Raw genomic sequence first — 115343 nt, forward strand, 5'->3', positions numbered from 1 at the left:
CTTATCCACATTTGCCATATGCTGATTCATTATCCAGTTTTCAGGGAATAAATAAATAAAACTGCTTTTCTCTTATGAGGAAGGCGGTTTTTTTGTTTATTCGCAGTTGTTAGTTCACAAGTTTGTAATATTAAATGGTTAAGAATGACCAGTATTATTACATTTGTGTGAAAATTACAACAACACTATTGTTCTTTCTAGAAAATTGGGTAAAGTAGGAGAAGGGAGAGATAGAAGTAAGGAGGGGATAAGGATGAATAAAAAACTCTGGGTACAAGAGAAGCCAATACGAAAAGAAGATCAAATTGCTTGGCAAAAAAAGGTGATTCGAGAAGAGTTATTAAAATCATCATCAGCGGTAGCAGTTCTAGAAAGAGGGAAAGAATAAGAGTAAGAGTACTATGAATTTTTTTTAAAAAGTATAGAGAAAAATTTCACATAAAGGGCGCTTGTTGATAAAAACAAGTGCCCTTTTTTTTTTAGTTATTTCGATTACAATCAAGTATTTGTTGCAAAAGAGCGATTAATGGCGAAGTTGGTATATGCCAGGACCAAACTAGATGACGATACTCGCTAATAAAATCAAACAGCCGCCTATCCTGTTTAGGGTTAGAGGCAGTATTAACATGGCTGCATACGATATTATAACGTTTCTAACTCAATTCTCTCGTACAGGAAAAATGAAAAGAGAAAGGAGGAGTGCTGATGAAGGGATTATTATAGTAGACGGAAACGATAATGTTTTACACGAGTGAACATAACCAAATCAGCCTTATTATTCCATAAGGAGTTGCACATGGATATCGTGTATTGGGGCATGAACCAGCACGGATCACCTATCTAGCCAATCTTTCCAATAACCCCTTAAAACCAAATGAACACTTCATTCCATATAATGACCCCACAATTAAGTTCACTGGAATACCACTTTTACGTAAGAAAGAAGGGATATCTGTTGAAAATACTGGTAACAGGAGGAGCTGGATTTATTGGCAGTAATTTTGTCCATTATCTTCTTCGGACCTATCCTCACTATAAAATCGTTAACCTAGATTACTTGACCTATGCTGGTAATTTGGAAAATTTGCAAGATATAGAGGAACATCCTCACTATCGATTCGTTCGGGGTTCTATTTATGATAAAAAAACAGTGGATGCTCTATTGTCTGGAGAAAAAGAATTGTTTCACACGGATCTAGCCCCCATTGATATCATTATTAATTTTGCAGCGGAATCACATGTGGACCGCAGTATTGCTGATCCAGAACGATTTATCAAAACGAATATAACAGGGACACAGGTTTTATTAGAGGGGGCAAGAAAACATCAGATTAAGCAATTTATACAAGTCTCTAGCGATGTGGTCTATGGCTCATTGAAAACAGCAGAAGGAGCATTTACTGAGGAGACCCCTCTAGATCCAAACAGTCCATATTCAGCTTCCAAAGCAGCTGCAGATATGCTAGTCAGAGCCTATCATCAGACCTATGGACTCCATACTAATATTACGCGTTGTTCTAACAACTACGGCCCCTACCAATTCCCGGAAAAATTAATTCCACTAGTAATCACGAATGCACTATCTTACTTGCCTGTTCTCATTTATGGTGATGGATTTCATGTACGAGATTGGTTGCATGTGGAAGACCATTGCCTTGCGATTGATCTGGTAATGCATAAAGGCGTTCCTGGAGAGATATACAACATTGGAGCCAATAATGAATGGACCAATATAGAATTGGTCAAAACCTTACTACAGCTGGTCGATCGCGATGAGAGTTTACTTGAATACGTAAAGGATCGACTAAAGCATGATCGACGGTATGCAATTGATTCCAGTAAAATTCAGAAGGAACTTGGATTTATACCTGTTCATAGCTTTGAAAAAGGAATATCAAACACGGTCTCATGGTACCGATCAAATGAAGAATGGTGGCAACGGGCAAAATCAGGTGAGTTCCGTAATTATTACCAAAGACAGTATGGACAAATATTACCTAACCAGTTTCATTAGAAGGGGATAACAAGGGAAGGGGGATATGTTGAGATTGTTCAAAAAGGTGATTTCATAAAGGAAAGGCAGTGTACTCAAAAGAGAGTCACTGCCTTTTTTCCAATCCAAGTATATAGTCATGCGAGTATTGCAACCCAATCCGTAAAAAAAGGGGCTTCTTGCAAGACAATAAATAGAAGCAGAACTTACTCGTCATCTTGATATTGTCCACTAGAATTATGTTGTTGATTCTTGTGGGGAGGATATTCCATGCGGCTTAGCGTTGATTTCACTTTATCTATCTGAGCTTGATAGTCCTTTACTACAGCGGTAAGTATAGTAACAGATTCTTTTAGGGAAGAATCGTTGCTAATATGATCGATTGCTCGATGGATGTGAATCATTTTGTTTTCTGTCTCACGTAAAAAGTCTACCAGTTCCATACCATTCAACATCAATCACCTCTTTATCGCATTTCCTATTGTTCCTTTACAGATAAGTCTGCTTGTTCCTAGTCGATTCTATACATGACAAGACTTTTATCTATCTAATTGAAATATTTTAGGAAAAATTGGTTACTTCCACTGTTTCTATTGTCCAACCTCCCTGCGATTTACTGCATATCATACATTATATTCAACAGGAGGAGTTGTTAATGAGTAAGAGGCATTGTGGTTGTAGAAGACGACGAAGACATTTTTGCGGTAGTAGAGAAGGATTGGGTTAACGTAGTTTTAGGGGTAAGCATAAGGAAAATTGCATTTGATTGGGTGACTTTCTAACCTACTGGACTATTTTGCTGAAATGTAATGAAAGGGGCCGCTTGCAGATTAACTGGTGGTCTTCTTCGAGCGTTACAAGGTATTTGATTATTATGGATGTTTCAAGTGAAGCCTCCCGAGGTAAGAATTTTAGCGATCATATATGCTAGATTCATGTACAGCTAGTACCCTCGGTGCAGGAATGTTGCCTGACACAGGAGGTGACTACTTACATGTATATTACTGGAGAAAGTCCTAATTTATTTTGGACTGGTGCTAGTATCGCACTCCTCACCTATTTGGTAGGAGGAATGGATCAACTCTTTACTGCACTCTGTATTTTTGTAATTGTGGATTATATTACGGGTGTGATTGCTGCTTGGTACACACGTGTTCTTAATAGCAGAGACGGCTTTAAAGGGATAGGACGAAAGCTAGCAATGTTTCTGTTTATTGTCGTGGCACATCAACTAGATGTGATAAGCGGAAGTGAAACCGGATTATTACGAGATGCAGTTATTTTATTCTTAATTAGCAATGAAGGCATATCTATAGTAGAGAACTGCCATCGATTAGGTATTCCTGTTCCTTCCTTTTTACTACAAGCTTTGAAAAAAGTACGTAACATGAAGAAATAGGTGCAAACGTCATACGATTGAAAATTATGAGATGGATACTTTGTCCAAGCACAAAGTACCCCATCTCGTTCATAAATAAATAAAATAAGTTTTTTGTTTTGGAGAGGAGGACATAGATATGAAAATGACTTGTTTGCACTGCTGCAATATTTTTCAGGAGCAAGATAAATGTCCAGTATGTGGTCGTACTGAGTTACGCCCCATCATCGTACATTTGCAAAAATCTACGGAAACCATCGTGATCCCGATACAGTTACATTGAGAGGTAAGAAATTACATGTAACAGCAAAGAGATATTATTCGTATTACATTATGAAATAGTATATAGTATAGATCATGATTAATATTGAGGAGGAATGAGTAAATGCTTGTTACCACAACATCTACGATTCAAAATAGGGAAATTGTTGAGTACATTGATATTGTAACTGGAGAAGCAATTATGGGCGCAAACGTGGTGCGTGACTTTATGGCAGGAATTACTGATATCATCGGTGGTAGAAGTGGTGCATATGAAAATAAACTGGCAGAAGGTCGAAGCATTGCCATTCAGGAAATGAAACAAAGAGCCTCTCAATTGGGTGCTAATGCAATTATTGGTGTAGATCTTGACTTTGAAACAGTGCGTGAAGGAATGATGATGTGCGTCGCTACGGGTACTGCTGTACGTCTGAAATAACAAGGGGAATAGCAGAACGAGTTAAACAGGATGTCCCACCAAAAGGCAACCTTTACTTTCCAACATAGGAAAGGAAGGTTGCCTTTTAGTTGAATAATTGTATGGAGTAAGTACAATAGAGATACGATAGAAATAGTGGGAGTGAGATTCTTTTGCCTTTGTTTAAAAATGTATCGTTTTTGCTTCTTGCTTTGGGAGAGGCAATAGCGGGCATAACGATCTGGGTATGTACCCTGATTAACTTGCAATTCTTGTCTCAATTACTTGACTCTAACCTGGCAACAGGTTTAACACTCATGTCAGGTATGCTAGCGAGTGTGATTTTTCTTCCGATCACAGGAAAAATGATCGATCGTTACGACAAACAAAAAATATTGTTATACTCCACGCTGATGCGAACTACTGCCCCCATATTCATGCTGTTTGCGATCTCAAATCAGTCGCTTATCTGGCTTATTCTATCCTTAATGGTGAATCAGATAGCTGGGTCCATGTATCTCCCTACCGTACGTTCAGCAATGCCAGCGCTTGTTGGTCAATCTAATCTACTTTCTGCCAATACGTTTTATATGAATGTAGCCACAGTAGCGCGGATAGCTGGTACTTCAATCGGGGGAATCTTACTGACATTCTTTAGTCTGTACCATGTTACGATTGGAACATTAATCGGCTTTATTCTTCTACTTTTGATTGTGATATGTGTGAAAATTCCGATAAGTGAAGCGCAAGCACGACGATCAAAAGAAAAACTAAAATTCACTGAAGTTTTCGAGATTATGAAGCAGGAACCCACAATCGTGGTGGGACTGATAACCACAGGTATAATCATGTTATTTTTGGGTGGTTTCAACCTGTTGGTTCTATCTTTTGGGAAAATTCAAAATTCTACAGAAATTATGGGTTATATTTACTCGGTAGAAGGAATCAGTGTATTAGTGGCTGGACTATTTGTAAAAAAACTGGTGGGGACAGTAAATTTAATAAAAGCCTCCACGTTGCTTCTTCTTGCCGTCGGGCTAGGGGAAATAGGTTTATCATTTGCAACTAGCCAAACAATTGTTTTACTATCATATGTACTTCTTGGTCTCACATTTGGGTTCATTTTTCCAATGGTGACGACGATATTCCAGAAAAAATTGCCTGAAACGGTGCAGGGAAGGTTTTTCAGTTTTAAAGAATTGGTGGATCGTATCCTCATACAGGGAGGCATGCTAATTACGTCACTTATGCTTGACCTAATTGGATTGACGCAATATATAATTATACTTGGTGGTGCAACCCTGCTTGTGGGTGTTCTCGCGTTTGCATATACTCAAAAACATAACCTGGTTACTCATAGCAAGGATCAACAAGCGTTTTCTCAATCCTAAACTGTGATAATTCCAAAAGATGAGATTGACAAGTTGGATTTTTGAAATTATGATTCTTAAAAGGGTAAATTCCGATAAGACAACTGGGGGATTAGTAAAATGAAGAAATCATGGGTTACATCTGTATTTGTTTCTATTTTGACAGCGTCACTTTTTCTTGCAGGGTGTGGTTCTACAAATAGCTCAACAGGGTCTACAGGCGAGACAACAGGAGGAGACAACCATGCTACGGCTAGCTCCCTAGAAGATATCAAAAAAGCAGGTAAAATCAGAATTGGAACGGAAGGGACATACGCCCCTTTTACCTTTCATGATTCTTCAGGGAAGTTAACGGGATTTGATGTTGAGCTCGCCAGTGAAATCGCCAAACGTATTGGTGTTGAGGCTGAGTTTATTGAGAGTAAATGGGATGGAATGTTCGCAGGAATAGATGCAGGTCGTTTTGATATAGTGGTTAACCAGGTAGCTATTCGTGAGGATCGATTGCAAAAGTATGATTTTTCTGATCCTTATAACGTATCAAAAGCAGTTTTACTTGTTGCAGAAGATAATCAGGAGATCAAAAGCTTTGCTGATTTAAAAGAAAAAAAAGCAGGTCAAACATTAACGAGTAACCTAACCGAAATCGCCAAACAGAATGGTGCAGAAATTGTACAGACAGAAGGTTTTAACCAGGCGATGGATTTACTGATTGCGGGGCGGATTGATGCAACTGTCAACGATGGCCTATCCTTCTATGATTTCAAAACCAAAAAGCCTGACGCAAAAGTAAAAGTGGTTGCTGAGCACCCAGACGCATCGAAGAACGGAGTAATGATTAAGAAGGGCAGTAAAGAACTGGTAGATGCTGTAAACAAAGCATTAAAAGAGATGCAGGCTGATGGAACATATTTAAAAATCTCTGAAAAGTATTTCAGTACAGACGTTTCAAAATAAACAACTAACATCAGGAAGGAGCTGGAATAGGTGGATATGCTATCTGATCGAATTATAGGCATTGTAGTTGATTCATTTCTGCCTCTCTTAGTAACTGGTATTACATACACGATTCCACTGACGTTCATCTCCTTTGCAATCGGTTTATTCCTTGCTTTCGGAACAGCATATGCCCGTCTATCAAGCAACAAGATATTATATGGAATTTCCAGTTTTTATGTGTGGGTGATCCGTGGAACTCCGCTATTGGTGCAGTTATTTATCATTTTTTATGGCCTACCTAACATGGGGATAACGATTGGTCCTCTGCCTGCTGCAGTTATTGGATTCTCCTTAAGTGTAGGGGCATACAATTCGGAAGTAATACGAGCGGCAATCCAATCAGTACCAAAAGGCCAATGGGAAGCAGCCTACTCCATAGGGATGACCAGAAGACAAGCTAGACGACGCATTATATTGCCACAAGCTATTCGGGTAGCGATCCCGCCTCTTGGCAACTCGTTTATCAGTCTGGTGAAGGATACCTCCTTGGCAGCGACGATTACAGTAACAGAGATGTTCCAGAAGGCACAGCAGATTACGGCATTTACCTATGAACCTCTAGTACTCTATTGTGAAGTAGCTGTTATTTACCTCATGTTTAGTACGGTGTTATCTACGCTTCGAAGCAGAGTGGAAACGAGACTAGAGCGTTATGTTGCCAAGTAGGAGGAACAGACATGATAGAGATTCGTAACCTGCATAAGAGCTTTGACGGGCTGGAAATCCTAAAGGGAATTGAGCTAACTGTTGAAAAAGGGGAAGTTGTCGTTATAATTGGTCCGTCTGGTTCTGGTAAGACAACTTTATTACGATGCATGAACCTGTTAGAGATACCGACACAAGGATATGTGCGAATCGGAAAAGAAGAGCTAGATGTATCAACAAAATGGCGATATAAGGAAAAAGTCGTACTACCGATCCGTCAACAGTCAGGAATGGTGTTTCAAGGTTATAATTTATTCCCTCATAAAACCGCATTGGAAAATGTGATGGAAGGATCAGTCATCGTCAAGAAACGCCCTCATGCAGAAGCAAGACAAAGAGCGGAAGAAATGCTCGCGAAAGTAGGGCTCGCTGACAGGATGAATATGTATCCCCATCAGCTCTCTGGTGGTCAGCAACAGAGGGTAGGAATAGCAAGGGCAATGGCGCTCGATCCATCCGTACTGTTGTTTGATGAACCAACGTCAGCACTTGATCCAGAACTGGTCAGCGAAGTGTTGAAGGCTATAAAGCAGCTGGCAGATGAAGGGATGACTATGGTAATCGTTACACATGAAATGGGTTTTGCTCGTGAAGTAGCTGATCGGGTGATTTTTATGGATGCTGGGCATATAGTAGAAGAAGATAAGCCAGAAGAAATCTTTGAGCGACCGAAACATGAGCGAACACGACAATTTTTGCAACGTCTACAAACATAAAAAAATTTTATGGAGCAAGACGAGAAGATTATATCCCTTCCGTCTTGCTTTTTTTGGTAAAATATGAAATATTATTTACAAAGTTTAAAAAATAAATATTTTGATAATATTATTATGAATTTATTCAATCTAATCTTGGTCGCTCTATTCCAAAAAGGTTACAAAACTTTAAATACTTTTGCCCGAAAAAACGAAAACGTTTTGAGTTATGATGCGTCTAATAAGTAAAAGATCAGGTTATCATAACGAAGAGTAGTACTTATTCATTTCCTACCTTTATAATTTTGGGAGCAGGTGAAACAAATGCGGGTAACTAAGTGGCAAAAAGCAGGTTTGGCAATCATTTTCTCTATCCCTCTTCTTTATACAAGCGGTGTTAGTATTGTTACAAGTGCAGCAGAACAACCAGCTGTAACGAATACAAAACCAATCCCTGAAGCAATTGAGAAACAAGAGTTGAAGTTATACTCTATTCAGGATCAAGATAAGCATGGTTTTATTGATGAAACAGGGAAGGTTGTCATTCCCCCTACATTCGAGGTTGTTGGGGAATTCCAGAATGGACTGGCTGTTGCCAAGCAGGGTGAGAAGTATGGTTTCATTAATAACGAAGGTATATTCGTCATACCTCCTACATACGAAGAAGCAGATTCATTTACAGAAGAAGGGCTTGCCGCTGTTCGCGTAGGAGAGAAGTTTGGATTTATTAATAAACAAAATGAATTCATCATACCTGCCACATTTGAATTTGCCCGTAGCTTCCAGGATGGATTGGCTGCATTTTCACGGAATGGGAAGTATGGTTTCATTGATCAGACAGGAAAAGAAGTAATCCCTGCTGAGTATGAAATCGTCTGGGGCTTCCAAGAAGGGGTAACAGTAGCTTATAAAGGTGATAAAGCAGGTTATATTGATCAGACAGGAAAGGTTATTATTCCATTTCAATATATGATCGCCAACCCGTTTCACGAAGGAGTAGCCCTTGTTTTTGAAAATGAGGAACATGGCTACAAGATGATTGATAAAAAAGGTAATGAGGTGTTTAAACCAGAAGGCTTCGAGCCAGGTAACTTCTCTGAAGGTGTTGCAGAAGTGATGGTAGAAGTTGGTGGGGATTTCAAAGCTAGCTATGTTAATAAAAATGGCTCCATCATGTTACCTCCTACCTATGAACGTACATTGCCTTTTTCTGAGGGTCTTGCGGCTGTGAAAATAAACGGTAAATACGGATTCATTAATAAAAAAGGAACTATGATGATCAAGCCGCAGTTCCAAGGTGGCGGAGTATTCCATCGCGGGCTTGCCTATGTGGTTTTACATGATGAGGCAGAAGGGTATGCTTTCGCGTATGTAAACAAGCAAGGAGATATTGTCTGGAAAAGCAGCCCAATGAAAGAGTTCCCTGGTGATCTTGAATAAAAAAGCGATAACCCTGTAGCACTCATCTGAAGTGGCTACAGGGTTTTTTGACAGATAAGAATTTATAAAAATTCTTATCTGCATAAGTGCAACTAGGGCTTCGCCTACGCCAAAGGCTTGGCATAGCCAAGTTTTCTAAAATCTTGATAAAACTAAATTTTCCATCTTTAATAATGTAAATATTTTGAATTTTTTGATAAAATAAAAGTGTAATCATTTGTGAAACAGAAGAGAGGAGAATATAATATGGGAATTGCGATGTTCCCCATAATTGGTTTTCTAATTCTTTCCTTCATCTTGTTTTACTATCTTTATAAAGGCATTGCAAAAGACACGACAAAACATGATCGAGAATTTGTATGGGTCGAGCAAGATACCACTTTCATGGATCCAGATAAACCAGCACCTCGGAAAATGACCTGATAAGAAAAGCATACCTGCTTCGCACGCGCTCCCTGGTGAGCGCTTTTTGTGTTTGGATTGTTCATTATATTATGAATGTTATGGTATAAATAAATTAGGTAAAACAATAAAGGAGAACAGAAATGCGAAAACCGTATCTAATTGGACTTCTCATGCTAGCTGGCTGGATAGGCTGGATCATTTATGGGCTTACTGCTTATCAGGGTAATATGTACTACAAACAAATTTATTTGGTTACGATTGGAACCGCGGCATTCCCAGTTTATTTTAGTCTCTTACAGCTAATTATAGGAAAACGGGAAAAACAATGGATGAGCTGGGTAACAATCGGGATCACGATCATATTATTGGTTCCAGGTGTTGTAGGGTTCATGATATCCTCTAAACTGTAAGTGAACCCATGTAAAATCGGTTGTCAGCACTTCATTTATCTGATAAAGTGAAAACAATTGTATAGGTTAAAAATAGAGGTGCACAACGGAAGAGTCATTCTGATTGTTTAGACGCATGGGCGAGCTGATCAGAATAAAAGGCCAATGTGCCGAAGTGGCAGAAAACCCATATGTCTGCTGCTGGGGTGTGCGTAAAAAACGTTTATCCTGTCATGAAAGAATACTTTCGTGGAGCGCTATTTGTCTGATTGCCCAAACACACAGCAATGAGCAGGCGTGAGCCGCTCATTGTATTTTTTTATCTACTAGGAGGAAGAGAAAATGAATATGATGGATGCACATGAGATTATCAGTTTTATTCAAAAAAGTGAAAAGAAAACACCTGTTAAAGTACATATTAAAGGTGATCTAGAAGGTATTGATTTCGGTGCTTCCACCAAATCCTTCCTTACAGGAAATGTAGGAGTGCTATTCGGTGAATGGAAAGAAATCGAGCCTATTCTAGAAGCGAATCAAGCAAAAATTGAAGACTATGTAATCGAAAGTGACCGTCGTAACTCTGCGATCCCACTGTTGGATACGAAAGACATTCAAGCACGTATTGAACCAGGAGCAGTCATTCGTGATCAAGTACACATCGGTAATAATGCCGTTATTATGATGGGAGCACTAATCAATATCGGAGCTTCCATTGGTGAAGGCACTATGATTGATATGGGAGTTATCATCGGAGGTCGTGGTACAATCGGTAAAAACTGCCATATTGGTGCAGGGGCAGTCATTGCAGGTGTAATTGAACCACCATCTGCTACGCCAGTTATAGTAGAAGATAACGTACTTGTGGGAGCAAATGCCGTTATTCTGGAAGGTGTTCGTATTGGAGAGGGCTCTGTTGTAGCAGCAGGAGCGGTCGTAACTCAAGATGTACCTGCTAACGTGGTTGTTGCAGGGGCACCAGCTCGTATTATCAAAACGATCGATGATAAAACCAAATCCAAAACTGAAATCATGATGGAACTACGTCAACTATAAGAAGAGAGCGGTAAATTGGAGGCGTCTTTGGATGATGGATTGGTCGCAAAAAGATGAAACATATCTCATGTCTACTTATAAACGTCTGCCGGTAGCTATTGATAAGGCAGAGGGTAACTATCTTTATGATACAAATGGCAAATCGTATCTCGATTTGTTTACAGGTCTTGCCGTTTCCGTAGTAGGTCATTCTCATCCGAAAATATTGGCTGCATTACGAGAACAAGGCGAAAAGTTCTTACACATCTCCAATATTTTTCTCAATAAACCTGCTATCCAATTAGCAGAGAAGCTGATCGAACAGAGCATTCCAGGGAAAGTTTTCTTTGGTAATTCGGGAGCAGAAGCAACGGAAGCTGCGATTAAGCTAATCCACAAGTGGTCGAAGCAACAAGGGAAAGAGAGTCTGGGCATTACCGTTCTATCCAACAGTTTTCATGGTCGTACGTTGGGAGCTGTCAAGTTAACACGCCAAGCCCATGTCTATCAAGATTTTCCTACACCTGGATATGATGTGTTCGAGGTAGCGCCTGGAGACATAACTCAGCTTAAAAAAGTGATCGAACAAGAAAAACCATCTGCTCTCATTATGGAACCAGTTCTTGGATCAGGTGGTGTTATTCCTTTATCGGTTGAGTATTTAGAAGCTGCCTATCAACTGTGTCAAGAGCATCAAGTCTTGTTTGTCATGGACGAAATTCAGACAGGAATGGGTCGGACAGGCAAAATGTTTGCGTATCAGCATGCACAAGTACAACCTGATCTAATCATGTTTGCAAAAGGAGCAGGTGGCGGCTTGCCGCTCGGTGGTATTATCGCAGGTGAACAGCTGATGAATTTGTTCCAGCCAGGTGATCACGGCACCACTTTTGCTCCTTCACCATTAAGTGCTGCATTAGGCAATGCGGTGATGGAAATTCTGCTTCAAGATGGTCTGCTTGAACAAGGAAAATTGCAGGCGGAGTATTTATGGCAACAAATCTCCGGGTTACTCGAACAATTCCCAGCATCACTAACGGATATTCGAGGAAAAGGCATGATGATCGGGATTCAAACCAAGCTCTCTCCTGAAGAAGTAAGTCAAATCCAGAGGGACATGCTTGAAGCTGGGATCTTGATTGACGTTACTCAGAAAACGATTATACGTCTTCTACCACCGCTTACGTTGAAAACTGATGAAATAGACCAGTTTATTAAACAATTGCACACAGCAATTCATTTAGTGGAAGAACGTAAGGGAGTGATTTCGTAATATGTCATCACCTTTTGTTCAGATACGCAGAGATTTGCATCAGATACCGGAACCAGGATTTGCTGAGTTTAAAACACAGGAATATCTGCTCGCTTATTTACAGACGTTACCTCAGCAATATATGGAGATCAAAACTTGGCGAACAGGTATTTTAGTAAAAGTAAAAGGTACGAATCCTTCTCGTCTGCTTGCGTGGAGAGCGGATATGGACGGACTGCCAATTACTGAAGAAACAGGCTATGAGTTCCGTTCGACACATGAAGGCTATATGCATGCTTGTGGACATGACATGCATATGGCGATTGGTTTAGGGATCGTCACTCATTTTGCGAAAGAGCCTGCAAAAGATGATTTGTTGTTTATTTTCCAGCCGGCGGAAGAAGGACCTGGTGGGGCATTGCCGATGCTAGCAAGCGAAGAGTTCCATGAGTGGAAACCAGATGCGATATTTGCCCTACACATTGCTCCCGAATACCCGGTTGGTACGGTGGCGGTTAAGGAAGGAATCTTCTTTGCCAATACCTCAGAGCTGTTTATTGACCTGCGAGGAAAAGGAGGGCATGCCGCTTATCCACATAAGGCCAACGATATGGTAGTGGCGGCAGCTCACTTGTTAACACAGATGCAAACGATCGTGTCACGCAATCTGAACCCGCTTGATGCAGGTGTCATTACAGTAGGTAAAATTGAAGGCGGAACAAAACAGAACATAATTGCAGAAACAGCACGACTAGAAGGTACCATCCGAACTCTTTCACAGGAATCGATGCAAACGATAAAAGGACGGATTGAAGCACTGGTTAAAGGTGTGGAGGCGGGCTTTGAATGTGAGGCACAGATCGATTATGGAGCAAATTACTGTCAAGTTTATAATGAACCAGCAGTAACAGGCGCTTTCATGGACTGGATAGAGAAGCAGCCAGAGGTTTCCTTACTTCGATGTACAGAAGCAATGACGGGAGAAGATTTTGGGTACTTTTTAGCTCAGATACCTGGCTTCTTATTCTGGTTCGGTGTTGATACTCCATATGGGCTGCATCACTCCAAACTGGAGCCTAGTGAGCTAGCGATTGATAAAGCGATAACCGTAATGGTCCGTTTCTTCGAGGACTATCCTGTACACGCATAACTTAAAAGGTAAGTGCATATTCATACACAGGTGGATATGTTACTTGCCTTTTTATTTATTTTATTAATAAAGAAATTATCACTTGTAAACATATATATAAATTATGTTTTAGTTATTAAAAAGTTTTTTCTGCACAACTATTCCTTTTCTAATGCGTCTAAGATTATGGAAAAACGTTGTATGGTATATTACGCTTCGGCTTTCTATATAATGAGATTGGCAGGGGATAATAACATGAAAAAAAAGTGGATTGTAGGACTGGCCTCTGTTTTAGTGCTTTCATCAGCTACCGTTGCTTTTGGTGAGGCTGCTGTTCGTCTGTACTTGAACGGAGAACGTAATAGTAAAATTAATGTGGCAGGCACACAAATTGAGGCAGCTCAGGAGTTGGCAACGAGTTTAGGAGCATTTGCTTCGTATGATAAAGAAACGGGTAAACTCTTCATAGAAAAACCGAATGTAAACATTATGGTGCTTGAAGGTATTCAACAGTTGAAAAATAAGGATATTTTACTCAGTAATCCTGTAACCGGATGGCTAGAAAAAGATATTCCACGAAATTTTGGCGTGTTTGTTGAGGTAGATAACATTACTGATTCAAAGGAAATGATGGTTAAAATAAATATCTTGGGTCCGGATAACCAAGTGGTCGACGCAAGTAAAGAGCGATCCTATTCAGTCCGCGATGGTGGCTTCTATTTTTCTCAACCGTTTGTGTCCACGAAGCTAAGTAAAATTGGAACATACAGAGTTCAGGTTGTCATGAAAAATGAAAAAAATGATGAGTGGATTGTTGTAGGAGAAAACACGTTTACCGTTGGAAAGTGATCTCGTCGTAGCCAATTTCAGTGTACAGTGATATACTAATAGAGATTTGGTTACACATAATTATAAGATAGTTAAGAAAGGAACGAGATAAGCGAATGAAGACAAAAGCAACGAGGTCATCCGCTGATGTAGACGGCCCCAGTCCGAGTATACGTATTAACTGGAAGGACACACAATCAATCTTAGCAAGTTGGGACATGTCAGAAGAGTACCAGCAGGGGGTTGAAAAGGAGTATGCAATACCCTTCCAAGAATTGCCTTTGGTGCTCCGTTTGTATGATGTAACATACCGTAACGAAATTCTGAATGATGGTATGGACAGTTACACCGATTATGATATTAATTATCGGGCAAGCAAATGGGTTCTATATGGTGCAATGGACGGATTTAAGTACTGTGTTGATCTAGGAATACGTATGATTGACGGAAGATTCTATTCGCTCTCAAGATCTGAGACACTTTCGTAACACCTATAGTAAAGACAGGTTTCGTCATGAACCTGTCTTTTTTTGCTATCCATTTTCTTTTGCTTTTTCCATAGCACGAAGAGATACGGCAAGGACAACCTATAGAGGGGCAAGCTGTTTCTGATTATGTCTGGTAAGCCGTTGTTCTTGGATAATCCGCGTTAATTTTTCAGCGTATTTGAGGATCAGTCGTATATCATATCCGGCTCGTTCCAATTCTTCTGCTGCCTGGTAGGCAGTCATAGATAAAAACGACTTGTTTGTAGCGCGGTGCATAGCTTGGGTAATAATTATAGAAGCAAAAATGTGATATTTCTTATAAATATATTGGGCTGGAGCAGTTAGCATCGCAATACACTCATTTTGTTCCACACAGGTCTAACCCCTTTTCCTGTATCAAAAAGTATAACTTCAAAGGAATACTTTCTGATACTTCTTCGAAAAGACTTCGATAGGAGTTTTGTATTCCATGTCCCTATAAATGCAAAATAGCACTCCCGCAATATCATGTTGCGAGAAGTGCCAAAATGCTTGGACGATTTATGTAGAGAAGGTACAAAAGATTGGAAAGAGTGGCTACTTACGGCTTCCTTGGCTGAAAATACTGAACTCTTCCGTTGAACAAGTGCAACTCTCCTTTTAGTTCACGAGCGAGATAGCGACAAAATTCATTACCTTTGTTCTTATCATTCTGTGTTGCGGTATCTGGAACGGTTACCTGAATGAAAGAGCGCTCCTGATTTTGTTCCGTAGACTTGCCAACACCCATGATTAGGTATTTATACAAGTGAGGGTCGTTTCCTTTCAACAGGAAATAGGAGTCAGCAGCATCTTGTGGCTGTTCTAGTTGATAAGGGAAAGCAGCATTTCCATAATCCCAGCCTAATTGTGCACCGGTTTTATTGGTTTTTTCCCGAAAGATACTCATCAGCTCTTTCAACTCGTCCAGAGTGATTGTGGAAGCAGCGGAACCGTCTACAAGATAAATATAGGCAGATTGCAATTTCACGACTTATGATCACTCCCATGTTAGAATGGCAATTTCTTTATCTCAAGTGTAGCATTAGGCTGAACCTTTCTGCAACCGCATACAAATTTGTGAAAAACTAATTGATTATATTTTCTGAAAAGTGTACAATAATGAAAATTTATAAAAATGCAGAGAATACAAGTTTTTGGGGGTATGGGATAATGAAGTCGCAAGCAGTACGGCAAGTGTACGAGGCATTAAATACTTTGCGAGCAATTAATGTAGTTAATAAGGATGACTGGGAGAGAGCTGCAAAAGCTGCAGGGCTTAATTCATCTGTTCAATTAAATATCCTGTGGATCATTTATTGCTATGAAGGTGTGCGAGTTACACAAATTGCTGATTGGACTTTTTGGCATCCCTCCTCTATTGTCATTCACATTAAAAAGCTAATGGAAAAAGGCCTGGTTACCATCGAGAAGTCAGATAGTGATGGTCGGGTTGTGCATGTTTTCCCTACACTTGCTGGAAGACAAGTAATTGAACTAAGCAGACAAAATGTTCCTAGCCTGTTTAGATTGTCGGCAGCTCTTGAATCCTTAGAGGAACGCTACTCACCTGTGGTGGTAGAACTTTTCTTTGAGTGTATGACTTTCTTGGCTCAATCTCTGCATGGTGCTGACAAAGTACGGTGGATTCAAGAGGGCGAGGAACGATATCCAGAACAAACGAGTATAGTAGGGTAAGAAAACTTTTATCGAAGTCTTTCGAAGAGGCTGGTTCGTTTATAGGGATGTATAAGGAAGCGAAGCCTTTCTTATACAGGAAAGAAAAAAATTATCCGAGAGCTTCAAGGACTATTAGCTTGGTTAAATGATAGAATGAGGCCTTTTCATCCTTCGGGGATTGGCGGATCAAAAAGAAAAGATGGGGGGGTTTGAATAATGGATGTAGCTAACTTTTTATATGACGTGAGCGAAGATGCAAAGGTAAGATTTTTGGGTTTTGCCACTGAGACGACAAGATATGATTTCGGAATTGTGTACTCACACCGTTTTTTTGGTAAGCCACTTGTGATTTGTATGCAATCAGGTTCATCAACCTTACTCAGCTCAGAGGATGCTATTAATCCGGAACAACTACGTAAAGTATTCCGTTTGTCCTGTAAGTCGGAGGCAAATGAACTTTCTCAATTCTTTAAGGAGATCTTGCCATCAATGCCCTTTAACGATCAATATTAATGAAGAGAACATAATTGTTTATAGAAAAGCTGCTCCTGACTGATGTTGGGAGTGGCTTTTTTTGGCTACTGTAGTGGGTTGGCAGAAGAAGCACATTTTTATCCGCACTCTTCTTCGTGTAGCTAGGAAGGACCTTAAAGGTTCTAGACAATCTGCAAAGGGCTGCAGGCAAATAATAAAACTAGTATCAAAACCCACACCCTGAAAAAACCAGCTTCTCTTTTCACACAGAGCGACTTGGCGAAGCCCAACCCAGCGGAGCACTATTCATCGGGAAAAAGAAGCGAAACGAGAGCAACTTACAGTGAATACATCGTTTTGAGCTTCCCCGATGAATTATGCGGAGCGGACAGTCTAACTCCTAAAGGGGCGGAGACTTTTAGCGAAGGGTGAAAAGAGAAGCTGGTTTTCTCCACGATAGTTGGAAGAAGACAATATTAGCTGCAAAACATGTTGCTACTAAGAAAAGAAAACATTACTACTACATCAATTAAATAACTCCTTCACTATCCAATCGAATTAATGAAAATAGTTGTAAATTTACAATGGTTAACAATGATTCACACTACTTTAACGCTTCTTTAACCCTGGCTTTAAGCAAGAGAGGTAGGATGTAAATGTAGCACAAAGACATTGTTGATAAAACAAGGGGGATTTTCCTAATGAAAAAGATTCCAGCTCTTTTACTCGCAAGTGTTCTTTCGCTTGGCATGATTTTGACAGGATGCGGCGGCGGAAGTAGCAATGCTGCTCCTCAAGCAAGCGGAAATAAAGAGCAACCGAAAGCAGCAGAAGTGAGTGGAATGATTACTGCAGTTGGATCTACTGCCATGCAGCCAATGATTGAGCAAGCAGCTAAAAAATTTAATGAGACTAATCCGAATGTTCAAATTCAAGTTCAAGGTGGCGGTAGTGGTACTGGTCTTAGCCAGGTTGCTACTGGTGCTGCGACAATTGGTAATTCCGATATCTTTGCAGAAGAAAAATCAGGCGTTCCTGCAGATCAACTTATTGACCATAAAGTAGCTGTTGTAGGTATGGCTCCAGTTGCAAACTCTGAAGTAGGGGTAGACAACTTGACTAAACAACAACTAATCGATATCTTCACTGGCAAAGTAACAAACTGGAAAGATGTTGGAGGTAAGGATCAAAAAATCACTTTGGTTAACAGACCGAAAAACTCCGGTACTCGTGCGACATTTGTTCAATTTGCACTTGATGGAAATGAAGAAGCAGAAGGTGTTATGGAAGAATCATCAGGTACAGTACGTAAGATTATTAGCGAAACTCCAGGTGCAATTGGATACTTGGGTAACTCTTACTTCGATGACTCCATTAAAGTCCTTAGTATTGATGGTGTAGAACCAACTACTGAAAATATCATTACAAATGCTTATCCAGTATGGGCTTATCAACATATGTATACAAAAGGTGAACCAGATGCTGCGTCAAAAGCATTTCTAGACTTTATCATGTCTGAAGAGGCTCAAAAAGGGATTGTTGAAACAATGAAATACATTCCTGCATCTGCGATGAAAGTTGAACGTGACGCAACTGGTAAAGTTTCACAGAAATAAACTATGGAAAAATAAAAAGGGTCAGGGGCTATATAAGCTACCTGACCCTTTTGTTGTTTATTCATAAATCCATTACAGTAGTGGGTGTGCAGAAGAAGCACATTTTTTGTCTGCGAACTCGTTAAGGTCCAGCCTGGAAGCTTCAACTGTCCGCTACACAGTAAAGAGTGCGGAAAGCGCATAAAGATGTGATGCTACGCAGTGTCTCATGGGTTGCACTTTTTAATCCGCACTCTTTGCTGTATAGCTATGCAGGACCTTAAATAGTTCTGAACAAAAAATGTGCTTCTTCTGCTAACGGCTTCATGGGAAAAAGAAAACCAAAAGCCCGAAAACCAGCTTCTCTTTTCACACAGAGCGTCTTGACGAAGCCCTTACCCAGCTCCGCACTATTCATCGGGAAAAAGAAGCGAAACCCAGCAAGTCTTACAGTGAATACATCGTTTTGAGCTTCCCCGAGGAATAGTGCGGAGCGGACAGCTCAACATCTTGGGGGCGAAGACTTCAAGCGATGGGTGAAAAGAGAAGCTGGTTTTAACCACTATGGTAAGAATTTAATCATCCATCTTTATTAGAGTTAATGTGACATACTATTCATTACTTTACTGATAAACTTAATTCATAAAGCGAATTACCTATGGTAAACATAGGTGAACATGTGGGTAATTTAATCTATTGACAACAATGTTGTGTCATAATATTATAAATGTAACATACTAATAAGTACAAATTAACATAAACGCACAAATGCACTTTTAAAAATTATACGGACAATACGACAGGGGGATATTCCATTGACAACGATTGTATGTCAGCATTGTGGGAACATCATTGCACACCAAGAATCAGTTCAGGTAAAAACATTATATGGCGTATGCACCATGCAATGTAATTCTGAGAAACAAAAAAATAAATAAATAATTTTCTTCTGACACGCCTTTGCCCAGCGTGTCTTTTATTTTGGTGATCATACTCCTAACCATAAAAAAAGAGGCTGGCGATTATGCCAGCCTCCATTTCGTCTTATCAGTCTATCCAAAAATTTTTCCAAACAGATAAAAGAAAAATAATGCCGTTCCATTTAATAAAATGATCCAAAGGATAGCGGCTAATGGTGCAAAGATCTCTTGGGTGCGCAATTCCGAGACAAAGTGGTTACCCATAAGAATGTTGGAAAATAGGACCAGGAGGATATTTGGTGTAAGCATCAAGTGACTGGAAAAATCCATACCCTCTGCAATTACATTTACCAAAGCAGCTCCTAAGAGCACAATGACTCCATACACCATCGTTTGTAGGCTTAGGTGGATTAACCAGCGAAGACTGATTTTTTTATACCCGATCATATAGGTGACACCAAACAGGATGAGCCAACTGCACCCGGCAGACAGCAGAACCCAGTATGCGCCTAGATCAGAGCTCCAATAATCGAAGTGAAGGGTCAAACTAGCTCCATACAGGGCTGAGCCAATTGAAGCCAATAATAAATAGCCAAGCCACAATGCATAGGGAATGGATGATGAGTTGTTCATTGTTTTCGTCTCCTTTTCCAGCTTTGCCATACTAGGTTTACTTCTTTCTACTATATCAGAAAGTATATACCTCTGGGCTTCGCTTCCTTATACGCATGAAAAACATCTGCTAAAGAGGAACTAACTTCTTCGAAAAGACTTCACATAGAAGATTTTCTAACCATTGAGAATTTCCAGTTATAGCAAATAAAAAAACAGACTCTCCTTTTCCTGATAATTGGAGGAGAGCCTGTATGAAGGGTCATGAATTACTCATGAATGGCTACTTGTCGCTTCACTACTTTGATTGTCCGAATGGATTCATCCTCCGGCCCTTGAACAGGTAGTCCTGCTCGCAAATTCGCCTTAATATACCGAATGTTTTCTTCTGTAATGACTTCTCCCGGCAAAAAGATAGGGATGCCAGGGGGATAGATCATAATAAATTCAGTTATGATTCGGCCTGCAGCTTCTTCTAACGGAATGCTCTCTGATTCAGCATAGAAAGCATCACGTGGAGAAAGAGAAATAACGGGGATTTCCGGCAGAGAGATACCGACAGGTTCACTTGCTTCTGAATGCGCAAATTCGACTGCCAGATCTGTTAAGGCTTCAATCAAAGTACCCACGGTATTTTCCGTGTCTCCGGGGGTAACGAAGCAGAGAATATTATATAGGTCACTCATCTCCACTTCAATATTATACTTTTCTCTCAGCCAATTTTCTACTTCCCAGCCCGTAATTCCCAAATTTCGAACATGAATTAATAATTTTGTTGGATCCATCGCATATTCAGCTGGCATTCCAAGAATTTCTTTGCCTACGCAATGAAGGCGAGGGATCTTATTAATCTGATCCCTGGCGTAATTAGCTAGCTTGATAGAAGAATCAAGTAACTCATGGCCACGTAAAGCGAGATGCTGTCTTGCCATATCAAGTGAAGCAAGCAGGATATATGATGTAGAGGTTGTAGTGAGCATACTTAGAATCGTTTTCACTCGGTCAACGTCTACAAGACCTTCTTTTACATTAAGAATGGAGCTTTGTGTAAGAGAGCCTCCCAGCTTATGCACACTGGTAGCTGCCATATCGGCTCCTGCTTTCATAGCAGAAAGTGGCAAATCCTCATGAAAATGAATGTGAGCCCCGTGAGCTTCATCAACAAGTACAGGAACCTTGAATTCATGTGAGATGTCCACGATTTGTTGCAGGTCACCTGCAATACCGAAATAAGTAGGATTAATTACCAAGAGAGCCGCTGCATCTGGATGTGCTGTTAATGCCTTGCGAACCGCTTTTGGCGTTATACCATGAGCAATCCCTAACTGTCCATCCATGATAGGATGTATAAATACCGGAATAGCCCCGGCAAAGATAATAGCAGCGGTAATCGATTTATGCACATTTCGAGGAAGGATAATTTTATCCCCAGGTTGGCACGTAGCCATGATCATTGCCATGATTGCCCCGCTTGTTCCTTGAATGCTAAAAAAGGTATGGTCAGCTCCAAATGCTTGAGCGGCTAGTTGTTGTGCTTCTTTAATAACTGCTTTTGGATGGTGCAGGTCATCTAGCGGAGCGATATTGATTAAGTCGATAGACAAGGCATTCTCGCCAATGAACTCTCTAAAAATGGGGTTCATTCCTGCTCCCTTTTTGTGACCTGGAATATGAAATTGTATGGGATTCCTCTCCGCATGTGCCACCAATGCGCTAAATAAGGGAGTTTTGCCCTGTATCATCTCTATCGCCTCGCTTTTTAAATAGTATAAAAACAACAAAAATGAGTATAACAAATTGGGGGGGGAAAGCAAGAGTTTTTCTGTTCAAACTTTTAAAAGAAGTCATGAATTTCCTGGAAGTTGCTTGGAATGAATGCACTTTTTATACACCTGAAGAGAAAGTTGCTCTCGAACTATCTGAGCATATTACTCTTATTCATACTAAAAGAGTTCCTGAAGACCTATATAAGCGAGTACGTGAACACTATGACGAGAAACAATATGTTGACCTTGTATTAATCATCAATCAAATAAACAGTTGGAATAGAATTTCTATTGCAATGGGGAATACAGCAATTGAAAATAATTACTCTTTAACGAACATCTTATGGTGTTCGTTACTATTAGCCCAAAACAATAAAGATGCGTGTTCTTGAAACAAAGAGTGGAGGAAGGAGTTATGCTGATAAATAGAGAAGGTACTAGGTACATTCCCGGCGTAAGGAGGTATATATGAAAACCAAGATTACAGAATTGTTGAACATCAAATATCCAATCGTTCAAGGAGGCCTTGCATATCTGGCTTACTCCCAGCTAGCTGCTGCCGTATCGAAAGCGGGAGGTCTCGGTCAAATTACTGCCATGTCACTTCCTTCACCTGATGCATTACGTGAGGAGATCAGGAAGGTGAAGCAACTTACTGATAAACCATTTGGCGTGAATTATGCAATTGGTCAACATGGTCGACCTTATGAGGAAATGCTTGAGGTTGCATTAGAAGAAGGGGTAAAGGTGATTTCCATAACAGGAGGGAACCCGGAACCCCTGATCCGTCGAACAGACGGGCATGATATAAAGAGACTCGTTCTCGTAGCCGCAGTACGACAAGCTCAAAAGGCTGAATCTATTGGTGCAGACGCTATTATGGCTGTAGGACAAGAGGGTGGGGGGCATCTGGGACGAGATGATATTGGCACAATGGTATTAGTCCCGCGAGTGGTTGACTCCGTATCCATTCCAGTCCTGGCAAGCGGAGGAATTGGAGAAGGAAGAGGCTTGCTTGCTGCTCTTTCTCTTGGAGCAGAGGGGATCGAAATGGGAACGCGATTTATTGCGACCAAAGAATGTCAGCATGCCCATGCTGCCTACAAACAAGCGTTAGTAAACGGTACCGAACAAGACACTTCTATCATAAAACGTTCGCTGGGCACTCCTGCTCGTGTTATTAGAACACCTGGTTCTGATCGAATCTTGGAGCTTGAAGCGACTGGTGAGGGTTATGAAGGATTAAAAGAGTATATAAGCGGGAAGAACAACCGGACTTTTATTCACGAGGGACATGCTGATACAGGATATGGTTGGGCAGGTCAAGTAATTGGACTCATTGACGATATTCCAACCGTCGAGGAATTATTAGAAAGAATGGTGAATCAAGCAAAAGAGGGAATGCGACGAATAGAGAATGGATTTACATAAGTGGAAACAGGGCGTGAATGAGAAAAGAAGAACAGGTTACCCGCGGATTATCTGGAAAACGGACCTGTTCTTCTGCATATAGTTAGAAACAAACATTTATTTTACAGATTAGACAAGAGCCGATAAGTTTACCCTCGATTCAGCACATATAAACGGGTCAAGACATCAAATGTTTCCGTAAGGCGAGCGAGTAAAGCATCTTTATCTTGAAGTACTGGATCATTGCGATCGATAGTGATGCCACACAGTAATTCAGCTTTTTTCACATTTTGCAATCGAGTAACCAGATTACGTAATCCTGCTTCACCTAACTCCAGCTGAGATGTACTCTCAGGCTTCATATGATCAGGCGACCAGTGATAGTGGTCAGGAACCAGGCTCTGAATGTGCTTCAGTTGCTGTTCCATCCGTCCACCTATCTCAACTTTCCAAGGTGATTCATAAATGACGGCATACCAGACAAACAAGTGTGTGCCCCATAACCCAATTTGAAAATGAGGGTGTTTTTTGTAACCGCGTTTGTCGTTTGCCCAAGCAACCCACGTATCTTTTGGAGGGTTAACTGTTCGCCTTGCATGCTTAGCTACATGGAAAAAAAACTCGTCACCCGTGGCAAGAGAGAATTGTGAGGCAAAGTGTTCCCCTAAATAAGTCAACTTTGGACGAATTTGATTTTGAATAGCTTCCATGCGCTGATCGAGACCCTCGATCGCAAATACATTAAAATCATCTTGATGAAAGCCTGTAAAGGTAGTAGTCATTGTGATATCTCCCCTCCAACTCAATTTGAATAACAAGCTTATTGGTAAGCAGTAGCCTAACTTTTTTAGGAAAAAGAAAAATATGAGTCAGTTGCGCCGAACGCTAAAAAGCATTTCCCCATATGATATCATACCACATGGAAAAGCTTTTCATGGGAGGAAAGTCCGACGGAGTGTAGCAAAAATGATTTTACAAGTCTCATTCAGGTTATAAAGAAGAAACGGAGCAGGAAGAACATAAGTAGCTTTCAGGTAATATGATATACAACCCATTCCCAAGGGCATTTTTATAATCAGATAATTCAGATTTTTTTTCGGGGGATGATGTGTATGAAGAAGACCCAAAACGAACTGGAATATAGTAATGTCATTGTTTGGTTTGACCGAATCACCCTCGACGAGCTTATGAATGCATTGGTTCAGAGTGGTTTGACGGTTAAGTGGAAAGAGTCCTTAAAGCAAATGAGGATTGATATTTCTAATGATTGTTGCGGCCATCAACTAATCATGAGTAAAACTGGAGATAAATTTAAGCTGGAAGAATGTCATTACTCCGTTCGTGATTTCCGTTTGGCAATGGTATTGTATCAGTTTATTGAGTTAGCAAAAGGGCATGCCGTGGTCAAAATCACCAATGAAGAACAAATTCTGGTCAAAAACATTAGGTATGGAGAAGCTGTACGAATTACCAAAATAAAAGGAGCTGAGAAAAAAGTGATCTATGAAAAAGCATGCAACGTAACCATGGACCAAGTGATTGCCGCAATGAAACGAAGAGATTCAGAGGAGCGTATACCTGTTTTACGATTAGAACTGGATTATGAGCTGGCTACCCTACATGATGCCATGAAACAAAAAAATAAAGAGCAAATCAAAAAATCCAAAGCAAAATTACAGATCCTTAGAAAAGAGATGCTCCTTCTCGAAGTATAACAACATTATGAATGGGCAGGGTGAAAATGAACCAACAGCAAAATGAATCTTCATGAAAAACGGCTTCTTTCACATGATAGGAGCCGTTTTTCATTTTGATTCCCGCATTATCACAGTTTTTTACATAGAAAACCGATGGATACAATTGAACTATCAGGTATGAGGGAGTAATATAGATCATATGAAGTAGGTCTAGAAAGGAAGTATTAACCCATGCAGCAAGCTTTACTCGCGATTCAGTCACCCTATGTTATCATCGGATTGTGTGCCCTCGTCTTTATGCTCCTCATTATTGTTCTCCTTCTTAACTCGAAGATCAATCGATTACAAAAGAAGACACGTCGATTATTTGTCAAAACTGAGGGAGAGAATCTGGAAATTACAGTAAGCCGCATCCTTGATTCAATGGATACATGGGAAGGGAAGCTGGCTGAACAGCAATTTCTACTGAATCGCATGTCACAAAAAATGGCGTCACAGGTAGGAAATGTGGGTGTGCATCGTTACAATGCCTTTGGGGATAGCATGGGAAGTGATCTTAGCTTTTCACTAGCATTAATGGACGAGCATCTAAATGGGATCGTCATTACAAGCATATATGGTCGTGATGAGTCTCGTACATATTGCAAACCTGTTGAAAAGGGTACATCTACGTACAATTTATCTGAAGAAGAAATGTTGGTTATTAAGAAAGCATCTAGCTAAACTGTGTAAGTTTTTTAGTTTTTTCGCAATCCTGCAAAAATGTTGCAGGATTTTTTGTTGGAGTTGTGTATAATAGAATAAGAAGAAGTGTACAAAGAAAAAGTAGGTGATCCGCCTTCATTACCCATTATGAGTTTCGACTCACGGGGCGGCAAGGTCAGATTCTACAACGATCTTTCGTGGACACTTAGCTCCCTTTTCCAACCGATCAACAACAGGCAATTACAACGATGCCGATTGGTATCACGGAAAAATGAGAATTGGGGAGATAAGTATGGCACAGCGTTTAGCCACAAACTACGCAACCGCCTTTTTCACCATGACAGAGCTAGAATTAAATCAATTTGTTAAATTTTTTGCTCAGGAAAGACTGTTACTAATGGAGCAAATTTTTGACAGCGGAGATCGTGACATCGTTATCCTTGATGGTAGTACTGAGATTCATCTTGCCTTCCTGAAGTTTGAGAATCGTTACATTTGCGACAGTTCATATCAAATAAAGGATATAGCTTTAGCCAATGTGATGAGAAAAGCCATGAAAACCTTCAAAGCTCATGGTATCGTGCATCGCATTTACGAGAACTATTCGATTGTATATCATTACGACGAAGGTTCAGTAACGAAAATTGAGGAAGTGAATGATCAAGAGGAATCGGTCATTTTTGAAGATAGCTCTAACAACTATGCAAAAGAGCTGCAATATCTATATAAGCAGACAGGTAGCGAACAAGAGATTCTGCTATTGAAAGAGGAAACTGATCGATTGCTGGACAAACGAATTTGGGCAAATGCGAATAAACCAAATTCTGTTACAACGATTGATAATAAGCTATCTGCTGTTTCACACCGCTTATTCATTCTAGAGGCATAAAACGGGCTGTGCATGTTTTCCTAACGGTCTAATAAATGATTGAATAAAGAAGGGCACACATATTGTGTCCTTTTTTTATTTGATTACATATTTTATAAGGCTCTACGCACGATTTTAATAACTGAAAAATTTTTATTTTCGGATAAGCTGAATTAATTCGCGAAAAGTATTGTGTTTTTATCTAAGACATGATATTTTAAATGTCGTTGACAGAATTAAATACAAAAGTAGTCAGTACTGCACTTGAGAAGATCGGTCCAGCCGAGTTTCTTACACCGGATAAAACCGGGCGTACCAAGAAAACAAGATTAGGAACCAGGATTCACTTTAAAGGGTGGACCATGAACCGCCCCCGTTAGTGAATGACGCAGGTCCTAGCGATGTTTTAACATTACACATGCTAGGAAGGGGGAACCGAAAGATGGAATATTCGACTTTCGGAAGACACGTTGCCATTGACACATGGGGAGTACAATTTGATTTACTGAATGATGCAGATTTCTTGAAAAAACAAATGGTGGAAGCTGCAGAGGCTTGCGGTGCGACTGTGCTAAGTGTACAGGCAAAACAATTTGCACCACAAGGAGCGACGGTTCTGGTTCTTTTGTCAGAAAGCCATTTATCCATCCATACGTATCCTGAGAGAGGTTTTGCTGCTTTGGATTGTTACACTTGTGGGGATACAGTAGATCCACAGCTTGCGATCGATTACATGGTTTCTGTTCTGCAACCTGAGAAAGTGTATGCCAAGAAACTTGTTCGCGGCATGGGAGAAATGGAAGTAGTAGAACCTGAAATGAAATTGCCAGCACAGGCAACTGTTTTATAACGAATACGAAAACATGAGGCGATATGTCCGTATGGGCAACCGCCTCATTTTCATTTATATGAGGTACATTTTGATACAGTAAAAAAAGGGAAGGCAATAAATGCCTTCCCTTTTCATATGCATTGCTTACCTGACTTAACGGAAAGGAGCGGTTACGGTTCTTCCTAAATCTCGAACGAGCATTCCGAAGTCGTTAGCCGCATTGCCTAAATTTCCACCAACTGTGGTAGGGCCCGTTGTCATGGAGTGTGCATGTTGACGGAAGGTACCGTCCATTTTTTTGATGCGGCTAGTCATAGCAGCGTCAGATGTTACTTTTACTTGATGATTAGGAACCAAGGTACGAGCGGTTTCATGAGCTTGACGTTCAATAGATTGGCGCTGTTTCGCATTCAGCCCGTTCTTCATTTGAAGTCCAACGATTGCATCTGTTTGGTACACGATAGCTGAAGCTGATTGAACACCATTAATTTTGGAACAGGCTCTTTCTACTCTGTCAGCCAACTCACGGTTGTATCCACCGTGGTCGTTATAGGTAGATAATGCATTGGTACGAGTACCACCACCCATGTGAGTGCCCGTATAGCCGCCGTACATATTGCTGGTCATGCCCATTCCGGAAGGTGATTGATACAGTCCGGGTCCTCCCATACGATTCGCACCATATGTTCCATAACCGTGAGTACCATAGTTAGGATGTTGATTGGTCATGGTACCATAGTTATTTGGTGCCATCTGGTTAGTACGATAGTTATTTGGTGTCATCTGGTTAGTACGATAGTTTTTTGTGCCATACCCTCCACAAGCTGTTGTTAATGCAGTTACTAATAGAAAACATGAAGCTGTAAGCAGCGCTTTTTTCATATTGTTTAACCACCTCCATTAGCTAGTGTGAGCAGATGGAGGTCAAAATACTTTAGGAATTCTACCCATGTAAGGCAGATTTCATTAGGTAACGAGCAAGGTTAGTTGAGGAGCTGAAACACTGTGTCCCCCTAAATTAGTGGAGTGAGTTGTCAATAATGGCCCAATCCCTGTACCACCAGCAAGACTTTGTAAAAAGGTTAAGAGATTACCTGTAATAAAGGTTCTTTCTGATGGTTTCCCACTTATCGAAATATGATGGATGTGCTTTGGCAGAAGGGTAAAGCGTTCTCCCTTCTTATCAAATGTAAGTTGTTCAACCCCTGACAAGATGAAAGCAGGTTTTTTATCGAGATATATATATTGTTCAGCCGTAAGAAAGGGGTTCTTTGTTTGCAGGCTGGGCATGTCCAGCCTAATAGTAACATCGTTCAACCCGCTTTGAAGCAGGTTAGATATCAATTGACGATTCTGTAGCGTAGATTTTTCACATGGTAAGGATGGAAGCGGTACAGCCCATTGATGATAAGGTGTAAAGCCATATTCTCCTTCCCATGAAGAAAAGTAAAGGGTAAATGGGATGGGGAAAGTGGGATGTATTTTAAGAGCATGTGGCAAAAGATGAGCGAGAATTTCTGTATCAATCCAGATAAGCGAATCGGTTGGTAAATAGTTCTTGGTTAATGGAGATGGGAGATGTACGGGTTCTCTTGTTCGTAGTAGGTGATACATCTGTTTCACGAGCTCATTCAGCATATTGTCAATCAAAGCACGATCAAAGGTAAGCATGGAGCTGCCTGTTTCCGTTCGAAGTTCTCCTTCTCTATTTTGTGGGAGTGTCATGCGAGAATGTAGCCGGATTATAGCGAGCTCGTATTCGGTTCCATCACTGCGACAGGCATAGATCTGTTCGTCTGTAATCCGCAATTGAGTCTGGAGTAATGGAAGAAAGTGTCGTTTCAAAAAGGCAGAATGAAGGGCTTCAGTGTAACGAAAGATGGTTGGAAGCTGAGAAAATAGTTCTTGAGATAAAGTATGGGATGATTCAAACAAAGGCAAGCTCTGTTCCAGTTTTAAAAGCTGTTGAAAAGTTGTCCAGGCCAAATTCTGGGAGGTTGCCGATACTCTTGCCTGATGAAATGCGTCGATGATCTTCTGCTCATCACAAGTGGAAATATAAGCTTGTCCCATTTCGTTATTCCGTGTCCAAATGGTTATGATAATAATGGATTCAATTGTATCCCGCTTAAATAAGGAAGCGTCATTATGCCAAACCCTTTCGTAATGGCTACGACTGACTGTATATAGGCAAGCAAAAACTCCGAATGTATCAGCCAGCTTCATAATAGTTGAACCAATCTGACGCCATTTTGAGATCCGGAACGAACGATTTTGATCAGGTTTAGTCAAATCATTTTTCACCTCTCTGTACACTTTTTCCTACGTGTACCATCGAAATAGGGGTCATTTTTTTACATTTTTACGATTGTGAATGTAACACTTACCTGTTATTATGGAAGGTATGCAAATAAGAGGAGGAACTTATGAAACGCCCTGATATTCGTAATATCGCAATTATTGCTCACGTTGACCATGGTAAAACAACCTTGGTTGACAAATTGCTGATCCAATCTGGTACATTCCGCTCCAATCAACATGTGGAAGAACGTATGATGGACTCCAATGATTTGGAAAGAGAACGCGGGATTACTATCCTTGCTAAAACCACTTCTGTAAAATACATGGACTATACCATTAACATCCTTGACACACCTGGTCACGCTGACTTCGGTGGTGAGGTTGAACGTATAATGAGCATGGTAGATGGTGTGTTATTGATCGTTGACGCTTTTGAAGGCTGCATGCCGCAGACTCGCTTTGTATTGCGTAAAGCCCTGGAAGCAAACGTAACGCCGATTGTTGTTCTGAACAAAATTGACCGGGAAAATGCACGCCCACAAGAAGTAATCAATGAAGTATATGATCTGTTTATTGATCTGGATGCAACAGAAGAGCAATTGGACTTCCCCATTGTTTATGCATCTGGTATCCAAGGAATTGCCGGACTAGAAGCGGATAAACTTCAAGGTGACTTGAAACCATTGTTTGATACCATTATAAAAAGCATTCCTGCCCCAGAAACAGATGAAACTAAACCACTTCAGTTCCAAGTAACCATGCTTGATTATAATGAATTCCTTGGTCGTATTGGAATCGGCCTTGTATATAATGGTGTTGTTAACGTTAACGATCAAATAGCAGTTGTGAAACGTGATGGTTCTGTGAAGAAAATGCGTATCCAAAAGCTATTTGGTTTCCAAGGCTTGAACCGTGTTGAACAAAAAACGGCAAAAGCTGGTGACATTATTGCTGTAGCTGGTTTAGAGGATATTAACGTAGGGGAAACGGTTTGTCATCAAGATCATCCAAATCCGTTGCCGCTTCTTAAAATCGACGAGCCTACTCTGCAAATGACATTTATGGTTAATAACAGTCCGTTTGCTGGTAAGGAAGGTAAACACGTTACATCACGCAAACTGCGCGATCGTTTGATGGCTGAACTTGAAACAGACGTTTCATTACGTGTAAATGAGACAGATTCACCAGATGCATTCATCGTATCAGGTCGTGGTGAGCTTCATCTATCCATTCTGGTAGAAAACATGCGTCGTGAAGGGTACGAGTTGGGTGTATCCAAACCAGAAGTTATCATTCGTGAAATCGATGGTAAAAAGATGGAACCTGCTGAACGCCTAATCATTGACGTTCCTGAAGAATATACAGGTCCGGTAATGGAAACATTGGGTACACGTAAAGCAGAAATGGTTAACATGATTAATAATGGATTTGGGCAAGTCCGTCTTGAGTTCTTAATACCTTCTCGTGGATTGATCGGCTACCGTACCGAGTTCTTAACCATTACTCGTGGCTATGGTATTTTGAACCACTCCTTTGATAGTTATCGCCCTCTTGTACCTGGTATCGTAGGCGGTCGTCATGCTGGTGTACTTATCTCTAACGACACAGGTGTTTCTACTACCTATGGTTTGATGTCTGTTGAAGATCGTGGATTCATGTTTATCCATCCTGGTACAGAAGTGTATGAAGGTATGATCGTAGGAGAACATAACCGTGATAATGATTTGACGGTTAATATCATCAAAGAAAAGCATGCAACCAACGTTCGTTCTGCTAACAAGGATGAAACGGTTAAAATGAAAACTCCTCGTATTCTAACCCTGGAAGAGGCATTGGAGTATTTGAACGATGATGAACTGTGCGAGGTTACACCTAAATCTGTTCGTCTACGTAAAAAATACCTGAACAAATCAGATCGTGAGCGTTATGCAAAACAAAGACGCAGCGAATAAGTAGTTTATTCTTATTCAACAAGCCACTTGGGATTTCCTATATCCTAAGTGGTTATTTTTAAAACTAATAATCAGAATTATTTATATAGTAATTCATCCTGAAAAATCTGAAGGGATTGAAGATTAGATGGAAATTAGAAAACCAAACAATGTAGAACTAGAAAAGATTGGTAACCTCTCCGCACAGGCAATCTACGATGGAACATTGGGTGAAGTAATGCCCACGTACGAAAAAGTCCAGCAGCTGGTACAGCCATTATTAGCGAAAGGCAATTATTATTTGGTAGCCGTTGAAGCTGACGAGATCTTGGGATGGGTGCTAATTGGAAAAAGTGTAGACCAGTTTTCGGATAGCATGCACGGATTTATTTTTGAGCTGTATGTATTAGAAGAATACCGAGGAAAAGGTATCTCTACATTGTTAATGAAGGAAGCTGTTGAGCATTTGAAGAATGATGGACATACAGAAATTCGTCTAAGTGCGAAGGTGGAAAACCATGCCGTTAAACTATATGAACGAATGGGCTTTCGTACAAGAAGGGTAACAATGAGCTTGTCATTATAGTGAGACGAGAAAGGGGGGAAAGTGACTAATGTAAGAGAGTTATTCCTTCCTAACTGTCCTTTTTTTTGACAGGAGCGGGTAAACATTGCTAAAGTAAAACTGTTATGGATGTTACACATATGAGGTGAGTAGTTTGAAAATCGGATGTCATATAAGTGTGGCCAAAGGATTGGAAAAAGCCGTACAACAAGCGGTTCTACTTGGAGCAGAATCGTTTCAGGTGTTTACCAAAAATCCTCGTGGTCTCAAACCTAAAAAAGTTAATCAAGTTGATGCCGATAATGGTGTATCCTTACTTCAAAAACATGATATTACTCTTGTTTGCCATACTCCTTATATTACAAATATGTCAACACCAAAAGAGGATCTGCAAGAAGTTACGATTCGTTCCATAGTGGAGGATTTGCATATCGCTGAGGCTTATGGTGCGATTGGAGCGGTAGTACATTGCGGTAAGCATGTAGGAGAAGGAGAAGAGTACGGGACAAAACGAATGGTAGAAACGCTTGACTTAATCCTAGAGCAGTATGATGGACCTGTGAAGCTACTTTTGGAAAATACGGCTGGACAAGGTACGGAATTAGGACTTACGATCAAGTCGCTGATGGAAATCCGTAATGCTACGAAGTTTCCTGAAAAAATTGGTTTTTGTTTTGATACGTGCCATGCATTTGCAGCTGGTCAGTGGAATCTGGATTCGTTTGACCAATTAATTGAAGAGATGAAATCAACAGGCTACCTGGATAGCCTTGTCTGCATTCACTACAACGATAGCAAAGCTCCTTTTGATAGTCATAAAGACCGTCATGAAAAAATCGGGAAAGGCGAGATTGGGAGCGAAGCACTTGCCAAGTTCTTAACATGTCCTGATCTACAGCATTTGCCAGTTGTGTTGGAAACACCAGTAGATGATGAAAAAGAATATGCCGAAGAAATAAAATATCTGCACGAGTTACGCCAAGGCTAGTTAGGTAGCAGATAGAGGAGAGGAAAGCATGGAATGGATCGAGCTAGCTTCTATTTATGAACCAGCCAATCCAAATTCGTTAACGTGGTATGATTTGTTCTTTCAATGGGCAGATTTACAACGTTTCTGGATTATTTTTGTTTATTTATTGATCGTTTACTATCTAGGCTTTGCGGAGAGAATTCGCATGCCGATTTTAAAAACAGCCATGCTTATCATCCTATTGTTAATCGGTTCTATAATTTTCTCCATTCTTGACACACAATTACCTGTAAGAGGCGGACTATTTGTTGCCATCCTAGTCTTGCTCGTTGTAAAATTCCGCAGTAAAGCAAGTAAATCCCGAAGAGCGGAGGGATAAGAATGAAACGCTCAGATGCTTTGTATAACTGGCTACAGATTCGTGTTGTGCTGGATGAAAGACCTGATGATTTATCAGCACAGGATACAGAATCATTTTTTAAACAAATTCTGGTTGAAGACCATAAGTTAAATATGTTAACCTATGTACGTGAGGAACTTCATTATGTGCTTACATATGTGACAGAAGAAGGACCAAAAGAAACGAAGTTCGATCGGGATGCAGTAGAACTTTTACTCACAGCGATTCAGGCTGAACCTAAGTATGCAGAGTAAGAAAAATGATAATCGGCTCCCCCGGTAATCTCGGGGGAGCCGATTTGTTTTGAAATATTTATTATCATCTCAGCCTACTTATCCTACGTAACGGTCTACTCATTGCTGCAATAGTCCCAAGAACTTTGTTGGTCAGGCCAAATCCAGTGATTCCCCATGTATATGGATTATTATAACAACTCCGCTTTTGTCTTGCTTTTACCATGCAAATGCCAGCGACAATAACAAATGTACCTAGAACAATTGTAACAAAACCTTTCCTCATGCTCATCACCTCCCTTGTTAGTTTGGCTTTATACAAGCAAGGCTAATCCGGAGAAATGTTGGTTATGTGTTTAAAAGAAATAAAGGAAAATTGAAACATTCGATTAGCTTCAAACGTCTAGGAAACAGAATAATGAGAAAGGGGATTTCTCTCTCATGACCGTGAAAGGCTCAAAATTAGTCTGGGGAGCAGCAGTATTATTACTTTTATTTGCTTCATTACCACTGCTTGCAAATGCAGGAGAAGATAAAAATAAAGGGAATGACAAGCAACCTGCACCCATTGAAGTTGTGGAAGAAAAGCCACCAACTAATCCTGTAGTATTACCAGGACAAGTTAAAGAAAATGCGATGTATAATTTACGAACGTTGGAAGAAGAAAATCCTTTATTTAAGGACATGTTACTTAATAAATATCAGGATCGAGTCTTTGTAGTTGTAAAGGACCCGAGTATCTCTTTTGAAAAAAGCTTGGCTGATGTGACCCAGGAATATGGCCCAGAATGGGCAAGTATCTTAAAAGATGACTTTAGGGACATTTACCTGACCATTCGAGCAATGGAAAAAGGATTTGTAGAATATAACGAAGAGACAAAAGAGGGAATAACGAGTATTTCTGGAAAGGTAAATCAAGGAATCACTAAGGTTGTAGTCAAGACTGAAAAAGGGAACCAAGTTGAAGTGAAAAAATTTACAGCCCAGCATACATTCTGTATCAGTCTTCCTGCGGCTGCAGCAGGGGAGCTTATTACATTGCAGTCTTATGATTTTGACAAAATGGTAGAGGAAGTTAAACTTCGTATCAAGAATGCTCCTCCTAATGTTGAAAATGCAATCGTATACTCTCTTGCTCAATATAGTACGTCTCATAATGAAATGGTCTTTAAGGGAAAAGTGAAAAATAACGTGGATAAGGTGCGCGTAACGTTTGGTACGGTATCGAAAGAAATTCCAATGGAAAAGTCATGGAGTTATATCAGTTCGTATGAATGGCGCTTACCTTCCGATGGAAAAGGTATGCCTAAGGAAGCTTTTGTTGAAGCCATTGTAAATGGAAATATTGTGGATAGCAAAACAGTTGAAGTAGTTAACCTCTGGGGGAATTTGGAGAACAAGTGGAATAGCCTGATGGGTACTGAACCTGAACCAGCCACTACTCCTACCCCTGTTATCGTTCCTGCTCCTCAAGAAGATGACAAATCAGAAAAAGAGCGTAAAAAAGAGGAGAAGGAAAGAGAGAAAAAAGAGAAGGAAGAACGGAAGAAGAACAAGAAATCAGAGCGTGAAGAAGACGACGATGATTAGAAGTAAATATACAGAAAAAGCGTAATATAACAGGGTGTTCTTCAGTTGATAATGAGGTTGAAGACACCCTGTTTAGTTCGTGCAAGGGTATATGTATTTTTTCATTGATAAGATTGAACATAATCTATAATTTGTCGAATATAATCACCGATAATCGGTAGGGATAAGAACTTAGATAATAAAGCACCAAAAAAGGCCAGGACGATGGCTGTTCCAATTGTCAGACCTAGTCCTTTGGCCAAACCAGCAACGAAGTTAGTCCATAGCAATCGTTTAGGAGTCGTATAATTACGAATCATATCAGCTAAGCGTATTTCTTCGAAAAAAAGACCAAATTGTTGTAGCAAACGATTCGTCTCTTTGATTTCCTTTAGTTCATCAAGAACCTTTTCTAATTCTCCCTTTGTATGTTCTAGCTCCTGTAGAAGTTTATCATTTTTCTCAGGGGTCATTATGAAAACACCCTTTCTATGTGAAATGCGCATCTCTGCCGATGATAACATTGCTTCAGCCTGTGAGCCAATGTACAATTAATGATATATGCGAGAAAATAAGGAGGATGATGATATGGCAGAAACTGTAGCCGAATCTTTATCTGAAGAGCTTTATCAAATCCTGCAACAGGAACACTTTGTTACACTGGGAACAGTAGACCACGAGAGCAAAGGTCCATCTCTTAATGCAATCTCATGGGCGCTTGCTATAGATAAGAAGACAATTCGTTTTGCTGTAGATAGCCGTTCGCGAATTATCTCTAATGTGCAGCGTAATCCACAAGTAGTAGTAAATCTAATTGGTGCAGGTTCAACCTATTCGATAAATGGAAAGGCTTCCTTGCTAACAGAAAAATTGGAAGATGTACCATTGAAACTGGCTATGATTAATATTGATATCGAGAGTGTACGTGATATTATGTTCTATGGTTCTAGAATCAGTGTGGAGCCCAGGTACGAAAAAACGTATAATCAAAAGGCAGCAGCAAAACTGGATCAACAAGTTATGACTGCTCTGCGCAATGAAAATATCTAATTATCGGTAGCATAAGCTAAATGAGTGAACATCATACTTACTAGTAGGGAAAAGAGATCTTGCGATGGGGTCTTTTTTCTTTTTGGGGAATTTTATCATCGTATCGAAAAGCAAATGACTGATCCCTAGTAGAGATCAGTCATTTCGTCAATCGAGGTATTAACTTACGCATCTAAATGCTTTGTTATAGAGCGCTCATACATTTTTGCAGCCTGCTCAAAACGATGATTTTTAAGATGAATGTGACCCAGAAGCTGATATGTTTTTACCAGAAATTTCTGCATGTTCTTAATAGTAAAATATCCACGTGCATTTTCCAGGTGAATAAGAGCCTCATCTTCATTTCCATGAAACAACATCACTTCAGCTAATATAAACTGTGCTTCTGCTAATGTTTTTTCATCTCCAGTCGAGATAACCAGCTGGCACAATTCTTTTGCATCAGATACTTGTTCCTTCATTCGATACACATCTGCTAACACGATTCTAGTCTGATTAAGTAAAGAAATGTCCTTACTACTTTCTAAGGCTGAAAGGGCAAGCTTTAAGCTGTTCTCAGCTTTATCCAGTTGGTTGTTTTCAGTGAAGAGAGCGCCTAATCTTTGATTAACTTCTGCTAAACGAATAGGCTGGTTAGCAATCTGGAACAGAGATGCGGCCTGTCTGAAGTTAAGCTCTGAATTATGATAATCTGCAATTGCTTGGTAGCAATTACCCAGGGCTAAGTACAAGTCACCACTTCTGTAAAGAATGCCATAATTTTTGTTCAAATCTTGAGCGTGATGTAAATGTTCAATCGCGGAATAAAATTCTCCCAACAATACATGCATGTTTCCAAGATGCAATAGAACAGAAATGCGAAGTAATCCACTAATTTCATAGCGATTCAGCAATTGAAGAGCCTCATGTAACAGCGAGACAGCGCTTTCAGGTTTGTTCCCTTCACAATAAAAATGACCTAATGAGTCAAGAGCTCGAATTAACACTGTAGGATTATCATTTTCTCTTGTTAAGATAATACTGTTACGATAGTGTTCTTCAGCTTGGTCGGATCTGCCATCTATTTCGGCAATCTTTCCCTTTGCCCAGAGAAAAACGCCTTCCTCTGAGACTGGAATACTTGCTCCTTGCAATTTAATTAACCATTTACGGGCAATTTCCCATTCTTGTTCGTCTATTCTATTGATGATATGGCGCAAAGAATTTTGAATTTCGACTAGTGTGAAGGATGGATTTTCTGATTCGGTCCATAGTTCCTTGATTTCGGTTTGCAACCGTTTTGCCAATTGTTCCAATATTTCAGGAGAAGGAATTACCTGTCCTTTTTCAATTTGGCTAACATAGCTGCGGTTACAAATACCTTCAGCAAGGTCACCTTGTGTCATCTTTAATCTTTTACGGAACTCGCGAAGTCGTTTACCTACTTGCGTCATATAGCAAACACCCTTGTTCATAAATTTGTTTTTTTCGTGAATAATTACATTATACATCTAACTTTGAGAAAAGTAACAATAAAATATACGTTGTGAAAGAAAAAATAAGTAACAAAATTTAATTTGTTGTTTTTTAATTAACGAAACATTTTAATTATGTTTGGTATAGATAAAAAAATGGGGCTGCGTAGCCCCATTTTAACTATTTATATAGTCCCACTAAACGTGTTACCGTTTCTGGCTGTTCACTCTTTATCCCTAGTTTAACTAACAGTTTGTAAGACTTTACTGCATATTGGTCTAATTGTTCTTCACTAAAATAAGCTAAAGCTTGTTCCAAATGGTAAAGTGCTTGTGCATGCTCATCGCATTCAGCCAATATTTCGGCATATGTCAGATTTGTTTCAGCCAATAAATGAGGAGTTGTTTTGTTAGTAATGATAGACTCACATAAGTCACGAGCTTTTATTATTTGTCCCATATCTTTGTATAATTGCGCTAATTCGCTCGTTGCATTGTTAGTCCAGTGTTTTTGATCCAGTTTTTGCAGGATTTCTAATGACTTAAGCAAATATACCTCAGCTTGCTCATGACGACTGGTTACTCGATACAAGATACCTAGGTTGTTATACGTGTTAGCAATCAATTTTTCATCCGGTATGATTTGTAATACTTCAAGTGCTAGTAGATTGTAGGTTTCCGCATGCTCAAAGTTCTGAAGATGTAGGTGGCAAATAGCCAGTCCCATATAGATATGGGCGCTTTTGTACATGGTTCCATATGCTTCATTAAGCGATACTGCCTGATTTAAAAGTTCAATAGCACTATAATACTCTTCCAGATTACCGTGCATTTTGGCAGAGGTGTAAAGTAGCGAAATGCGAAGCAATCCACCAATTTCGTAGCGATTCACAACTTGTAAGGCTTCATTCAAAAGTGGAATAGCTTTTTTGGCTTGCCTGGTCATGCCGTAGAAATATCCTAATGATTGTAAGCTTCTGACCAAGGAGATGGGATCATCCACTTCTCGTGCTATCTGAATACTATTTAGTAGGAGCTCCCCCACATCTTCAAAACGCTGGTCATATTGAGCTAACTCTGCTTTTGCCCACAGATAAACCGTTTGATCCTGTGGTCGCAATTGCTGACCCTTCAGTTTAAAAAGCCATTTGCGAGAAATCTCCATATCATTTGCTTCCAGACGATTTACGATATGTCGAAGTGCATTTTGAATCTCCACTTCAGAAAAGCCAAGTTGAGCTTCTGACTCAGTCCATAGCTCTTTTAAATCGGTTTGTAGACGCTTCGCCAGCTGATCTAGGATTTCAGGAGATGGAATTACATTTCCTTTTTCAATTTGGCTTACGTAACTTCGATTACAAATACCTACGGCGAGTTCTTCTTGTGTCATGCGCAAGTTTTTTCGAAAATGACGTAAACGTTTACCGACATGTGTCACATTCATATCCACCATTCCCTGTTTTTATTTATTATTATACATACAAATTACTAAATTGACATATTTTTCTTACTATTATAAGATATATTTGTAACCATAATTCAAATTATTATTTGGGGGTGCGTTTTTGTGAAGAAATTCGGTGCAGACGCGTGGGGCTAATTGCTCATTTGGCGAAAATGTTACTGGCTTATCACACCCAGCGGATTCCTACTAACTACCTAGATTAATAGAAAAAAGTTCCTCTAAAGAGGAACTTTTTTTCATATATAAGTATTTAGACTGTATTGTAACGCTGTATAAGTAGCTATTACCCTAGGTGTAGAACAGGGGTAGGTTTTGTTTGCGTATTAGACATATGTTGTTTGAGACGTTCATTGTAACCATTTACCCATAAAGAGTCAATCATAGCAAACTCTTCATCCGTTAATGGAGCTACTTCAGATGCCAATGCAAATTCTTTTAATGTAGCTTCAGATGTGAAATTTGGTAATACGGTAACAACACTTGGACGGTAGAGGGAGAATTGGATTGCCAATTGACCAATCGTTCTTTCTTTGCCATCAAACAAGCCTTTCTCTTTCATTTCGTTAACAACATCTACACCAGCCTGCATCCATTCAGTAGGACGGTGACTGCGGTGATCACTTTTTTCAAAGTGTTTGTTCGGATCATAGCTACCATCTAGCAGACCAGAAGCATGAGGAACACGAACAATTAATGCACGTTTCTGTTCATCTGCTAGCGAGAATAGGTTACGAGCAGGATCTTGTTCAACGATGTTATTAATGATTTGGATAGCTCCGTAGCCAGGTCTCTTCAAAGCTGCCAGAGATTCATCTTCCCAACCAATATCAGGACCCATTGCTGCACCATACTCACGAATTTTACCTTCTTCTTTCAAACGTTCAAGCACCTCATGGACCTCATCGCTAAGGACGGATTCCATACGTGGGTTGTGTAATTGATATAAATCGATGTAATCAGTTCCAAGACGCTTCAAGCTTTGTTCGCAAGCGTAGCGAATGTTTTCCTTAGACCAATTTTGCGGCAATTCTGAATGTCCTTTGCGCTCTCCTGGCAAGTTATAAATGTCATAGCCAAACTTGGTAGCAATAACAACCTTGTCACGAATATCACCAAGTGCATCCTTTAAAATTGTTTCACCTAAACCGTTACCATATACATCACCTGTGTCAAAGAAGGTGACACCAAAATCATCATAAGCGGAGCGAAGCAAGCGTTTTCCCATTTCTTCATCGGTAACGCCCCACCATTTGGTAGCGACAGACCAGACACCGAAACCAACTTCGGAAACTTTCAGATCTGTGCCGGGAAGGGATCTGTATTTCATCTTAATCTCTCCTTTTAACGCTTCTAATGATTAATAATTCAAAACTAGTTATAAGTTTAACATGTTTAGTTATGAAAAAGCAGTGACACTTTTGTATTACATGTGGCTGAATAGTGTCAACACTTGGCAATCAAACAAATAGAAGGAAGCAGGTATTCCATTTTTGTGGATGAGCCTGCTTCCAGAAGAAAGAATTGATGGGTATTGTGTTATTTCTTATTTGGAGTGACCATTCATGAAACGATCAAAGTGTCCTTTCATGGGGGTACTCTGCTGTGTGGGTTGACCTGGCAATGATTTTGTTCGTTGTGTTTGCTGCCCTGGTGCGCCTTGAGGATGCTTTCTCTCCTGAACATCTTTAGGTAGCTGTGGCATGAGTCGTCCCGTAATATCAGCTAATTCTTCCATTATTCCTGCGAAACCTCTTCCTTTTCGCATATCCTCTTGTACTTCAACTACTCGTTGGCGAATGTCAGCATCAGCGGTTACCATTGCCCTCGCTCCTTGAGGATCCGCTTTCAATGCTTCTGCAACAGAGTACTTAATAACTCCTACTTCTGGCCGATCCAGTTTATCATCAACATCGATGGCAACGATTGCATAGTCACCCAGAACGACAGCGGTTGCATTTTTTACGTTTTTCACACTTTTAGCAAGGTGTACTAAGTGCTGAGATTTTGCCTGTGAATCTTGATACTGAATAGGGGTTGGTTGGGTTTGTTCAACTCTCTGTGTACGTGGAGCTTGTGGGTGTGCACCCATTTGTTTCTGAGCACTTTTTGAAACGGTTCCTTGCGCATTCGATTGATTTTGTGTTGGACTTGGCTTTTGAGCTGAGGGTGTGTTAGTGCAGGCAGTAAGTACGAGACAACAAGCTAATACAGGAAAAATTTTGTTCATAGTAGGTACTCCTTTCATAAGTAAAACTTCTATTCGAAGTGGCAGTTCATTTTCGAAGAAGCTTGTCCTTCTAAAATGGCTAATTGAGTTTCAAGCCTTTCCGTTCCAAAAAGGTGTTCCTCTTGTTACTGTTCGTTTTCCCTAGTGTCTCTATGCCTTGCCATTTTATACAGGGAGTCTAGCTGTCCCTTTCTTTACATACATATGGAATTAGAAAAATCTAAGCAACAACAAACCAGAATGAGGAAAATGCATAAAATATGGAAGAGGTGTAAGGAGGAGGCGAACTGTTTTTGAAAAAGATCTATGTACTTGACACTAACGTACTCCTGCAAGATCCCATGGCTGTTTACTCATTCGGCAATAACGACATTGTCATTCCAGCAGTTGTGCTTGAAGAAGTGGACTCCAAAAAACGTTATATGGATGAAATAGGACGAAATGCTAGGCAGATATCCCGCCTTCTGGATAATTTGCGGCTTAATGGTCAGCTTCATCAAGGAATACGGCTTGATAATGGGGGGACGCTGCGAGTTGAACTAAACCATGCGACAGCAGGTAGGATGCAGAAATTGTTCCACGAGATGACGAATGACAACAGAATTCTGGCGGTAGCTCTTAATCTTCAAGACGAAGAACATACAACTGGTCAAGGATCCCCGGTTATTTTGGTAAGTAAAGATGCACTGGTCCGGGTTAAAGCGGATGCATTAGGTCTTACCGCTGAGGATTTTTTATCGGATCGAGTGGTAAGGGAATATTCCAGTATTTATCCAGGATATGAAAAACTTGTTGTCAGCTCGGAGATTATTCAGTCGTTCTATGCCAAAAAGAGACTGCTAATCTCTTCCGTATTTCCTGTACACCAGTTTTATCCGCATCAATTTTTGATTTTAAAAGATGAATGTAACCCTTCTATTTCTGCCATTGGTAAAATGGACAGTGAAGGAAAATACTTCGAACCTTTTGCGGGTGATGATGATGCAATCTGGGGAGTAAAGGCACGCAATGCCCAACAACGAATGGCATTGGAACTACTGTTGCGTGACGAGATACCTCTGGTGACCATGACAGGTAAGGCAGGAACAGGAAAGACGCTTCTTGCACTTGCTGCAGGCCTTCTTCAAATCGAGGATCTGCAAAAATACAAAAAACTGCTCGTTGCCCGTCCCATCGTACCTTTAGGAAAGGATATCGGGTACTTACCTGGTGAAAAAGAAGAAAAATTACGACCATGGATGCAACCCATTTATGATAATCTTGAATACCTGTTTAATACCAAAAAACCTGGGGATCTGGACAAAATTTTGGAAGGCATGGGGAGCATCCAGGTAGAAGCACTTACGTATATTCGAGGTCGTTCTATTCCTGGCCAGTTTATCATCATTGATGAAGCACAAAACTTGACAAAGCATGAAGTTAAAACCATTCTTACCAGGGTGGGAGAAGGATCTAAAATTGTTCTTATGGGAGATCCAGAACAAATTGATCATCCTTATCTAGATGAAAGTAATAACGGGTTAACATATGTGGTAGAAAAATTTAAGGACCGTCGCTTGGCAGGGCATATCAAGCTGGAAAAAGGGGAGCGGAGCGTTCTCGCCCAGATGGCAGCCGATATTTTATAATGTTTGTGGGTATAGAATCCAAAGTGCGGTCCATACTATTTCTTGTCGAGGTTGCTGGCAACGCTGTTTTGAGATCTTCTTTCGAGAGAGAGTGCGGCGACATTCCCTAGCACTTGCTTGGGAATGCCCATTCTGATTGGGAGGCGAATGATCGCAAACCGGATACGCTGTCATTAGGTAAGAAAAACCCTGTTTTCTTTCCAAATCGCTTTTGCTTAAGGTAGATGAGGTAAAGAAGAGTCAGCGACTTACCCATAGTAGTAACCCGACAAAGGTCGTCTCTTGAAAAGGAGACGGCCTTTTTCATTTTCGTTCCCATTTTCGCATAGATATGAAAGAGAAAAGGGGGAATGGACATGGTAACGTTGGAGTCAACCGTTTCTTTTCTCATTTATATCACCGCTGTTTCCAGTGCAGCAGCTGGTGTGACTGAGATCGCCAAAAGCGTTGTACCATTTATGGGATGGGATTATGAACCTGCGGATAACAGCCATGAGGCGATAACGAGGGCGAATAGAAAAGAACAGCTTAAAAAAGCGTTTAATTTACTATTCTCAGCTATTGCAGCAGGATTTATTTTTGCACAATTGAAGCTTGATCCAGCCTTAATTTTGATGGGACAAGAACTCGCGTATGTGGAGAATGCATGGAGCTCACAAGTGTGGGTTTGGGGAATTGTTGCTGTATTTGGTTCGCCTATGCTTCATTCCTTGCTTAAGATTTTACAAGGATATCAGGAAGTGGTAAGTAATAACGCCCCTCCCAAACCAAAGCGTAAAATCTCAGGAAAATGAGCTATTATTTGTTGTTCGGTCACCTTGCGAACTCTGTCTTTGCTAGTATAAGATAGAACGTAGTACTTTTGCAGACAAAGAGACTTTAAGGAGCTACGTATGATGAAAGTAAAAAATGGACTACTTGCAACAATGCTCATCACCGGCCTATTGGTAACTGGTTGTGGTGCGAATAACATAGCGGCTCCTGAGCAGTCGAATGTGGATCAACCTGCCTCTGAAAAACCTGCAGAGAAGAATGAAGCAAACACTTCAGATAAACAGCTTGGAGCTACGTTTGATCCTGAAAATCCGAAGGAATATGGAATTCGTGGGATTTATATTGGACAGGGGATAGAGGAAGCGATGGGGATATTAAAGCCAGTTAAGGCTGACTTTATGGATAGTATTACACGCGAACCAAGAACCATTGAGCAAATGGCAGCAAGCAAGGGAGAAATGACAATGGGTATCCTGCTCATTGATCAAATCCCTCTGATGGTTCAGGTTCAAGACGGTGTACTATCTTCCATTATGGTGGGTGGAATTCCGGAAGAGAAAAAACAGGATTTTGCAACAAATCGCGGTGTAACCGTATATGATAAAGCAGAAAAATTACAGGAAGTATACGGGAATGGTGAGGAGACAGAAACGGAAATCTCCTATAAAGGAAGTAAGTATAAGGTAGCTTTTTCCTTAAATCAGGAAGAGATAATTGGATACCGTTTTGATATCGTTACAAAGTAAAGGAAGGACCAATGTCCACGATTCACGAAAAGGGAGAAGGAAGGGGAAGTCTTACTTATGACAGTACAAGTCAGTTCAATTGCATTAGGACCGTTTGAAACAAATGCATATGTTATTAAAAATACAGAAACCAATGAATCAATCGTAATCGATCCGGGAATGGAACCAGGTCCTCTCCTCTCGGCGCTTCGATCCGAAAGAGTAGTGGCAATCTTACTAACCCACGCTCATCTGGATCATATTGGTGGAGTAGAACAAGTACGTGAGTTAACAGGTGCTCCTGTATATATCCATCCAGAGGAAAGTGAATGGTTGACAGATCCTAAGCTTAACGGTTCACTTCGATTTGGGATGCCGCCCATCATTTGTAAGCCTGCTGAGTACACGGTAGATGAGGGAGACATACTCACAATAGCTGGACTTACGTTCCGTGTACTACATACACCAGGGCATTCTCCAGGCAGTGTTACGTACTTGCTAGATAACCATTGCTTCAGCGGAGATGTATTGTTCGCAAGCTCCATTGGACGCACTGATCTATCTGGTGGGGACTATAATACACTGATGAGCAGTATTCAAGACAAACTGTTTGATTTAACAGATGATACAATTGTATATCCTGGTCATGGACCGGTTACAACCATTGATCGAGAAAAAACATACAATCCGTACGTATCTGGTTCGCTCGGCTAAAAGTATGAGCAAACTGTAATAGAAAAGCGCCCAACCATATCATCAGATACGGAAGGGTGCTTTTTTGTATGCTTCATAATTGTAGAGTTGTTCAGTTTACGATTTAGAGAAATCGAATTTTATCTTGATTTCCAGCTTATGATTATCAAGTGTTACCTCTTCAACACGGATATTTTCATTGATCAATGAAGGGTAGAAACCGAGATCATATTCCTTTGTCATTTCCTCGGCCGTACTTAATGGTAGCTGGAATCCTTCATAGATTAGCTCTGTAATCTGAAACTGTAATTCAATTGGTGATACTTTTTTGTACATTCCCCTAATTTTTACATTCACATTATCATAATTTCCTACGACCTCGAGATGGTTATCATCGAAAGTGAAATATGCATGCTGGAACATCGGATTTTTTAAAAGCAAGAACTGATTAAACTCTTCTTCCGTAATCACCAGTTTATGGGTAAATAACCCCTCTGATTGTATTCGATCAGAGGTAACTAGTTCAGGAAGATCTTGCATCACGCCTGCTAACACACTGAAGAAGTCGCGGAAAACAGGAAGTCCACGTGTTCTCCAATCATCGACAAGATCTTTCATTAATGCCTCGATTGTTGATGTTTCAGGTAGTTTTTCAAGATTTTCTTCCTTCATCATTTTTACTGCCAATAGCTCGGTCAAACGGTTTTCATAGCTGATTCGAAGCTCACGAATCTGCTTTAATTGTGCTTCTTTTTGACTGGCTATTTCTTTGGAACGGGCGAGAGCACCTTGGAACTTCTCTAGCTTTTTCATATCATGGGCGAAGATTCTCTCCATCATGCTCATACTTGCGAGGATCTGATTAAAATCCTTAGCGTTGAATAACAGAGTCAAGAGGTCATCACGCTTTCCCATATAATAGGCACGCGCTACTTTCCCAGCATGTTTCCGACTGGATGCAATAGTCAGTTCTTGTCGCTTTGCTTCTAGCTCTAATGTTGCAAGTTCTTTGTTGATACGCTTTTCTTCTTCACGGAGTATACCTAAATTGCGTTCCAGTTCCAGCTGGGTTAAATGCTGTTGCAAAATGGTATGTTCCAATGGAGATACTTCCCCCGCCTCGGCAAAGAGGGGAGGAAGTGTAAGAATTAAGCAAAGCAAGAGGATAATCCGTTTACGCATAGGGCATCATCGATTCTTAGAAATTACCTTGCATAAGATCAGTAAACGTAATCACTTCGTCACCTTTAGGAATAGGCAATTCCCATTTAGGAGCTGTATCGAAGTTAGAAGATTTTTGTTCGAAAATCAAACCAATGTCAAAGGATTGACCACTTGCTTTGTCAGAGATAGTAACATCCCAATCCATTAGTTGGAACGGAATGTTTTTATCTTTGTCGATTGCAAGGAAATAGTTAGCTTTTTTGATGTTAAGTGCAGATTTAATATCGGCTTCATTCTTGTCAACATCAGCAGCGAAGTCTTTCGCTTCCGTTTTAAATTGTTCGATCGCTTGTGCGTCTTGTGCCAGCGCCTCTTTCATTGATGGAGATTCTGCCAAGACAGTTAAAACTTCAGGAATTACTTTTTCTACAGATGTTTTCAAGAAAGGAATCATGGTTTCGTTCGTTACTTTCAAATTGACGATACGATCTGCTTTCACATCAGCAGGGAAGTTAGGGATTTCCTCTTTTTTCGCGTCAACGAAGTATTCAGGACCGTAATGCTTCATTGTTGCGTCAGTTAGCTTGATAGTCATTTCTTTTTGTTCTTTCATGGTTGCTGCATCGAATTTAGGCATTTCAGTTGCTTCACCTTGTGCAGCAGCCATTTGTTCTAGCTCTTTGTAGTCTAATTCAATATATTTGCCTTTTAGCATGGCTAGTTCTGGTACCATGTCTAACGCTGGAACCTTGATCCACATTTTATCTTGGTTCATAATCATTGGGATGGAAAAAGTTGTAGAAGCTCCTTGCATATCTACCTTAGCATCCAATGTTACTTCCATTTGGAAAGGTTCTAAAGATGCGTTTCCACGATATGTAAGCTCGGAGTTTTTCAACATTTCCAGGAACATACCTGCTTGTGGGTCAGCTTGTAACGCAGCAGCATCTACTCCCAGGTTAAGTTTTAGTTTACCATCAAAACCGTAAGAGTTAAGGCTAGCTTGTTTTTTCAGCGCTTCCTGCACTACTTCCTTACCTGGGCGACTATCGCCACAGCCGGAGAGAACCAACGCAAACATAGCGAAGAGAGCAAGCAGGATTGGTAGTCTTGATTTTAAGATTTTCATTTTGAACCTCCTAGTGTTTTTCAGCATACGTTTCCCATTATAGCCTCTATCTGTTGATTTGTGTGCAAAAATATGGATTTTTTCAATAATGAGAAAAAATCTTCATATGATCAGGTGAAATATATATGTCTTACGAACTACAGAAATATATATGCAGCAACATTTAATTTCAGAAATCACAAACGGTCTCTTTTGCTGCTTTTATGAAAAAATGTCTCTATCAGTTTAAATGGGATATCATTGGAATCGCATAGATACATTTAGAAAAACGCTACTTTTTTACTAGTTCACAAATAAATCAGATTTTTGGTAAAGTATTAATTGATACATTTCTCCTATCTTTTGCGTATTTGGCATGTGAAAACGTGCTTTTCTGGAAATGAGAGGTAGTACAAGACGATTAATGCAACATGTACTAATTCGCATAAGGGAGCGTGAATCGTCGATTTATCAGAGTTATGTCAAAATCTTCAAAAGGTGGAGTGAACGATTTATGTCTTCTGATCTGCTTAAACATATAGGTAGAAACATTATTTTTCAAGAATCACACATGATTTCTTTTGCTACTTTTATGGAAAATTGTCTTTACCATCATGAATGGGGATATTATCGAAAGCGTTTAGATAAGGTTGGCAAAAATGGAGACTTTTTTACTAGCTCTCATGTGCATCAGATCTTTGGTGAAGTGCTGGCTGATTCATTCCTCTTGTCTTTTACTGAAATAGCAAGTAAAAAACCTGTTTTATTGGAGCTTGGAGGTGGTACGGGGCGATTAATGCAACAGGTATTAACACGGATAAGAGAGTGTGAACCATCTATTTATCAGAATTTGGAAGTAATTATGGTGGAAATCAGTCCCTTCCACATTGAATGTCAAAAAGAGTCACTGGAATCATTTGATATACCTATTCGATGGTATTCCTCTGTACAGGAAGCAGCCTTGCAAGAAGAGTTCGAGGGAATCATATTTTCCAATGAGTATTTCGATGCTTTTCCCGTTCATTTATTAGAAAAACAAGCAGCTAAATGGCATGAAATAGGTGTCACCTGCCTGGAAGAAAATGATGAGCCTGTTTTCCAGGAAAAAACCATGCCAGTATCCTTGATTACCAACCAACTGAATGATCGGTTGCCTACCCATTTACCCGATGGCATGAGAATAGAATGGCAAGATGGGATTGAAGAGGTTATAGAGGCGTTAGGTACGATGCTTAAACGTGGAAGAATCATAACGATTGATTACGGGGATGAGGAAGGGGAGTTGTATCATGAAAGTAGAAAGAATGGTACACTTGTCTGCTATTACCAGCATCAAATGAACGAAGAACCATTTATGCGTGTAGGTGAACAGGATATCACTGCACATGTTAACTTTACCAGAATAAGAGAGTGGGGAGAGAAGATAGGATTACATACAGTAGAATACCAGAGACAAGACCAGTTTTTAATTCAGAATGGAATCTTGGAAAAAGCCCAAGCTCATCAAGATCGAGATCCTTTTACCAGTAAGGCGATGAAGCAGAATCGTGCTATTTCGCAACTTTTGCTTCCAGGTGGTTTGGGAGGGTTATTCCGGGTCCTGATTCAGGAAAAAAAGTAAGAGGTTACCTCTAGGGACGAAAAAAAGCGATTGCCGGTAGCAGTCGCTTTTTTTCTAACCTACATTAGCATCATGAGAAGAGAATGCTCTCCGCTAGCACCTGCAGGTGGCATTCCGTAGAAAGTGTAATACGTAAAACCTACGAATGATACAAACATAAAGCCGAAGAAAATCTTGAGGTACGTTTTTTCAGTAAGACGCATATAACCAAGAGCAAGAAAGATAGCCGTAAAACCGAAGAACAATAGAGACATCGGATACAGCTTTGCCCAGAACGACATGATTGCGATTACTAAAGTCCAGAAAGCTAAAACGCGAAACATGCGATCCATTATGTATCCCTCCTTTGTTTGACTTTTTAGAAAAGTTATCGTTATCATTATAAAGGAGATGTCAAGCAGTGTAAACGGTTAAGCATTGACAGAATTATGTCCGATGTTCTGGGAGATATGCAACCATATAATTACATGATTGACAACCACCTACCATGGATGTTTCTGGTTTTAATTCGATTTCTCCAAAAAATGACTCGAAAAATCCCTCAATCATGGCGTGGTGCATACTGCAAATGGAACCAGGATGCTTATGAGCAATTTCTGAAAAAGTACAGTTAAAGACTCGAAAACGTACATGTCCATCATCAACTAATTCAATTTCCGGACGTAATCCTTGAGCCAATGCTAAGCGATATATTGCTTCTAGCTTGTCTTCTACAGTTTTAGCCGGAGCTAATTTATGATTTTCTTTTGCTCGTTTAGCAGCTTCGAGACCCAAACGGTGTCCCATCTTAACAAGAGCGGCGTGCCCTTCTGATCCAAATGTAAGTAAGGATTCAATAGCAATATCGGCCAGTAGCTGATAGTCTCTTGGAGGAAACTGCAGACTGACCACCATGTCGGATACAGAGTAAAGACGACTAGGTCTTCCACCTTTTCCGGTTTTATCCAGTTTGGATTGCAGTAATTGCACATCTTCCAGTTTTGATAAATGAAGACGTGCGACGTTGGAATGGATAGAAAATTTTTCTGCGACCTCTTGAACTGTTACAGGCTTGCGTGAATCGGTTACATATTGGTAGATAGAAAACCGCGTGGGGTCAGCGAGAGTGCTTGTAAGTCGAAGAGCCTTCTCCAAAATAATTCCCCCTTTCAAGAACTTTACGTTCTATAGTGTAGCCTATTTCATGCTAAAAGTTAAGCATTCAAGCCAGTTCTATGAAAAGTAAATAAAATTAATTAAGAAATTATATTAAACACTATTGACACAGTGTTTAATTGAGGAATACAATTTACTATATAAAGTAAAGTGACTACATCATAGATTTGGAATAATGGAGGAATGATATATGGCAACAGCTACAAATGTAGGTAAATTAACTTTCTTCACATACCCTAGCTGTACTTCCTGTCGCAAGGCAAAGGCATGGTTGGCTGAAAATGGAGTTAATTATGAAGAACGTCACCTTTTTAAAAACCCACCAAGCGTTAGTGAGTTGTTAGAAATTGCCAAGATGACTTCTAGTGGATTAGATGAATTGCTGTCCACGCGCAGTCAAAAGTTTAAAGAACTGGACATGGACATCAATGATCTAACAGTCTCTGAACTGCTGGAACTTTTGAGCGAAGACCCAGCATTATTGAAGCGTCCAATTTTGACAGATGGCGAACACCTGATTGTGGGCTACAACCAATCTGCTATGAAAGAATTCTTTTTATAAGCGTTTTTGTCAGTTATGAAAAGGTTTCTTATTTATCATTTTACAAAATGTCCAAGGGATGGCAATAGTAAAACTGCTTTCTAGCACATTTGGGTATATGTTCCATTTTTTCGGACATTTTGTAATTTTCTTATATTTAACAATCTGTCGGTGCAATCATTTTTTGATATTTATTAGGTATATGATGAGTTGCTTGTACATGTTCATATAAATTAATATTGCCAGTCTGTAGCGATGAAGTAGGCTACAGACTGGCTTTTGTTTCTGTCAGGATGCTTGAACTTCGCAGAGTTACCCCGTTTTGATAGATAACTGTTAAAAGAAATATCGTAGCAACATCATTGAAAGAATGCCTACGACGACTGTTCCCATTAAGCTACGTGTAAAAATGGCTACAAGGAAAGTAGGTAAAGCAGCAAATAGTTCTAGGTTGCTCATGATAGGTGTTAGGTTATTTCCTTTTACCAGCAGTTCTTGGCCGATTAACGCAGCCATAACGGCAATGGGTACGTAATGCAACCAGCGCATTCCCCAATCTGGTATATTCATGCGACTTAACACCATGAGAGGTAACACTCGTGGAATGAATGTAACCAGTGCCGACCCTGCAATTATTAAAAAAATGTCCCACCTTATTTCCATTTTTCTATCACCATCCCTATTGTTGCTGCGCCTATAGTTGCAACGATGATTCCTACACTTCCCGAAGAGATAAGGCTTATACCAACTCCAATCACTACTGCTGCTACAGCCACCAGCGTGTCACGTAACAACTGATTGCGGCTTGCCATTTGTAGAACTAACAAACCAATAAACATAGCAGACAAGGCAAAGTCGAGACCAAATTGTTCAGGGTTTTCTATCCAGTGACCAAAATATGCTCCAGCCATATTTGCAAGGAACCAGTTGAGATATGCCGTCACATTCAGACCATGCATCCATTTTTCGCTTAGTGAGGTTTTTCCAACAGCCTGATTAATAGCTACTCCAAAGGATTCATCAGTAAGTAAAGAGCCAATTAGCATGTTCCGCAAAGGGGGAAGATGCTTGAAGTAGGGAGAAAGTGCAGCACTTAACAGAAGATGCCGAAGATTCACAAAAAATATCGTAAATATAATGGCAGTTACCGATGCTTGGGCAGCAAGCATTCCAGCGGCGATAAATTGAGCTGAGCCTGCATAGAGCAAGAGGCTTAACATAGCGATTTCTACAATGCTGAGTCCTGCCGTTTTTTCTACGACCCCTGCCGCAAACCCAATACTTAAATAACCCAATAAAGTAGGAACACAATCTTTTATCCCTTGTACAAAGCTATCTTCATCCTTATTCAATTTTCCCGTTTTTAAAAGAAGTTCTTTTGGCATACGAATATCCTTTCTATTATGTAAAAGTTGGCAAGCCTCTCATTTTATTAGCGAGGTGCTTGTACCAGGGACAAGGTGCTAGGCAAAATAGAATCCTTTCGTTTAATTCTGTACATGCTTGGAGATACTTTTTTCTAGTATATGCGATTCTACAAGAATAGGGAAAAGCATAGAATGGAATATCACGTTCTTATCAGTAAACGGGAGGGACTATATATATGGTAGCTTCGAGACAAGATGCTTGGACTGAAGATGATGATTTAGTATTGGCTGAAGTCACACTTCGCCATATCAGAGAGGGTGGGACACAGCTTGCTGCTTTTGAAGAAGTAGGACAAAGGCTGGGACGAACTGCAGCTGCATGCGGATTTCGCTGGAATAGCACGGTTCGCAAACAATATGATGCGGCAATTGCTATTGCAAAAACACAGCGACAACAATTGAAAAAATCAGGAAGAATCCAGCAAACTGTTCACTTGCATGAAGAAGTACAGGTGATTGATACCTTTGAAGAGAAAGAAGAAAGCGTAGTGATGAAAGTAGAAGAACCTGAAAAGAACCCGGTCACGGCAGAAGGTCTGATCCCACCATTATTTAGCGAACAGGAATTGGCAGTTTTTTCCCATGCCATTGCTCCTTCTCTGGGTTCAGAGGTTTCCAAAACTCCATCTGAACAACAGGTCGAATCTGCCATTCGTGTACTGGGAGGATTTAAAGACGTACTGCGTAAACATAAACATTTAGAAAAAGAGTTGGAAAATCGGGAACGTGAAGTAAAAGAATTACGTGCAATCAACCAGAAGTTGAAAAAAGAGGTAGAGGATTCTGTAGGTGTTAATAATGATTACAAAGCATTGTTGCAGATTATGGACCGAGCACGTAGATTGGCGTTCCTAAAAGAGGAAGAGAATCAAAAGCCGGTTTTTAAGATGGACCAGAACGGTAATCTGGAACGTGTTGAGTAAAGCAACGGGAATAATAGTAGAAAAGCTGACCTTTAACGGGGCCAGCTTTTTTCCTGTATCAGAACGTATAAACTTCGAGGAGTATTTTCTGTAAGCTTGATTATAGGTGATTCCTAGTCTTGCAGACCGACAGTTGTTGGAAGCCAGACATAAGGGTTTTCACCGCGATCACGCACTGGATTATATCTAACAGGGAAAAAGCTCATTTTCTTCCAAAAATCTTCTGCGCGGCAACGAGAATTTGTTTTAATAGGCAGTCCAAAGCTTTTTGCGTGTTTTACAAGGGCAGTACCATAATCTTTTTCACGGTAATCTGGAAGAACTTCCAGCTTCCACAGCTCATAATATTCTTGTGATGGATTGAAGTAGCGGTCATATTTTGCATCAATTTTGTACAAACTCATGCGGGCAACAAGCCGATCCTCATGATAGATACCATAAAAGGGAGATTCAGAATCATTTTCGATAATATTTGCCTGCAAATCATCCTTCATGGATAGTTCTTCCAAGCCGTATTCGCGAAATGTTTTGAACTCTTCTAATGTTTTATAATTAATATGCAAGCGTTTTACTTCGTACATAATAACAGCCCCCTGTCATCAAATAACATCTGCCTTACCATTATACACAAGAATAACCAGATGTGGGCAACTTGAATTTCAGATAAGTTTTTCTGTTTGTTTTTTTTATAAAAATAGGAAAAATACAAAATGTTGCTGGTGAATTTTTTGTAGAAATGGCAAAATAAAGAAGAAAGGAGGGGATGGCTTGAAAAAAGTACTAATCGCCAATCGTGGGGAAATTGCCCGGCGAATTATTGTAACACTGAATAAGATGAATATTGCTACAGTAGCGGTATATTCGGAAGCAGACCAATCATCACTGTTTGTCAAGGAAGCAGATGAGGCAATTCTTATCGGGCCACCTCCCGTAGCGCAAAGCTACCTGAACATGGAAGCCATCATAGCGGCATGCAAAGAAACCGGAGCAGATGCGATCCATCCCGGATACGGTCTGTTATCTGAAAATGCAAGGTTTGCCAGTCGATGTGCAGAAGAGGGGATCTTATTTATCGGGCCTTCGGAAGAGGTTATTGCTCAGATGGGTGACAAAATGATCGCCAGAAATGTCATGCAACTAGCTGGAGTTCCGATAGTGCCTGGAACAGAGGGTGAAATCACCACTTTGGATGATGCCGTAGAACAGGCAAATCGAATTGGATATCCTGTCATGTTAAAAGCAAGTGCAGGTGGCGGGGGAATCGGAATGCAGGTCTGTCACTCAGATGAGGATGTTCTTGCAGCGTTTCAAACAGCAAAAGGGAGAGCAAAGGCATATTTTGGTAACGATTCCATGTTCATAGAAAAATATGTTGAAAGTCCGCATCACATAGAGGTTCAACTGTTGGCAGATCAACATGGAACAGTTATTCATCTGTTGGAACGCGATTGTTCTATTCAGAGGCGACATCAAAAAGTGATAGAAGAAAGTCCGTCTCCATTTCTTGATGATACCACTAGACATCATATTTGTATGGCAGCCGTTTCTGCGGCTAAAGCTGTGGGCTATACAGGTGCGGGAACAGTGGAATTTATTATGGACAAGGAACGTAATTTTTATTTTTTAGAGATGAATACAAGGCTGCAGGTTGAGCATGGGGTAACGGAAGAGTTAATTGATGTAGATCTGGTTGAATGGCAGATCCGAATTGCTCAGGGTGAAAAGCTACGCTTCGTCCAACAAGATATAGCTCCAAAGCGACATGTAATAGAGTTACGTATTTACGCAGAAGATCCCATTACCTTTTTCCCTTCTCCAGGGACGATTACAGTCTACGAAAAGCCAGTGGGCGAAGGCATCCGTGTCGATGATGCTATACATGTAGGTTCAAGCGTATCCCCCTATTATGATCCCATGATTGCCAAATTAATTGTATCCAGAGATTCAAGAGAGGAAGCGTGTGGGCTTGCGTTACAATCACTTAACGCATATCAGATTGAAGGGATAAAAACGAACATACCAGCACTTAAGGAAGTACTGTCACATCCTGAGTTTAGGCAAGGAGTTTACGATACGCATTTTATTTCAAGTATTCGACAATCTCAAAGGGGGTAATAAATCATGAAACAAGTACGTGCGACAATGGCAGGGACTATTTTACGGTTATTGGTGGATACAGGTAATGAGATAGAGTCGGGTGCAGATGTAATCGTGCTCGAATCCATGAAAATGGAGGTTCCTATGGCAACGGAATCCGCAGGAAAGGTTACTTCTGTAAAGGTGCAAATTGGAGATTTTGTAAATGAAGGTGATGTATTGGTTGAACTGGAGTAAAGTTGTGATTTCATTCTGAACGATCGTTCGGTTAGGGATAATAATCTCTCGGATAATAAGGGAGGTCGTCTATATGTTTATTACCGTATATGAGGTAGGACCTCGTGACGGATTACAAAATGAGCAGATTGCAATCAACGTAGAGGATAAGATCCATTTAATCAGGTTGTTGTCAAAAGCAGGGCTACAAAACATTGAGGTTACCTCCCTTGTACATCCAAAATGGATTCCGCCGCTTGCGGACGCTACAGAGGTGCTGAAAGGAATTTCTCAAGATGATAAGACGCAATATTCCGTTCTTGTTCCGAATCTGCGCGGTCTTGAGCGTTTACAAGACAATCAGGTACAGGAGGTTGCCCTGTTTCTCTCAGCTAGCGAGACACATAATCAAAAAAATACGAACAAGAGCAGAGTAGAAAGCTTGCACGCATTGAGAGAAACGGCATATATAGCCACGAAGAGAGGCTTTCGTCTACGAGGCTACGTATCTACGGTATTTGGATGTCCCTATGAGGGCGATGTTTCCCTTGCCGATACAAGATGGCTGATTCAGGAGCTTTTTGACATGGGCGTATCCCAAATCTCGATTGGAGATACGATTGGAGTAGCAACCCCCAAACAGGTACATGAGGTATTTTCTTCTCTTGTTACTACCTGGGGAAGTGATCGGTTTGCCGCTCATTTCCATGATACGAGGGGATCAGGTCTTGCCAATGTTGTAGCGGCGTTGCAAGAGGGAATCACTGTTTTTGACAGTTCCGTTGGGGGATTGGGTGGTTGTCCATATGCCCCAGGTGCTGCTGGTAACATTGCGACGGAAGATTTGGTATATCTGCTAGAGGGAATGGGGTACGAGACTGGAATTGATATGTCTATTCTCCTTCGGGCAGGTCAATTTATTCAAGGTATTATTGGGAGAGAGCTCCCCTCCAAAATGTTGAAAACAATTGCGGGTTAACTGTGATAATTGGGAGGAGGAGGGTGTTATGAGTATTCAATGGGAAAGGCTTCATGACCATGCAGCGTCCACATGTCTATAACTATCTGAATCTTTCCATTGATCTAACAATGTTCGACTGAAAGGTTTGGCAGCTTTTTTACGAAAAACGAGAACCTGTATATCGCGGGGAATAGTTGAAGAAAGGAAGGCACCTTATATGAATCAATCATTATCAGATACATTACGGGAGAGAGTGGAACAGATCAAACGAGGAGGAGACGAAAAATACCATCAAAAAGGACAGGAACAAGGAAAACTTTTTGTTCGAGATCGTCTTTCTTTGTTGTTTGATCAAGGCTCCTACAACATTGAAGACGGTCTGTTTGCCAATTGCAAGGAAAGTGACTTACCTGCAGATGGAGTCGTTACGGCAATAGGTAAGATAAACGGACAACGTGTATGCGTTATGGCTAATGATTCAACAGTAAAAGCTGGATCATGGGGACAGCGAACCGTTGAGAAGATTATCCGTATTCAGGAGACAGCAGAGAAACTTCGAGTTCCTCTCCTTTATCTGGTTGATTCTGCAGGAGCAAGAATCACTGACCAGTTACAAATGTTCCCCGGAAGACGCGGTGCCGGAAGAATCTTCTATAATCAGGTAAAGCTGTCAGGTAAAATTCCTCAGGTATGCATCTTGTTTGGTCCTTCTGCCGCAGGAGGAGCCTACATCCCTGCCTTTTGTGACATCGTGATCATGGTTGATAAAAATGCTAGTATGTATCTCGGTTCACCTAGAATGGCTGAGATGGTAATTGGAGAAAAGGTAACATTAGAAGAATTAGGCGGAGCAAGAATGCATTGCAGTGTAAGTGGCTGTGGCGATATGCTGGCACAAACTGAGCAGGAAGCCATAGATTTTGCACGTCGCTACCTCGGTTTTTTTCCGGGGAACTACAGCGAAAGTCCACCGTATGCAGTAGCCCAAGAGCCGCATGAACAAGCGAAGGATATCAATGGGATTGTCCCTGATAATCAAAATGCGCCATTTAATATGTATGACTTTATCGAGGCAGTAGTGGATAAAGACTCCTTTCTTGAGATAAAAAAATTATTTGCTCAAGAGCTAATAACGGGTCTAGCCCGTTTAGATGGCAAGCCAGTGGGGATTATTGCCAATCAGCCACGGGTAAAAGGCGGAGTTCTATTCGTTGATTCAGCAGACAAAGCATCACGGTTTATCAGCTTGTGTGATGCCTATCATATTCCGTTATTATTCTTAACCGATGTTCCTGGATTCATGATTGGTACAGCAGTGGAGCGAGCGGGAATTATCCGACATGGTGCCAAGATGATTTCTTCGATGTCAGAAGCAACCGTGCCGAAGGTCTCTGTGATTGTGCGCAAGGCTTATGGAGCGGGTCTTTATGCAATGGCTGGTCCTGCGTTTGAACCAGATGTATGTCTTGCATTACCACAAGCCCAAATCGCAGTAATGGGTCCAGAGGCAGCGGTAAATGCCGTTTATAGTAACAAGATTCAAGCTATAGAAGATCCTGCGGAGCGCCAAGCCTTTGTCATGGAAAAAAGGAAAGAGTATCAGGAGGATATTAATCTGTATCTGCTTGCATCTGAAATGATAGTGGACAGTATTGTAGAGCCGATGAATTTGCGAGAAGAGCTGATTAATCGTTTTGATGCCTATTCCAGCAAACAGCTTCTGTCTACAGATCGCAAGCATCCAGTATATCCGGTGTAACAATTGGTTCGCCAGTTTCAGTCGTTGGGCTGGCGAACTAAGAAAATTTCCGAAAAATTGGACAAACCTTCGAAAATATTCTTCTTTTCCCATCTGTTTTTTGTTATTCTGAAAGTATACTTCGAGTGAACATAAAGGTTGGGAGTAGTATGGAAATCGCAATCATCGGCGGTGGTTCAGTTGGTTTGTTACTCGCTGCTAGATTGTCATTGACCGGTTCGAATGTGAAACTAGTCACACGTACAGAAAAGCAAGCGGAAGAGATCAATAATAGAGGCGTTCTGTTACAGACATTATGGGGAGAAAGAATACCCGTGTACATACAGGCTACATCCATTCAACAAAACCTGCCCGATGTTGATCTCTACGTTTTAGCGGTTAAGCAGACCCAGCTTAACACAATACTTCCCTCTCTTACATCCATTGCAACAACTGCTAGAGTACTCGCTACTCAAAATGGTATGGGGCACGATGATCGCTTGAAGGAGGTGCTTTCGGAAGAACAAATCTATTTGGCTGTTCATACTGAAGGTGCATGTAGACATGAAAGTACAGTAGTCGAGCATACGGGCATAGGTAGTTGGCATATTGGTTCCGTAGTACTCAATACGACAACTGTAGACAAGGTAATAGGAGATTTTCTAATAGCAGCGGGGATTGCTGGATTAACCATTGACCATGTATCTAATATCTACGAGTACTTATGGCGTAAATTGATGGCGAATGTCGTAATTAATCCACTGACAACACTTTTCGAAATTCCTAACGGTGAACTGCTTCAATCCAGAGAAACATTAGATATCATGAGAGTGATGTTTCTTGAGGCCAAAAATGTAGCAGTAGCAAGTGGTCAAAAAATTACGGAAAAAAATTGGCAGGATATTTTACAAATTTGCCGAAATACATCGAGAAATTATTCTTCCATGCTACAAGACCTGCGAAACGGTAGACCTATCGAAATTGATGCGATCAACGGCTATATCGTCAATAGAGGGAAGGTGCTGGGTGTCAAGACACCTCAACAGGAGGCTGTTTACAAAGCTGCTCTCCTCAAAGCAGGCTTGAGGATCCAAAGGGGATAGTCTAATGCTTGAACTTTTGAGAAATGTTTGGGGTACCTTGGTTGCTTTTCCAATCGTCGCTTTCCTGATTATTGTCTTTCTAGTCTATTTTTGGAAGAAAGATAAAAAGGTGGCGTTCAATTGGTCGGTTAATATTACGAATATTTTTTTAATTCTTTCCGTAGTGAACATTTACAAACAGATATGGCCGCAAGCTTGGTCTGCATGGATCTGGGTCATTAGCTCTTTTCTCCTCTTGTACGGAATGTTACTATTCATCCAGCGAAAAATGCGCGGCAAAATTTCTTTAACGAAAATTGGATTTTCCACGTGGCGGATCTCTTTCATCATACTTACCGTAACCTATTGCTTTCTGATAACAACCGGCATCATTAAAACGATGCAGGCCGCACATGTTGGTTTATCTATCATGTAAAAATGAAAGTTGGTGCATAGGATGACGTTACCCATTGAATTGATCGGGAATAAAATTAGGGCTGTTCGTAAAGAGAAAGGTTTTACACTTGAAGTCATGGCAACAAAAACTGGCTTGAGTAAAGGGCTTCTGAGTCAGGTAGAGCGAGGAATATCTCAGCCCTCATTGGAATCATTATGGCGTATTACAAAGGCTCTTGAGGCTCCGATTATCCATTTTTTTGAAGATGTGGAACAGAGTCACATCCATATTGTGCGTAAAGAAAAACGCCGCCAAATGATTTTTCCAGACTCTAGCGGTACCTATTCGCTACTGTCTGGTGGAGGTGCTTCCAGGTTAGCTGTAATGGAAGTTCGACTAAAACCAGGCGATCAGGCTAAAGACGTCTTTGTATCACAAGACGGAGAAGAGTGCTTGGTGGTAATTGAAGGAGAACTGGTCATACGTTTAACGGATGATGAGCACCACTTGGAAGCGGGAGACAGCATTTACTTTGATAAAGCTCAATTGCATACAGTCTCCAACGTAGGCGAAGTAGACTGTTTGGCAATTTGGACTGTTTCTTCCCCTCGATTCTAAAATTGTCTTTCTTTGTAAAACATATATGGTAAATACGAACAGGACACTTCGCTGGAGAGGGTCCTGTTTTTCGTTCTCTTTTCCCATGCTATAATCAACAGGAATAACCCTGGAATGTTGAAAGAAGGAGAAGAATGAAAAATATACCTGTATCTTTACATGCACCTAGATCGTTTCTTACTGATTATAAAAAGGAAAGCGTAGAAGCATTATCCTTTTTTACATATTCACCTTTTGCGAAAGAGAGTTATCTGGAACGCATGCAGTACGTAGTAAGTAAAAATGATTGGAATCGCGACGAACTCTCAGATGCGCTGTATCGCTATAATCGGCAGGTTGGTAATCATCAGGAGGCGTTAGCAAATATCGAAGAACTGAAGAAGCCAGATACGCTTGCAGTAATTACGGGGCAACAGGCAGGATTGCTAACGGGTCCGTTGTACACCATATACAAGGCAATTGATACCATTCAACTGGCAAGAGAACAGAGTATGCTACTTGGTGTAAAGGTAGTTCCTGTATTCTGGATTGCTGGGGAAGATCATGACTTTGATGAAGTAAATCATTTTTTCCAGCAGACACTTACAGGTGAGGCACGGAAAATAACGATTGCTACCGATCCAGGAGGGAAGCGTTCTGTTTCAGCAATAAAGACTAGCCAGGATGAGATGCTACAGATCGTGGAGCAGTTTTTTACAGAAGAGCTGGAAACAGATCATAGTCAAGAGTTACGTCAGCTACTACTAGGTACCGCTCGTGAATCAGATACGCTAGCAGACTGGTTCGCTTTGCTACTGGTTAAGCTATTTGGTAAGCATGGACTCATCTTGATTGAATCATCTGATCCTGCGGTTAGACAAATGGAAAGCCGTGTGTTTAAAGAAGTAATCCGCAAGAATAAGGAACTATCTCGTATTCTTCTTTCAACACAAGCCCGCTTACAAGCCTGTAACTACCCGAATCAACTAGAACTGTATGGTAATCAGGCCCATTTTTTCCTGTATGAACAGGAAGAACGTCTCTTGATGGAGCGGGCCCGGAATGGGTTTCAAGCTAAGGATGGTGGCAGACTCTATTCAGAAGACGAATTGCTACAGATATTGGAGACCTCTCCTGAGCGCTTTAGTGCAAATGTAGTAAGCCGACCTCTCATGCAGGAACACTTGATTCCTACGCTTGCCTATGTAGCTGGACCTGGTGAACTATTGTATTGGGCTAATTTTAAAGATGCGTTTTCCTTGTTTGGGCAGCAGGTGCCTCTTGTTGTTCCACGAACTTCCTATGTACTTGTGGAAGGAAATATTGACAGGCTACTTCAGAAGCATGAATTACGTATAGATACCCTTTTTCATCATATGGATCAATGGAAAAATGAATGGCTGAACGCACTTGATGAACCAGGCTTCCATGAAAAATTTGAACAGCAAAAACAGGAAGTGCAAAATTCTTATCAAAAATTGCTCCAGGAAGTTGTTACCTACGATAAAGGATTGCTACAATTGGCAGAAGCGAATAGGAAGAGGCTTTTGGATGACATTAGCTTCATGCAGGAGCGTGTCAGAAAGGCTATTCATTTGAAACATCAGGTGAGCATCGATCAGATCGTACGTATTGAACAGGCGTTACTGCCTGATGGAAAGTGGCAGGAACGTGTCTATACTATTTTTGCCTATATGAATCGATATGGATTAGATTTGATTGATCTTTTGCTTGAAAAAACTGGTGAACGTAATGGTTCTGTACAGATTGTACATCTGTAAAAGATTCTCATAAGCGAAATAATCTTGCGTGTTCGAAAGGAAAGTATCTCATGGAAGTTGCCATTTATTTAATTGCTCCAAAGATTGGAATGCCAGCAAAAGAATTGATTAAAGCCATCGATAACGGTGATATTATGGGTGGATTTCCTGTTGATGATCCATTGTCCAAAATGGCGTGGGTTGATTTGCTCTCCCTACGCAATTACGTGGAATGGTTATATGAACATAAACGTGTTACTGAGCAAAAATATTTAAAAGCGATCCGACATATTGAGATGACCAAAGATAAATTATCCATGCAGCAGGAAGGGTAACGAATTGAATCACTGATTCAACCCAAGAACGAACGTCTCCGGGCATTTGTCATAGACTACCACTATAATGCTTACAAAGAGGTGGGAATGCTATGGCAAAGCCTGTGATCGGCGTATTAACATATCGAAATGGGAAAAAGTTTTTTGAACCAACTTTTTTTCGCCACTTAATCCAAGAAGGAAAAAAGCTGGGAGCTATTGTCTTTTTATTTGGTCCCCATGATGTTCAGTTGGCAAAGCGGAAAATCAAAGGATTTACTCCTGGAGCTGATAAGACATGGAAAAAAGTGGAATTTGACTGGCCTGATATAGTCATTGATCGCTATCGATATTACCCACGACCACAACATAAGGATTATCTTGCCTTTCGACGAAAGCCTCTGTTTGAATATGCCAACAGTCAATTCAAATCTAAATGGAAGGTGCATGAGGCGTTATCTGGTGAAGACGAAATGATCGTCTGGCTTCCTGAAACCCATGTCTTTTCTAAAGAGAAGTTAGATTTGATGAGAAAAGAGCATCCCCTCCTTTATGTAAAGCCAACCAATGGAACGGCAGGAAGAAGTATTTTACGAATTCAAAGAAATACTTCGTCATACAGCGTGCTAGGCAGAACATTATCACTCAAAAAAATTGTGAAAGACGCTCTTTCTTATGAGGAGCTCGTGTCGTTCATTGCAAATTGGACGAAGGATGAGCGACTAGGCAAGGAAAAATTCCTACTGCAACAAGGTATAGATTTGGAATTAATCAAGGGGAGGATGGTTGATACTCGCATTCTTATCCAAAAGAACGAGCTGGGAGATTGGAATGTGACCGGACTTGGTATACGCGTAGGTGGTTCCAACAGCTCTACTTCTAATCTGCATGGCGGAGGAAAGGCATACGATCCGCTTGAAGTGTTAACCAAGCGATTTGGAGAAAAAATGGCGAAGGAAGTGCTTACGAAATGCAGGGCTCTTGCTTATCAGACAGCAGAATCCGTAGAAAAAATCTATGGCAGAATGTTTGAACTAGGACTTGATGTAGGCATTGATGTATCGGGGGACGTGTATCTCATTGAAATAAATCCGAAGCCAGGTCGCGATATTTTTCGTCAGTTAAATCAGATAGAAACATATCGGGAAGCGGTAAGGCGTCCCCTTCAATATGCATTGCTACTCTTGAAGGGACGGGTTACGGTGTAAGGTGTAAGGGACGCGATTTTTCAGAGAAAAACACACCGTCATCGTTAGGAACTAGGCACATAATCGCAAAAATAGACTGTAAATTTTTAAAAGTGGCAAAAAAATCATCCTAAAATGATGAACACTGCCTGTTGCTGTGATAAGATAGCACATATAGTTGTACATTACAGTAAGGAGGCTTGTAGCAAGATGACTATAGTACAAGAAAGCATTGTAAAAGACATGGCATTAGCGCCAAATGGTCATTTGAAAATTGACTGGGTGAGTGAGCATATGCCTGTACTTAACCGAATTCGGGAAAGATTTGAGGCTGAAAAACCGTTTGCAGGTAAAAAAGTAGCAATCTCCCTTCACCTAGAAGCAAAGACTGCTTATCTTGCTAAAGTAATCCAGGCTGGTGGAGCAGAAGTAACAATCACCGGTTCTAATCCGCTGTCCACACAAGATGATGTTTGTGCAGCATTGGTAGAGGATGGCATTCGTGTATTTGCGAAATATAATCCAGAACCAGAAGAATATAAGGAACTGTTGATCAAAACTCTGGAAACACGCCCAGACTTCCTGATTGACGATGGTGGGGATCTTGTAACTATTCTGCATGGTGAACGCCGTGATCTGTTAGAGAACGTGAAAGGCGGAGCAGAAGAAACAACTACAGGTATTCTTCGTCTGCGTGCATTGGAGAAGGAAGGCAAGCTGGAATTCCCAATGGTAGCTGTAAATGATGCATTTTGCAAATATTTGTTCGATAACCGTTATGGTACTGGACAATCTGTATTTGATGGTATCAACCGTACAACTAACTTGGTTGTTGCTGGTAAAACAGTTGTTGTAGCAGGCTACGGTTGGTGCGGTAAAGGCGTGGCAATGCGTGCAAAAGGTCTGGGTGCGAAAGTTATCGTTACCGAAATTGATGCAATCAAAGCAGTTGAAGCATACATGGATGGTTTCGAAGTAATGTCTATGGATGAAGCTGCTAGTCGTGGAGATTATTTCGTAACTGTAACAGGTAACCGAGATATTATTCGCAAAAACCATTATGAGGCAATGAAGGATGGCGCTATTTTGTCTAACGCTGGTCACTTCGATGTCGAAGTTAACAAAGTGGAGCTGGAAGAATTATCGACATCCAAGCGTGTCGTACGTAAAGATATCGAAGAATTTGTCATGCAAGATGGTCGTAAAATCTATCTGTTAGCAGAAGGCAGACTGGTTAATCTGGCTGCAGGTGACGGACATCCGGCTGAGATTATGGATATGACGTTTGCTCTTCAAGCTGTAGGCTTGGAGCATGTAAGTAAGAATTATGATGCAATTGGTAAAAAAGTTTTGAATGTTCCTTACGAGCTGGATGAGATGGTAGCTCGCTATAAATTAGATGCACTTGGATTTACAATCGACAAACTGACTCCAGAACAAAAAGAGTATCTGGAAAGCTGGGTCGAATAGATAAGAAAACCGCTGTAACATTAAATCAATATATGAAGAAAAAAACCTGCTGACAAACGGCAGGTTTTTTTCTTATAATAAAAACATACGACAAGTGGGTAAAAGTGGGGGAAAGTGGTACACTTGTGAAAGGAAGTGGGGTTGAAGTCATGTTCATGGGTGAATATCAACATAATATTGATGATAAGAACCGTTTGACCATCCCAGCTAAATTCCGTGATTCACTAGGTCTTTCCTTTGTTGTTACCCGAGGACTTGATCGCTGCTTATTTGTCTACCCGATGGATGAGTGGAAGGCATTAACCGAGAAACTGGCTTCTTTGCCGTTTACGAAAGCAGATGCTCGTGCCTTTACCCGATTTTTCTTTTCTGGTGCTGCTGAATGTGAGTGGGACAAGCAGGGAAGGGTAAATATACCTCCGCATCTGCGTGAACATGGTCGATTGTCAAAAGAGTGCGTTGTGATTGGCGTACAGAACCGTGTGGAGATTTGGAGCAAGAGCGAGTGGGATGCTTATTCTGAGGCACAGGAAGACTCCTTTGGAGAGATTGCCGAAAAGCTCGTAGATTTTAACTTATAGATTCGGGAGTTGACGAAGTTGTTTCATCATATCACTGTGTTGTTAAAAGAGGCTGTAGAAGGGCTTACTATTCGCCCGGACGGTGTCTATGTTGATTGTACATTGGGAGGCGCTGGTCACAGTTCTCTGATTGCCTCCAAGCTAAATGAGCAAGGCAGACTGATTGCGATTGATCAGGACGATGTTGCTTTGGCGAATGCAAAGGAAAAATTAAAAGAATATGGCGATAAAGTCATCTTGGTAAAAAGCAACTTCCTAAGTTTGAAAGAAGTCGTAGCTGATCTTGGCTACGAGGGTGTAGATGGTGTGCTGTTTGATCTGGGTGTCTCCTCTCCACAGCTTGATGTGGAAGAGCGTGGTTTTAGTTACAATGGCGATGCTCCATTAGACATGCGAATGGATCAACAGGCGACACTATCAGCCTACGATATTGTGAACGAGTGGGAAGAAGCGGAAATTACCAAAATTATCTTTGAGTATGGCGAAGAGAAGTTTGCCCGGAGAATTGCCCGGAATATTATTACTCACCGGGAAAAAGAACCAATCATGACAACCGGGCAATTAGTAGAGATCATTAAGGAAGCAATTCCAGCAGCAGCAAGACGCACGGGACCGCACCCTGCCAAGCGGACTTTTCAGGCGATTCGGATTGCCGTTAATGATGAGTTGAATGTTTTCCGTGAAGCTGTCGGGGATGCCATTGATATTTTGAATCCAGGTGGCAGAGTGAGTGTTATAACATTCCACTCCTTAGAAGATCGAATTTGTAAGCATGCTTACTTGGACAAGGCTAAGGGGTGTACGTGTCCACCAGCTTTTCCGCAATGTGCATGCGGTAATCAACCGATAGTGAAGGTGATTACGCGTAAACCTCTTCTACCTAGTGAAGAAGAATTAGAAATGAATCCGCGAGCAAGGTCAGCTAAACTTCGAATTGCGGAGAAATTGTAGTATCACTGTTGAAGTTAGTTTCGAACCAAGCGAGACATATGACAAATCGTAGATAAAACTTGAGTAAGTAGATGAGGGCGCTAGCTGCCAGAATTACCTTACATACATAGGGAGGGACAGGAGTGAGTTATTATTCACGGGGGAATTTAGCTTATGAAGTAAATCGTCAGCCAAAAACCTCAAAAAAAGTAAAAAGAACGGTAGTTGTCAGACCAGGAGTCCCCACAAGTGAAAAGCTTCTATACCTGTTTCTTATCGGTGTGTTGGTTGCGGCTGCGGGGTTTGTTGGTGTGCGCTATAGTGCCATTTCGCAAAACAACTATGAGATACAGAAGCTAAAGGGCGAAATTGCTAATAATAAAAGTCTAATTGAATCTATGAGACTAAAAGTGGACGAACTTCGTAATCCAAACCGTATTGAAGCAGAGGCTGCGAAACAGGGAATGGTTCGAAACATGGAATCTGTACGCATCATGACAAGCAAATCTGTTGGAAATACGGGAGAAACGAATACAAAACAGGCAAGAAACTAGACGAAAATGTTACTCACGCCATTGAGTAACATTTTCTTTTAGAACTGGAGTATAAAAGGACTTCCATGGGGAGGGGGGAAACCTGGTGAAAATGAAACAACGGATGAAGTCACGTGGTGTTTTTGTTGGTTTTTGTATTCTACTTGGCTTTTTCTTACTCATCTCACGGTTATGGTGGGTACAAATTGTAGATGATGACCGGCTTATGAAAATGGGTGAAGCTCAGTGGAGCAGTACTACGACACTTGATCAAAAGCGAGGAACGATTTACGACCGCAATGGAATCGCTCTCGCATATGATGGACCTGCATATAAAATAGAGGCACAAGTTAAACCGAATCTAAATGCAAAAGGTGAACCTGACTCGGATGATTACGTGCAAGACCCAGTGATGACAGCACAAAAGCTGTCTGCCGTAATGAATGTACCCTATGAAAAACTCTTAAACCGTCTAACGGGCAATCCAAATGCTAAATGGGTTGAATTGGGTCCTGAAGCAGGTAAGCTAACACTAGATCAGAAAAACAAGATCTTAGATATTCAATACCCAATGAATCCTGATACAGGTGCACGTGCGAAGAAAAATCAAATGCCAGGTATTAAGATATCAGAAGTAAGTAACCGTTTCTATCCAAAGGGCAAATATGCCGCTCATGTACTTGGGTTTCTTGATTACAAAAATGATGCTGTAATGGGGATAGAAAAACAGTATGACCCTAAACTGAAGGGCAAACCGGGTAGGTTGGAGACAATTAAAGATGGAGCTGGCTATCAGTTGCCTGATGGTGAAGTGGATTTCCAGCCAGCAGTCGATGGACAAAATATTACGCTGACTATTGATCATCAGATCCAAAGCTATGTAGAACAAGCGTTAGATCGAGTGAATGCGGATTTTAAACCAAAAGGGATGACGGTAATCGTAGCAGATCCTCATACCGGTGAGGTTCTGGCGATGTCCAATCGTCCTCATCATGATCCTAACGATTATCGTAACATTGAGAACTACTCCAACTATGCGGTCAGCTATACGTTTGAGCCTGGTTCTACATTCAAGATTATTACATTGGCGGCATCCATTGAAGAAGGGGTTTTTGCCAGAAATAAACATTTTGAATCAGGAAGTTTTAAAAGATGGAAGTCTGGCCCTGCTATCTATGACCATAGACGTGAGGGGTGGGGCCCGATCTCTTACCTAAACGGGGTACAACGCTCCAGTAACGTGCTATTTGCTATTCTTGGTTATGACAAGCTAGGTCAGGAAAAAATGGCTCACTATTTTGATGCGTTTGGCTTTGGGAAGAAAACAAATATTCAGTTACCAGGAGAAGGGGTAGGGAATCTCAGAAACGTTACCAATCCGAACAAGTTCTCACCACGTGACCTTGCTGTAACAACGATTGGACAAGGGGTAACCGTAACACCTATTCAACAGGTAGCAGCAGTGAGTGCGATCGCCAATGGCGGGAAGCTGATGCAACCTATGATCGTGAAAGAGATCACTGATCCCCATTCTGGTAAAGTCCTGGAGCGTATTGAGCCCAAGGAAGTAGGTAGACCAATCTCGGAGGCAACTGCCAAAGAGACGCGTGAAATCCTGCAAACGGTTGTGGATGGAACGTATAAGGAAGGTGCAACAGGTAGATCATTTAAGCTAGATCATTATAGTGTTGCCGGTAAAACGGGTACCGCCCAAAAGTATAATGACAAAGGTAAGATTGTGGATGGTAAATACATTTATTCCTTTATCGGGTTCGCTCCGGTAGAGAATCCGAGACTTCTCGTTTATGTGGTAGTAGATGATCCTGCAGTAAATATCCCTTCCTATGAGGTAGGTAGTACGATTATCGCACCGATTTTCAAGTCAGTCATGCAGCAGAGCTTGCAATACCTTCAAGAGACTCCTGACCTGAATGCACTACGAAAAGAAGCGGAAGTCGTTGAGCAATCTGAGGTTAAACAAATCACGGCTCCTGAACTGATTAATTTGACCACGGAACAGGCTAAGTCTCGTGCGAAAGAGGCGGGTTTGGAGCTGGAAGTAATGGGTTCGGGTCAAAAAATCGTAAATCAGGTACCGGCAGCCTTTGAAAAAGTGGGACCAGGAACCAAGCTGGTAGTGGTAACGGATGGCGCTAAAGCTTTTAAAATGCCGGATTTCAAAGGAAAGTCAATGCGTGAGGTCCTTGAATATAGTCACCTGATGGGGATGGCTGTAAATGCCACAGGTACCGGGTATGTCGTAGAGCAAAATATAGAACCGGGCAAAGCTTTAACCGGAAAAGAAAGCATCCAGGTTAAGTTAAGTCCACAGTATCAACAGTAGACAAGAAGTTCTAACACTTCTCCAAGTGGAATAGGGTAAGAAAGACAACCCTTATTCGCAGGGAGGAGTGTTTTTTATGCGGGTATCCAATGCTACGGTACGACGCAGAATTTTTATTGCGCTTGTTTTTGGAATCCTTTTGTTCATGGCTCTTATTTCACGACTTGGCTATCTGCAAATCTTTGAGGGTCAGTGGTTGCAAGAAGAAGCGAACAAGCTATGGACCAGAAACATTAATTTTGAGGCGAAACGAGGCATTATCAAGGATCGTCATGGAGATGATCTAGTAGAAAACACCACTGTACCTTCTGTAATAGCTGTACCAGCTCAGGTAACGACTCCAGAAGAAACTGCAGCTAAGCTGGCAGTAATTCTGGAGGAAAGCGAAGAGAAGATCTATAAGGCGATTACAACTCGTACTATGCAGATTCGAGTACCGGGAGGGCGCAAAATATCAGAGGAGAAGGCAGAACAAATTCAAAAAATGATGCTGCCAGGAATCATGGTAGCTGATGACTCAAAGCGATTTTATCCGAATGGAACATTGTTAGCACAGGTTCTTGGCTTTACAGGAATTGATAATCAAGGTCTAACTGGACTGGAAAAAATGTATGATAAACTATTACAGGGAACTTCTGGATATGTCTCGTTCCCAACCGATGCAGGTGGCAGAGCCATGCCGGGTCATGCGGAGAAGTATGTAGCTCCAGTAAACGGGATGGATATGTATTTAACCATCGATAAGCAGATACAGACCTTTCTGGAACGAGAGATGGATCAGGCGATGGTTGCTTATCAGCCGGATGATATATTAGCGGTTGCCATGAATCCGAAGACAGGTGAGATTTTGGGGATGGCGTCGAGACCAACCTATCATCCAGAGAAGTATCAGGAGTATGCACCAGATATTTTTAACCGGAACCTCCCCATCTGGAAAACGTATGAGCCGGGTTCTACCTTTAAGATCGTTACGTTAGCAGCAGCACTACAGGAAGGCGTCGTTGACCTGAAAGAGAGTTTTTATGATCCTGGTCATATAACTGTTGCGGGGGTACCTCTTCGTTGCTGGAAGCGACAAGGGCACGGATCAGAGACGATGCTTGAAGTGGTTGAGAATTCTTGCAACCCGGGATTCGTGACGATGGGACAGCGCTTGGGAAAAGAAAGATTATTCCAATACATTACGGACTTTGGTTTTGGAAAGAAGACAGGTGTTGATTTAATTGGTGAATCAAATGGAATCCTGTTTAAAATGAGTCAGGTAGGTCCTGTGGAGCTGGGTACGACGTCGTTTGGTCAAGGGGTATCGGTAACCCCTATCCAGCAAATGGCAGCCGTTTCGGCGGCGATAAATGGTGGTAAACTGATGAAGCCATACAGCGCTAAGGAATGGAGAGACAGTGTTACCCACGATGTTGTCGGGCGAACTGAGCCGGTGGAAATACGCAAAGTTATTTCCGAGGAAACATCCAAGAAAGTTCGGGAGTCATTGGAGAGCGTAGTCGCAAGAGGTACAGGTCATAATGCATATATTGAAGGCTACCGAGTAGGGGGAAAAACGGGTACAGCCCAAAAATCTGTGAATGGTCGGTATTTGTCTAACGAGTACATCGTTTCCTTTATTGGATTCGCTCCTGCCGATGATCCGCAAATCCTCGTTTACGTTGCTGTAGACAATCCAAAAGCACAAGCTTTTGGAGGAACGATTGCAGCACCTGTTGTTAAAAATATTTTGGAGTCTTCTTTACCGTATTTGGGTGTCACAAAACGTCCTTCCACCATTCAAAGGGAGATTGCCTATGGAGACGTGAAATTTGTTGAGATTCCTAATTTGGTAAACATGACGATGAAAGAAATTACCAACTCTTACTATACCATGCCTCTAGAAGTCTCAGGTAAGGGTAAATACGTGATTAAACAGTCTCCTGCACCGGGCGTGAAGGTGGAGGAAGGTTCAAAAATTCGTGTCTACCTTGGTGACAAAATGGCTGATTAGCTATACAATATATCTTCGTAGAGGGAGGAGTGCTTCTCCTCCTTTTGCAAGCCATTTGTTTTGAAATGAAACATCTTTTGTCAATACTAGTTGGAGATTGGGGTGCCATTGTATGTTGTTACGGGAGTTGCTTGCTCCTTTGCTGATCAGCCGTGTGATTGGTGAGACTGATGTTGAAGTAAAAGGAATCACTGCTGATTCTAGACAAGTGAAACCAGGATACCTGTTTATTTGTTTAAACGGTTTCACTGTGGATGGTCATAGGTTCGCGGCTACAGCTAAAGAAAAGGGAGCAGTTGCCATACTTGCCGAAAATGAGGTTGATGTGGATGGAACGGTTATCTATGTTTCCGATTCCAGACGGGCAATGGCTTATCTTGCAGATCGGTTCTATGGGTCTCCCACACAAGAGCTGAAGGTGATTGGTGTAACCGGGACCAATGGAAAGACGACGACCACGCATTTGATTGATAAAATATTGTCGGACTATGAAAAACGAACAGGTTTGATTGGCACGATACATATGCGAATTGGAGACCAGGTTGTATCATCGAAGAACACGACACCTGACATTCTGGATCTGCAATCAGCTTTCCGCCGCATGCGCGATGTAGATACGGATTATGCCATAATGGAGGTATCGTCGCATGCGTTAGATATGGGCAGAGTCCATGGCTGTAATTTTCATACTGCTATCTTTACCAATATCACGCAGGATCATCTGGATTACCATAAAACCTTTGAAAACTATCGATTTGCCAAATCCCTGCTGTTTTCACAATTGGGTAACCAGTATGATCAACATACGTGCAAGACAGCGGTATTAAATGCAGACGAGGAAACCTCTGCGTTTTTTGCGCAAGTAACCTCGGTACGGATCCTAACCTATGGAATTGAGCAGGAAGCGGATATTCGCGCGCGCGACATTCGGTTGACTTCGGCTGGTACCAGCTTTACTGTAGATACTTATGCGGGTAGCTGTGATATCTACATGAAGCTGGCGGGCAAATTTAATATTTATAACGCACTTGCCGCTATTGCTGCTACCCTGATTGAAGGTGTACCGCTTGCTTCCATCAAGGCTAGCTTAGAAGAGATCAAGGGTGTGAACGGAAGATTTGAATCCGTCTTGTGCGGACAGGATTTTGCTGTGATTGTAGACTATTCACACACGCCAGACAGTCTGGAAAATGCGCTCATTACTGCGAAAGAATTCGCTTCGGGAGAGATTATTTGTGTAGTAGGTTGCGGTGGGGATCGAGATCGAACCAAACGCCCAATTATGGCGGGTATTGCAACAAAGTATGCTGCTTACAGCGTCTTTACATCAGATAATCCTCGCTCCGAACAACCTGAAACCATTCTAGAAGATATGCTAACAGGCGTAACAGATGTAAATGAGAGTAGCTATATCACCATTGTGAATAGAAGAGAAGCGATTGCACATGCAGTTCGACGTGCAAAAGCTGGAGATTGTATCCTGATTGCCGGTAAAGGTCATGAAACGTATCAGGAAATAAAAGGACAGATTTTCCCATTTGATGATCGGGAAGTTGCAAAGGAAGCCATCTATGAACAACAGAAAAACAACTCACGTAGCTAAAACAATCTTTACCGTTTGGGGAAGGAGGTAGGGGCATGCCATTTGATAATGTTTTGTTTATTACAATACTCGCAGCTTTTCTGATCGCCGTTTTAATTGGACCGCTGTTTATTCCGATGTTGCGTCGATTGAAATTCGGTCAGAGCATTCGTGAAGAAGGCCCCCAATCTCATCTGAAAAAGGCAGGAACGCCTACGATGGGTGGTACCATCATTGTTCTTGCCCTCTTGTTTACCGTTTTGAAATTTGCACAATGGGATACCGAGCTTCTATTCCTGATTGTGGTTACATTCGGATATGGCTTAATCGGTTTTCTTGATGACTTTATTAAAATCAAGAAGAAGAGAAATCTGGGTTTAACAGCAAAGCAAAAATTCGCAGGGCAAATTCTGCTTGCGATTGTTGCCTATTTGTTGTTAGTAAAAATGGGTCATAGCACGGTCCTTTCCATTCCAGGAACCTCGATTGATTTTGATCTAGGCTGGATGTATTTCCCGTTCTTGCTCTTCTTGCTGGTAGGAAGTACGAATGCAGTGAACCTGACAGATGGTCTCGATGGCCTCTTGGCAGGAACAAGCGCAATAGCGTTCGGTGCCTATGCAATTATTGCTTGGAATGCTTCTAACATGGATACGGCTATCTTCAGCGCAGCTGTTGTGGGTTCTGTGCTAGGGTTCCTGGTGTTTAATGCACATCCTGCCAGAGTATTTATGGGGGATACCGGCTCACTTGCGCTAGGGGGCGCACTCGCTGGTATTGCCATTCTGACAAAAACAGAAATTTTGCTTGCAGTAATTGGAATTGTATTCGTGATTGAAACCCTATCCGTTATCATTCAGGTTATATCCTTTAAAACCAGAGGAAAACGCGTGTTTAGAATGAGTCCGCTTCACCACCATTACGAATTGTCTGGATGGTCGGAATGGCGTGTCGTTGTAACCTTCTGGCTGGTAGGAATCCTGTTTGCTGGATTAGGCGTCTACCTAGAGGTGATACACTAACATGGACATGTATAAGGACAAGCAAGTAGTCGTTCTCGGGTTAGCGAAAAGCGGTGTGGCAGTTGCAAAACAGTTACACCGCTTTGGTGCAACTGTTATTGTTAACGATCAAAAGCCTAGAGAAGAAGCATATGGCTACGAAGAACTAGAAGCATTGGGTATTAAAGTAATTACAGACGGACATCCTGATGATTTGATTCATGAAGGAATTTCACTAGTAGTGAAAAACCCGGGAATACCATATGAAGTAAAACCGATTCAACAGGCGTTGACCTTCTCCATTCCGGTTATAACAGAGGTGGAACTGGCTTATCGTCTTTCTCGTGCTCCGTTAATTGGCATAACAGGTTCCAACGGAAAAACTACGACCACCACTCTGGTAGGTCTTATTCTGCATGCGGCAAGCGTTGACTCGGTGGTGGGTGGTAATATTGGGACTGTGTTATGTAGCCTAGCAGAAGAAATGGAAAAGGATCAGTATTTGGTAGCCGAATTAAGCAGCTTTCAGTTGATGGGGACACAAACTTTTAAACCACATATTGCTACCATCCTGAACCTATATCCTGCTCATCTTGATTATCACCATTCAATGGAAGAGTATACCAAGGCTAAATGCAAAATTTTTGCCAATCAGACAGAGGAAGATTATGCCGTCATTCCATATGATCATGAGCGAGTCATAAACGTGTGTAAAAACATTCGGGCAAAAGCTTATTATTTTAGTATAAGACATGAAGTGGATCGAGGAGCTTATGTCAGAGATGGTATGATTTGTTATAAAGACGAGACAGGTGATGAGGAAATCATCATGAAGGCAAGCAAACTGTCTCTACCAGGAGAATTTAACCTTGAAAATGCCTTGGCAGCTATCGTGATCAGTAAATTGGCTGGGGCAGATAATGATTCCATTAAGCACGTCCTGCAATCATTTAGCGGCGTTGAGCACAGATTGGAGTTCGTTGATACATTGGTTGGTGTTAAGTATTACAACAATTCCAAAGCAACCAATCCAGAGGCAGCTATCAGGGGTATAGAGGCATTTAAAGAACCATTGGTACTCATTGCTGGAGGTCTTGATCGCGGAATTGATTTTATGGAAATGCTTGAATCGTTTAACAAACATGTAAAAGCAATCATTACCTTTGGTCAAACCTCTACTGTTTTGCAGAAAAGAGCGGAAGAGGCAGGGATTGAACTCAGATTTGCCGTCGATACTGTGGATAGCGCTGTTCAAAAAGCAGCATCTGTCGCAGAAGCGGGTGATGTTGTGTTGCTAAGTCCTGCCTGTGCTAGTTGGGATATGTTTCCTTCCTATGAGGTAAGGGGGAGCATGTTTAAGGACAGCGTGCATAAACTTAGAAACAAGCCGAGATAAACTAGTCCCTTTTGCACTGCGTACGCGGTTGTCAGGGGGACGGCGTACGAAAGGATGGCTTGCGAATGAGTAAGGTACGATCTGCCCCTGATTTTGTGATTGTGTTTGTAACTCTTCTTTTGCTGGGGATCGGAATTGTTATGGTGTACAGCGCAAGTGCTGTATTTGCCCAACACAAATTCTCCGATCCCTACTTTTTTACCAAGCGGCAAATCATTTTTGCCATTCTGGGGATCGTCTCCATGTATTTGATGATGAACCTGGATTACTGGGTATTTAAGAAATGGGCGAAAGCAGGATTTATCGTCAGTTTAGCGTTGTTGGTGTTAGTACTAGTAATTGGACGAGAAGTAAATGGTTCAAAAAGCTGGTTAGGTTTTGGTTCATTCGGTATCCAGCCTGGGGAGTTTGCCAAATTCGGCGTGGCAGCTTTTCTTGCCCAATGGCTTTCCGATAATCAAAAACATATTGTGTTGTTTGGCAAAGGATTATTTCCAGCCTTACTGATTCCTGTTGCTTGTTTTGGATTAATTATGTTACAACCAGATCTAGGTACGGGTAGTGTATTAATGGGGATGGCCATTTTGATGATCTTTGCTGCAGGGGCAAAAGTGAGTCATTTTGCCGGACTTGCTGTGCTTGGACTTGTAGGATTTGTTGGTCTTGTGTTGTCCGCACCATACAGGATGGCACGCATTACATCTTTTCTTGATCCGTGGTCGGACCCACTTGGTTCGGGATATCAGATCATTCAATCCCTGTATGCAATTGGCCCAGGAGGATTATTAGGACTTGGGTTGGGAGGAAGCAGACAAAAATTTTCCTATTTGCCAGAGCCCTACAATGATTTTATTTTTTCCATCATTGCGGAAGAGTTGGGTTTTGTTGGCGGGACGTTGGTACTCCTATTATTCCTGCTGCTCCTATGGCGAGGAATGAGGGTGGCGATCACAGCTCCTGACCTGTTTGGCAATTTGTTAGCCCTTGGTATCATAGGGATGATTGGCATTCAGGTTACGATTAATGTAGGCGTAGTTACGGGAATGTTTCCTGTTACGGGTATAACGTTGCCATTTTTAAGCTACGGTGGCTCGTCACTTACGCTGATGCTAACACAAGTAGGAATACTGCTTAATATCTCCCGTTTTTCCAGATAACAATCAACTGTAAAGAGATGGGTGATACTAGTGAGAGTGGTACTAACTGGGGGAGGAACTGGGGGACATATTTATCCGGCACTTGCGGTAGCAAAAGAAATTTTGCGTCATGAACCGCAAGCTGCCTTTTTGTATATTGGGACAAAACGCGGGCTGGAATCAATCATTGTCCCCAAACATAACATTCCGTTTCAATCGGTGGAAATCTCCGGCTTCAAGCGAAGTTTGTCACTGGAAAACTTCCGCACAATCATGAAGTTTTTCCGAGCGGTATCCGATGCCAAACGCATGTTGAAGGAATTTAAACCAGATGTGGTTATAGGAACGGGCGGCTATGTATGTGGTCCCGTCGTGTATGCTGCTACCAAATTAGGGATTCGTACGGTGATTCATGAACAGAATGTGGAACCGGGCATTACAAACAAATTCTTGTCCCGTTACGTAAATAAAGTGGCGGTTTCATTTGAAGATTCACTTCCATATTTCCCCTCAGCTAAAACGATAGTAACAGGTAATCCGCGCGCTACCGAGGTTGTAAGCAGTAATCCGGAAAAAGGGAGAAGCAATCTGCAAATCCCTGCCGGTAAAAAAATTGTCCTGTTAGTGGGGGGAAGCCGAGGTGCTAGAGCGATTAATGAAGCTACATTAGCAGCAATTCCTCAATTCTCTCAGTACCCGGATTGTCATTTTGTATATGTAACAGGAGACGTGCATTACGAGTCAATTAAGGAACGAATAGATAAACAGAGAGAGAAGCCAACTAACTTCACTGTAGTCCCTTACGTAGATCAAATGCCAGATTTGCTTTCAGCAACTCATGTTATCGTCAATCGAGCAGGAGCATCGTTTTTAGCTGAAATCACCGCGTTAGGAATTCCAGCAATATTAATACCATCACCTTATGTTACCAATAATCATCAAGTGAAAAATGCCCGCGGATTGGAAAAAGAAGGAGCGGCAGAGGTTATTTTAGAGAGTGAACTAAATGAGGCAATACTGATGAATAAAATTGATGCTATCCTTCATCAGGAAGGTCGTTGGCAAAAAATGAGGGAAGCATCCCTTTCATTAGGTATGCCGGAGGCGGCAACGAACTTGTATCGATGCCTTGCATAAGAGTAAGCCTACTATAGGCGTTTGTCACGCTGGGTCGGGAATCTGCATACGATGAAGCAAACACGTGATAGATTTTGTTCCGACCTAGCATTTGTGTCAGGAGGTTCGTATGAGACATATAGCAGATGAACTAGAACAAGCAAATGTTGGAAATGTATGGGTGGATGAACCTCTCGCTAAGCACACGACCTGGCGAATTGGAGGTCCCGCAGATCTATTGATTCAACCCACTGATAAAGAAGCCTTGATAAGGGCTGTACAGATCATCCACCATCACAATCTTCCCTGGATTGCTATTGGGCGCGGTTCTAACCTTCTGGTGAGGGATAGAGGGATTCGGGGAGCCGTGTTTAAAGTGGCTCAGGGCTTAAGCCACTGCGAATTCGAGGGAAATAAGGTGCGTGTTGGTGCCGGTTATTCGATGGTTCGTTTGACGGTGGAGGCTGGCAAAAGAGGGTTGACCGGCTTGGAGTTTGCGGGGGGGATCCCCGGTTCCGTTGGCGGGGCGGTCTACATGAATGCTGGGGCACATGGATCAGATCTTTCACGTATCCTTATAAGCGCCGAAATCCTTTTCGAAGACGGAGAAACAAAAGTGCTATCCAACGAAGAACTACAGTTTAGCTATCGCACTTCCCTGCTTCAAGAGCGTAAAGGTATTGTGATGGAAGCTACTCTTCAATTACAGCCTGGAGATAGAAAAGAGGTTGCTGCCTCTCTGGCTCGGTTTAAAGACCGTAGATTAAAGACGCAGCCATTTACTTCCCCATGTGCGGGAAGCGTCTTCAGGAATCCGCCTGGCGACCATGCAGGCCGACTAATTGAGGCTTGCGGGTTGAAAGGATATACCGTTGGGGGTGCCCAAATATCAGAGATGCACGCTAATTTTATCGTGAATCGAGGAGGAGCGACGGCAACCGACGTCCTCACCGTAATTGAGCATGCGCGATCTACGATTAAGGAAAAGTTCCAAGTAGACCTGCATACGGAAGTTTTGGTGATCGGCGAGGGGTAACACGGAGGTGAAAGTTTGGAAGCTTTTGCTATCGAAGGCGGAAAACCTCTGTCCGGGACGCTACGAATTCATGGAGCAAAGAATGCGGCTCTACCGATTCTTGCAGCAACAGTACTGGCTGAAGGGCAATTTGAAATCCATGATGTGCCTCATTTAAAAGATATTGAGGTCATGTTGAAAATCCTAAGTGAAATTGGGGCAAAAGTTAGTCATAAGGAGCATTGTGTCAGTATAGATACAAGTCAGATACACGAGACGCATGTTCCAGATGAATTGATGGGGCAAATGCGCTCTTCCATTTTTCTAATGGGACCTCTTCTGGCACGTTTTGGAGAGGTAACGATCTCTCGTCCAGGTGGCTGTGCTATCGGAGAAAGAAGGATCGACCTGCATTTGTCTGGACTCACTGCTTTAGGAGCAGAATACGTTGATGCAGAAGGGTATATTACCTTTCGATCCAAAAGTTTGCTTGGGAATAAAATATTTTTAACATTCCCAAGTGTAGGAGCAACTGAGAATCTTATGATGGCTGCCGTTCTGGCGGAAGGGACCACGAGCATTTGCAATGCGGCTCGGGAACCAGAGATTGTAGATTTACAGAATTTCCTAAATGCAATGGGAGCCAAGGTTCGTGGTGCAGGAACTGATACAATTGTGATCGAAGGGGTTCCAAAACTAGCGTCAGTCAGTTACAGAGTGATCCCGGACAGAATTGTGACAGGAACTCATTTGTTAGCTGTAGGAATCGCTAAAGGACATATTGAACTTCACAATACAGTACCTGATCATGTGACGGCTCTAATAGAAATGATCCGTGGGAGCGGTGTTGAAATCAAGGTTCGCCATGATATAATGGAAATAAAAAACACTTCTCGTCCACATCCGATCAATCGGATTATGACTTCGCCGTATCCAGGTTTTCCCACAGATTTGCAAGCGCAGATGATGGCATATTTATCACTCGCAAATGGCACCAGTTTAATGAAGGAAACGGTGTTTGAGGGGCGATTCAAGCATGTAACAGAACTTGAACGCATGGGTGCATCTATTTATGTTGATCTGGGAACTGCTTTCATTCGAGGTGTTGATAAGTTTTATGGAGCCTCTGTGGAAGCATCTGACTTGCGAGCTGGTGCAGCATTGGTGTTAGCCGGTTTAGCGGCACAGGGAACTACTTGTGTCCAGCAGATCCATCATATAGATCGTGGATATGAACGAATCGAGAGACAACTGCAACAGTTGGGTGCTTCAATTTCTCGTATAAACATATAAACGGACAGGGGGAGCGGCATGTTTAGTATGCCGCTTCTCCTCTGTTTTACGGATTAGTAGTTGAAATGGAGGAAGTAATAAATGACCAGGTATGCCGATGAACGCATCCCACTGGTAAAAAATACGACGCCCCGGAAAAAAAGAGCGAAGAAAAGACTGGTAACACTTCTCATCCTGTTTTTTATCATTGTTTTGAGCGTAGTGTTTTTTCGATCTCCATACAGTAAAGTATCCGAGATTCAGGTTTACGGAAATATGCTTTACACGAAAGAGCAAATTTTAGCAGCAGCTAACGTAACCGTTGGTATGCAGTTTATTAATGTTTGGAACAGCGATGTGAAAGAAGGAATTGGTACGTTAAAGGGTATCAAGGAAGTAACGATTTCTCGAGATTTTCCCGGGGTTATTCGCTTGAATATACAGGAATATCGACGTGTAGCTCTCTATGTAAACGGACAAAAACCTACATACTTGTTGGAAAATGGTAGCTTGCTGGAACCGCCAGCACAGGCGGTTTTATTGGACAGGCCTGTCATCCAATTGTGGTCAAAAGATAATGAGAAAACACTCGTTAGTCTTGCAGAAGCACTTGCTTCCATGCCTTCAGGTATCTTGTATGAAGTCTCAGATATTTCTCTTACCCCCACTAAATTTGATGATGAGCGGCTCACTCTACACATGAGAGATGGGAATGAAGTACGTACGAATCTTACTCACCTTAAAAAGAAACTCCCATGGTATCCCGCAATTGTTCAGGAAGTTCCTAAGGAAAAAAATGGAGTTGTTCATTTGTTTGAGGTAAGCTGGTTTGAGGATTATGAAACGTATAAGAAAAATTCACTACCAGCTACTAATAATCAATCGACCTCTCCCACCAATCAGGAAGGTACTGGAACCAACGATAGCGATGCTTCTACACAAAATCCAGATACGGAATCCTCTAGCCAAACGCAAGGTGAGGCGGGCCAAACAGGAGCGTCTGGTCAAGCTGATCAAGGTAACCAGAATTCAGGACAATCCCAATCTCCAACTGATGAGAACAATCCGAACTAATCGAATTTGTAAGGATTGGTTTTACTGTCATGAACATTGGCTGGCAACCATTTCAAAAAAACTACCGTCTACTATTGCTAGGGGACGAAAGGTGACTATAACATGCAAATACGTAAATTTCATGTCTATTTGACATTAGTTATGTTTAGTACCGGCTTTTTGATGGCCAGTTCCATAGAATTGACGCAATCAACCAAAAAAAGCAGGGAAAATGAAAACGAACTTCAGCAAGAAATGAGTTTGAATGAACGTATCATAGCTGAACGTGAAAAAAATCGTAGCCTGGAGATTCAATCTCTCGACAGGCAACGAGATATCTCAAAAATTGAGGAAGAATTAGCCAAGCATGAGACAGATGCCGCTGGACTTCTTGCGAATCTGGAAGAGGCACGAATGCTTGCTGGCACCGTTCCGGCAGAAGGAGCTGGAATCGTAGTGACCCTACGTGATAACCCTAGTTCGAATAGTCAAAACGTCATACAAAACATTGTTCATGAACAAGATATTTGGCGCGTAGTAAATGAGTTGTACGCTGCCGGTGCAGAAGGTGTCAGTGTAAATGATCAAAGACTGGTTACCAGCTCATCTATCAGATGCGTAGGTCCTACCGTGATTGTTAATGGCGTAAAATCAGCTGCACCGTTTGTCATAAAAGCTGTAGGTGACCCTGATACATTGGAAGCTGCTCTACATCTTCCAGGTGGGGTCGTGGATGTTTTTGATGGTTTTATCAAGATTGAATCTGGCAAGAAAGAAAACATTCAACTGCCGGCTTTTCTTGGTGATGCAAAAGTTGGCAAATCTGTATCCTGAAACAGGTGATATTGATGGGACAAAACCGCAAAATAACGTTTATCTTGACTACTATAAGTGCTATTATAGGTGTGATGCTCGCTGTACAATTACAGAGTAATTTGCATCCTCTGCAATCGGAATCCAGAAGTATTACGGAGCTTAGAAAAGTTTTATTGCAAGAACAGGAAAAAAGTAAGGTGCTTTTAGCCGATATATCTAAACAGGAGCAACTTTTGTCCCAATATCAAGAATCTCTTGATTCAGTTGATAGCATCGGTGTTATGAAAGAAGAGTTAAGCCGTGCGCAAAAGCAGGCGGGGCTGGCATCTGTTTCAGGAAAAGGGATTATTATCCAAATAGAGCAAGATCCAATATTGAATGAACAGTGGGATGCGGAAAACTTGCCCTTACCAGACCCTTCTAATTTAGTACTAGATGTAGACTTGCGCTGGCTAACGAACGAATTATTAGCCAATGGGGCACAAGTTCTCTCCATAAACAATAATCGCTTGTTATCAAATAGCTCGATACGTAATGTGGGAGAAAAGATCCAAGTGGACACCAAGACGATCCGTATGCCATATGAAATCAAAGCATTAGGTAATCCGGATACTTTGATTAGTAGTATGAAACTGGAGGGTCTCGAGGAGTTTTTCAGGTCCGTTAACATGAAGGTCACAATAGAAGAGAGAGAGAATCTGGTGATACCTGCTTTCAACGGAACCAAGCACATTCAACACATGAAGCCAATTAAGGCTAAAGGAGATTCTTAATATGTGGTTGCCCATTGTTGGATTGATTGCGGGGGTTGTTTTTGGGTTCTACTTAAATATTAACGTACCGCAGGAATATAGTAGTTACCTCTCCATAGCACTATTGGCTGGTCTTGATACCATATTTGGTGGCATACGTTCGCATTTGGAACGAGTGTTTAACGTGCGAGTATTTATATCTGGCTTTTTTTTCAATACGCTATTTGCTGCTGGACTAGCCTTTTTAGGAGCATTTCTGGGTATAGACTTGTACCTGGCAGCGATTGTAGCCTTCGGTGTGCGCCTTTTTAACAATCTGGCGATTATCCGAAGAATTCTATTAGCAAACTGGTTAAATAAGCGAGATGTCTAACATTTTCATAAAAAAGATTGAAAGAAAAAAAGGGAATGGTTATCTAGTGTGGAATAGATTATGCAGATGTTATCACGTATACAAAGTACAAGTTGAACTAGGGGAGGTGTCACAGGTTTGGTAACTAGTCAAACTGATCTTATCGTCAGCATCGATATCGGAACCTCAAAGGTGCGGGTTATGATTGGAGAAGTCAACAATGGCACAATTAACATTATTGGAGTTGGACAATCGCACTCTGAAGGTATTACGAAGGGCACTATCGTAGATATCGACCAAACCGTGCATGCAATCCGTGAAGCAGTTGATCATGCAGAACGTATGGTAGGAGTAACAATTGAAGATGTGTATGTCGGAATATCTGGCACTCATATAGAATTATTCGAAACGCAAGGCGTGGTAGCAGTCTCCAGTGAGGATAGAGAGATTCGTGAAGAAGACATTGATCGCGTAATCCAGGCTGCTAAAGTCGTTGCACTACCGCCAGATCGTGAAATTATCGATGTTGTTCCGACTGAATTTGTCGTTGACGGTTTAGGAAAGATAAAAGATCCACGTGGAATGATTGGTGTCCGTCTAGAAATGGAAGGAACAATCGTGACAGGATCTAAAACTGTGATTCACAACGTAGTCCGTTGTGCGCAGCGAGCCGATCTGAATGTTGCTGGTATCTTTCTGCAACCATTGGCTGCAAGTTCTGTTGCCTTGTCCAAGGATGATAAGAATTTAGGTGTTGTTCTTGTAGATATTGGTGCTGGTTCTACAACCATTGCTGTTTTCGAGCAAAATCAATTGATTGCTACCTCCACTCTAGCTATTGGTGGAGACCATATTACGAATGACATTGCACTTGGATTGCGCACACAGACAGAAGTAGCTGAAAAAATGAAGCGTAAACATGGTTGCGCTTTAATCGACGAGGCATCTGAAGAAGAAAAGTTTAAAGTTAGCCGCATCGGTAGTGAAGTGGAGAAACAATTCACTCAAGTTGATCTTGCCACTATTATCGAACCAAGGGCAGCCGAAATTTTTAACTTGATTGATGACGAAGTATATCGACTTGGATTTGAAAATGAGATTGCCGGGGGATTTGTTTTAACTGGGGGCACCGTTTCCATGCCAGGTATGCTAGAGTTAGCAAAAGAAGAATTGGCTGCTCCTGTTAGGATCGCCATTCCTGATTATATTGGAGTTCGCGATCCGGGATATACAATAGGCGTCGGACTTATTCAATATGCGTCCCTGATGAATGATTACCGAGCAAAAAAACCTGTTGCTGCTAAGACGGTTAGTCGACCTGCTCAATTAGCTCCGAAAAAGGAGAAATCAGGTAACCTTGTAGAAAAAATGAAGAACTGGTTTAGTGAATTTATCTAGTGAACCGAACAAATAGAGATAATGTTCGATTGCCCCGTCAGCCTGCAACGATAGGTCTAGACAAAAGGGAAAAGCGTGAATGAATGAGGAGGAACTTTCAGATGCTCGAATTTGACTTGGATATGGAACAATTAGCGCAAATAAAAGTAATTGGTTGTGGCGGAGGCGGTAGCAATGCTGTTAACCGCATGATCGCTGGCGGGGTGCAGGGCGTCGAGTTTATTACTGTAAATACGGATGTGCAGGCACTTCACCTTTCAAGTGCACCAATTAAACTACAAATCGGAGAAAAATTAACTCGTGGTCTTGGAGCTGGTGCTAATCCTGATGTAGGAAAAAAAGCAGCGGAAGAGAGCCGCGAGATGATTGAAAACGCTCTTCGTGGTGCAGATATGGTATTTGTAACTGCGGGTATGGGCGGTGGTACCGGTACAGGTGCTGCTCCTGTTATTGCTGAAATTGCGAAAGAGATCGGTGCTTTAACCGTTGGGGTAGTAACAAGACCTTTCTCATTTGAAGGAAGAAAACGTTCCACTCAAGCGGATGCAGGGATTGCTGCATTGAAAGAAAAGGTAGATACATTGATTGTGATACCTAATGATCGACTATTGGAAATTGTAGACAAAAACACACCTATGCTAGAAGCGTTCCGCACAGCGGATAACGTACTTAGCCAAGGTGTTCAAGGTATCTCTGATCTAATCGCTACGCCTGGTCTAATTAACCTAGATTTTGCAGATGTCAAAACAATTATGACAGAACGCGGTTCTGCTTTGATGGGTATCGGGGTAGCAAGTGGAGAAAATCGTGCAGCAGAAGCAGCACGCAAAGCAATCTCCAGTCCACTTTTGGAAACCTCCATCGATGGCGCGCGCGGCGTTCTGATGAATATTACTGGTGGAACTAATTTAAGTCTGTATGAAGTAAATGAAGCTGCTGATATTGTTTCATCGGCTGCTGATCCTGAAGTTAATATGATCTTTGGTGCAGTGATTAACGAAGATTTGAAAAACGAAATTCTCGTAACGATTATTGCAACCGGTTTTGCAGAAAACCAACGTGGTACGCAGCAAGCTGCTCGCCATTCTCAAGGGCAAACACAAGCAACACAACAGCCGATGCGTGGTACCGTTTCTCCACAACAACAGCAGCAACCATCTGCTGCCCCTTCTCGTACACGTGAAGTAGAAGATGACAGAATCAATCTAGGCAATTTAGACAATCTGGATATTCCAGCATTCTTGCGCAATCGTCGTCGAAAGAAATAAGAAGTCTACCATATGAAAATGAAACCCTTGTCTCTATAGAGGCAAGGTTTTTTTTGACAAAATAGGAATTTATAAAAATTCCTATTTGCATAAGTGCAACTAAGGCCTTGGAAAATATGGAAAAAGTTCGTTCGATGGTTTTTAAAGAAATAGCATCCAATCGTACTCAATACTACGCTGCACTTGCAGATAAGCTAATTTTTGTCTGCGAATGCTATGTTAAAATATACTTAATAGCTGTTTTTATAAACATGGTGAAGCGATGCAAGGTACCTCCGTGGCAGAGTTATATTTTAATAGGCTACACATAACTGGGATAGGGGATTTTAACATATGTTTGATAAGGTACTAATCTCAGCCTTAAAAAATAGTGGCGTATCTATTTTAGAAGAGTATAAGGAAAATGGTTGGGACATTAATAAAAAAATACTTTGTTATGAAGCAGCCTATACACCAGACTTACCGCTTTCTTTTGCTATTGAGAGTAAAGCAACAGGAGCAATTCGTTGGTTGGTGGAGCAAGACGCAAATCTAAATGACAAAGATTCTCCAGCGATTGTAGGGGCAGTACAACATCTCGATGAAGCAGATATCAGGTATTTAGTTCAACACGGTGCAAAAGTTCATTTACAAGATAGGGTAAAGAAAAATGCCTATGGAGCCGCCGTTTATAGTAAACAATTCGAAAAATTAACACTGGTACAATCACTTGGATTATCTGTTGAAAAATATGGAGGAGAGGCATTTAGAAAGGTTGTAGGAAATTTCAATAAAAAAGCAATCGATTTCTTTATTGAAAATAAGGTGGATATTAATTATAACAAGCCAGATATGGTTTATCCGTGGGGACCAACACCGCTTGAAGTAGCAATTAGATATATTGGTTCGTTAGATTTAGTGAAGTATTTGATTGAACAAGGTGCTGATTTTATGAAGCCCAATAAAGAAGGTGCGCGTCCGTATATTGTAGCGGTTATCGAGCAGAAAGAGGAAATAGCAGCTTATTTAAAGGCGCTAGAGCCACAGGAGTATCATGATCAGGAAAATAAACGATATGAATTAAGAAATGCAAATATGTCTGAAGAGATGATTGCCTTTCTTCAAAGTGATCAATTAAAAATTGAATTTCCAGAAAATGATTTATGTATATCGTATATAGAATTCTTACCAGCTATGAATACTTTTTGGTATCAAATTAGGCGGAGTAAGTTTATTCAAATAAGTAAAGTTATTGATAATTATTCATCAATATTAATTCTTTGGCATCCATCTAAAAAGAAATTGTATTTTTATGATGTAGAACATGCAGAGTTATATGAAATTGGGTCATTCAAACAGTTCATAGTTGAACCTTATAAAACGATAGATAATTATTTTAATAGTTAGAGTATTTTAATAGTTAGAGTATTTTAGTAGATGGAAATATATTACGGAGAAAGAGAAACAAAACAACTACGCAAAATTAATATTTTCTTGGGTGGTGAATAGTAATGGAAAATATCTATAAAGACATTGATATTGTTATTGATAAGATGAAAGCAGCTCTAGAAGCAAGGCGAGAACAAGATCGCCAATATTCCACCAAGTATCCAATTGATGTAATAACAGAGGCAGAAGAACAAGATATTCTAATCGTTTCTGACAAATGGAGCTTGCCTGATGAGTACTTGTACTTTTTGAAGCGTTATGTTCCTTTATCTGTTTCTTGGAACACAGATGAATATATAAATCTTGATATTTTTGGCGCAAAAGACTTAATACAAGGTCAATGGGGATACAATTATAATCCTGTTACGGATGAAGCAATTACAGATTGGCCCACTGACTATCTTGTCATTGCTTCAGATGAAGGTAATCCCTATTGTATCGATTTATCAAAAAGGAATACGGTCATTTATACTGCTGAACATGGAACTGGTTCTTGGGATTTTTCTATTGCCTATGATAATCTTGTTGAGTTTCTTCAAAGTTCCTTATTGCCTTGCACACCCAATGAGTGGGATATATGCGAGTCTGAGCAGTATGATTACTATAAAATATTTATTACAGGTTCGGGAAGCGATAAAATAAAAACGCTGGTTTTCATTAAAAAAATGTTTGGTTGTGACTATTCACAAGCGAAAAAATATATGGAAACAGTGCCTTTACAAGTGTATAAAGGCATTGCTTCGGGTGCTACCAAAGTTGAGAGCGAACTGAAAAGAATAGGTACGGATTATGAGATACGTAAAATTACTACAGACGAATTTTTCAAAGGATAGAGATGATATTTGTATTGCTACGAGTTATGAGCATGTTACCAAGATAAATATCACAAGAGGTGCATTAATCTAATTGTAAAGAGCTGTCCCATAAGTCATGAAAATTGACAATGGGGCAGCCCTTACATTTTGTTAAACAAAAAAACCAATTGAATGACTCCGTTTTCATTTCACCTTACCCATGCAGAGGTCGAAATAGCTATCACGCGAATCGTTATACCTTTGTATGGGAAAAATTGATTTCTTATAATGACCACTATAGTGGCATGCAGAAGAAGCACATATTTTGTCTGCGAATTCGTTAAGGTCCAGTGAGGAAGAGAGGACTCTTTTTGACCCGCACTCTTTGTTGTACAGCTAGGTTGGACCTCAAATAGTTCTGGACAAAAAAAGCTTCTTCTGCTAACGGATTCAGTGTAACAACAAAATCTACAGCTGGTTTTCTCCACTATAGTAGGTCAAATATTAATAATGGTGTAGTTAAAAGTAGCATGCTATCTGTCCAAATAACACATACAAGCCCACGACAAAATAAGTAAAAAAATTCGGTCAAGTTTTGACAGAATTCACATATACATTGGGATATACTGTTTTTGCCGGACGGAGGTGAAGACAGTAAATGGTTATTTATCTGGATATCATTCTACTCTTCAACTTTGCAATTGATGCCTTATTATTATGGTTTACTGCTTATTTTCGCAAAGAAAGAGTGGTCTGGTGGCGCATCATGCTTGCATCAGCAGTGGGAAGCTCCTATGTGGCCCTCTTCTTTTTTCCTGCGTTCTCCGGCTTGTATCAATGGTTTACCAAACTACTGTTTTCAGTCGTCATCTTGTGGATTTCGTTTGGGTATAGCCGTTTGTTTCATTTTTTTCAGCATGTGGTGATTTTTTATTTTGTGGCGTTTGTCTTTGGTGGGGGCGTATTTGCATTAACCTATCTGATGGCAGAACAGAGTGAAATTGTGAATGGCATCCTGATTACTCACAATGATAGCTTTGGCGTAGGCGCTAAACCTTCTCTCCTCATTCTCGTAGCTGGATTTGTCATGGTATTTTTTTTAAGCAAAAAAAGCTATCACTCCATTCAAGAACCACGCCGCCTCCATGCGTTTATGGTAGAGGTTGCAGTGACATTCCACGAAAAAACGGTGGGATGCAAGGGCCTTGTCGATACGGGTAACCAACTGCATGAACCGATTTCACGCATCCCGGTCATGGTAATGGAAAGTAGCTTGTTTGCGGGAATAATACCAGATCAAATTCTACGGGTGGCAGAAGGAGAGGGTGGGAAACTGGAGCAGCTAGAGAGCATTATGGATGAGCTTCCAGAAGAGTGGCAAGGTAGGGTAAGGCTCATTCCATTTCGCAGCGTATCAAGTGGATTCGACTTCTTACTGGCACTGAAGCCTGACCATGTTTTTCTTGAACAAAATGGAGTATCTCAAAAACACACGCGGGTTCTTATCGGTCTACAACACCATCCACTTTCACCTGATCGGAAATATCAGTCGATTGTGCATCCCGCACTCATGCAGCAGGAGGAGTCACAAGGTATTAGACATATCCCTACACCAGTAGAACAGGAGGGCTAGCATGTACGTAAAAATCCGTCTTGTATTGCAGTTGTTATGGTACCGCTTCTTGCTCAAAATCGGAGTAAAAGCTGATGAAATCTATTACATAGGCGGCAGTGAAGCATTACCACCACCGCTTACTCGTGAAGAAGAAGAACTCTTGCTTGCTCGCCTTCCCGCTGGAGACGGAGCTGTGCGTGGCATGCTGATTGAACGTAATCTACGTCTGGTCGTCTATATTGCACGCAAGTTCGAAAATACGGGCATAAACATTGAAGACCTGGTCAGCATCGGTACGATAGGCTTAATTAAGGCTGTGAACACCTTCGATCCGGAGAAAAATATCAAACTGGCTACCTACGCTTCACGTTGTATTGAAAATGAAATCCTGATGTACTTGCGTCGAAACAACAAGGTACGTTCCGAGGTCTCGTTTGATGAACCATTAAATATTGATTGGGACGGGAACGAATTATTGCTATCAGATGTATTGGGTACAGAAAACGATACGATTTACAAAAATATTGAAGATCAGGTAGATCGCAAATTATTGCATAAAGCACTGGACAAACTGAGTGATCGGGAACGAACGATCATGGAGCTACGGTTTGGACTGGCAGGGGAAGAAGAAAAAACACAAAAAGATGTTGCAGACTTGCTAGGCATTTCCCAATCTTATATTTCCAGACTTGAAAAGAGAATTATTAAACGACTTCGAAAAGAATTTAATAAAATGGTGTGACGCATATTTTACCAGTACGTGGAGATACTGTTCCTATCCATACCAGAAAGTGGGTAATTAACCTTCTTTTTCTGGTCTGTCGAGGAGGGAATGGTGTGTCACGCAACAAGGTAGAGATCTGTGGAGTAGACACTTCTAAGCTTCCGGTATTGAACAACAAAGAAATGAGGGAACTCTTCGAACGACTGCAAAGCGGTGAGTATCCTGCAAGAGAAAAGTTGGTCAACGGAAACCTGCGGCTCGTATTAAGTGTCATACAACGTTTTAACAACCGTGGCGAATTTGTAGATGATCTGTTTCAGGTAGGGTGTATTGGACTCATGAAAGCGATTGATAATTTTGATCTGGGACAGAATGTAAAGTTCTCCACTTACGCTGTACCGATGATCATTGGTGAGATCAGGAGATATCTGCGTGACAATAACCCGATCAGGGTATCGCGTTCTCTTCGGGATATTGCTTATAAAGCCTTGCAAGTACGCGACAATCTAACGAATAGACACTCCCGCGAGCCAACGATCATGGAAATATCGGATGAACTGAATGTCTCCAAGGAGGATGTCGTGTTCGCTTTAGATGCGATCCAGGACCCGGTATCTTTGTTTGAACCCATTTATCAGGATGGCGGCGACCCCATCTATGTGATGGATCAGATTAGTGATGAGAAGAACAAGGACATCTTCTGGGTGGAGGAGATTGCATTACGGGAAGGCATGCAACGCTTGGGAGAAAGGGAGAAACTGATCTTGTCCATGCGCTTTTATGAAGGGAAAACCCAGATGGAAGTTGCTGAAGAGATTGGAATCTCGCAGGCGCAAGTTTCACGTCTGGAAAAGGCAGCTATTTCCCACATGCAAAAACATGTACAATCGTAACATTTGCCACGAAACATGAAAAGATGAATACTGAATTTATTTTTACCCCCATAGAGGTATGTAAAAGGCTACTTTTACTGACCTATGTATGGGGGTTTTATTTTGGTTCTCACCACATATACATAGAAGTGGAGCGGTAATATAGAAGGCGGGGTGCAATGAATGATAAAAATCTCGGAATTTCAAGCCAAAGAAGTCGTCAATATTCTGGACGGAAAGAGATTAGGGCAGATTGCAGACCTGGAAATTGATTTGAAGGTAGGGCGTGTGGAGGCGATTGTAGTACCAGGAGAGGGCAGATTTTTTGGATTGATACAAGGGTCGGCTGAACATGTTATCCCTTGGAGAAATATTGTGAAAATCGGAAAAGATGTAGTACTTGTAAGATTGGAAGAAACATTGCGATTGGAATCAAAAAGAATAGATGAGGAGAAATGACGGGGAACAGGGAATCCCTTGCGATGATCAGGTAAAAACCAGTAAGATAAGGAGGAAGCTATAATACGAAATAGGATGGGAGAGCAGAAAGATGGAACCATTTCTGTTGAATGAAGAGACCAATACCCTGCAACTAGAGAAATGGGAAGCTGCCTATCCAGGGTTAGTGGCTGGTTTTACCACAAGATGGGGAGGAACCAGTCAGGATTCTTTTGACTCGTGTAACATGGGGTTACACGTAGGAGACGTTGATGAGCATGTTATTCAAAACCGTAGACGAATAGCCGATATACAAGGCTTTCCTTTTGAATCGTGGACATGTGCTGATCAGGTACATGGAAATGCCGTTGCGAAGGTGACTGCCGGTCATAAAGGGGCCGGCAGAAATGATTTGAAGAGTGTCATTAAAGAATCGGATGGGTTATATACGAACGAGAAAGGAATTTTTCTTACTTCGTTTTATGCCGACTGTGTTCCATTGTTGTTTGTAGACCCCCATTCAAAAGCTGTCGGAGTCGCTCATGCAGGTTGGAAAGGCAGCGTCTCTAATATAGGTAAATCTATGATAACTGCCCTCACAGGCGAATATGGAACTAATCCAGGTCAATTACTAGTGGCAATCGGACCAAGCATCGGGGTATGCTGCTACGAAGTGGACGAGCGGGTGATGGCTGAGGTTCGAAAGGCAACTGATGATTGGGAACAGGTAGCAACACCGAGTGAGCAATCTGATCGCTATATGCTAGATTTACGTCTACTTAATGAAAGATTACTAATTGATGCTGGTGTAGACCCGGCACATATTTCGATGACGAGCTATTGTACCAGTTGTCGAAACGACATCTTTTTCTCCCATCGAAGTGAAAACGGGAAAACGGGTAGAATGGCTTCATTTATTGGATGGAGGGAATAGAGAGAATGAGCAGATGGGTATCACAGGCAACGGTAGAAAAGCGATATGCGCAGATTGAGAAACGAATTGAGCAGGCTTGTGAGAGAACAGGACGTTCAAAAGAAGAGGTAAAAATAGTAGCTGTGACCAAATATGTTGACACACCTGCTATTGGAGAAATCCTGGAAGCAGGGCTTGGCCACATAGGTGAAAATCGAATTCAGGATGCACTGCCGAAGTATGAGGCTTATCGTGACCAGGCAATATGGCATTACATTGGACACCTTCAAACAAACAAGGTAAAAGATGTAGTGGGTCGGTTTACATACATTCATTCACTCGACAGACTATCTCTAGCAGAAGAGATCGAAAAGCGAGCAAGTATGATGGATATTGTCGTTTCTTGTTTTCTTCAGATCAATATTTCAGGAGAAAAGACAAAATATGGATTACATCCCGATGATGTCTTGGCATTTGTCAAAGAAACCAGTAATATGAAACATATAAGGATTGCTGGATTAATGACGATGGCACCTTATACCGATAATCAAGAAGAGGTTCGATACGTTTTCAGAGGTTTACGCGAATGGCAAGAGCGACTGAAAGAGTTGCATCTGCCCCATGTAACGGTTGAAGAGCTATCAATGGGAATGTCTGGTGATTATGAAGTTGCGATAGAAGAAGGAGCTACTTTTGTGCGCTTGGGTTCTGTACTGGTTGAACCAGAAGAGGTAGAGGCGTAATCTTCCCAAGTTGACACCTTAAAATCAAGCGTAGATAGGAGGATAAGCATGGGCGTTAGAAATAAGCTGATGAGGTTCCTAGGCTTGGAAGATGAAGAATACATTGAAGAATATGTAGAGGAATATGTGGAGGACGAGGATTCTTATCAGGAGAGTCCGCCAAAAAAGTCTACACAAAAAGGCGCAGGAAGTAATGTTGTTAGTATTCATGCTGCCAGAGAACGTGAGGGCATCCGTTTGATGTTATTTGAGCCGCGTCATTACAGTGATGCACAAGATATTGCTGATAGCTTGCGCAATAGAAGACCGGTAGTTATTAATCTGCAACGGGTCGAAAAAGATCAAGCGAAGCGAATTATCGATTTTTTGAGTGGTACTGTATATGCCTTAAATGGCGATATTCAAAAGGTAGGAGAGCAAATCTTTATTTGCACACCTGACCACGTTGATATACAGGGAACCATTTCAAGTGTCATCGTAGAAGAATAACAACTAGTCAGTTGAGGTGAATAAATGGAAATCGTAGTAAGGTTAATTGAAGGGGCTTTTAATATTTATTTTTACATGGTAATTGCGTATGTACTCATGTCTTGGGTACCTCAAATGCGCGAAACACCAATTGGTTCTATGTTGGAAAGATTGGTAGAACCATATCTTTCCCTATTCCGCAAAATAATTCCACCACTTGGATTCATTGACTTATCGCCTATGGTTGCGATGCTTGCATTGTATTTTGCCAAAGAAGGTTTAATTTCTCTTCTCTTCATGGCTTTTCTGTAGAGATAGGTGAATGGTGACTTCCATGAGCATGTACAATCATTTTCGTAAAGAAGAATATCCTTTCATCGAACGTGCTCTGGAGCTGTTTGGGCAGGTGGAAGACAGACAAATGATGAGGCTTACGGATTTTCTAGATCCTCGTCAGTTATTTATCTTGCAAAGCCTCAGCTCCAAGGCTCAGGGCGTGATCGTATCGGCTTTTGGTGGCTATGAGGGAGCAGAGAGGGTACGAGCTATCTTGCATCCTGCTTATATCATTCCCGAGGAAGCCGATTTTCGGCTGCGTTTGTTCGAGATTAAAGGCAATCAAAACTTCGTAAAACTAGAACACCGTGATTTAATGGGAGCTTTATTACATATTGGATTAAAAAGGGAAAAATTCGGCGACATATTGATGGGTGAGGAAGAGTGTCAGGTTGTGCTAGCTGATGAGGTTGTTAACTTTGTGCTTGCACAGGTTACTCATATTCATCGAGTACCCGTGTCCCTGTCAGAATTGCCTTTTCATGAATGTAAACCGCCTGTAAAAACAGGTAGTGAGAAGACAGTAACAGTTCCATCACCCAGACTGGATGCGATTGTAGGAGAGGCTTGTCGTCTTTCCAGAGCGAAAGCACTCCTTCCCATTCGTGCCGGTAAATGTAAAGTGAATTTTAAAGTGGTAGATGATCCCTCTCAGACGATAAAAGAGGGAGATATGATCTCACTTGCTGGCTTTGGTCGCTTTGAAGTAAAAGAGCTAACAGGACCAACGAGAAGCAGTCGGATGCGAGCTGTTCTATTTATTTACACGTAATTTGCTTGATTTTTCATGAGTCAGGCAGGATTCTTATAAGATTTTGTCGAAAATTACGGAAATCAACACTAGCTAGATAGCAGGAATCATTCGGATTTTATACTACGAGGAAAGTGGGGAATTATATCGTGCCATTATCACCTCGCGATATACATGATAAAGAGTTTAGCACTGGTTTTCGCGGTTACAATGTGGATGAGGTAAATGAGTTCCTCGATCAAATCATTAAGGATTTTGAACAATTAATGAAAGAGAAGAGAGAGCTGGAAGAACGTATGGCTCTTATGAACGAGCGCCTTGATCATTACAAAAATCTGGAGGAGAACCTGAGCAAATCCATTCTGGTGGCACAGGAAACTGCAGAGGAAGTGAAAAACAACGCTCGTAAGGAATCACAATTAGTATTGAAAGAGGCGGAAAAGAACGCCGATCGTATTGTGAACGAGGCTCTTGCTAAATCACGTCGAATTGCCATTGAGATTGAGGAATTGAAGAAACGTGCTTCTGTCTATCGTATGAGATTCCGCACGTTGCTTGAAGCTCAGCTAGAAATGCTGGAAAATGGCGATTGGGATGACCTGGAGAAAGCAACTTCTACTTTAGAGTAGGAATAAAGCATTGACGATCTGTTAATGATGGAATTATAATGTATACCAAGTTTTTATTTTGCAATTATACCTTATCGACGATGATCGGGAGAGTAAAAAACAGAGTAGCCATGTAGAGAGCCAGGCGGTTGGTGCAAGTCTGGACGGGACTGTTTTTGAAAATCACCCAGGAGTTCATACCTGAACACGTATTTTTGCGTTAGTAAGTGAGCGAAGCATTCACGTTACGAATGATAGAGTGGACAGGAGCCTGTAGCAGAGCTATTGGGTAACTGTTTATTAGGGTGGTACCACGGGAAGCTTTTCTCGTCCCTACAGGGGATGAGAGAGGCTTTTTTTTGCGTGTTCAGCTAGTACTACACAGCTTGTATGGAGTAGATTCTAGATTCGGATACACAAAAAAATAGACCAGATACGCCCAAGAGAGTAGAACCAGCTTCGTTGAGTTAACGTCGATAAGAGTTTTTCTTGAATATTTTCCAACATATAAAAGGAGTGAACGTACATGAGCATCGATTACGGCAAAACGCTTAACCTTCCAAAAACAGAGTTCCCGATGCGTGGTAACTTGCCTGTTCGCGAGCCAGAAGTAGCAGCAACATGGAATGAATTAGATATTTACCAAAAGGTATTGGAACGCACAAAAGGACGTCCTTCTTTTACTTTGCATGATGGTCCTCCATATGCGAATGGTGACATCCATATTGGTCATGCCTTGAATAAAGTTTTGAAGGACATTATTGTTCGCTATAAATCCATGGCAGGATTCTACGCACCGTATGTTCCAGGCTGGGATACGCATGGTTTGCCAATTGAGCAAGCGATTGTTAATGCGAAAAAACTGGATCGCCGCAACATTGAAGTGAACGAATTCCGTAAGCTGTGTGAAGAGTATGCATGGAGTTATGTAGACAAACAACGTGAACAGTTTAAGCGTCTTGGTATTCGTGGTGATTGGGAAAATCCTTACGTGACACTGCTTCCAGAATTCGAATCGGCACAGGTTCGCGTATTCGGAGCAATGGCTACAAAAGGATATATTTACAAAGGTCTACGTTGTGTGTATTGGTCTCCATCTTCTGAAACAGCTCTGGCTGATGCAGAAATTGAATATCAAGACAAGCGTTCAGCATCCATCTACGTTCGCTTTATGGTAGAGGACGGTAAAGGGAAATTGGATCAAGATACAGGCGTAATCATCTGGACCACTACTCCTTGGACTATTCCAGCTAACATGGCTATCTCTTTAAATCCTGAGCTAGAATATAGTGTTGTTCGAGCTGATGATAATAAATATTTGGTAGCATCTGGTCTGCTAGAATCTGTAACGAAAGAAATTGGTTGGGAACAAGTAGAAGTGCTATCTACTCTAAAAGGTTCTGAATTAGAAGGTGTTGTAACAAAACATCCATTCTATGATCGTCCATCTCCATTAATCTTGGGTGAGCACGTTACGCTTGACGCTGGTACCGGCTGCGTACACACAGCACCTGGACACGGGGAAGATGACTTTAACGTAGGGAAGGCTTATAACCTTGATGTTCTTTGCCCAGTTGATCATGAAGGTAAGATGACCAAAGAAGCTCCAGGCTTTGAAGGATTGTTCTATGAAGATGCGAATAAAGTGGTTTCTGAGAAATTGAAAGAACAGGGTGCTTTACTAAAACTTAGCTTTATCACTCACTCGTACCCTCATGACTGGCGTACGAAAAAGCCAATCATCTATCGTGCTACAGAACAATGGTTTGCTTCCATTGATGGATTCCGTGATCAGTTGCTAGAAGCGATTAAAAATGTGAAATGGATTCCTCATTGGGGTGAGACTCGCCTAGGTAACATGGTGGCTGACCGCGGCGACTGGTGTATCTCTCGTCAACGTGTATGGGGTGTGCCGATTCCAATTTTTTATTGTAAATCATGCAATGAGCCAATCATTAATGAACAAACCATCGACCATATTGCGAATCTGTTTGAAAAAGAAGGATCAAGCGTCTGGTTTGCTCGTGAAGCTGATGAATTAATCCCTGAGGGACTTACTTGCTCTTGCGGCTGCAATGAATTCCGCAAAGAAACAGACATCATGGATGTATGGTTCGACTCCGGGTCATCCCATGCAGCAGTGCTTCGTCAACGTGAAGAACTAAGCTGGCCTGCTGATTTGTATCTGGAAGGTTCTGACCAGTATCGTGGTTGGTTCAACTCATCATTGTCTACATCGGTAGCAGTTTTTGGACAGGCTCCGTATAAAGGCGTACTTAGCCACGGTTTCACAATGGATGGAGAAGGACGCAAAATGTCCAAGTCCTTGGGTAACACAATTGCACCTGTACAAGTAACAGAGAAATTAGGAGCGGATATCCTTCGCTTGTGGGTATCTTCCGTAGATTATCAATCTGATCACCGTATCTCAGATGCGATTTTGGCTCAAAATGCAGAGGTATATCGCAAAATCCGTAATACCTTCCGCTTCTTGCTAGGTAATCTGGATGGATTTGATCCTACTAAACATCGTGTAGACTACGATCGTTTACCTGAATTTGATCGCTTTATGCTTGCAAAAACGGCAGAAGTTGTTAAGCGTGCGCGTAAAGCATACGATGAGTATCAATTCCATACGGTATATCAAACTGTGCACAATTTCTGCACCATTGAATTATCTTCGTTCTTCATGGATATCTCTAAGGATCGTCTCTATGTAGAAGCGCCAGATAGTGAAAAACGCCGTGTAGCACAAACCATTATGTATGACATCTTGCTAGATCTGGTTAAATTACTCTCCCCAATCATTCCGCATACAGCGGATGAAGTGTGGAAATATATCCCTGGAGTAAGCGAGGCAAGTGTTCAGCTTACAGATATGCCAGAGGTGAATGAGCAACATCTATCCTTTGGTAAAGAATTGCAAGATAAATGGAACGCATTCCTGGAAGTGCGCGATGAAGTATTGAAGGCAATGGAAGAAGCTCGTGCTAACAAAGTATTTGGTAACTCTGTGGATGCGAAGTTAGTACTATATCCACAAACGGATGAGGTTTACCAAACCTTGGCTAGCATGGATGACCTGGCTGATCTATTCATCGTGGCTCAAGTTGAATTGCATGAAGCGGGAGCTACTGCTTCTGAGGGAGCTGCCAAGTTGGAGGGAATCTCAGTTGCAGTGCTTCCAGCAGATGGTGAAAAATGTGAACGTTGCCGTGTTGTTAAAACGGATGTAGGACAGGTGGAGAAACATCCAACTGTATGTGTACGTTGTGCAACCATCGTAGATGAGCATTTTACTGCTTAAGAATAAGAGAGTTATAACAGAATAAGGATAACCTATACAAAAAGCGTTCTTGCCTTGGGAAAATAATTCCCTGGTAAGAACGTTTTTTTGTCGGGCATACTACCTTTGCAAAGAGTCCTCAAAGAAACAAGGGAGGCAACCTAAATGGACAAAAGAACTCTCGCCAATTTACGTGAGCGATTATTAGATGAAAAAGAAAGCCTGCAACTACGCCTAGAGGAAAATAATCATTATGGAATGGAAAGCTCTATGGGGCAGGCTGTGTCGGAACTCTCAACCTACGATAACCATCCCGCTGATATAGGGACAGAAATGTTTGAGCGTGAAAAGGATATTGCCTTGTACCAGCTGGACAGAGAAACCATGCGAGAGATTGATCAGGCATTGGTTCGGATGGAAAAAGGTACATATGGCATATGTACTGTTTGTGGAAAAGAGATAGCAGTGGATCGATTAATTGCACTCCCCCAAGCGCTTACGTGTAAGGAGCATGCACCAGCACCTAACATTAACCATCAGCGCCCGATAGAAGAAGAGTTTTTGAAATCGCCGTTTGGTCGGACTTCTCTAGATGATGAAGACAAAAACTATTTTGATGGGGAAGATGCGTGGCAGATTGTTGAGTCCTGGGGTACTTCCAGCACTCCTTTTTCCTATAACGATCCTAACAAGCTCGATTACAATGAGATGTTTATTGAATCTGATGAGCCAGAGGGATATGTAGAAGCAGTAGAACAGATCGGTTACACGGACATTTATGGCTATAATGGTCCTGATAGTGTTCATTTTATTCGAAGCGACGCGTACAACAACTATATGCATAACGATGAAGGCAGGGGCATCATGATGTCGTACGAGGAATACTTGGACAACTTGGCAAAACAGGAAGCAAATGAGGATTTGACTTGATGGTTCGGGGGATATCATGATTATCGAACGTATAGACACGTACCCCTGTTTGTATGAACTTCCTACACCTTATGGAGATGCAAATGGATATAAGAAATATCGCTCCTGTTACTTGATTAAAATTACAACTTGTTCTGGCATAGAAGGCTGGGGCGAGTGTATAGACTGGCTGCCAACGCTTGATGTGGGATTTCGCGAACGCATTATACCGTATTTGATAGGAAAAAATGCGACTGACCGAATCAAAGTAAGTAAGGTAATTAAAAAATGGCATCAACGTGCCGCTACGGCTGTCAGTATGGCTCTGACCGAAATAATGGCGAAGGCTACCGGCCTTTTTGTTTGCCAACTCTGGGGAGGTCAATGGCATGAACGGATTCCTGTCTATGCCTCCTTTCAGACGTATCAAGAGAGCGCTGATTGGACAAAGCACTCTTTGCAAATAGTTTCTAAGGCGGTTGCAGAAGGCTATAGCATGGCAAAAGTAAAAATTGGTGGGAGAACTGTTAAGGAGGATCAAGCTCATATTTCGCTGTTGCAAAACGAACTAGCAAAGAGCATGTCCTTTGCTCTTGATGCTAATCAAAGCTACGACGTGGCAACCATATGTGAGTGGCAGTCTCTTCTTCAAAAGTGGTCAAACATCATGTGGATAGAAGAACCACTACCCATGGAGCGTATCAATGACTATGCATTACTGCGGGCAAAGCTGCCAGTGGCGCTGGCAGGTGGAGAGAACATTCTTAACGTAAAACCGTTTCTTGGGTTATGTCAGCAGGGTGCCATTGATATTGCTCAGCCTGATCCGATGCACGAGGATGGGATCGATGGATATCGGCATACGCTAGAAACCATGCGAAGTATAGGTGTCAGAGTGTCTCCCCATGTTTTTGATGGGGGACTTTCCCGCCTTTATGCACTCCTTGCACAGGCATGTTTACCACCATGGGGCAAGATGACTGGAGAAGAAATTGAGCCAGTGGAGTGGGATGTTATGGAAAATCCATTTACTGAAATGATCTCTCTTCGTCCGGTAAGCGGTTATGTGACGATACGACAAGGCGTAGGAATTGGTGTGGAAATCGATCAGGACCTTCTTGCTCATTACCGCTGGGATGGAAGAATGTATCAAGCGTAATGAATCAACATTGAAAGGAGAATTCAAGTATGGCTGCCGAGGCACATGTACAACAGAGCAACTCCAAAAACCTGGTTGGACTGACGGGAGTTCCGTTGGTAATGGTTCTTGGCAACTCAATGCTCATTCCTATTTTGCCAACCATGAAAACTGAGCTTAGCTTAACGACATTTCAAACCAGTTTCTTAATCACTGCATTCTCCATTGCTGCTGGGCTTGTTATACCTCTAGCGGGATATCTCTCTGATCGCTTTAATCGTAAAATGGTTATAACTATTGCGCTATCTTTATATGGAATAGGCGGTTTAGTCGCTGGACTTGCCGCGCTATGGATGGACAATCCATACGGGATTATCATAGCAGGTCGGGTATTGCAGGGGATTGGTGCAGCAGGAACTTCACCTATAGCTATGGCATTAGTGGGTGATTTGTTTGACGGAGCATCCGAAAGTAGAGCGCTTGGTTTATTGGAAACATCAAACGGATTAGGGAAGGTTCTTTCTCCCATCCTAGGTTCTCTGTTTGCGTTATGGACATGGTACGCGGTGTTTCTAGCATTTCCTGTAATCTGCGCAGTTGTACTTGTGATCTTTTTAATGCTGGTAAAAGAAAAAAAACAAGACAAGAAACCAAAATCAGTTAAAGAGTATATAGCTTCTATTGGTAAAGTCTTTAAGAAAAATGGAAAATGGCTTATTCCTGCATTTTTTATCGGGAGTATCTGTTTATCCACTTTATTCGGGGTCTTGTTTTACCTGTCTGACCTGCTTGAAGAAACGTATGGCATAGATGGCGTGTTAAAAGGATTGTTTCTTGCTATTCCACTACTTGCAATGAGTATCACAGCGTTTATTACAGGAGCAATAATTAAGAAAAGATTGACGCTGATGCGTGCTCTGATCGTCACAGGTATGCTACTGTTAACCATTTCTTATGTAGTTGCCAGCTTTATTCAAAATGTGTATGTCTTAATAGGTATCCTCGTTATTGGTAGCGTCGGTACTGGAATGATCTTGCCTTGTCTTAATTCCATGATCATAGGCTCTGTTAAAAAATCGGAGCGTGGTATGATAACTTCTCTCTATAATGGGGTTAGGTTTATTGGCGTCGCATTAGGGCCGCCTATTTTTACGTGGTTACTTGGATTTTCAACGAAAGTCATGTTTTTTTCAATTGCCACGGTTAGTTTGATATTTGCAGCTCTTGCCTTTTTCCTAATTACCCCGCAAAAACAGGAGAGTAGTTTATCAACAGAGGAAGATACCTCCAAGAGATCGGATGAGGGTAATAAAAAGGATGAAAAACAACTGCTTGATACGAAATCGCTGGAAGAAATGGCTGTAATGATTGGGATAAAGGAAAAAAGCAAAGAAGACGCAAGAAAAGAAACAGCGCAGAAAGAGTTAGGATTTGATCCTTCTGAACTTCTAGCCAAAATCATGGAGAAAAAAGAAAACAACAATGAGAAGGATAAAGCCAAATAGGGAATAACCCGGTAAGAATGCAAATATCTTTTGCATGATCCGGGTTATTTTGTGTGAGGATCGTATTCGTGAGGTTAGGAAGTTCTTTCTACCCATTTATAGATTTGGCACATGGTTTCATCCAGATTTGTGGTCACGTTCTGAGAAGGTAATGACCAGCGATTGGTATTAAAATAACCAGCGTGTAATCGCATACCACGTAATTTTGGATCATATGGGATTTTTACTTGGAGAAAGGGAGATCTGAATGACCAAGGCTTCGTATAGGTAATAGGATCTCCCCATTTTCCTGCGGCTTTTAGTACAGCGGTTTTATGAGATAGTCGTTTAGGAATAATTTTTGGAGACCCAATTTGGACGATTAGTTCAACTTCAATTTGCGTCTCTTCAAGTAACCGGATAGCAGCCCACACAGCTGCTACTCCCCCACCTGAATGTCCAATAAGAACAAGCTTACCGCCGTTCTGATATCGTTTTTTTATTTCATTAGCTACATAAGCACCACCGAAGGAACCGTTACGGTAATCTTTTCGCACCTGAGCTATCTGTTTCCACAGAGCTTTTTTTCGAGCGGGTAAATCCATTCCATCCATAACTCCATACGGAAAAAGACTATAAGTCTGCACAGTTTGTCCTCTTGAAGAGAAATGTTGAATCGCATGTTGCTGTGCACCTTCAAAAAAATAGGACCATGACTGTATTCCAGCAATAAAGACGAATGTATAGTCATAGGAGGTAGATACCTTCAAGTTATCAAATCCTTATTGGTGTAATTGGAAAAAATGTCTTCCCTAGATTTTACCATAGAGGATTAATGATACGGAAGAAGAGGTGAGGCTCTACTCTGCTACATGGACTACCTAGAGTGTAATCAGAGGAATTGGATTTTCTAACGATGCAATATCGTCTTCAAAAGAGATCCTACGAGATAACTTATCCGCAGCAAGAGAGAAAAGTTATTTACTATCAATCCGATAAGATCGGAAGGATATTTCTGGCGAAGGATGAAACATACTGGACGTTAGTAGACATTGCCATACTTCCAACATTCAGAGGTCTCGGCAATGGCTCGCAGGTATTGAAACAAATTCTCGATTTAGCACAAAAAAGTAAGGTACATGTACGGTTACAAGTTTTACACTCAAATTCAGGGGCCAGGCTCTCTATGAACAACTTGGCTTCATCGTACGTGACAACTCTGACATGTATCGGCAGATGGAATGGGTAGGCTTCAAGGAATAAGAAGGGGCACCCATGCATTTTGTGTTACAACGTTGATTTGCTCTGGAAATGGATAATAGCAGGATCTATGTCTAAAAAAACAAGACCTCTTAGACCGTTAGCGGTTAACAAAGATCTTGTTTTTTTATTATGATTCATTTTTAACCCATCTGAAGTTTCGATATTTCGGCTAGAGCTAGCGGATATACATCATCTTTCATAAATGGACTGAACTTCGGATCGTTGAGTAGATCTTTTACACGAGGGGGTTCATCATAAAGAACAGCTCCACCAACAGAACCCTCACGAATAATCGCAACTTGGCGTTCTGCTTCAGCTAGATAAATATCCTTGACGATGTTTGACCCAACAGTATATTGCCCAATTTTAGTTATGGAAGATAGGTGATAGCCCGTCTCTTCATAGGTTTCACGAACGGCTGCTGCTATGCTTGATTCTCCTGGCTCCACTTTACCCCCGGGAAGCTCTATGCCTCGTTTGGTATGGATGGTCAACAATAGTTTACCTTGATAATATGGAAAAACAAGCACATGCATGGCTTGTTCTTTATGAAATTCTTTCGGGTCAAATGTTAGCGTTATAGGTACGCCGGATTGATCATGAAAGGTGTACATCTTTTGCCTCCTTGATGCAAAGTGAGATGTGCTTGGCTGTTTTCATAGCCTGCCCGATGGCTAGGGAAAGGCTGGAATAAAGGCTTCCATTCGCGCTGTCACCAATCGAATACATCCAAGGGTTCACTGTGCGCTGGAATTCATCTACTTGAATAAAGCCCATATCTCCTTGAGGCAGGTTAATGATGTCATTCGTTTGAGAAGTGACACCTATGCGAGGCATAATCCAGTCAACAGAGATTTGCTGGCTAGCTGATTTCGTATGGAACGTGACCAGACAGCGGTCGTCCATAGCGATAGCATTCTCCACTTCTGTATGCATGAGAATTGTCACGTTGGGTAGTAAACAAGCTTTAGCCACCCACTCTTCTCTTGCTCGAAAATGTCCGTTTCGTACCAACAGCCATATATGGCTGGCATGGGGGGATAGGTTACAAACACTTTCAAGTGCGCGATCTCCCCCTCCAATGACCATGACGTCCTTCTGGTGAAGCAATCCTGCCTGAGCTGTTGTAGAAAAATATGGACCTAATACATAAGAGGATACCTGATCCAGCACTGGTAGTGTTACTTGTCTGACACCTGTTGCAAGCACAACATAATCAGCACGGTACGATTGTTTATCTGTGATAACCTGTTTCCCGGTCGTATCAATCTGGTTCAGTTTTTCCTGAAACCTAATAGGAATGTCTAACTCTTGCACAGTATGAAGCAATTCTTTGAGTAACTCTTCCCCATCCTTATATACTCTTGGGGGTAAATCCCAGATGCGACTATGAATATGGGAAATTTGACCGCCAAGTCGATCATGTTGTTCGATGACAGCATAGGAAAGCCCCAGGCGCTTGCACCAGATGGCTGTTGATATTCCGGCAATACCTGCGCCGATTATCAAGACTTGCACATGTTCCACTCCAATTCCCCTCGTTTCTTTCTTTTTCCTTCTCACATCTGTATTCTTATTATACCAAAGCATATGTTTTGTGCCGCAAAAATACGTGTTACAATAGGACGGCCAACACTTTGGACCGTATATGACCACGTTGGGAGGAAATAAACGTGAAGGTCATCATTGCAGAAAAACCGGATCAGGCAAGTAAATTGGCTAGTCCATTTCCCCATAAAAAACAACAAGGGTATATTGAAATTCGCCCAAATAGCTTATTTCCGGAAGGGGCCATTGCCACATGGGCAATCGGTCATATTTGTGAGCTTTTGCCGCCGGAGGAATATAATCCTGCTTGGAAAAAGTGGGCGGTTGAATCGTTACCCATTATTCCGGAACATTTTTCTTATCGGGTAACAAAAAGTAAATACAAGCAATTTCAGGTAATTCAGCAATTATTGAAGCGACCAGATATAACAGGAGTCATTCATGCGGGCGATGCCGGGCGAGAAGGGGAACTGATTGTTCGAACAATTCTTATGACCTGTAAAATTAAAAAGCCCATGCAACGACTATGGATTTCATCGTTAACAGATAAGTCAATCATTGATGGCTTTACGAATTTATTACAGGAAACAGATACCCGCAATCTCTATTATGAGGCGTACAGCAGGGCATGTGCAGATTGGCTGATAGGAATGAATGCATCTCGCATTTATACGATTTTACTAAAGCAAAAAGGGATCTCTGATGTGTTTTCCGCAGGACGTGTTCAGACTCCTACACTTGCGCTTGTAGTAAAACGTGAAAAAGAGATCGCCAACTTTACATCGGAACCATTTTGGGAGGTCCTCGCTTCCTTTCAGATTGAAGGGAAAAAATATGATGGGATTTGGCAAAAAGATGGTGAGTCTCGTCTGTTTGACCAGCAGATGGCAGAGCGAATCGCTCAGTTTTGTGAGAAAAAACCCGCTCGTGTGCAAGAGGTTAAAAAAGAACGGAAAGAGTTTTTACCACCATTCCTGTTCAATTTATCTTCATTGCAAGCTACAGCTAACAAGCTATATAAATATTCACCAAAGTCAACACTAGATATTGCCCAACAGTTGTATATGAAAGGTTATATTTCTTACCCACGTTCTGATTCTAGCTTTGTCACACCCGGAGAGGCCAAGACATTTCCAGATATTCTGGACAAATTAGCAAAAAAAGAGGAGTATCAGACATTTTTCCCTGCACCGATTTCTTCCATTCAGCAGAATAAACGATACGTGAATGAAAAAAAGGTAACTGATCACTATGCGATCATCCCAACTGAGCAGGTTCCAAACACAAGTAAATTGTCTCAGGAAGAGCGGAATATCTATGATTTGATCGTGCGTAGATTAATTGCTGCTCATTATGAATCTGCCATTTTTGATTATACGAACATTACTACGTTAGTGGATGAACGTGCCACATTTATTAGTAAAGGGAAGTTTCAGGTACAAGCTGGCTGGCGTACCGTATTGTTTCAGGAAAAGGATGAGGATGAGAAGGATGAGGAAAAGCTTCTTCCCCCTCTTGAAGAAAATGAAACAGGCAAAGTGAGTAAAGTGAAAGTGAAATCTGGGAAAACACAACCTCCTAAGCGATACACAGAGGGACAGTTGATTACCTTGATGAAGACAGCAGGAAAACATTTAGATAACAAGGATCTGGAGAAAGTTCTGAGTAAGACGGAAGGGCTGGGAACAGAAGCGACTCGTGCCAGCATTATTACGATGTTAAAAGATCGGAAATATATTGAAGTCAAAAAAAATCAGGTGTTTGCGACTCAAAAAGGAATTCTCTTAATAGATGCGATAGGTGATAAAATATTAGCTTCACCTGAGATGACAGCACGATGGGAACAGCGACTGGCAGAAATTGGTCAAGGAGCTGCCTCTGCACAAGCGTTCATGGAACAAGTGAAGAAGTTAACGCATAAAATTGTGCTGGATGCTACGGAGCAGTCTGCCCAATGGAATTTTGATGGTGTTGATTTGGAAGCTATGCCTGCTACTAGCTCCAAATTTACTGTAGGAAAAAAGGTGGCAAAGTGCCGTGTGTGTGGCGGGAGTATTGTTGATAAGGGTAAATTTTATGGCTGCGATCAGTTTAATAAAACAGGATGTAAAGTGACATTACCAAAGAAGCTCCTCACTAAATCTCTCTCGATGACCATTGTGAAAAAATTGATGGAAGACGGAACTACAAATGTTATGAAAGGATTTAAAAAAGGGGAGAAAACTTTTGATGCCAGGCTGGTATGGGAAGATGAGAAACAGCAATTTACCTTCCAGTTTGAAAACAACTATGCCTCAACGTCACGCCCCTCTAACAAAAAAATGACAGAGGCCTTGTACTCGTAACGAGAACGAACGCACAAATGCCAACATAACGAAGAGAGATGGTGTTACATGTGGTACAGTTGAATCCTATTTCCACACAAGAGAGGATTCATTCCCTTGATATGATTCGGGGATTTGCTATTTTTGGGATTTTTCTCGTTAATTTTCCTACCATAATGGGTATGGCAGATATTAAACCTATTGGTTATACGGCAGGAGTAGATGCGACCGTTCGATTTCTCTATGATCTTCTGATTCAAACTAAGTTCTACTCCATTTTCGCCTTTTTGTTCGGGTTGGGATTCTACCTCTTTATGAAAAAGGCAGAAGAGAAAGGGAAAAGGATGTACTCGTTGTTCGTACGACGTCTGCTCATTCTTCTCCTGTTTGGTGTTCTGCACCTGGTTCTACTCTGGTATGGTGATATCCTGCACCTGTATGCCTTGACAGGATTCTGGCTGTTATTGTTTTATAAACGCAATCCGCGGACGATACTCATATGGTCGATTGGGCTAATAACATCATTTGCTCTCTTAATGCTTTCTGTATCAAGTGTAGACTTACCGACTGGTCAGATTTCTTTGCAACCAGCTCCATTCAATGGATTACTCGATTATTCTGCGGTTGTAGCAGAACGAATCAAGCTGATTGGCAGTTTGCTCATTTGGAACAGTATTCTATATCAACCCGAGGTGCTCGGTCTCTTTTTACTTGGCTTATATGCTGGTAAAAAAGAATGGTTTAGACGCGTCCCAGAATTGGTGGGAAAAATCAGGATCATCCAGTTCATCAGTTTGGGCCTTAGTGCAATGCTGGCTGTACCCATGTTTATCTACTATGTTAATGCTGATGTATATGTTTCCGAGCAAATATACGGATATATTCATCTAACAGGAAAAACCCTTTCCGTTTTTTATGTATGTACGTTGATGTTACTGTATCAGAAGCAAGCCTGGAGAAAGAGATTGGAAGGGTTCACTTTTGTTGGTCGCATGGCATTAAGCAATTATTTGGGACAGACATTTTTCAGTCTCCTCCTGTTTTCGTTCTTGATTCCTAATACGGCGAGTATCCCGTTGTGGGTAGGAACTATATACTGTTTTACCATGTATATGTTACAAATCTTGTTTAGCCGTTGGTGGTTAGCTCGATATGCATTTGGACCAATGGAATGGTTATGGCGCTGTGGCACTTATGGCACCATTCAGCCGTTACGTCACTTGGAGAAAAGACCACGGTAACAAAACGGTCATGACCGTTTTGTTGGACCGCAAGCAGTCACATCCAATTATCATGAAACATCAGGATGTAAATTCTGGTGTTTTTTCTTTTTATCTAAGAAAAGGTTGAACAATCAAGTATTATCCGTTACAATTCAACTTATCAAGCAATTGAATATGCAAATCCTCATCTTATCTGGTGAGGTAGAGGTCGCGGTTTTTAAGAGTATGGTAGACGAGACTTAGAGGTGTCAGAGACTCTATCAGAAAGGAAAGACCGCCGAAGCTTACGATATGACTCTGCATGCGTAGGCTGGGGCTGTTACCGAAAGGGACAGAACTGTCACGTTTATTTACCGATAAACGTGTTGCGCTATCTTCATGGAAGGTATGATGTGGGTACTGATAAATCCGACCACATGATTGATGCTGCCGGATTTTTTTATTTTTCCCCACCTTCCTTGTACGACTAGCATGAATCGACAAAAAGGGGGAGTTTTTACATGTCAACGAATTCAACAGCGAATAACACAGAACCGCAACTACAACGTGGTCTCAAAGCACGTCATTTAATGATGATTGCTCTTGGGGGCTCCATTGGTACAGGATTATTTTTAGCAAGTGGTGGAGCTATCTCTCAAGCAGGTCCAGGTGGTGCAATCGTTGCTTATGCAGCTATTGGTATCATGGTTTACTTCTTAATGACCAGTTTGGGTGAGATGGCTGCTTATATGCCTGAATCAGGCTCGTTCAGTACGTACGCAACAAAGTTTGTAGATCCAGCGTTAGGCTTTGCTCTTGGTTGGAACTATTGGTATAACTGGGCTATTACAATTGCTGCCGAGTTATCTGCGGCAACGCTTCTGATGAAATTCTGGTTCCCAGACAGCAACTCCATGATCTGGAGCGGTCTGTTCCTCTTGATTATGTTTGGAATCAACTATTTGTCTGTACGAGGTTTTGGTGAATCGGAATATTGGTTCTCCATGATTAAGGTAGCAACCGTCATTATTTTCCTCGTAGTTGGTCTATTGATGATTTTTGGAATTATGGGTGGAGAAGCAGTAGGCTTCGATAACTTTACTGTAGATAATGCACCATTTAACGGTGGTTTTATGGCGATGCTCGGTGTATTCATGATCGCCGGATTCTCTTTCCAAGGTACGGAATTGATTGGGGTTGCCGCTGGTGAGAGTGATGAGCCAGAGAAAAATATACCGAGAGCAATTAAACAAGTGTTCTGGCGTATCATTTTGTTCTATATCCTAGCGATTTTCGTAATTGGTTTATTAATCCCTTATACCAGCCCTAATCTGGTTGGCGGTGATATCGAGAATATCGCCATGAGTCCATTCACGATGGTATTTGAAAAAGCGGGCCTTGCTTTTGCTGCATCTGTAATGAATGCTGTCATCTTATCAGCCGTACTTTCTGCTGGTAACTCTGGCATGTACGCTTCTACACGCATGTTGTGGGCTTTGGCGAAGGAAGGGAAAGCACCAAAATTCTTCACCAAACTAAACAAACGTGGTATCCCGATTTACTGCTTAATCCTAACAGCATCTGTAGGGATGGTTGCTTTCTTTGCTTCCATGTTTGGAGATGGTGCGGTTTACACTTGGTTATTAAACGCTTCTGGTATGTCAGGCTTCATTGCCTGGTTAGGTATTGCAATTAGCCATTATCGTTTCCGTCGTGCCTATGTTGCGCAAGGAAGAGATTTGAAAGACCTGCCATTTAAAGCAAAATGGTTCCCGTTTGGTCCACTGTTTGCTTTTGCGCTATGTATCATTGTTATTCTGGGTCAAAACTATCAGGCATTGCTTGGTGGTCAAATTGACTGGAATAGCGTAATGGTTTCCTATATTGGAATCCCGCTTTTCTTAATACTATGGCTTGGTTATAAACTTGCGAAAAAGACAAAAGTCGTGAAGCTTGAGGAATGTCAGTTTCCAGTGAAAAAATAATAGATAGCATATGGATGAAAGCCACTCTGATATTGGAAGGTCGTTGGACCTGATCGGAGTGGCTTTTTCTATAACGGTATCAGAAAGTATAAACATCGAAGGATCACATCCTGATACGCATGAAAAACATCCGCTAAGGAAGGACCAGCTTCTTCGTCAGGACTTCGATTATCGACAAAAGAAGTGATAAGATGTATGCACCTTTCGACAGGTTTTCCAAATTGATTACCTTATACTGAATGTACTTGATAGGGAAAGGAGTTCAACCTTCATGAAAGAGATAACGAAACAATTGAGGGATCACTCTATTACGATACTTCCTTTAGCTCCAAGTGCAATCTATGTATATTGGAATCTTTCTCGGCATCGCTTACAAATGATTGCGGGGTATATACAACAAGATGAATCAAAAGTACAAAAAGGAATTCGCCTTTATCAGAAGAAAGATAGAGATGATCATGGTAGTGAATACAGGGATATCATCTTCCAAGAACAAGGAAATTCATGCTATTTATCCAATCTGCAAGAAGATCACATATATCTGGTAGAATTCGGGCTGTATTTTTCTGGTCAATTTTGTCCCATTCTTCGTTCTGATTGGGTACAAGTTAGCCGTGCAATATTTTCATCCTCTCAACAGTTACCACACCCCCATCATCATTGATGGGGGTTTTACTGTATTAGATGTTGTTTATGTTGCTTACTTTAGTGCTTCTTCTGCGAACGGGTTTTAGGTAACAAAGAGAACCAACTGCCCGAAAAACCAGGTTCTCTTTTCACACAGAGCGACTTGGCGAAGCCCAGCTTAGCGGAGCATTATTCATCGGGAAAAAGAAGCGAAACGAGAGCAACTTACAGTGAATGCATCGTTTTGAGCTTCCCCGATGAATAATGTGGAGCGGACAGTTCAACCCCTTGCAGGGCGAAGACTTTTAGCGATGGGTGAAAAGAGAAGCTGGTTTTACCCACATATGGTAGGTAGAGAATGATCTTTTTTCATGATAACCCTAAGGGGAAAATCCTCATACTTTTCAGTAGCTCTCATATAAGTTAAAAGGAGAAACTGGCTGTAAAACTCTATTTGTGGCTACAGGAGGGATAGTATGAGTGGAAAGATTGCATTTGGAACGGATGGTTGGCGGGCAATTTTCGCAGATCAATTTACGATGGAAAATGTCAGGGTTGTTACGAAAGCGATTGCTCTTTATACGGAAGAAAACGGGCTTAAGGAACGTGGTGTGATTGTTGGTTATGATAGGAGGTTTATGGGACGTTCGTTCGCAGAGGAAGTAGGAAAAGTGTTAACAGCGCATGGCATTCTTACCTTCCTGGTGAATGACGCAACGCCTACACCGATTGTTGCTTTTGGAGTGAAGCATTTCGGTGTTAGTGGCGCCATTATGTTAACGGCAAGTCATAATCCTCCTGAATACAACGGGATTAAATATATTCCCGAGTATGCAGGTCCAGCATCTGCAAGCATTACCTCAAGATTAGAGGAGCTTATTTCACAAATTCAAATAGACACCAAACAGGTTGACACCATGCAAATTAAAAAAGCAAAAGCATTGAAGCTATACAAGCCTATTCTGTTAAAGCCACATTATGAAGCACATATCAGGAGGCTAATTCAACTTGAAACCATCAAGCAAGCAGGTCTTGCTGTAGTAGTTGATGCCATGCATGGAGCTGGGAGTGGGTATATGGGTCCTATCTTGCAAGAGGCAGGAGTAAAAGTAACCAGCATTCGGACGGAGAATGATCCGTTATTTGGTGGAAGCATGCCTGATCCTACGAAAAAACACTTATCATTACTTCAGAGTCGTGTTGTGGAAGAAGGAGCAGCCTTAGGGTTGGCCAATGATGGTGATGCAGACCGATTCGGTGTAGTGGACAGTGATGGGCGATATATTTCGCCTAATGAAGTTCTTGTTATGCTAACGTATCATCTTCTGAAAAATAGACAGCTCCGCGGGAAAATCGTCAGAACAGTTGCTACGACTCATCTGCTGGATCGAATTGCACAAGCATACGGTTTAGAGCTGATTGAAACGCCAGTTGGATTCAAATATATTGGAGCTGAAATGGAAAAGGGAAATGTTCTAATTGGCGGAGAAGAGAGCGGAGGGGCGAGTATCCTTGGACATATCCCCGAAAAAGATGGTATTCTAATAAATCTACTTCTCACCGAGATGTGCGCGTATGAAGGCAAAAAGATAGATCAGATATTAAATGAAATTTATAGTCAGTTTGGACAGCTTTTTTCAGCCAGATTAGATATGAAAGTAAAAAATAAGAAGCGATTCTTGCAGTACATGGAAAAGCATCCCCTGCATCAAGTAGCAGGGTACACTGTTACCTCCATTGGTCGAATAGATGGATGGAAAATAGTATTAGAGGATGGAGATTGGATCTTAATCAGACCATCCGGTACGGAGCCATTAATACGAATCTACTGTGAAGCAAATGGACAGGAAGAGTTGGATAAAGTATTGGAAGCTGTGCGGGATTGGATTGAAGAAGGTGAGGATGGGTGAAAGGTAATCGTATATGATTAATCAGTATGGGTCCTCTCTATTTACGAAGAGTGTTACAATAGAAGGAGACGCGAAAGCGAAAAGAGGGTAACAATGAAACTGGAGAAGGAACAAATTGAGTATTTAGTAAAAGAGCTTGTACTGGAATCGGCTTCTCCTGATGACCCTGTGCAAGTTGTTTATACTCCGCCTCCGTGGGAAGTTGTCGGGACTGGTAACTATGCAGGTGTACTATCTCATCCTGATTACCCTGATGTGGTAGTGAAAGTATACGCTCCAGGTAGACCGGGGTTAAAAGAGGAGCGAGAAGTGTACAGGAAGTTGGGAGAATCTTCTTATTTTCCGATTTGCTATGGTAGTGGAGAAAATTATCTGATTATTAAAAGGATGCGAGGTATCTCACTTTTTGACTGTGTTCGGCATGGGGTTCCCATTCCTGAATCCGTCATTTCCGAAGTAGATACGGCCTTGGAAGAAGCTAGAGCAAAAGGACTATTCCCACAGGATGTTCACGGTAAGAATGTATTAATGTATCAAGGACATGCTTTTATTATTGATGTAGCAGCTTATAACCTACCTGGGAATGACCAGAAGTGGGAAGATTTACGCAAGGCATATTATAAAATCTATATGCCATTTTTTAAGGACCGTCATTATAAGGTGCCTTTATGGATGCTAGAAGTCGTACGAAAAGGGTATCGATTCTATCGAAAGACCAAAAGACGGTTTCAAAAAAGTAAAATGAGACAACCATAGATAAGGGAACGCGGTTGCTCAAGTGATTTTGCCTGTGGTACAATTTGCGATGTTACTTAAACCATTATGCAAGAGGAGGCCGTTATGTATATATTCTACATAATCGCACTCGCGGTGGTTGCTTTGGACCAGTGGACGAAGCATCTCGTGGTGAAATATATGGAATTGGGAGAGTCAATCCCATTATGGGAGAATGTATTTCATTTGACTTCGCATCGTAATCGCGGAGCAGCTTTTGGAATGTTGGAAGATCGACGCTTATTTTTTATCATTATTACACTTGTAGTCGTTGTGGGAATTGTATATACCTTATTCAAGCACGGAAAAGGAAACCTGCGTCTCTCTCTCGCTTTATCATTCATATTGGGTGGGGCAATCGGGAACTTTATTGATCGCCTTATCAGTGGTGAAGTAGTAGATTTTTTACATGCCGTTATTATTAATTTCCCAATCTTTAATGTAGCTGATATGGCGATTACGGTAGGGGTAGGCATTATGCTTATAGATATCTTGCTTGATTCACGGAAGTCAGCACATGCGACGGATGCGACAGATAAGTAAGAATCATACTAGAAACAGAATCGATTACTAGGAGTATACTAATCAAATGACAGAACAAACCTTTGAACGATACGATTGGACCGTAGAGAAAACGGATGCAGGAGAACGCATCGATAAATTTATTGTTTGTAAGGAGCAAGAATGGTCGAGATCCCAGATCCAGGCATGGGTAAAAGAGGGACGAGTTACCGTAAATGAAACTCCAGTGAAAAACAATTATAAAGTGCAAGAGGATGATGAGATCAGCTTGCGCGTACCTCCACTAAAAGAGATGACGATTTTACCAGAAGAGATGGATCTCGATATCGTCTATGAAGACTCTGATGTAGTCGTAGTGAATAAACAGCGAGGTTTAGTCGTACATCCAGCTCCAGGTCATTACAGTGGAACCCTCGTAAACGGGCTTCTTGCACACTGCAAGGATCTTTCTGGAATCAACGGAGTCATGCGTCCAGGAATTGTGCATCGTATTGATAAGGATACGTCAGGACTTTTGATGATTGCTAAAAACGATAAGGCACATGCTGGTCTTGCTGCTCAATTGAAGGAACACACGGTAAACCGTAAATATGTTGCTTTGGTACATGAGGAAATTCCCCATGAAATGGGTACGATTGATGCTCCAATTGGACGCGATCCGAAAAATCGTCAGCAGATGGCTGTTGTATTTGAAAATAGTAAGCCTGCCGTCACTCATTTTATTGTGATGGAGCGTTTTAAGGATTTTACTTTAGTTGAATTGAAATTGGAAACAGGACGTACGCATCAGATCAGGGTACACATGAAATATATTGGATATCCACTTGCTGGCGATCCGAAATATGGTCCGAAAAACACACTGGAATTGGATGGACAAGCTCTTCATGCGAAGTTACTTGGGTTTACCCATCCACGAACAGGGGAGTATATGGAATTCGAGGCTCCAATGCCGAAAGAGCTAGAGGATGCCATTCAATTTTTACGTCATCAATAGTTATACAGTCGAGTAAGGCATTGACAGGTTGACATTTTTAAATA

The 115343-nt window shown here is 41.4% G+C and carries 117 protein-coding genes, 2 pseudogenes, 2 riboswitches and 1 other annotated feature; of the genes and pseudogenes, 95 read left to right on the plus strand and 24 right to left on the minus strand.

The window, feature by feature from the left end; genetic code table 11:
• Positions 1–253 precede the first annotated feature (253 nt).
• Positions 254–388: a hypothetical protein gene (locus LM917_RS24445; protein ID WP_255668329.1), complete on the plus strand. Its 135-nt coding sequence runs from the start codon at positions 254–256 to the stop codon at positions 386–388.
• Between the two features lie 567 nt (positions 389–955).
• On the plus strand, positions 956–2014 hold the full coding sequence (gene rfbB, locus LM917_RS14805) for a dTDP-glucose 4,6-dehydratase (protein ID WP_232698309.1): 1059 nt from the start codon (positions 956–958) through the stop codon (positions 2012–2014).
• A gap of 185 nt (positions 2015–2199) precedes the next feature.
• On the opposite strand, the gene LM917_RS14810 is transcribed toward rfbB, so the two are convergent.
• The gene (locus LM917_RS14810) at positions 2200–2448 is read right to left on the minus strand and encodes a hypothetical protein (protein ID WP_232698310.1); all 249 of its coding nucleotides are present in this window, start codon (positions 2446–2448) and stop codon (positions 2200–2202) included.
• Positions 2449–2987: 539 nt separating this feature from the next.
• Here LM917_RS14810 and LM917_RS14815 point away from each other — a divergent pair.
• The 15 genes from LM917_RS14815 to LM917_RS14885 all read left to right on the plus strand — a co-directional run bounded on the left by LM917_RS14815 (position 2988) and on the right by LM917_RS14885 (position 14782).
• Positions 2988–3392 (plus strand): phage holin family protein, encoded by a 405-nt coding sequence (locus LM917_RS14815; protein WP_232698311.1) that lies wholly within the window; start codon positions 2988–2990, stop codon positions 3390–3392.
• Between the two features lie 118 nt (positions 3393–3510).
• Positions 3511–3654 carry a hypothetical protein gene (locus LM917_RS14820; protein ID WP_232698312.1) on the plus strand — a complete coding sequence of 48 codons (144 nt, stop codon included), beginning with the start codon at positions 3511–3513 and terminating at the stop codon, positions 3652–3654.
• A gap of 102 nt (positions 3655–3756) precedes the next feature.
• Positions 3757–4071, plus strand: a complete 315-nt coding sequence (locus LM917_RS14825; protein WP_232698313.1) for a YbjQ family protein — start codon at positions 3757–3759, stop codon at positions 4069–4071.
• 152 nt (positions 4072–4223) lie between these two features.
• Positions 4224–5441 (plus strand): MFS transporter, encoded by a 1218-nt coding sequence (locus LM917_RS14830; protein WP_232698314.1) that lies wholly within the window; start codon positions 4224–4226, stop codon positions 5439–5441.
• A gap of 99 nt (positions 5442–5540) precedes the next feature.
• Complete coding sequence (locus LM917_RS14835) at positions 5541–6377, plus strand: amino acid ABC transporter substrate-binding protein (protein ID WP_232698315.1); 837 nt, start codon at positions 5541–5543, stop codon at positions 6375–6377.
• Between the two features lie 36 nt (positions 6378–6413).
• Positions 6414–7085 (plus strand): amino acid ABC transporter permease, encoded by a 672-nt coding sequence (locus LM917_RS14840; RefSeq protein WP_232698426.1) that lies wholly within the window; start codon positions 6414–6416, stop codon positions 7083–7085.
• A gap of 11 nt (positions 7086–7096) precedes the next feature.
• Positions 7097–7840 (plus strand): amino acid ABC transporter ATP-binding protein, encoded by a 744-nt coding sequence (locus LM917_RS14845; protein ID WP_232698316.1) that lies wholly within the window; start codon positions 7097–7099, stop codon positions 7838–7840.
• Between the two features lie 303 nt (positions 7841–8143).
• Positions 8144–9259, plus strand: a complete 1116-nt coding sequence (locus LM917_RS14850; protein ID WP_232698317.1) for a WG repeat-containing protein — start codon at positions 8144–8146, stop codon at positions 9257–9259.
• A 246-nt stretch (positions 9260–9505) separates the two neighbouring features.
• Positions 9506–9682: a hypothetical protein gene (locus LM917_RS14855; RefSeq protein WP_232698318.1), complete on the plus strand. Its 177-nt coding sequence runs from the start codon at positions 9506–9508 to the stop codon at positions 9680–9682.
• A 122-nt stretch (positions 9683–9804) separates the two neighbouring features.
• Positions 9805–10074 (plus strand): hypothetical protein, encoded by a 270-nt coding sequence (locus LM917_RS14860; protein ID WP_232698319.1) that lies wholly within the window; start codon positions 9805–9807, stop codon positions 10072–10074.
• 65 nt (positions 10075–10139) lie between these two features.
• Positions 10140–10321: riboswitch (Lysine riboswitch) on the plus strand.
• 74 nt (positions 10322–10395) lie between these two features.
• On the plus strand, positions 10396–11106 hold the full coding sequence (gene dapD / locus LM917_RS14865) for a 2,3,4,5-tetrahydropyridine-2,6-dicarboxylate N-acetyltransferase (RefSeq protein ID WP_232698320.1): 711 nt from the start codon (positions 10396–10398) through the stop codon (positions 11104–11106).
• Positions 11107–11140: 34 nt separating this feature from the next.
• Positions 11141–12358 (plus strand): aspartate aminotransferase family protein, encoded by a 1218-nt coding sequence (locus LM917_RS14870; protein ID WP_232698427.1) that lies wholly within the window; start codon positions 11141–11143, stop codon positions 12356–12358.
• Position 12359: 1 nt separating this feature from the next.
• A complete protein-coding gene (locus tag LM917_RS14875; RefSeq protein ID WP_232698321.1) occupies positions 12360–13487 on the plus strand; it encodes an N-acetyldiaminopimelate deacetylase in 1128 nt (375 codons plus the stop codon).
• A 234-nt stretch (positions 13488–13721) separates the two neighbouring features.
• Positions 13722–14315: a hypothetical protein gene (locus LM917_RS14880; RefSeq protein WP_232698322.1), complete on the plus strand. Its 594-nt coding sequence runs from the start codon at positions 13722–13724 to the stop codon at positions 14313–14315.
• A 95-nt stretch (positions 14316–14410) separates the two neighbouring features.
• Positions 14411–14782 (plus strand): DUF4912 domain-containing protein, encoded by a 372-nt coding sequence (locus tag LM917_RS14885; protein ID WP_232698323.1) that lies wholly within the window; start codon positions 14411–14413, stop codon positions 14780–14782.
• Positions 14783–14881: 99 nt separating this feature from the next.
• On the opposite strand, the gene LM917_RS14890 is transcribed toward LM917_RS14885, so the two are convergent.
• Positions 14882–15154: a hypothetical protein gene (locus LM917_RS14890; protein ID WP_232698324.1), complete on the minus strand. Its 273-nt coding sequence runs from the start codon at positions 15152–15154 to the stop codon at positions 14882–14884.
• Between the two features lie 208 nt (positions 15155–15362).
• Positions 15363–15791, minus strand: coding sequence for a DUF1885 family protein (locus LM917_RS14895; protein ID WP_232698325.1), 429 nt, complete (start codon positions 15789–15791; stop codon positions 15363–15365).
• Between the two features lie 182 nt (positions 15792–15973).
• Here LM917_RS14895 and LM917_RS14900 point away from each other — a divergent pair, with 182 nt between their 5' ends.
• From LM917_RS14900 to LM917_RS14915, 4 genes are all read left to right on the plus strand, one after another.
• Positions 15974–16498: a MarR family winged helix-turn-helix transcriptional regulator gene (locus LM917_RS14900; protein WP_232698326.1), complete on the plus strand. Its 525-nt coding sequence runs from the start codon at positions 15974–15976 to the stop codon at positions 16496–16498.
• Positions 16499–16696: 198 nt separating this feature from the next.
• Entirely contained in the window at positions 16697–16993 is a 297-nt protein-coding gene (locus tag LM917_RS14905) for a DUF3055 domain-containing protein (RefSeq protein WP_232698327.1), read from the plus strand.
• A gap of 662 nt (positions 16994–17655) precedes the next feature.
• A complete protein-coding gene (locus LM917_RS14910; RefSeq protein ID WP_232698328.1) occupies positions 17656–18570 on the plus strand; it encodes a phosphate ABC transporter substrate-binding protein in 915 nt (304 codons plus the stop codon).
• Between the two features lie 794 nt (positions 18571–19364).
• Positions 19365–19487 (plus strand): GapA-binding peptide SR1P, encoded by a 123-nt coding sequence (locus tag LM917_RS14915; RefSeq protein WP_232698329.1) that lies wholly within the window; start codon positions 19365–19367, stop codon positions 19485–19487.
• Between the two features lie 114 nt (positions 19488–19601).
• Here the strand turns inward: LM917_RS14915 and LM917_RS14920 are convergent, their stop codons facing one another.
• Together LM917_RS14920 and LM917_RS14925 are read right to left on the minus strand one after the other, a co-directional pair.
• Entirely contained in the window at positions 19602–20102 is a 501-nt protein-coding gene (locus LM917_RS14920; RefSeq protein ID WP_232698330.1) for a hypothetical protein, read from the minus strand.
• Between the two features lie 248 nt (positions 20103–20350).
• Positions 20351–21823, minus strand: coding sequence for an aminotransferase class I/II-fold pyridoxal phosphate-dependent enzyme (locus LM917_RS14925; RefSeq protein WP_232698331.1), 1473 nt, complete (start codon positions 21821–21823; stop codon positions 20351–20353).
• A gap of 122 nt (positions 21824–21945) precedes the next feature.
• On the opposite strand from LM917_RS14925, the pseudogene LM917_RS14930 reads away from it, so the two are divergent.
• Positions 21946–22158 (plus strand): annotated as a pseudogene (locus LM917_RS14930) (carboxymuconolactone decarboxylase family protein); the annotation flags it as partial.
• 154 nt (positions 22159–22312) lie between these two features.
• A pseudogene (locus LM917_RS14935) lies at positions 22313–23278 on the plus strand (NAD(P)H-dependent flavin oxidoreductase); the annotation flags it as partial.
• 128 nt (positions 23279–23406) lie between these two features.
• Here LM917_RS14935 and LM917_RS14940 read toward each other — a convergent pair.
• Positions 23407–24039: a YktB family protein gene (locus tag LM917_RS14940; protein ID WP_232698333.1), complete on the minus strand. Its 633-nt coding sequence runs from the start codon at positions 24037–24039 to the stop codon at positions 23407–23409.
• A gap of 330 nt (positions 24040–24369) precedes the next feature.
• On the opposite strand from LM917_RS14940, the gene LM917_RS14945 reads away from it, so the two are divergent.
• The 4 genes from LM917_RS14945 (at position 24370) to speD (ending at position 27377) form a co-directional block, all read left to right on the plus strand.
• Positions 24370–24972, plus strand: coding sequence for a YkzI domain-containing protein (locus LM917_RS14945; protein ID WP_232698334.1), 603 nt, complete (start codon positions 24370–24372; stop codon positions 24970–24972).
• Positions 24973–25185: 213 nt separating this feature from the next.
• A complete protein-coding gene (locus LM917_RS14950) occupies positions 25186–25677 on the plus strand; it encodes a DUF4446 family protein (RefSeq protein ID WP_232698335.1) in 492 nt (163 codons plus the stop codon).
• Between the two features lie 274 nt (positions 25678–25951).
• Positions 25952–26548 (plus strand): hypothetical protein, encoded by a 597-nt coding sequence (locus LM917_RS14955; protein ID WP_232698336.1) that lies wholly within the window; start codon positions 25952–25954, stop codon positions 26546–26548.
• Positions 26549–26969: 421 nt separating this feature from the next.
• Entirely contained in the window at positions 26970–27377 is a 408-nt protein-coding gene (gene speD / locus LM917_RS14960) for an adenosylmethionine decarboxylase (protein WP_232698337.1), read from the plus strand.
• A gap of 135 nt (positions 27378–27512) precedes the next feature.
• Here the strand turns inward: speD and LM917_RS14965 are convergent, their stop codons facing one another.
• Together LM917_RS14965 and LM917_RS14970 are read right to left on the minus strand one after the other, a co-directional pair.
• The gene (locus LM917_RS14965; protein WP_232698338.1) at positions 27513–28241 is read right to left on the minus strand and encodes a YhcN/YlaJ family sporulation lipoprotein; all 729 of its coding nucleotides are present in this window, start codon (positions 28239–28241) and stop codon (positions 27513–27515) included.
• 84 nt (positions 28242–28325) lie between these two features.
• Positions 28326–29651 (minus strand): hypothetical protein, encoded by a 1326-nt coding sequence (locus tag LM917_RS14970; RefSeq protein ID WP_232698339.1) that lies wholly within the window; start codon positions 29649–29651, stop codon positions 28326–28328.
• Positions 29652–29785: 134 nt separating this feature from the next.
• Here LM917_RS14970 and typA point away from each other — a divergent pair, with 134 nt between their 5' ends.
• The 5 genes from typA to LM917_RS14995 all read left to right on the plus strand — a co-directional run bounded on the left by typA (position 29786) and on the right by LM917_RS14995 (position 33780).
• Positions 29786–31612, plus strand: a complete 1827-nt coding sequence (gene typA, locus LM917_RS14975; protein ID WP_232698340.1) for a translational GTPase TypA — start codon at positions 29786–29788, stop codon at positions 31610–31612.
• A 127-nt stretch (positions 31613–31739) separates the two neighbouring features.
• Positions 31740–32177 carry a GNAT family N-acetyltransferase gene (locus LM917_RS14980; protein ID WP_232698341.1) on the plus strand — a complete coding sequence of 146 codons (438 nt, stop codon included), beginning with the start codon at positions 31740–31742 and terminating at the stop codon, positions 32175–32177.
• A 133-nt stretch (positions 32178–32310) separates the two neighbouring features.
• Positions 32311–33144 (plus strand): deoxyribonuclease IV, encoded by an 834-nt coding sequence (locus LM917_RS14985; protein WP_255668334.1) that lies wholly within the window; start codon positions 32311–32313, stop codon positions 33142–33144.
• A 28-nt stretch (positions 33145–33172) separates the two neighbouring features.
• Entirely contained in the window at positions 33173–33505 is a 333-nt protein-coding gene (locus tag LM917_RS14990) for a YlaH-like family protein (protein WP_232698343.1), read from the plus strand.
• Positions 33506–33507: 2 nt separating this feature from the next.
• Entirely contained in the window at positions 33508–33780 is a 273-nt protein-coding gene (locus LM917_RS14995) for a hypothetical protein (RefSeq protein ID WP_232698344.1), read from the plus strand.
• Positions 33781–33844: 64 nt separating this feature from the next.
• Here LM917_RS14995 and LM917_RS15000 read toward each other — a convergent pair whose 3' ends face one another.
• Positions 33845–34045, minus strand: coding sequence for a hypothetical protein (locus tag LM917_RS15000; RefSeq protein ID WP_232698345.1), 201 nt, complete (start codon positions 34043–34045; stop codon positions 33845–33847).
• 155 nt (positions 34046–34200) lie between these two features.
• Between LM917_RS15000 and LM917_RS15005 the strand changes: the two genes are divergently transcribed.
• Positions 34201–35349: a hypothetical protein gene (locus LM917_RS15005; protein WP_232698346.1), complete on the plus strand. Its 1149-nt coding sequence runs from the start codon at positions 34201–34203 to the stop codon at positions 35347–35349.
• A gap of 101 nt (positions 35350–35450) precedes the next feature.
• Here LM917_RS15005 and LM917_RS15010 read toward each other — a convergent pair whose 3' ends face one another.
• On the minus strand, positions 35451–35801 hold the full coding sequence (locus LM917_RS15010; RefSeq protein WP_232698347.1) for a DUF5665 domain-containing protein: 351 nt from the start codon (positions 35799–35801) through the stop codon (positions 35451–35453).
• Between the two features lie 115 nt (positions 35802–35916).
• Between LM917_RS15010 and LM917_RS15015 the strand changes: the two genes are divergently transcribed.
• Positions 35917–36378 carry a pyridoxamine 5'-phosphate oxidase family protein gene (locus LM917_RS15015; RefSeq protein ID WP_232698348.1) on the plus strand — a complete coding sequence of 154 codons (462 nt, stop codon included), beginning with the start codon at positions 35917–35919 and terminating at the stop codon, positions 36376–36378.
• A gap of 164 nt (positions 36379–36542) precedes the next feature.
• Here LM917_RS15015 and LM917_RS15020 read toward each other — a convergent pair whose 3' ends face one another.
• The 4 genes from LM917_RS15020 to LM917_RS15035 all read right to left on the minus strand — a co-directional run bounded on the left by LM917_RS15020 (position 36543) and on the right by LM917_RS15035 (position 41524).
• The gene (locus LM917_RS15020; protein WP_232698349.1) at positions 36543–37811 is read right to left on the minus strand and encodes a helix-turn-helix domain-containing protein; all 1269 of its coding nucleotides are present in this window, start codon (positions 37809–37811) and stop codon (positions 36543–36545) included.
• Positions 37812–38013: 202 nt separating this feature from the next.
• Complete coding sequence (locus LM917_RS15025; protein ID WP_232698350.1) at positions 38014–39276, minus strand: helix-turn-helix domain-containing protein; 1263 nt, start codon at positions 39274–39276, stop codon at positions 38014–38016.
• A gap of 304 nt (positions 39277–39580) precedes the next feature.
• Complete coding sequence (locus LM917_RS15030; RefSeq protein WP_232698351.1) at positions 39581–40624, minus strand: aldo/keto reductase; 1044 nt, start codon at positions 40622–40624, stop codon at positions 39581–39583.
• A gap of 216 nt (positions 40625–40840) precedes the next feature.
• Complete coding sequence (locus tag LM917_RS15035; RefSeq protein ID WP_232698352.1) at positions 40841–41524, minus strand: YhcN/YlaJ family sporulation lipoprotein; 684 nt, start codon at positions 41522–41524, stop codon at positions 40841–40843.
• A 293-nt stretch (positions 41525–41817) separates the two neighbouring features.
• Here LM917_RS15035 and LM917_RS15040 point away from each other — a divergent pair, with 293 nt between their 5' ends.
• From LM917_RS15040 to LM917_RS15055, 4 genes are all read left to right on the plus strand, one after another.
• A complete protein-coding gene (locus tag LM917_RS15040) occupies positions 41818–43152 on the plus strand; it encodes a PhoH family protein (RefSeq protein ID WP_232698353.1) in 1335 nt (444 codons plus the stop codon).
• A 356-nt stretch (positions 43153–43508) separates the two neighbouring features.
• The gene (locus tag LM917_RS15045) at positions 43509–43946 is read left to right on the plus strand and encodes a hypothetical protein (protein ID WP_232698354.1); all 438 of its coding nucleotides are present in this window, start codon (positions 43509–43511) and stop codon (positions 43944–43946) included.
• A 99-nt stretch (positions 43947–44045) separates the two neighbouring features.
• On the plus strand, positions 44046–44672 hold the full coding sequence (locus LM917_RS15050) for a hypothetical protein (RefSeq protein WP_232698355.1): 627 nt from the start codon (positions 44046–44048) through the stop codon (positions 44670–44672).
• A gap of 57 nt (positions 44673–44729) precedes the next feature.
• Complete coding sequence (locus tag LM917_RS15055; RefSeq protein ID WP_232698356.1) at positions 44730–45365, plus strand: MBL fold metallo-hydrolase; 636 nt, start codon at positions 44730–44732, stop codon at positions 45363–45365.
• Between the two features lie 96 nt (positions 45366–45461).
• On the opposite strand, the gene LM917_RS15060 is transcribed toward LM917_RS15055, so the two are convergent.
• On the minus strand, positions 45462–46445 hold the full coding sequence (locus LM917_RS15060) for a coiled-coil domain-containing protein (protein ID WP_232698357.1): 984 nt from the start codon (positions 46443–46445) through the stop codon (positions 45462–45464).
• 97 nt (positions 46446–46542) lie between these two features.
• Positions 46543–47637: a hypothetical protein gene (locus LM917_RS15065; protein WP_232698358.1), complete on the minus strand. Its 1095-nt coding sequence runs from the start codon at positions 47635–47637 to the stop codon at positions 46543–46545.
• A gap of 493 nt (positions 47638–48130) precedes the next feature.
• Here LM917_RS15065 and LM917_RS15070 point away from each other — a divergent pair, with 493 nt between their 5' ends.
• Positions 48131–49237 (plus strand): class I SAM-dependent methyltransferase, encoded by a 1107-nt coding sequence (locus tag LM917_RS15070; RefSeq protein WP_232698359.1) that lies wholly within the window; start codon positions 48131–48133, stop codon positions 49235–49237.
• A gap of 59 nt (positions 49238–49296) precedes the next feature.
• Here the strand turns inward: LM917_RS15070 and LM917_RS15075 are convergent, their stop codons facing one another.
• Together LM917_RS15075 and LM917_RS15080 are read right to left on the minus strand one after the other, a co-directional pair.
• Positions 49297–49569 (minus strand): DUF2626 family protein, encoded by a 273-nt coding sequence (locus tag LM917_RS15075; protein WP_232698360.1) that lies wholly within the window; start codon positions 49567–49569, stop codon positions 49297–49299.
• Between the two features lie 94 nt (positions 49570–49663).
• Positions 49664–50371: a helix-turn-helix transcriptional regulator gene (locus LM917_RS15080; RefSeq protein ID WP_255668335.1), complete on the minus strand. Its 708-nt coding sequence runs from the start codon at positions 50369–50371 to the stop codon at positions 49664–49666.
• Between the two features lie 211 nt (positions 50372–50582).
• On the opposite strand from LM917_RS15080, the gene LM917_RS15085 reads away from it, so the two are divergent.
• Complete coding sequence (locus LM917_RS15085) at positions 50583–50954, plus strand: Spx/MgsR family RNA polymerase-binding regulatory protein (RefSeq protein ID WP_232698361.1); 372 nt, start codon at positions 50583–50585, stop codon at positions 50952–50954.
• Between the two features lie 315 nt (positions 50955–51269).
• On the opposite strand, the gene LM917_RS15090 is transcribed toward LM917_RS15085, so the two are convergent.
• The gene (locus LM917_RS15090) at positions 51270–51596 is read right to left on the minus strand and encodes an AzlD domain-containing protein (RefSeq protein ID WP_232698362.1); all 327 of its coding nucleotides are present in this window, start codon (positions 51594–51596) and stop codon (positions 51270–51272) included.
• Positions 51587–52318, minus strand: a complete 732-nt coding sequence (locus tag LM917_RS15095; RefSeq protein ID WP_232698363.1) for an AzlC family ABC transporter permease — start codon at positions 52316–52318, stop codon at positions 51587–51589. The genes LM917_RS15090 and LM917_RS15095 overlap by 10 nt, the downstream gene beginning before the upstream one ends.
• A 218-nt stretch (positions 52319–52536) precedes the next feature.
• Between LM917_RS15095 and LM917_RS15100 the strand changes: the two genes are divergently transcribed.
• Entirely contained in the window at positions 52537–53283 is a 747-nt protein-coding gene (locus tag LM917_RS15100; RefSeq protein ID WP_232698364.1) for an RsfA family transcriptional regulator, read from the plus strand.
• Positions 53284–53396: 113 nt separating this feature from the next.
• Here LM917_RS15100 and LM917_RS15105 read toward each other — a convergent pair whose 3' ends face one another.
• Entirely contained in the window at positions 53397–53864 is a 468-nt protein-coding gene (locus tag LM917_RS15105) for an N-acetyltransferase (RefSeq protein WP_232698365.1), read from the minus strand.
• 187 nt (positions 53865–54051) lie between these two features.
• Between LM917_RS15105 and LM917_RS15110 the strand changes: the two genes are divergently transcribed.
• From LM917_RS15110 to LM917_RS15330, 45 genes are all read left to right on the plus strand, one after another.
• A complete protein-coding gene (locus LM917_RS15110; RefSeq protein ID WP_232698366.1) occupies positions 54052–55398 on the plus strand; it encodes an acetyl-CoA carboxylase biotin carboxylase subunit in 1347 nt (448 codons plus the stop codon).
• Between the two features lie 6 nt (positions 55399–55404).
• The gene (locus LM917_RS15115; RefSeq protein ID WP_232698367.1) at positions 55405–55617 is read left to right on the plus strand and encodes an acetyl-CoA carboxylase biotin carboxyl carrier protein subunit; all 213 of its coding nucleotides are present in this window, start codon (positions 55405–55407) and stop codon (positions 55615–55617) included.
• A 73-nt stretch (positions 55618–55690) separates the two neighbouring features.
• On the plus strand, positions 55691–56575 hold the full coding sequence (locus LM917_RS15120; protein WP_232698368.1) for a hydroxymethylglutaryl-CoA lyase: 885 nt from the start codon (positions 55691–55693) through the stop codon (positions 56573–56575).
• Positions 56576–56774: 199 nt separating this feature from the next.
• Positions 56775–58316 (plus strand): acyl-CoA carboxylase subunit beta, encoded by a 1542-nt coding sequence (locus LM917_RS15125; protein ID WP_232698369.1) that lies wholly within the window; start codon positions 56775–56777, stop codon positions 58314–58316.
• Positions 58317–58465: 149 nt separating this feature from the next.
• Positions 58466–59398, plus strand: a complete 933-nt coding sequence (locus LM917_RS15130; protein ID WP_232698370.1) for a ketopantoate reductase family protein — start codon at positions 58466–58468, stop codon at positions 59396–59398.
• A 4-nt stretch (positions 59399–59402) separates the two neighbouring features.
• Positions 59403–59813: a DUF3397 family protein gene (locus LM917_RS15135; RefSeq protein WP_232698371.1), complete on the plus strand. Its 411-nt coding sequence runs from the start codon at positions 59403–59405 to the stop codon at positions 59811–59813.
• A gap of 21 nt (positions 59814–59834) precedes the next feature.
• Complete coding sequence (locus LM917_RS15140) at positions 59835–60392, plus strand: helix-turn-helix domain-containing protein (protein ID WP_232698372.1); 558 nt, start codon at positions 59835–59837, stop codon at positions 60390–60392.
• A 134-nt stretch (positions 60393–60526) separates the two neighbouring features.
• Positions 60527–62152, plus strand: a complete 1626-nt coding sequence (gene bshC / locus LM917_RS15145) for a bacillithiol biosynthesis cysteine-adding enzyme BshC (protein ID WP_232698373.1) — start codon at positions 60527–60529, stop codon at positions 62150–62152.
• 50 nt (positions 62153–62202) lie between these two features.
• Complete coding sequence (locus tag LM917_RS15150) at positions 62203–62466, plus strand: hypothetical protein (RefSeq protein ID WP_232698374.1); 264 nt, start codon at positions 62203–62205, stop codon at positions 62464–62466.
• Positions 62467–62558: 92 nt separating this feature from the next.
• Positions 62559–63653, plus strand: a complete 1095-nt coding sequence (locus LM917_RS15155; RefSeq protein WP_232698375.1) for a YheC/YheD family endospore coat-associated protein — start codon at positions 62559–62561, stop codon at positions 63651–63653.
• Positions 63654–63842: 189 nt separating this feature from the next.
• Entirely contained in the window at positions 63843–65102 is a 1260-nt protein-coding gene (locus LM917_RS15160; RefSeq protein WP_232698376.1) for an adenosylhomocysteinase, read from the plus strand.
• Positions 65103–65251: 149 nt separating this feature from the next.
• Positions 65252–65683, plus strand: coding sequence for a division/cell wall cluster transcriptional repressor MraZ (gene mraZ / locus LM917_RS15165; protein WP_232698429.1), 432 nt, complete (start codon positions 65252–65254; stop codon positions 65681–65683).
• A 9-nt stretch (positions 65684–65692) separates the two neighbouring features.
• Positions 65693–66634 carry a 16S rRNA (cytosine(1402)-N(4))-methyltransferase RsmH gene (gene rsmH / locus LM917_RS15170; RefSeq protein ID WP_232698377.1) on the plus strand — a complete coding sequence of 314 codons (942 nt, stop codon included), beginning with the start codon at positions 65693–65695 and terminating at the stop codon, positions 66632–66634.
• A 122-nt stretch (positions 66635–66756) separates the two neighbouring features.
• Positions 66757–67167 (plus strand): cell division protein FtsL, encoded by a 411-nt coding sequence (gene ftsL / locus LM917_RS15175; protein WP_232698378.1) that lies wholly within the window; start codon positions 66757–66759, stop codon positions 67165–67167.
• Between the two features lie 91 nt (positions 67168–67258).
• Complete coding sequence (locus tag LM917_RS15180) at positions 67259–69490, plus strand: PASTA domain-containing penicillin-binding protein (protein WP_232698430.1); 2232 nt, start codon at positions 67259–67261, stop codon at positions 69488–69490.
• A gap of 76 nt (positions 69491–69566) precedes the next feature.
• The gene (locus LM917_RS15185) at positions 69567–71486 is read left to right on the plus strand and encodes a stage V sporulation protein D (RefSeq protein WP_232698379.1); all 1920 of its coding nucleotides are present in this window, start codon (positions 69567–69569) and stop codon (positions 71484–71486) included.
• A 112-nt stretch (positions 71487–71598) separates the two neighbouring features.
• Positions 71599–73089, plus strand: coding sequence for a UDP-N-acetylmuramoyl-L-alanyl-D-glutamate--2,6-diaminopimelate ligase (locus tag LM917_RS15190; RefSeq protein ID WP_232698380.1), 1491 nt, complete (start codon positions 71599–71601; stop codon positions 73087–73089).
• 35 nt (positions 73090–73124) lie between these two features.
• Positions 73125–74090, plus strand: coding sequence for a phospho-N-acetylmuramoyl-pentapeptide-transferase (mraY, locus tag LM917_RS15195; RefSeq protein WP_232698381.1), 966 nt, complete (start codon positions 73125–73127; stop codon positions 74088–74090).
• Position 74091: 1 nt separating this feature from the next.
• Positions 74092–75465, plus strand: a complete 1374-nt coding sequence (gene murD, locus LM917_RS15200; RefSeq protein ID WP_232698382.1) for a UDP-N-acetylmuramoyl-L-alanine--D-glutamate ligase — start codon at positions 74092–74094, stop codon at positions 75463–75465.
• A gap of 65 nt (positions 75466–75530) precedes the next feature.
• Positions 75531–76622 carry a stage V sporulation protein E gene (gene spoVE, locus LM917_RS15205; RefSeq protein WP_232698383.1) on the plus strand — a complete coding sequence of 364 codons (1092 nt, stop codon included), beginning with the start codon at positions 75531–75533 and terminating at the stop codon, positions 76620–76622.
• A 30-nt stretch (positions 76623–76652) separates the two neighbouring features.
• Positions 76653–77738, plus strand: a complete 1086-nt coding sequence (gene murG, locus LM917_RS15210; RefSeq protein ID WP_232698384.1) for an undecaprenyldiphospho-muramoylpentapeptide beta-N-acetylglucosaminyltransferase — start codon at positions 76653–76655, stop codon at positions 77736–77738.
• A gap of 109 nt (positions 77739–77847) precedes the next feature.
• A complete protein-coding gene (gene murB, locus LM917_RS15215; RefSeq protein WP_232698385.1) occupies positions 77848–78753 on the plus strand; it encodes a UDP-N-acetylmuramate dehydrogenase in 906 nt (301 codons plus the stop codon).
• Positions 78754–78768: 15 nt separating this feature from the next.
• The gene (gene murA, locus LM917_RS15220) at positions 78769–80025 is read left to right on the plus strand and encodes a UDP-N-acetylglucosamine 1-carboxyvinyltransferase (RefSeq protein WP_232698386.1); all 1257 of its coding nucleotides are present in this window, start codon (positions 78769–78771) and stop codon (positions 80023–80025) included.
• Positions 80026–80106: 81 nt separating this feature from the next.
• A complete protein-coding gene (locus tag LM917_RS15225) occupies positions 80107–81078 on the plus strand; it encodes a cell division protein FtsQ/DivIB (protein WP_232698387.1) in 972 nt (323 codons plus the stop codon).
• 102 nt (positions 81079–81180) lie between these two features.
• Entirely contained in the window at positions 81181–81891 is a 711-nt protein-coding gene (locus LM917_RS15230) for a DUF881 domain-containing protein (protein ID WP_232698388.1), read from the plus strand.
• A gap of 14 nt (positions 81892–81905) precedes the next feature.
• Positions 81906–82646, plus strand: coding sequence for a DUF881 domain-containing protein (locus LM917_RS15235; protein ID WP_232698389.1), 741 nt, complete (start codon positions 81906–81908; stop codon positions 82644–82646).
• Between the two features lies 1 nt (position 82647).
• A complete protein-coding gene (locus tag LM917_RS15240) occupies positions 82648–82998 on the plus strand; it encodes a small basic family protein (protein ID WP_232698390.1) in 351 nt (116 codons plus the stop codon).
• A 117-nt stretch (positions 82999–83115) separates the two neighbouring features.
• Entirely contained in the window at positions 83116–84375 is a 1260-nt protein-coding gene (ftsA, locus tag LM917_RS15245; protein ID WP_232698391.1) for a cell division protein FtsA, read from the plus strand.
• Between the two features lie 101 nt (positions 84376–84476).
• Positions 84477–85643: a cell division protein FtsZ gene (ftsZ, locus tag LM917_RS15250; protein WP_232698392.1), complete on the plus strand. Its 1167-nt coding sequence runs from the start codon at positions 84477–84479 to the stop codon at positions 85641–85643.
• A 333-nt stretch (positions 85644–85976) separates the two neighbouring features.
• Complete coding sequence (locus LM917_RS15255; RefSeq protein ID WP_232698393.1) at positions 85977–87029, plus strand: ankyrin repeat domain-containing protein; 1053 nt, start codon at positions 85977–85979, stop codon at positions 87027–87029.
• 104 nt (positions 87030–87133) lie between these two features.
• Positions 87134–87904 carry an SMI1/KNR4 family protein gene (locus tag LM917_RS15260; RefSeq protein ID WP_232698394.1) on the plus strand — a complete coding sequence of 257 codons (771 nt, stop codon included), beginning with the start codon at positions 87134–87136 and terminating at the stop codon, positions 87902–87904.
• A gap of 619 nt (positions 87905–88523) precedes the next feature.
• Positions 88524–89498 carry a sigma-E processing peptidase SpoIIGA gene (spoIIGA, locus tag LM917_RS15265; protein WP_232698395.1) on the plus strand — a complete coding sequence of 325 codons (975 nt, stop codon included), beginning with the start codon at positions 88524–88526 and terminating at the stop codon, positions 89496–89498.
• 1 nt (position 89499) lies between these two features.
• Positions 89500–90222: an RNA polymerase sporulation sigma factor SigE gene (sigE, locus tag LM917_RS15270; protein WP_232698396.1), complete on the plus strand. Its 723-nt coding sequence runs from the start codon at positions 89500–89502 to the stop codon at positions 90220–90222.
• A gap of 95 nt (positions 90223–90317) precedes the next feature.
• Complete coding sequence (gene sigG, locus LM917_RS15275; RefSeq protein WP_232698397.1) at positions 90318–91097, plus strand: RNA polymerase sporulation sigma factor SigG; 780 nt, start codon at positions 90318–90320, stop codon at positions 91095–91097.
• A 162-nt stretch (positions 91098–91259) separates the two neighbouring features.
• The gene (locus LM917_RS15280; RefSeq protein WP_232698398.1) at positions 91260–91535 is read left to right on the plus strand and encodes a YlmC/YmxH family sporulation protein; all 276 of its coding nucleotides are present in this window, start codon (positions 91260–91262) and stop codon (positions 91533–91535) included.
• 91 nt (positions 91536–91626) lie between these two features.
• Positions 91627–92448: a peptidoglycan editing factor PgeF gene (gene pgeF, locus LM917_RS15285; RefSeq protein ID WP_232698399.1), complete on the plus strand. Its 822-nt coding sequence runs from the start codon at positions 91627–91629 to the stop codon at positions 92446–92448.
• 5 nt (positions 92449–92453) lie between these two features.
• Complete coding sequence (locus tag LM917_RS15290) at positions 92454–93170, plus strand: YggS family pyridoxal phosphate-dependent enzyme (RefSeq protein WP_232698400.1); 717 nt, start codon at positions 92454–92456, stop codon at positions 93168–93170.
• A 48-nt stretch (positions 93171–93218) separates the two neighbouring features.
• Positions 93219–93659, plus strand: a complete 441-nt coding sequence (locus LM917_RS15295; RefSeq protein ID WP_232698401.1) for a cell division protein SepF — start codon at positions 93219–93221, stop codon at positions 93657–93659.
• 24 nt (positions 93660–93683) lie between these two features.
• Positions 93684–93950 carry a YggT family protein gene (locus LM917_RS15300; RefSeq protein WP_232698402.1) on the plus strand — a complete coding sequence of 89 codons (267 nt, stop codon included), beginning with the start codon at positions 93684–93686 and terminating at the stop codon, positions 93948–93950.
• A gap of 22 nt (positions 93951–93972) precedes the next feature.
• A complete protein-coding gene (locus LM917_RS15305) occupies positions 93973–94746 on the plus strand; it encodes a YlmH family RNA-binding protein (RefSeq protein ID WP_232698403.1) in 774 nt (257 codons plus the stop codon).
• Positions 94747–94874: 128 nt separating this feature from the next.
• The gene (locus LM917_RS15310) at positions 94875–95354 is read left to right on the plus strand and encodes a DivIVA domain-containing protein (protein ID WP_232698404.1); all 480 of its coding nucleotides are present in this window, start codon (positions 94875–94877) and stop codon (positions 95352–95354) included.
• 71 nt (positions 95355–95425) lie between these two features.
• Positions 95426–95671: a binding site (T-box leader), on the plus strand.
• Between the two features lie 194 nt (positions 95672–95865).
• On the plus strand, positions 95866–98640 hold the full coding sequence (ileS, locus tag LM917_RS15315; protein ID WP_232698431.1) for an isoleucine--tRNA ligase: 2775 nt from the start codon (positions 95866–95868) through the stop codon (positions 98638–98640).
• Between the two features lie 144 nt (positions 98641–98784).
• Positions 98785–99549, plus strand: a complete 765-nt coding sequence (locus LM917_RS15320) for a TraR/DksA C4-type zinc finger protein (protein WP_232698405.1) — start codon at positions 98785–98787, stop codon at positions 99547–99549.
• 16 nt (positions 99550–99565) lie between these two features.
• Complete coding sequence (locus tag LM917_RS15325) at positions 99566–100687, plus strand: mandelate racemase/muconate lactonizing enzyme family protein (protein ID WP_232698406.1); 1122 nt, start codon at positions 99566–99568, stop codon at positions 100685–100687.
• 29 nt (positions 100688–100716) lie between these two features.
• Positions 100717–102171: an MFS transporter gene (locus LM917_RS15330; RefSeq protein WP_232698407.1), complete on the plus strand. Its 1455-nt coding sequence runs from the start codon at positions 100717–100719 to the stop codon at positions 102169–102171.
• A gap of 74 nt (positions 102172–102245) precedes the next feature.
• On the opposite strand, the gene LM917_RS15335 is transcribed toward LM917_RS15330, so the two are convergent.
• Positions 102246–102920, minus strand: coding sequence for a hypothetical protein (locus LM917_RS15335; protein WP_232698408.1), 675 nt, complete (start codon positions 102918–102920; stop codon positions 102246–102248).
• A gap of 146 nt (positions 102921–103066) precedes the next feature.
• Between LM917_RS15335 and LM917_RS15340 the strand changes: the two genes are divergently transcribed.
• Entirely contained in the window at positions 103067–103399 is a 333-nt protein-coding gene (locus LM917_RS15340; RefSeq protein WP_232698409.1) for a GNAT family N-acetyltransferase, read from the plus strand.
• Positions 103400–103553: 154 nt separating this feature from the next.
• On the opposite strand, the gene LM917_RS15345 is transcribed toward LM917_RS15340, so the two are convergent.
• Positions 103554–104027 carry an NUDIX domain-containing protein gene (locus LM917_RS15345; RefSeq protein ID WP_232698410.1) on the minus strand — a complete coding sequence of 158 codons (474 nt, stop codon included), beginning with the start codon at positions 104025–104027 and terminating at the stop codon, positions 103554–103556.
• The gene (locus tag LM917_RS15350) at positions 104011–104940 is read right to left on the minus strand and encodes an NAD(P)/FAD-dependent oxidoreductase (protein ID WP_232698411.1); all 930 of its coding nucleotides are present in this window, start codon (positions 104938–104940) and stop codon (positions 104011–104013) included. The genes LM917_RS15345 and LM917_RS15350 overlap by 17 nt, the downstream gene beginning before the upstream one ends.
• A 146-nt stretch (positions 104941–105086) precedes the next feature.
• On the opposite strand from LM917_RS15350, the gene LM917_RS15355 reads away from it, so the two are divergent.
• The 8 genes from LM917_RS15355 (at position 105087) to LM917_RS15390 (ending at position 115299) form a co-directional block, all read left to right on the plus strand.
• Positions 105087–107306, plus strand: coding sequence for a DNA topoisomerase III (locus tag LM917_RS15355; RefSeq protein WP_232698412.1), 2220 nt, complete (start codon positions 105087–105089; stop codon positions 107304–107306).
• A 101-nt stretch (positions 107307–107407) separates the two neighbouring features.
• A complete protein-coding gene (locus tag LM917_RS15360) occupies positions 107408–108526 on the plus strand; it encodes a DUF418 domain-containing protein (protein WP_232698432.1) in 1119 nt (372 codons plus the stop codon).
• Positions 108527–108702: 176 nt separating this feature from the next.
• A riboswitch (Lysine riboswitch) is annotated at positions 108703–108889 on the plus strand.
• 119 nt (positions 108890–109008) lie between these two features.
• Entirely contained in the window at positions 109009–110472 is a 1464-nt protein-coding gene (locus LM917_RS15365) for an amino acid permease (protein ID WP_232698413.1), read from the plus strand.
• 271 nt (positions 110473–110743) lie between these two features.
• Entirely contained in the window at positions 110744–111136 is a 393-nt protein-coding gene (locus tag LM917_RS15370; protein WP_232698414.1) for a DUF4912 domain-containing protein, read from the plus strand.
• 439 nt (positions 111137–111575) lie between these two features.
• Positions 111576–113009 (plus strand): phosphoglucomutase/phosphomannomutase family protein, encoded by a 1434-nt coding sequence (locus LM917_RS15375; RefSeq protein WP_232698415.1) that lies wholly within the window; start codon positions 111576–111578, stop codon positions 113007–113009.
• Between the two features lie 93 nt (positions 113010–113102).
• Positions 113103–113765 (plus strand): serine/threonine protein kinase, encoded by a 663-nt coding sequence (locus LM917_RS15380; protein ID WP_232698416.1) that lies wholly within the window; start codon positions 113103–113105, stop codon positions 113763–113765.
• An 84-nt stretch (positions 113766–113849) separates the two neighbouring features.
• Positions 113850–114326 carry a signal peptidase II gene (lspA, locus tag LM917_RS15385; RefSeq protein ID WP_232698417.1) on the plus strand — a complete coding sequence of 159 codons (477 nt, stop codon included), beginning with the start codon at positions 113850–113852 and terminating at the stop codon, positions 114324–114326.
• A 46-nt stretch (positions 114327–114372) separates the two neighbouring features.
• Positions 114373–115299, plus strand: a complete 927-nt coding sequence (locus LM917_RS15390; protein WP_232698418.1) for an RluA family pseudouridine synthase — start codon at positions 114373–114375, stop codon at positions 115297–115299.
• Positions 115300–115343: the final 44 nt, after the last annotated feature.

It is taken from the genome of Brevibacillus daliensis (assembly GCF_021245735.1).
GTDB lineage: Bacteria > Bacillota > Bacilli > Brevibacillales > Brevibacillaceae > Brevibacillus_B > Brevibacillus_B daliensis.

Coding starts and splice junctions, on each gene's coding strand:
- LM917_RS14880 (WP_232698322.1), top strand. CDS start 13,722: ATGAAAAAAAAGTGGATTGTAGGACTGGCCTCTGTTTTAGTGCTTTCA.
- LM917_RS14875 (WP_232698321.1), top strand. CDS start 12,360: ATGTCATCACCTTTTGTTCAGATACGCAGAGATTTGCATCAGATACCG.
- LM917_RS15280 (WP_232698398.1), top strand. CDS start 91,260: ATGATAAAAATCTCGGAATTTCAAGCCAAAGAAGTCGTCAATATTCTG.
- LM917_RS15150 (WP_232698374.1), top strand. CDS start 62,203: ATGGAAGTTGCCATTTATTTAATTGCTCCAAAGATTGGAATGCCAGCA.
- mraZ (WP_232698429.1), top strand. CDS start 65,252: ATGTTCATGGGTGAATATCAACATAATATTGATGATAAGAACCGTTTG.
- spoIIGA (WP_232698395.1), top strand. CDS start 88,524: ATGGTTATTTATCTGGATATCATTCTACTCTTCAACTTTGCAATTGAT.
- LM917_RS15015 (WP_232698348.1), top strand. CDS start 35,917: ATGGCAGAAACTGTAGCCGAATCTTTATCTGAAGAGCTTTATCAAATC.
- LM917_RS15120 (WP_232698368.1), top strand. CDS start 55,691: ATGTTTATTACCGTATATGAGGTAGGACCTCGTGACGGATTACAAAAT.
- LM917_RS15085 (WP_232698361.1), top strand. CDS start 50,583: ATGGCAACAGCTACAAATGTAGGTAAATTAACTTTCTTCACATACCCT.
- LM917_RS14820 (WP_232698312.1), top strand. CDS start 3,511: ATGAAAATGACTTGTTTGCACTGCTGCAATATTTTTCAGGAGCAAGAT.
- sigE (WP_232698396.1), top strand. CDS start 89,500: ATGTACGTAAAAATCCGTCTTGTATTGCAGTTGTTATGGTACCGCTTC.
- LM917_RS15065 (WP_232698358.1), bottom strand. CDS start 47,637: ATGAAAATCTTAAAATCAAGACTACCAATCCTGCTTGCTCTCTTCGCT.
- LM917_RS15295 (WP_232698401.1), top strand. CDS start 93,219: ATGGGCGTTAGAAATAAGCTGATGAGGTTCCTAGGCTTGGAAGATGAA.
- LM917_RS15105 (WP_232698365.1), bottom strand. CDS start 53,864: ATGTACGAAGTAAAACGCTTGCATATTAATTATAAAACATTAGAAGAG.
- LM917_RS15340 (WP_232698409.1), top strand. CDS start 103,067: ATGCAATATCGTCTTCAAAAGAGATCCTACGAGATAACTTATCCGCAG.
- LM917_RS14825 (WP_232698313.1), top strand. CDS start 3,757: ATGCTTGTTACCACAACATCTACGATTCAAAATAGGGAAATTGTTGAG.
- LM917_RS15305 (WP_232698403.1), top strand. CDS start 93,973: ATGAGCATGTACAATCATTTTCGTAAAGAAGAATATCCTTTCATCGAA.
- LM917_RS14920 (WP_232698330.1), bottom strand. CDS start 20,102: ATGAACAACTCATCATCCATTCCCTATGCATTGTGGCTTGGCTATTTA.
- LM917_RS15180 (WP_232698430.1), top strand. CDS start 67,259: ATGAAACAACGGATGAAGTCACGTGGTGTTTTTGTTGGTTTTTGTATT.
- LM917_RS15300 (WP_232698402.1), top strand. CDS start 93,684: ATGGAAATCGTAGTAAGGTTAATTGAAGGGGCTTTTAATATTTATTTT.
- LM917_RS15390 (WP_232698418.1), top strand. CDS start 114,373: ATGACAGAACAAACCTTTGAACGATACGATTGGACCGTAGAGAAAACG.
- pgeF (WP_232698399.1), top strand. CDS start 91,627: ATGGAACCATTTCTGTTGAATGAAGAGACCAATACCCTGCAACTAGAG.
- dapD (WP_232698320.1), top strand. CDS start 10,396: ATGAATATGATGGATGCACATGAGATTATCAGTTTTATTCAAAAAAGT.
- LM917_RS14840 (WP_232698426.1), top strand. CDS start 6,414: ATGCTATCTGATCGAATTATAGGCATTGTAGTTGATTCATTTCTGCCT.
- LM917_RS15070 (WP_232698359.1), top strand. CDS start 48,131: ATGTCTTCTGATCTGCTTAAACATATAGGTAGAAACATTATTTTTCAA.
- LM917_RS15345 (WP_232698410.1), bottom strand. CDS start 104,027: ATGTACACCTTTCATGATCAATCCGGCGTACCTATAACGCTAACATTT.
- LM917_RS14815 (WP_232698311.1), top strand. CDS start 2,988: ATGTATATTACTGGAGAAAGTCCTAATTTATTTTGGACTGGTGCTAGT.
- LM917_RS15050 (WP_232698355.1), top strand. CDS start 44,046: ATGATGAAAGTAAAAAATGGACTACTTGCAACAATGCTCATCACCGGC.
- speD (WP_232698337.1), top strand. CDS start 26,970: ATGGAATATTCGACTTTCGGAAGACACGTTGCCATTGACACATGGGGA.
- LM917_RS15005 (WP_232698346.1), top strand. CDS start 34,201: ATGACCGTGAAAGGCTCAAAATTAGTCTGGGGAGCAGCAGTATTATTA.
- LM917_RS15320 (WP_232698405.1), top strand. CDS start 98,785: ATGGACAAAAGAACTCTCGCCAATTTACGTGAGCGATTATTAGATGAA.
- ftsZ (WP_232698392.1), top strand. CDS start 84,477: ATGCTCGAATTTGACTTGGATATGGAACAATTAGCGCAAATAAAAGTA.
- LM917_RS15135 (WP_232698371.1), top strand. CDS start 59,403: ATGCTTGAACTTTTGAGAAATGTTTGGGGTACCTTGGTTGCTTTTCCA.
- LM917_RS15035 (WP_232698352.1), bottom strand. CDS start 41,524: ATGAACAAAATTTTTCCTGTATTAGCTTGTTGTCTCGTACTTACTGCC.
- bshC (WP_232698373.1), top strand. CDS start 60,527: ATGAAAAATATACCTGTATCTTTACATGCACCTAGATCGTTTCTTACT.
- LM917_RS14885 (WP_232698323.1), top strand. CDS start 14,411: ATGAAGACAAAAGCAACGAGGTCATCCGCTGATGTAGACGGCCCCAGT.
- LM917_RS14810 (WP_232698310.1), bottom strand. CDS start 2,448: ATGTTGAATGGTATGGAACTGGTAGACTTTTTACGTGAGACAGAAAAC.
- LM917_RS15290 (WP_232698400.1), top strand. CDS start 92,454: ATGAGCAGATGGGTATCACAGGCAACGGTAGAAAAGCGATATGCGCAG.
- LM917_RS15185 (WP_232698379.1), top strand. CDS start 69,567: ATGCGGGTATCCAATGCTACGGTACGACGCAGAATTTTTATTGCGCTT.
- LM917_RS14905 (WP_232698327.1), top strand. CDS start 16,697: ATGGATGTAGCTAACTTTTTATATGACGTGAGCGAAGATGCAAAGGTA.
- LM917_RS14940 (WP_232698333.1), bottom strand. CDS start 24,039: ATGACTACTACCTTTACAGGCTTTCATCAAGATGATTTTAATGTATTT.
- LM917_RS15125 (WP_232698369.1), top strand. CDS start 56,775: ATGAATCAATCATTATCAGATACATTACGGGAGAGAGTGGAACAGATC.
- LM917_RS15155 (WP_232698375.1), top strand. CDS start 62,559: ATGGCAAAGCCTGTGATCGGCGTATTAACATATCGAAATGGGAAAAAG.
- LM917_RS14855 (WP_232698318.1), top strand. CDS start 9,506: ATGGGAATTGCGATGTTCCCCATAATTGGTTTTCTAATTCTTTCCTTC.
- LM917_RS15055 (WP_232698356.1), top strand. CDS start 44,730: ATGACAGTACAAGTCAGTTCAATTGCATTAGGACCGTTTGAAACAAAT.
- LM917_RS15240 (WP_232698390.1), top strand. CDS start 82,648: ATGTGGTTGCCCATTGTTGGATTGATTGCGGGGGTTGTTTTTGGGTTC.
- LM917_RS15075 (WP_232698360.1), bottom strand. CDS start 49,569: ATGGATCGCATGTTTCGCGTTTTAGCTTTCTGGACTTTAGTAATCGCA.
- LM917_RS15030 (WP_232698351.1), bottom strand. CDS start 40,624: ATGAAATACAGATCCCTTCCCGGCACAGATCTGAAAGTTTCCGAAGTT.
- LM917_RS15225 (WP_232698387.1), top strand. CDS start 80,107: ATGACCAGGTATGCCGATGAACGCATCCCACTGGTAAAAAATACGACG.
- LM917_RS15360 (WP_232698432.1), top strand. CDS start 107,408: ATGATTCGGGGATTTGCTATTTTTGGGATTTTTCTCGTTAATTTTCCT.
- mraY (WP_232698381.1), top strand. CDS start 73,125: ATGCCATTTGATAATGTTTTGTTTATTACAATACTCGCAGCTTTTCTG.
- LM917_RS14835 (WP_232698315.1), top strand. CDS start 5,541: ATGAAGAAATCATGGGTTACATCTGTATTTGTTTCTATTTTGACAGCG.
- LM917_RS15025 (WP_232698350.1), bottom strand. CDS start 39,276: ATGAATGTGACACATGTCGGTAAACGTTTACGTCATTTTCGAAAAAAC.
- LM917_RS14850 (WP_232698317.1), top strand. CDS start 8,144: ATGCGGGTAACTAAGTGGCAAAAAGCAGGTTTGGCAATCATTTTCTCT.
- LM917_RS15260 (WP_232698394.1), top strand. CDS start 87,134: ATGGAAAATATCTATAAAGACATTGATATTGTTATTGATAAGATGAAA.
- LM917_RS15010 (WP_232698347.1), bottom strand. CDS start 35,801: ATGACCCCTGAGAAAAATGATAAACTTCTACAGGAGCTAGAACATACA.
- LM917_RS14845 (WP_232698316.1), top strand. CDS start 7,097: ATGATAGAGATTCGTAACCTGCATAAGAGCTTTGACGGGCTGGAAATC.
- LM917_RS15375 (WP_232698415.1), top strand. CDS start 111,576: ATGAGTGGAAAGATTGCATTTGGAACGGATGGTTGGCGGGCAATTTTC.
- LM917_RS15330 (WP_232698407.1), top strand. CDS start 100,717: ATGGCTGCCGAGGCACATGTACAACAGAGCAACTCCAAAAACCTGGTT.
- LM917_RS14900 (WP_232698326.1), top strand. CDS start 15,974: ATGAAGTCGCAAGCAGTACGGCAAGTGTACGAGGCATTAAATACTTTG.
- murB (WP_232698385.1), top strand. CDS start 77,848: ATGAGACATATAGCAGATGAACTAGAACAAGCAAATGTTGGAAATGTA.
- LM917_RS15095 (WP_232698363.1), bottom strand. CDS start 52,318: ATGCCAAAAGAACTTCTTTTAAAAACGGGAAAATTGAATAAGGATGAA.
- LM917_RS14965 (WP_232698338.1), bottom strand. CDS start 28,241: ATGAAAAAAGCGCTGCTTACAGCTTCATGTTTTCTATTAGTAACTGCA.
- murD (WP_232698382.1), top strand. CDS start 74,092: ATGGACATGTATAAGGACAAGCAAGTAGTCGTTCTCGGGTTAGCGAAA.
- spoVE (WP_232698383.1), top strand. CDS start 75,531: ATGAGTAAGGTACGATCTGCCCCTGATTTTGTGATTGTGTTTGTAACT.
- LM917_RS15255 (WP_232698393.1), top strand. CDS start 85,977: ATGTTTGATAAGGTACTAATCTCAGCCTTAAAAAATAGTGGCGTATCT.
- LM917_RS24445 (WP_255668329.1), top strand. CDS start 254: ATGAATAAAAAACTCTGGGTACAAGAGAAGCCAATACGAAAAGAAGAT.
- LM917_RS15000 (WP_232698345.1), bottom strand. CDS start 34,045: ATGAGGAAAGGTTTTGTTACAATTGTTCTAGGTACATTTGTTATTGTC.
- LM917_RS15045 (WP_232698354.1), top strand. CDS start 43,509: ATGGTAACGTTGGAGTCAACCGTTTCTTTTCTCATTTATATCACCGCT.
- LM917_RS15230 (WP_232698388.1), top strand. CDS start 81,181: ATGCAAATACGTAAATTTCATGTCTATTTGACATTAGTTATGTTTAGT.
- LM917_RS14860 (WP_232698319.1), top strand. CDS start 9,805: ATGCGAAAACCGTATCTAATTGGACTTCTCATGCTAGCTGGCTGGATA.
- LM917_RS14945 (WP_232698334.1), top strand. CDS start 24,370: ATGAAGAAGACCCAAAACGAACTGGAATATAGTAATGTCATTGTTTGG.
- LM917_RS15115 (WP_232698367.1), top strand. CDS start 55,405: ATGAAACAAGTACGTGCGACAATGGCAGGGACTATTTTACGGTTATTG.
- LM917_RS14980 (WP_232698341.1), top strand. CDS start 31,740: ATGGAAATTAGAAAACCAAACAATGTAGAACTAGAAAAGATTGGTAAC.
- LM917_RS15365 (WP_232698413.1), top strand. CDS start 109,009: ATGTCAACGAATTCAACAGCGAATAACACAGAACCGCAACTACAACGT.
- LM917_RS14910 (WP_232698328.1), top strand. CDS start 17,656: ATGAAAAAGATTCCAGCTCTTTTACTCGCAAGTGTTCTTTCGCTTGGC.
- LM917_RS14870 (WP_232698427.1), top strand. CDS start 11,141: ATGGATTGGTCGCAAAAAGATGAAACATATCTCATGTCTACTTATAAA.
- LM917_RS15140 (WP_232698372.1), top strand. CDS start 59,835: ATGACGTTACCCATTGAATTGATCGGGAATAAAATTAGGGCTGTTCGT.
- LM917_RS14955 (WP_232698336.1), top strand. CDS start 25,952: ATGGCACAGCGTTTAGCCACAAACTACGCAACCGCCTTTTTCACCATG.
- LM917_RS14990 (WP_232698343.1), top strand. CDS start 33,173: ATGGAATGGATCGAGCTAGCTTCTATTTATGAACCAGCCAATCCAAAT.
- LM917_RS15325 (WP_232698406.1), top strand. CDS start 99,566: ATGATTATCGAACGTATAGACACGTACCCCTGTTTGTATGAACTTCCT.
- LM917_RS15130 (WP_232698370.1), top strand. CDS start 58,466: ATGGAAATCGCAATCATCGGCGGTGGTTCAGTTGGTTTGTTACTCGCT.
- LM917_RS15370 (WP_232698414.1), top strand. CDS start 110,744: ATGAAAGAGATAACGAAACAATTGAGGGATCACTCTATTACGATACTT.
- LM917_RS14995 (WP_232698344.1), top strand. CDS start 33,508: ATGAAACGCTCAGATGCTTTGTATAACTGGCTACAGATTCGTGTTGTG.
- LM917_RS14925 (WP_232698331.1), bottom strand. CDS start 21,823: ATGATACAGGGCAAAACTCCCTTATTTAGCGCATTGGTGGCACATGCG.
- LM917_RS15020 (WP_232698349.1), bottom strand. CDS start 37,811: ATGACGCAAGTAGGTAAACGACTTCGCGAGTTCCGTAAAAGATTAAAG.
- LM917_RS15235 (WP_232698389.1), top strand. CDS start 81,906: ATGGGACAAAACCGCAAAATAACGTTTATCTTGACTACTATAAGTGCT.
- lspA (WP_232698417.1), top strand. CDS start 113,850: ATGTATATATTCTACATAATCGCACTCGCGGTGGTTGCTTTGGACCAG.
- typA (WP_232698340.1), top strand. CDS start 29,786: ATGAAACGCCCTGATATTCGTAATATCGCAATTATTGCTCACGTTGAC.
- LM917_RS15090 (WP_232698362.1), bottom strand. CDS start 51,596: ATGGAAATAAGGTGGGACATTTTTTTAATAATTGCAGGGTCGGCACTG.
- LM917_RS15190 (WP_232698380.1), top strand. CDS start 71,599: ATGTTGTTACGGGAGTTGCTTGCTCCTTTGCTGATCAGCCGTGTGATT.
- LM917_RS15380 (WP_232698416.1), top strand. CDS start 113,103: ATGAAACTGGAGAAGGAACAAATTGAGTATTTAGTAAAAGAGCTTGTA.
- LM917_RS15160 (WP_232698376.1), top strand. CDS start 63,843: ATGACTATAGTACAAGAAAGCATTGTAAAAGACATGGCATTAGCGCCA.
- LM917_RS15100 (WP_232698364.1), top strand. CDS start 52,537: ATGGTAGCTTCGAGACAAGATGCTTGGACTGAAGATGATGATTTAGTA.
- LM917_RS14950 (WP_232698335.1), top strand. CDS start 25,186: ATGCAGCAAGCTTTACTCGCGATTCAGTCACCCTATGTTATCATCGGA.